Source organism: Serratia sp. TSA_198.1 (assembly GCF_052686505.1).
Window position 1 is genome coordinate 112812 of the sequence record NZ_JBQZFP010000006.1, and the last position, 115343, is coordinate 228154.

A 115343-nucleotide genomic window follows, 5' to 3' on the forward strand; every position below is an offset into this window, starting at 1 on the left:
GTGTATCGCGACGGCAAGCCGGTGAAATACCTGAATCTGCCGACCGAATACCATTTGTCGCGCCAGGGGCACCAGGCGGTGCTGGAGTTTGTGCTGCCGCTGGCCGAGCCGCAGCCGTTGGCAGGCAAGCCGTTTGAAATCTCCACCTACGATCCCACCTATTTTGTCGATATGACTTACAAAGACCAAACGGCGCTGCATCTGCCGCCGGAAATGGCGCTGCAGTGCAAGTTCAGCCTGATGACGCCGAAGCCGGATTCCTCCTTGCAGGCTTACGCATTGTCCCTCGATAAGAACGATGCACCCAGCGAAGATATGGCGCTGGGGCAACAGTTCGCGCAGCGGGTCACTTTGCAATGTCAATAAACCTTAGCCAGAACGCCGCGCGCAAGCGGCACTGGGTCTTCAGCCTGTGGCCGCTGCTGCTGTTTGCGCTGTTGCTGGCGTTGGCCGCGCAGGTGGCGTGGCACTATTGGCCGCAACTGCTGATGCAAAGCGTGGTGTGGCAGAAGGGGCTGCATCAACAATTGGCCGGTCTGTTGCAGCAGGTAAAAGCCGCCCCCCAGCAGGCCGGGCTGGCGTTGATGTTGTTTAGCCTGAGCTATGGCGTGCTGCATGCACTTGGCCCCGGTCACGGCAAGGTGGTGATCGCCACCTATCTGGCCACCCACCCGGCGCGGCTGAAAAGCAGCCTGAAACTGACCTTTGCCGCCTCGCTGGTTCAAGGGCTGGTGGCTATCGCGTTGGTGACGCTGATGCTGGTGGTACTGCAATTATCCTCCCGCCAACTGCATCAGAGCAGTTTCTGGCTGGAGAAGGGCAGTTTTATTTTGGTCATGCTGCTTGGCGTGCTGCTGAGCTGGCGGGCGCTGAAACGCCTGTATTACGCGGTGAAAGCGCTACGTCCGTCACCGGCGCTGCGCATCAATAGCCTGCAACCTTTGCCGGCGGATCACGTTCACAGCGAGCATTGTGGTTGCGGGCATCGCCATTTGCCGAGCGACAGCGAATTGCAGGCGGGCAGTGACTGGCGCACGCAAACCGCCATCGTGCTGGCGATGGGCATGCGCCCCTGCTCGGGGGCGATACTGGTGCTGCTGTTTTCCAAGGTGATTGGCGTATTCGCCTGGGGCGTTATTTCGGCGTTGGCGATGGCGTTTGGCACGTCGCTGACCATTTCATTGTTGGCCTTGCTGGTGCATTACAGCCGCCGGTTGGCGGTGCGCCTCAGCCGTTCGCGCGCGCCGGCCGCCTGGAGCACCGTTGCCTGGGGATCGCTGGCATTGGCCGGTGGCTTGATTCTGCTGTTCGCCGGATTGCTGTTGTATGCCAGCGCTCAGCCGGAGTTCGGTGGTGGTATCCGGCCTTTCTCCCGCTGACCGGCATAAAAAAAGCGCTGCAATAAATTGCAGCGCTTTTTCTTTATTCATTCACTTCGCGATATTAACGCTTCAGCGCTTCGCTCAGTTCTTCACGCATGGTAGAAAGCATGGCTTTCACTACGCGCGGGTTGCCTGCAACCACGTTGCCGGAGCTGAAGTGGTTATGGCCGCCAACAAAGTCGGTCACCAGGCCACCAGATTCGCGCACCAGCAGTTCGCCGGCAGCAAAGTCCCACGGCTTCAGGCCAATCTCGAAGAAACCGTCAACGCGGCCAGCGGCCACATAGGCCAGGTCCAGCGCGGCGGAGCCGGTGCGACGGAAGTCTGCACACTGAGTGAACAGTTTGCCAACCACGTTGATGTAAGGGGTTGCGTGCTGTTTAACCTTGAACGGGAAGCCGGTTGCCAGGATGGTGCCATCCAGATCTTTGGCATTGGTGCCGCGCAGGCGGTACCCGTTGAGCTGTGCGCCTTGGCCGCGGGTAGCGGTAAAGAGTTCGTTGCGCATTGGATCGTAAACCACGGCCACTTCTGTACGGCCTTTGATGCGTCCGGCGATGGAAACGGAGAAGTGTGGGAAACGTTTAATGAAGTTTGAGGTGCCATCCAGTGGATCGATCACCCATTGTACATCCTGATCTTCGCCGACCAGCTCACCGCGTTCTTCGGTAATAATAGTGTGTTGCGGATAAGACTTGCGGATCACGTCGATGATCAGATGCTCTGCATCGCGATCGACGTTAGTGAAAAAGTCATTGGTCCCTTTCTGGGTCGCTTCTACAGCGTCCGGGGTTTCGTAGTTTTTGGCAATCAGGTTACCGGCCTTGCGCGCAGCGCGCACGGCGATAGTCAGCATCGGATGCATGGGTATCTTCCAACTAGGATGTTAAAGAACAGGAAACGGCGCGAAGTATAGCAGCTGTTCGGCAAAATGCCTACGGCTGTGTTAAGATGCTGTGATTTTCCGCTACGCTCAGAGTTTGTATGCTGCACAACATCCGCATTGTTCTGGTAGAAACCTCCCATACCGGTAACATGGGCTCGACCGCACGAGCCATGAAAACCATGGGGTTAACCAACCTTTATCTGGTTAACCCGCTGATAAAACCCGATTCGCAGGCGATTGCCCTGGCCGCAGGCGCCAGCGACGTGATCGGCAACGCCACTATCGTCGACACCCTTGATGACGCTATCGCCGGCTGTAGCCTGGTGGTCGGTACCAGCGCGCGTTCGCGCACTTTGCCGTGGCCGATGCTGGAACCGCGCGAATGCGGCGTACGCGCCGTGCACGAAGGCGAGCACGCGCCGGTTGCACTGGTGTTCGGTCGCGAACGCGTTGGCCTGACCAACGATGAGCTGCAAAAGTGCCATTATCACGTCGCCATTCCCGCCAACCCGGATTACAGCTCGCTGAACCTGGCGATGGCGGTGCAGATCCTGGCTTATGAAGTGCGCGTGGCTTATCTCGATCGCCAGCAAGTGGGGGCGCCGCAGTTGGAAGAAACGCCTTATCCTCTGGTGGACGATCTCGAACGTTTCTATCAGCACCTGGAACAAACGCTGCAGCACAGCGGCTTTATCCGCCCGGCACATCCGGGGCAGGTAATGAGCAGATTGCGCCGTTTATTCACCCGAGCGCGGCCGGAAGCTCAGGAGCTGAATATCTTGCGTGGCATGCTGACGTCGATAGAGAAACAGGATAAACATCAAGGTAATTAATTTGATGTGGCGTAACGGCCGGTAATAATAGTATTAGTTATCCAATGGTTATAACATGTATTTTATATGCATTTGATATAGCTCAGGACAAAATGTGCTAATACTTGAGTAAATTACTAGGTTAAATAGTTGACTGATTTACTCGGGAATGTCAGAATTTCGGCCATGTTTCACCAACAGGTAACCATTTAGCTATGAGACTGACATCCAAAGGCCGTTATGCCGTAACCGCTATGCTTGACGTGGCATTGCACTCCCAGGAAGGGCCCGTTCCTCTGGCGGATATTTCTGAGCGCCAAGGGATTTCGCTCTCTTATCTGGAACAATTATTCTCCCGTCTGCGTAAAAATGGCCTGGTGGCCAGCGTGCGTGGGCCGGGCGGTGGTTATCTGCTGGGGAAAGAGGCAAGTGAGATCGCCGTTGGCGCTGTCATCACTGCCGTCGATGAATCGGTAGATGCAACCCGTTGCCAGGGTAAAGAAGGCTGTCAGGGTGGCGATCGCTGTCTGACTCATACCCTGTGGCGCGATCTGAGCGAGCGCATCAGCGGGTTCCTGAACAACATTACGCTGGCAGAACTGGTGAACAACCAGGAAGTGCTGGTGGTGGCGGACCGTCAGAACAACGATACCCGTCGCACGGCCAACGGTCGTCCGCAAGAAACTATCAACGTTAATCTGCGCGCATAAGCAGCTGGCGATATTTTTTTAGTTTTTGGAAGTGATGTACGGAGTACAAGAGCAATGAAATTACCGATTTATCTCGATTACTCAGCAACGACGCCGGTTGACCCGCGCGTTGCCGAGAAAATGATGCAGTTTTTGACCCTGGACGGGACTTTCGGTAACCCGGCTTCCCGTTCCCACCGCTTTGGGTGGCAGGCGGAAGAGGCGGTAGATATCGCCCGTAACCAAATTGCTGAACTGGTTGGCGCTGACCCGCGTGAAATCGTGTTCACTTCCGGAGCGACCGAATCCGACAACCTGGCGATTAAAGGTGCGGCCAATTTCTATCAAAAGAAAGGCAAGCACATCATCACCAGCAAAACCGAACACAAAGCCGTGCTGGACACCTGTCGTCAGCTCGAGCGTGAAGGGTTTGAAGTGACCTACCTGGCTCCGCAGAGCAACGGAATTATCAGTCTGCAGGATCTCGAAGCCGCCATGCGTGAAGACACCATTCTGGTATCGATCATGCACGTGAACAATGAAATCGGCGTGGTGCAGGATATCGAAGCTATCGGCGAAATGTGCCGTGCGCGCGGTATCATTTACCACGTTGACGCTACCCAGAGCGTGGGCAAACTGCCTATCGACCTGAGCAAGCTGAAAGTCGATCTGATGTCGTTCTCCGGCCACAAAATCTATGGCCCGAAAGGCATTGGTGCGCTGTACGTGCGTCGTAAACCGCGTATTCGCATCGAAGCCCAGGTCCACGGCGGCGGTCACGAGCGCGGTATGCGTTCCGGCACCCTGCCAGTGCACCAGATCGCCGGTATGGGCGAAGCCTACCGTATCGCCAAAGAAGAAATGGCGACGGAAATGGCGCGCCTGCGTACGCTGCGCGATCGTTTGTGGAACGGCGTGAAAGATATGGAAGAAGTGTATCTGAACGGCGATCTGGAACACGGCGTTCCGAACATCCTCAACGTCAGCTTCAACTACGTTGAGGGCGAATCGCTGATCATGGCGCTGAAAGACCTGGCCGTCTCTTCAGGTTCCGCCTGTACCTCCGCTAGCCTTGAACCCTCCTACGTGCTGCGCGCGCTGGGGATGACCGACGAGTTGGCGCATAGCTCGATCCGTTTCTCTCTGGGGCGTTTTACCACGGAAGAAGAGATCGATTACACCATTCAATTGGTGCGTAAATCCATCGGCCGCCTGCGCGACCTGTCTCCGCTGTGGGACATGTTCAAACAGGGCGTGGATATCAACAGCATCGAATGGGCACATCATTAATTCTCAGGATTCAGGAGCAAGGTCATGGCTTACAGCGAAAAAGTAATCGATCATTATGAAAATCCACGTAACGTGGGCTCGTTTGACAACGAAGATCCTACCGTCGGTAGCGGCATGGTGGGTGCACCGGCCTGTGGCGACGTGATGAAGCTGCAGATCAAAGTCAACAATGAAGGCATCATCGAAGACGCCCGCTTCAAGACTTACGGCTGCGGTTCCGCCATCGCCTCCAGTTCGCTGGTGACCGAATGGATGAAAGGCAAGTCTCTTGATCAGGCCGAAGCGATCAAAAACACTCAGATCGCCGAAGAGCTGGAATTGCCGCCGGTTAAAATTCACTGCTCTATTCTGGCTGAAGATGCCATCAAAGCAGCGATCGCCGACTACAAGAGCAAGCACAGCGCCAAGTAGTTTTTGTGTAGGGGCGCTGTATATTGCGCCTGCGTTGATCGGGGCGAAGATATTCGCCCCCTACACCGGTTTGCTCCCCAACACCGGTTTTGCAAGAGGTTGGGGATATTGAGTGTGAGGTTGTGATGTCAATTACCATGAGCGACAGCGCTGCGCAGCGTGTTCAGGCTTTTATGAATAACCGCGGCAAAGGTCTGGGTTTGCGTCTGGGGGTAAGAACCTCCGGCTGCTCCGGGATGGCTTATGTGCTGGAATTTGTTGACGAAATGAACGATGACGACATCGTTTTTGAAAACAAAGGCGTCAAGGTGATCATCGACGGCAAGAGCCTGGTCTACCTTGACGGCACCGAACTTGATTTCGTTAAGGAAGGCCTGAACGAAGGCTTCAAGTTCAACAACCCCAATGTCTCGAGCGAGTGCGGCTGCGGCGAAAGCTTCAACGTCTGACAGCCCATCGTGCTCCCCCGCGTGCTGCGGGGGAACTCCATCCGATAACGCCCAGAGCACGCTATGGATTATTTTACTTTATTCGGGCTGCCAGTTCGCTATTCCGTGGACGGCGGCCTGCTTGCCTCTCGCTATCAGGATTTGCAGCGCCAATTCCATCCCGATCGCAATGCCCTCCAGCCAGAACGCGAACGCCTGATGGCGTTGCAGCAGGCGGCGACCATTAATGAAGCCTACCAAACGCTGAAGCACCCATTAAAACGCGCGGAGTATATGCTATCTTTGCACGGTTTTGATTTGGGTAATGAGCAGCACACTGTGCGCGATACCGCGTTCCTGATGGAACAGTTGGAACTGCGTGAAGAGCTCGATGCCATTGAACGCAAAGCGGATGCAGAAAGCCTGCTGGCCGATTTTGGCGCGCGGGTGAACGAGACGGTCAAACAGCGCAGCGCGCTGATGGTACAGCAGTTGGATAGCCAGCAGTGGTCTGAAGCCGCCGACACCGTGCGTAAGCTGCGCTTTTTGGACAAACTCCAGCAACAGGTTGAACAACTCGAAGAAAAACTGCTGGGTTTTGAGTAATACATTCTGATTGTGGAAGCTTCAATATGGCCTTATTACAAATTAGCGAGCCTGGCCTCAGCGCCGCACCGCACCAGCGCCGTCTGGCTGCCGGTATTGATTTAGGCACCACCAATTCTCTGGTCGCCACGGTACGCAGTGGGCAGGCGGAAACTCTGGCCGACGCGCAGGGGCGCGATTTATTGCCTTCGGTGGTGCACTATCAGACTGACGGGTTGCGCGTAGGTTGGGAAGCGCGCCAGCAAGCGGCGCAGGATCCGGCCAATACCATCAGCTCGATCAAACGCATGATGGGCCGCTCGCTGGCCGACGTTCAGCAGCGTTACCCAAACCTGCCGTACCAATTCCAGCCCAGCGATAACGGCCTGCCGATGATTGTCACCGCAGCCGGTCTGGTTAATCCGGTAGGCGTTTCCGCCGACATCCTCAGGGCACTTTCCGCTCGCGCGCAAACGGCGCTGGAAGGGGTGCTCGACGGTGTCGTGATCACCGTACCCGCTTATTTTGACGATGCACAGCGCCAAGGCACCAAAGACGCTGCTCGTCTGGCCGGCCTGCATGTGCTGCGCCTGCTGAACGAACCGACCGCCGCGGCGATTGCCTATGGTCTGGACTCCGGTCAGGAAGGCACCATTGCGGTTTATGATCTGGGCGGCGGAACCTTCGATATTTCCATTCTGCGCCTGAGCCGTGGGGTGTTTGAAGTGCTGGCTACCGGCGGGGATTCTGCGCTGGGCGGTGATGACTTTGACCACCTGCTGGCCGACTGGTTGCGCGAGCAGGCCGGCGTGGCCGATCGCAGCGATCATGGCGTCCAGCGCCAGTTGTTGGATGCGGCTATCGCCGCCAAAATTGCATTGAGCGATGCCGACAGCGTCAGCATCGACGTGGCCAACTGGCAAGGCGAAGTGACCCGCGCGCAGTTCGATGCGCTGATAGCACCACTGGTTAAACGCACCCTTATGGCTTGCCGCCGCGCTCTAAAAGACGCCGGCGTCAGTGCGGAAGAGGTGCTTGAAGTGGTGATGGTGGGCGGCTCCACTCGCGTGCCGCTGGTGCGTGAGCAGGTGGGGGCGTTCTTTGGCCGCACGCCGCTGACGTCTATCGATCCGGACAAAGTGGTCGCCATCGGCGCGGCGATCCAGGCCGATATCCTGGTGGGTAACAAGCCGGACAGCGACATGCTGTTGCTGGACGTGATCCCGCTGTCGCTCGGGCTGGAAACCATGGGCGGTCTGGTCGAGAAAGTGATCCCGCGCAACACCACCATTCCGGTGGCGCGCGCGCAGGAATTCACCACCTTTAAAGACGGCCAGAGCGCGATGATGATCCACGTGTTGCAGGGTGAACGTGAGCTGGTGCAGGATTGCCGCTCGCTGGCGCGCTTTTCGCTGCGCGGTTTACCGCCAATGCCTGCCGGGGGCGCACATATTCGCGTCACCTTCCAGGTGGACGCGGATGGCCTGCTGAGCGTCACGGCGATGGAGAAATCCACCGGCGTTGAGGCTTCGATCCAGGTGAAGCCGTCTTATGGCCTGTCCGACGGCGAGATCGCCGACATGATCAAAGACTCGATGGCCAATGCGCACAGCGACGTTGGCGCGCGCATGCTGGCGGAACAGCGGGTAGAGGCATCGCGGGTGCTGGAAAGCCTGCAGGGCGCCCTGGCCAGCGATGCCGCCTTGCTGAGCGAAGCTGAAAGCACGGCGATCGCCGCTGCGGTGGAAGGCCTGCAACAGGCGACGCAGGGCACCGATCCTGCCGCCATTGAAGCCGCAATTAAAACATTAGATGCACAAACGCAAGATTTTGCCGCGCGCCGTATGGATGCTTCCATTCGCCGCGCGCTGGCTGGCCATTCTGTGGATGAGGTTTAATCATGCCTAAAATTGTTTTCCTGCCCCATCAAGATCTGTGCCCGGAGGGGGCAGTACTGGAAGCCGAGCAAGGCGAATCGATCCTTAACGTTGCCCTGCGCAACGGGATTGAAATCGAACACGCCTGCGAGAAATCCTGCGCCTGTACCACTTGCCACTGCATCGTTCGCGAAGGCTTTGATTCGCTTGAAGAGAGCAGCGAGCTGGAAGACGACATGCTGGACAAGGCCTGGGGTCTGGAGCCGGAAAGCCGCCTGAGCTGCCAGGCGCTGGTCGCCGATGAAGACCTGGTGGTAGAAATGCCGCGTTATACCGTTAACCATGCGCGTGAGCATTAATTGCTAGTCGCGGCGCAGAGCTGGAGATCATAATGGGACTGAAGTGGACCGACAGCCGTGAAATCGGCGAAGCCCTGTACGACCAATACCCGGGTACCGATCCGAAAACCGTACGCTTTACCGACATGCATCAGTGGATTTGCGATCTCGAAGAGTTCGACGATGATCCTCAGGCTTCCAACGAAAAAATACTGGAAGCGATTCTGCTGGTCTGGTTAGATGAAGCGGAGTAAATAGCGTAACGGGCTGCCTTGGGCGGCCCGTTTATTTTGTATCCGACAAGATTAATAAAAGAATAATCCGGAGTGAGAAGGCTATGACAACTGAAATTATGCTGGTAACGCTGTCGCACCAACCTGCGGACGCTCGCTGGGGCGAGAAAGCGTTGCTGAGCACCAATGCGGAAGGGATGACCATTCACCTGACCGGCAACGACAAGCTGGGCAGCGTTCAGCGCGCCGCGCGTAAAATCGACGGTCAGGGCATCAAAAAAGTGAAGCTGGCCGGTGAAGGCTGGGATCTGGAAAACAGCTGGGCATTCTGGCAGGGGTTCCGTGGTCCGAAAGGCAAGCGCAGCGTCGAGTGGGCAGAACTGCCGGAAGCCGACCGTAAAGAGCTGGAACAGCGCCTGAAGATTGTTGACTGGGTGCGCGACACCATCAATATGCCGGCAGAAGATTTGGGGCCGGAGCAACTGGCCACCCGCGCCGTCGATCTGCTGTGTGATGTCGGCTGCGATGCCGTCAGTTACCGCATCACCAAGGGTGAAGATCTGCGTGAGCAAAACTACGCCGGCCTTCACACCGTGGGCCGCGGTTCCGACCGTTCCCCTGTGCTGCTGGCGTTGGATTTCAACCCGACCGGCAACCCGGATGCGCCGGTATTCGCTTGCCTGGTGGGGAAAGGCATCACTTTTGACACCGGCGGCTACAGCCTGAAACAAAGTGCCTTTATGGACTCGATGAAGTCCGACATGGGCGGTGCAGCCACCATTACCGGCGCACTGGCGCTGGCTGCCGCTCGCGGCCTGAAGCAGCGCGTTAAGCTGTTCCTGTGCTGTGCCGACAACATGGTCAGCGGCAATGCCTTCAAACTGGGCGACATCATTCGCTATCGCAACGGCAAAACCGTTGAGGTGATGAATACCGATGCGGAAGGGCGTTTGGTGCTGGCTGATGGCCTGATTGACGCGTCCGAGCAAAACCCCGAGCTGATTATCGACTGCGCTACGCTGACTGGCGCGGCGAAAACGGCGGTAGGTAACGATTACCATGCGCTGTTCAGCTTTGACGATGCGCTGGCGCAGGAACTGTTGACCAGCGCGACGGCGGAGCAAGAACCTTTCTGGCGCCTGCCGCTGGCCGAGTTCCACCGCAGCCAATTGCCGTCCAATTTTGCCGAGCTGAACAACGTGGCAGGCCCGGCTTACACCGCCGGTGCCAGCACCGCGGCCGCCTTCCTGTCGCATTTCGTGAAAAACTATCAGCAAGGCTGGTTGCACATCGACTGTTCCGCGACCTACCGCAAAGGCGCGGTGGATCAGTGGTCTGCCGGCGCGACCGGTCTGGGCGTGCGGACTCTGGCTAATCTGCTGCTGAGCAAAGCCAAATAATTGAAAGCCCGCAGCGGCGGGCGGTAGAATATGGTTTATCCTCGGGGCCCAGCATGCTGGGCCCCGTTATTTAATTGCTGGAGTTTGCCATGAGTTCCCATCATCACGATGCCGCCCCGGGCGAGAATGAGCTTGAACGTCTGCTGAAGCTGGCGGTGACGGAGCCGGCCCATCGCCCGGCGTTTTTCCGCGAGTTGCTCGATGCCACGGTATTGATTCTAGGTGACAGCGATCAGGTGCAGCAGGACGGCGACATTACGCTGAATGCCGATACTCCGGTGAATATCCAGCACTGGGAAAAACAGGACGGTGGCAGCATCATTCCGTTCTTCTCCTCGCTGGAGGCGTTGCAGAAAGCCGTCGAAGATGAACAGCCGTTTATCGCCATGCCGGCGCGGGTATTGTTTGAGATTACCGAAGGCGCGGATCTGTTCCTTAATCCGAAAGCTGAGTACGGCAAAGAGTTCTACCCCGAGGAAGTCGCGATGCTGCTGGCTACCGGCGGCGTAGCCAAGCCTGCGGAACGCTATGTCGACAAGGATACCCAGATCCTGCTGGGCCAGCCGGAAGAATATCCGTCGGCGATGGTGGATGCGTTGACCACGCTGTTCAGCCAGCGCAAACCGGTACGCCGTGCGTTTCTGGCGCTGATGCATGATCAGGCGGTGGATGAAAAGCCTAACCTGCTGGTGGGGCTGGAAGTGGATGGCGATCAAGGAGATATCGAAGCCTTGATCAACGAAGCCGGCAGCGTGGCCAGCGAAACGGCGCCCAACGACGAACCTGTGGATTTTTGTCTGGTGTCGGAAAAAGAGCGTGGGGTCAGCCATTATCTGATCACCCATACTCAACCTTTCTATCAGCGTCGCTGGGGCAGCTGGTTGCGTAACATCATTCCTTCCACTGACAAAACGCAGTAACCCTTCTATTGCTACCGTGCGGCATGCAGCCCGCCGGTAGCGCTCAACAACAATAAATCCATCAACATCACCAGGTTCGATTCGAACGAGGTTATCTCACCGGCATCGACCGCCGCGTCACTGGCGTCGTCGTACAACGGAAAGTGGATATCCGCCAACGGCGCTAACGGGTTGATGGAGGCGCGGGTAAAAGCCACCACTTTCATGCCGATGTTGCGCGCGATGCGCGTCTTGTCCAGCACTTGCTCGGTTTTCCCGCTGCGTGAAATCGCGATCAGTACCCGGTATTTAGGCGCGTTGTTGAGGAAAATGCCGCGACTGTCGCCGCCGCCGGAGACAAAGGCGCTTTTACCGAGGATTTGCAGTTTCTTTTCCAGATATTCGGCAAACAGATGCGAAAAGCCGGTGCCGTACAGGTAAAAACTTTCTTCCCGCTGCAACAGGTCGCTGAATGCGGCGATTTTCTCCGCGCTGACGTAGGCAAAGGTTCGCTGGTAGTTGGCGATAAACTGTTGAAACGCCGCCGGCAGATTGCCGGGCGAAGGGGAGGTGAGCACCAGCGTCGGATTATCGCTCAGCAGCTGTTTGATGGTGAACAGCAGCTCGCTGTAGCCGCTGAACCCCAGTTTGTGACATAAACGCATCACGGTAGCGGTGGAGACAAAGGTTTCGCGCGCCAGCTCGCGCACGGTGAGTTTGCCAACCTGCAGGGCATGGTCGGCGATAAAGGCCAGCACCCGGTATTCGGCGCGGGTGAGATCCTCGCCGCGTTGCAGCAAAGAAGCCAGACGGTTATCCAAGAAATATGCCTCCGGTGGCAAGCGTTGCCTTATCCTAGGGGGCGCAGGGCGGCGATTCAATGCAAAAGAGAGCGGCCAGCCCCGAAAGGCCGGCCGGGTACTGCAATGGGCGCCGGAAAACCACTGAATCATACTAAAGGGCTACCGGGCACAAATTATTGCGCGATGCCTTCTTTATAGGCTTGCGCCAACTGCGGCCAATAATCCTGATTGGCGGCTATCATATCGTCCAAAATCGCTTTGGCATGCTGCATGGTTGGCACGGTACGGTTGAGAGTGAACGCTTGCAGCGCCTTCTCATAGCTGCCTTCCAGCGTCGCTTCCACCAGCAACTGTTCGCAGGCCAGTTGTTGTTCAATCAGCCCTTTGTAGAACAGCGGAATTTTACCGACCGTTACCGCTTCCGGGCCGTTAGCCGTGATGTAGGCCGGCACTTCCACCATGGCATCGTAAGGCAGGTTGGCGATGGCACCGCGATTTTCAACGATCACCAAATGGCGCTGACGCAGATCAAAGGCCAGCGAGCGTGCCACGTCGACAATAAACGAGCCGTGCACGCCAACGTGGAAAGCATCGGGTAGAATGCCGGTTTTTTTGTACTCGGCCGCTGCGGCAAACAGCTTTTTCTCGCGGCCGTCCATCACTTCGTTGGCGCGGGTATAGCCCGGATTTTGATGTTCCACGATCTGATTTGGCATCAGGTAATACTGCATATAAGGGTTTGGCAGGTATTCCGGGAAGTGGTCCATCAGCGGCTTGATGTTGCGCCAGGTTTTGACCCAGGAAGGATCGGAATGCTGCGGATCGGTGGCTGCCGCGTCTTCGGTCAGCAGGCCAAACCTGGCGATGTGCTCGCGCAGCTGCGGCAGGCGATCGACGCCGTCGACCAGCACCTGAGTGAACCAACCAAAGTGGTTCAAACCAAAGTAATTTACGGTCACCGCCTCGCGATCGACCCCCAGCACCGCCGCTATATTGCGCATCGCCGCCACCGGCATGTCGCAGATGTTCAGCACTCGCGCCTGCGGGCGCAGACGGCGCACCCCTTCGGCCACGATCGCCGCCGGATTGGAGTAGTTGACGATCCAGGCGTTGTCCGCATGGCGCTCGACCAGGTCGATCAGTTCAACCATCGGCAGAATGGTGCGAAGCCCGTACGCCAGCCCGCCGGGCCCGCAGGTTTCCTGGCCCACCACGCCGTGGCGCAGCGGAATTTTCTCATCCTGTTCACGCATTTTGTACTGACCGACGCGCATTTGCGCGAACACGAAGTGGGCGTGGCTGAATGCCACCTCCGGGTCGGTGGTGACCGTCAGTTTGATGCTCTGACTGTGATCGCGGATCACCTTCTCCACCACCGGGGCGATGATGTCCTGCCGCTCGCCGTCAATGTCGTACAGGCGGATCTCCGCCAGCGGAAAATCAGCGAGACGTACCATCAGGCTTTTAACGATGCCCGGCGTGTAAGTGCTGCCGCCACCGGCAATGGCGAGAATGAACGGGGGTTTGGTCATGGTAATTCTCCTGTTAAAGCGCGGTTTCGACCGCTTCACGCATTTTCTTGACGTGCAGCCCATACACCACCTGCACATTGTTGCCGGAGCGAATGACGCCCTTGGCTCCGGTGGTTTTTAGCTGCTGCTCATTGATGGTTGAGATATCGCGAACCTTGACCCGCAGGCGGGTATAGCAGTTGTCCACTACCTCGATATTTTGTTTGCCTCCCAGCCCGGCGATGATGATATGGCCGATGCCGTCACCCGCGGCTGGCGGTGCGGCGATGGGGGCTTTGCCTTGGTAATCTGCTTTGGAATACAGCCGGGTTTCCGTTTCATCGCTCTCGCGCCCGGGGGTTTTGAGATCGAACCTCAGGATCAGGAAACGGAACAGCAGGAAATACAGCGCCGCCATAATCAACCCGACCAGGATGTACATCGGCCAATTGGATTTTTCGATGCCGAGCGGCAGGTTATACAACACGAAGTCGATCACTCCGTTGGCGCCGATGGCATGCACGCCGAACAGGTAAAACAGCATCATGCCGACCCCGGCCAGCACCGCATGCACGCCGAACAGCAGCGGGGCGACGAACAGGAACGAAAACTCCAGCGGTTCGGTAACGCCGAGCAGGAACGAAGTGAAAGCCGCCGGGATCAGGATCGCCTTGGCGGCGTTTTTGCGTTCCGGTTTGGCAGTGACATACATCGCCAGCGCCGCGGCGGTCAGGCCAAACATTTTGCTGATGCCGCGTGCGTCCCACACCACCGTCGGGCTGAGCTGCTTCACGCTGTGGCAAGCCATTTCAGCGAAGTAGATATTGCGCGCACCCTGGTAGGCGGTGCCGCAAACGTCCTGCGTGCCGCCCAGTTCGGTGTACAGGAAAGGGGTATAGACCAGGTGATGCAGGCCGGTCGGGATCAAAATGCGCTCCAGAAAGCCGTAAACCAGCACGCCAAACGCCTCGGCGCCGTGAATCGCATAGGCCAGATGGGTAATGCCCTGCTGGGCGTACGGCCACAGGTAGCTGAGGGCAAAACCCAGCGCAATAGCCAGTGGGATCGCCAGAATGGTGACGAAGCAGTGGCCGGAATAGATCGCCATCACTCCGTTAAACTGCACGCCGGAGTAGCGGTTATAGAGATAGCCCGCCACGCCGCCGATCAGAATACCGGCGAACACGCCCATCTCCAGCACCTGCACGCCCAGCACCATGCCCTGGCCGGCCGCGCGCATCTGTTCTGCCGGCACCAGTTTGCCGTGCAACTGCAAGGTGATATTCATGGCATTGATAAAAATGATGAAGGTCACCAGACCGATCAGCGCCGCGTAGCCCTTATCGCGCTGCGCCAGCCCAATGGGAATGCCGACGGCAAACACCAGCGCCAGGTTGGCCAGAATGGCGACGGCAGAACGGGAAACCAACTGGCCAAAGTCTTGCACCAACGGGTGATTCAGCAGGGGGATATAGCCCGCCAGATTGCCGTTGCCAAACAGGTTGCCGAGGGCGATAAACAGCCCGACGATCGGCAAAATCAATACCGGTCCGTACAGCGACTTGCCAAAATCCTGCAGCACGTTAACTGCTCTGTTCATTGCATGCCCTCATTATTGCTATTCGTATCGGGGGTCAATCGGGTTGAATCTGATGCTAGCAGTGCCGTGATTGCTTATCTATCTATCCTGTTGTTTTAAAAACAAATAACTCTAATGGTAACAAGTAACGTTACGCAGTGTGATCGGCGTAACAGTTCTTTGCATAGCACTTCGCCATTACGCTCGACACAGATTGAAATGTTTCACGGCTTGGGGAGCAGCGCTGCTATTATTCATCCATATCCGGATATTGCGCCGACAAGTCGCGCAAAGGCTGCCAGGGAGTTAAACGATGAAACCATGCCGTTCAGAGGCATTCGCATCAGGCAAGAAACTTTGTCAGGGGATCGCATTGGCGGGGGGCTTGCTGCTGCTGGCCGCCTGTGATGATGGCGGTCAAAAAACCACTGCGGCGCAAGCCGATGGGCCGACGAGCAGCGCCAGCCAGGTGAAACGGCCGGATGCCGCCGCACTGGCTGTGCTGGCGAAACGCGACGCAGGCAAGCCGCTGACGTTGCTGGATGCTTCCGAACTGCAACTCGATGGTGCCAGCGCCATGGTGCTGACGTTTTCTCTGCCGCTGGATCCGAATCAGGATTTCGCCGCGCGGGTGCACCTGGTCGACAGCGTCAGCGGTAAAATCGACGGTGCCTGGGAGCTGTCGGATAACCTGATGGAGCTGCGGCTGCGTCATCTGCAACCCAACCGCAAACTGGTACTGACCGTTGAAGGCGGCCTGAAAGCGGTCAACGGCGCCGAACTGGGCCAACAACAGCAACAAACCCTCGCCACCCGCGATATTAAACCCAGCGTCGGCTTTGCCGGCAAAGGCTCGCTGCTGCCGACCAAGCTGGCGCAGGGGTTACCGGTGATGGCGCTGAACGTCGACAACGTGGACGTTAACTTCTTCCGGGTGAAGGCCGATGCCTTGCCGGCGTTCCTGGCCAACTGGGAATATCGCAACGCGCTTTCCAGCTGGGAGTCGGAAGAGCTGTTGAAAATGGCCGACCTGGTCTACAGCGGCCGTTTCGATCTCAACCCGCAACGCAATACCCGCGAACGCCTGCTGTTGCCGCTGAACGGCATCGAGGCATTGCAGCAGCCCGGCGTTTATTTGGCGGTGATGCAGCAGGCCGGTCATTACGGTTACACCAATCCGGCGACCTTGTTCACTCTCAGTGATATCGGCGTTTCGCTGCACAGCTACCACGATCGTCTGGACATCTTTACCCAGGGGCTGGAAGGCGGCGCGGCGCTAAGCGCGGTTGAGCTACGCCTGCTGGATGAAAAAGGCCAAACCCTGGCCCAGGGCACGACCGATAAGCAGGGGCACGCTCAACTGGCGAAAAACAGCAAGGCGCGCTTGTTGCTGGCCACCCAGCAGGGCCAGACCAGCATGATAGATCTCTCGACGCCGGCGCTGGACCTGGCCGAGTTTGATATCGCCGGGCCGGAAGGCTACAGCAAACAGTTCTTCGCCTTTGGCCCGCGCGATCTGTACCGGCCGGGCGAAACGCTGATCGTCAACGCTTTGCTGCGCGATGCCGACGGCAAGCCGCTGCCGACTCAACCGGTGAAGGTGGATATCGTCAAGCCGGACGATCAGGTGGCACGTAGCTTTGTCTGGCAGCCGCAGGACGGTTTGTATCAATACCAGTATCAAATCCCCGAGGGCGGGCCGACCGGCAACTGGTCGCTGCGCTTTAATCTGGGGGACAACCAGCCGCGGCTTTACGGCTTCAAGGTAGAGGATTTCCTGCCGGAGCGCATGGCGCTCGACATCACCGCACAGAAAACCCCATTGCACCCCGACGCGCAACTGGTGTTTGACGTCACTGGCCGCTATCTGTACGGTGCGCCGGCTTCCGGCAATCGCCTGCAAGGACAGGTGTTCCTGCGGCCCCAGCGTGAGGCGGTCAGCAGCCTGCCGGGTTATGAATTTGGATCGGTGACGGAAGAGAGCCTGTCACGCAATATGGACGAGTTCGATCAGGCGCTGGACAATGCGGGCAAGGCGCAGGTGGCGGTAGACAGCAGTTGGGCCGAGGTGAAATCCCCGCTGAAAGCGATCCTGCAGGCCAGCCTGCTGGAATCCGGCGGCCGCCCGGTAACGCGTCGCGCCGAACAGGCGATCTGGCCTGCCGATGCGCTGCCCGGCATTCGGCCGCTGTTCAACAAACAACAGATTTATGACTACCGCAGCGACAGCTATCAGGCTCAACCGGTCGTGGATGAAAACACCCAGGCCGGCTTTGATATCGTTTACGCCAATGCCGCCGGGGAGAAGCTGGCGGCCAGCGGGCTGAAGGCCCGGCTGGTGCGTGAGCGCCGCGACTATTACTGGCAATGGTCGGAAGGGGAAGGCTGGCAGTCGCTGTATGACAAGAAAGATCTGCCGCTGGCGGAACAGACTTTGGATATTGCCGCCAACGGCAGCGCCAAGGTGAGTTTCCCGGTGGAATGGGGCGCGTATCGCATCGAAGTGGTGGATCCGCAGAGCAACCTGATCACCAGCCTGCGATTCTGGGCAGGGTACAGCTGGCAAGACAACACCAACGGCAGCGGCGCGGTGCGGCCGGACCAGGTGAAGCTGAAGCTGGACAAGCCGGCCTATAAGCCGGGCGAAAAAGTAAAACTGCATATTGAAGCGCCGGCCGCCGGCAAGGGGTATTTGCTGGTGGAATCCAGCGATGGCCCGCTGTGGTGGCAGGAGCTGGCGGTGCCGGCCGGCGGTGCCGATGTTGAGGTGCCGATTAACCAGGACTGGAAGCGCCACGATCTGTATCTCAGCGCGCTGGTGATCCGCCCTGGTGACAAACAGCAGCAGTCGACGCCGAAGCGGGCGGTGGGCCTGTTGCATCTGCCGCTGGTGGACGAAGGGCGCAAACTGGCGCTAACGCTGGAGGCGCCGCAGCGTATGCGGCCGAATCAGACGCTGACGGTGAAGGTCAAGGCAGCCCATAGCGAAGGCAAACCGCCGCAGCAAATCAACGTACTGCTCTCCGCCGTGGACAGCGGCATTCTCAATATTACCGACTACGCGACGCCGGACCCGTATCAGGCATTCTTTGGCCGCAAGCGCTACAGCGCCGATCAATACGATGTTTACGGGCAGTTGATTGAGGGGAAAGGGCGCCTGGCCAACCTGCGTTACGGCGGTGACGGCGACGAAGAAGATGCGCTGTCGCGCGGCGGTAAAAAACCTATTACCACGGTGACCATCGTGGCCCAACAGGCGCAGCCGGTTAAGCTGGACGCCAAGGGCGAGGGCGAGATCCAGATCGCCATTCCGGATTTTAACGGCGAACTGCGGCTGATGGCGCAAGCGTGGAGCGACGAAGACTTCGGCAAGGCGGAGGCCAAAACCCTGGTCGCCGCGCCGGTGGTGGCAGAGCTGGCTACGCCGCGTTTCCTGGCCGGGGGCGACAGCACCCAGTTGGCATTGGACGTCAGCAATCTGTCCGGTCAGCCGCAGACGCTGACGGTGAAATTGGCCGCCAGCGGATTGGTGGCGCTGCAAGGTGCGGGCGAACAACAGGTCAGCCTGGCAAACGGCGAACGCACTACGCTGCAGATACCGGTGCAGGCGCTGGTGGGCTTTGGCCAGGGTGAGGTGGCGCTGAGTGTCAGCGGCCTGGCGCTGCCGGGTGAAACGTTGAAAGATTATCAGCATACCTGGAAGATTGGCGTGCGGCCGGCTTACCCGGCGCAAACCCGCCAGTTCGCCAGCGTGATCCGCGCCGGTGAAAGCTGGAGTCTGCCGGCAGATGCCGCCGCCGGCCTGGTGCCGACAACCCTGGAGGGGCAATGGCTGTTAACCAGCAGGCCGCCGATTAATCTGGCGCGTTATATCGGCGAGCTTTACGCCTATCCGTACGGTTGCCTGGAACAAACGACCAGCGGGCTTTATCCGTCGCTGTATACCAACCGGGCGCAACTGAGCGCATTGGGCATCAAAACCGGCAGTGATGAAAACCGCCGCAGCAGCATCGATGCTGGCATCGAGCACTTGCTCAGCATGCAGCGCTTTAACGGCGGTTTTGGCCTGTGGAACCGCGACAGCCAGGAAGAGTTCTGGTTGACCGCCTACGCCACAGACTTCCTGTTCCGCGCCAGCGAGCAGAATTACAGCGTACCGGCCGATGCATTGACCGCAGCCAATAACCGCCTGCAGCGCTATTTACAGGACCGCAGCCAGATCGACGTCGCCTATACCCCGTTCCCTGATCACACCCGTTTTGCGGTGCAGGCTTATGCCGGGTTGGTGCTGGCGCGTCAACAGCAGGCACCGCTTGGCGCACTGCGGCAGCTATACGAACGCCGTGCCGACGCTCGCTCAGGTTTGCCGCTGGTGCAGCTTGGCGTCGCGCTGAAGTTGATGGGGGATATGCCGCGCGCCAATCAGGCGATCGAACAAGGGTTGGCGACACAACGCAACGCCAAGGATTATTGGCTGGAAGATTACGGCAGCCCGCTGCGTGACGATGCGATGATCCTGGCGCTGCTGACCGAAAATAATCTGCTGCCGGCGGTACGCGACCAGCGCTTGCTGTCGCTGTCCGAGCGGCTTAACGGCGAGCGTTATTTGTCCACGCAGGAGAGCAATGCCCTGTTCCTGGCGGCGCGTAACCTGATCGGCAGTGCTGAAACGCTGTGGCAGGCGCAAACGGCGCAGGGCAAGACGCTGTCCGGCAGCCAGGCACTGACACAAAGCTTGTCCGCCGAGCAGGTGGTCGCGGGGCTGCAATTCACCAATACCGGCAGCGGTACGCTGTACAGCCGCGCCGATCTGGTCGGTTACCCTGAACAGGCGCCGCAGCCGCAGAGCAACGTGCTGAACATTCGCCGTGAATTCCTGGGATTGGACGGCAAACCTGCGGATCTGACCCAGTTGAAAAGCGGACAGCTGATTCTGGTGCATCTGGATGTCTGGGCCGATAACGCGGTGCCGGACGCGCTGGTCGTCGATCTGCTGCCGGCCGGCCTGGAGCTGGAAAACCAGAATCTGGGGGACAGCAGCGCCAGCCTGGGCGAAAGCGCCAGCAGCGTGACCGAACTGTTGCAGGACATGCAGCAGGCCGATATCAAACACCAGGAGTTCCGCGACGATCGCTACGTGGCGGCGGTGAATATCGACGGCTACCGTCATACCACGCTGCTGTATCTGGCGCGTGCGGTGACGCCGGGCGCCTATCTAGTGCCGGCGCCGCAGGTTGAGTCGATGTATGTGCCCGCCTGGCGTGCATTGGGCGCTACGCCGCCGCGACTTGAGATTGCCCGATGACCTACCCTGTCCCGCCCCGGTGGTTTAACCGGTGGCGGGGCAAGGGAGCGATGTTTTTCCTTATGACTCTCTTCCTCGCCCATTTGCGCCGCCGCGGGCTAATTTGGCTGCTGGTGATTTTACTGCCGCCCGCTTTGCTGTGGCTGGCGGACCGGCTGTGGCCGTTGCCGCTGAAAGATGCCGAGATGGCCCGAGTGGTGGTGGCGGAAGACGGCACGCCGCTGTGGCGCTATGCCGACGGCGACGGCGTGTGGCGTTATCCGGTGACGTTGCAGCAGGTGTCACCCTATTATCTGCAAGCGTTGCTGACCTATGAGGACCGCTGGTTTTATCGGCATCCCGGTATCAACCCGCTGGCGCTGGCTCGCGCCGCCTGGCAGGACCTGCGCAATGGGCAGATTGTTTCCGGCGGCAGTACGTTGTCGATGCAGGTGGCGCGCCTTATCGATCCCCATCCGCGTACGCTGGGTGGCAAATTACGGCAGGTGTGGCGTACCGCACAGCTGGAATGGCATTTATCTAAGGATCAAATTCTCGAAATCTACCTTAACCGGGCACCCTATGGCGGCACGTTGCAGGGGATTGGCGCGGCAAGCTGGACCTATCTGGGCAAACCGCCTTCGGCACTCACGCGTGGAGAAGCGGCCTTGCTGGCGGTATTGCCGCAAGCGCCCAGCCGTTTGCGGCCGGATCGTTATCCGGAACGGGCGCAGGCCGCACGGGACAAGGTGCTGGAGCGGCTGGCGTATTACCGCGTTTGGCCGGTGCGGCAGGTGAATGAAATTCGTCAGGAAGCCTTGTGGCTGGCACCGCGTCAGGTGCCGCAGCTAGCGCCGTTGCTGGCGTGGCGCATGACGCAGGGTAACCGTAGCCAGGTCGTAACGACCACGCTGGACGCCACGTTACAGCGGCGGCTTGAAGAACTGGCGCGCGGTTGGAAGAGCCAATTGCCGGAAAAAACCTCGGTTGGCGTGCTGGTGGTCGATCACACCAACATGAAGGTGCGAGCCTACCTGGGGTCGTTGGATTTTAATGACAATGGCCGTTTTGGTCATGTTGATATGGTGGCGGCATGGCGTTCGCCGGGCTCGACGCTCAAACCCTTTTTGTATGGGCTGGCGCTGGACGATGGGCTAATCCACGCTGAATCGCTGTTGCAGGATGTGCCGCGTCGCTTCGGCGATTACCGGCCCGGCAATTTTGATACCGGCTTTCACGGCCCGGTCAGCGCCAGCGAGGCACTGTCGCGCTCGCTCAATCTGCCGGCGGTGCAGCTGCTGGAGGCTTACGGTCCAAAACGCTTTGCCGCCAATTTACGCAACGTGGGCGTGGAACTGCGGTTGCCGGCCCACGCCGAACCGAGCCTGGCGTTGATTCTGGGCGGAGCCGGCGCGCGGTTGGATCAGTTGGTCGCCGGGTTCAGTGCATTGGCCCGGCAAGGCAAAGTGGCGCCGCTGCGTTTTACGCCTCGGCAAGGGCTTTACGATCGCCAGTTGTTGTCGCCGGGCGCAGCCTGGATTGTGCGGCGCATATTGGCGGGAGAAGCGCGCCCGTTACCGGATGACGTGCTGCCTGCCAGCGTGCCGCTGGCGTGGAAAACCGGCACCAGTTACGGCTACCGCGATGCTTGGGCGATTGGCGTTAACGCCCGTTACACGCTGGGTATATGGGTTGGGCGACCGGACGGCACGCCGGTGGCCGGGCAGTTCGGTTTCGCCACGGCGGTACCGCTGCTAAACCAGGTCAATAATTTGCTGCTGACTTCTTTGCGCCAGCGCGGGCAAGGGATCCCGATCGATCCGCGCCCGGCGAGCGTCAGCCGCGCGGAGATCTGCTGGCCCGGTGGGCAGCCGCTTGCCGCCGGGGACAGTAACTGTCGCCAGCGGCGCCTGAGCTGGATCCTCGACGGAACCCTGCCGCCGACGCTGTCTGCACCGGGCCAGGAAAGCGCGTTGGGTAGCCAACCCCTGGTGTGGCTGAACGCTCGCGGGCTGCGCGTGGCGGCGGATTGCCCGGGGGCGGTGGCGCATCGTTTGGCGCTGTGGCCAACGCCGCTGGAGCCGTGGTTGCCGCCGGCGGAACGCCGCGCCCAACGTTTGCCGGCCGTCGATCCGCTGTGCCCGCCTTTGCCACAACAAGAGGCGCCGCCGCTGCTGATGCTGGGCATACGCGACGGTGCGATACTGCGCCGCCTGCCGGGTAAAAACGCGCTTGATTTGCGGGTTAGCGCCCAGGGAGGCAGCGGGCAGCGCTGGTGGTTCCTGAACGGCCAGTTGGTGGGGGAAGGGGAGTCGCTGTTGCAGACGCTGACGCAGCCGGGCCGCTACCAGCTCAGCCTGCTGGATGAGAGTGGCCAGGTGGCGCTACGCGGTTTTAGCCTCGATTAAGCCGGTTTTTCACCTTCGGCCTGCAGGGCGCACAGTGAAGAATGAAGATAATAATTTTTAATGAAATGTTGATTTTCCCGTAGGCAAGCGTTAACGGCGCACATATAATCTGCGCCACTTAAGAAGGCCGGCACGCGTTTAACTGCAGACCGGTCAGTTTTGTAAGCCATACAGAGGCCATCATGACCGTAGAACGTACCTTTTCCATTATCAAACCAAATGCTGTAGCCAATAACGACATCGGCGCAATCTATGCTCGTTTCGAGCGTGCCGGTTTCAAAATCATCGCATCCAAAATGCTGCGTCTGACTCGCGAACAAGCCGAAGGCTTCTACGCTGAGCACAAAGGCCGCCCATTCTTCGACGGTCTGGTTGAGTTCATGACTTCAGGCCCAATCGTGGTTCAGGTTCTGGAAGCTGAAAACGCAGTACAGCGCAACCGTGACATCATGGGCGCAACCAACCCGGACAACGCACTGGCAGGCACCCTGCGTGCTGACTACGCGGACAGCTTCACGGCCAACGCCGTGCACGGTTCTGACGCAGTAGAATCTGCCCAGCGCGAAATCGCTTACTTCTTCAACGAAAGCGAAATCTGCCCACGCTAATACCGGCTGTCTTTCAATCCGCAGCATGTTGGCTGCAACTTGAAATCCATAAGGTATTCTGTGTTGTGGGTTGCAGAGGCTCGATGAGCATTCACCGGCTGAAACAATAAAAATGCCCTGAATGCCTTTCAGTCGTGGCAACCCGCTACTAAAATTTGTACAATGCCGCGCCCCTGATGAGTCGTCTTGTCAGGGGCGCGTTTTTCAGTGCGATTTAAACGCACACTTACTTTCCATTCTTTAGCGCCATAACGTGTAACAACGAGGCCAGAGATCATCATGTTAGAACCCATCACGTCCGAGCACATCGTGTCTGAAAATAATTCGCTGACTACTCAATCCGTTAACGCGGAAACCCCGGCTGCGGCCAAAATTAACCTGCTGGATTTGAACCGTCAGCAAATGCGTGAATTCTTCGCCAAAATGGGCGAAAAACCTTTCCGCGCCGATCAGGTCATGAAGTGGATATACCACTATTGCTGCGATGATTTTGAGCAGATGACCGATATTAACAAGGTACTGCGCAACAAACTGCAGAGCGTCGCCGAAATTCGCGCGCCGGAAGTGGCAGAAGAACAGCGTTCAGCCGATGGCACCATTAAATGGGCGATCACGGTAGGCGATCAGCAGGTCGAAACCGTGTTCATTCCGGACGGCGATCGCGCGACCCTGTGCGTGTCATCCCAGGTGGGTTGTGCGCTGGAGTGCAAATTCTGTTCGACCGCTCAGCAGGGCTTTAACCGTAACCTGCGCGTGTCGGAAATCATCGGCCAGGTGTGGCGCGCGGCGAAAATCATCGGCGCACTGAAAGTCACCGGCGAACGCCCGATCACCAACGTGGTGATGATGGGCATGGGGGAGCCGCTGCTCAACCTGAACAACGTCGTGCCGGCGATGGAAATCATGCTGGACGACTTCGGTTTCGGCTTGTCCAAACGCCGCGTTACCCTGTCTACTTCCGGCGTCGTGCCGGCGCTGGACAAATTGGGCGATATGATTGACGTTGCGCTGGCGATCTCGCTGCACGCGCCGAACGACAAGATCCGCGATGAAATCGTGCCGATCAACCGCAAATACAATATCGAGACCTTCCTGGCTGCGGTACGCCGCTACCTGGAAAAATCCAACGCCAATCAGGGCCGGGTTACGGTCGAGTACGTGATGCTGGATCATATCAACGACAGCACCGACGATGCGCACCAGTTGGCGGAGGTTCTGAAAGACACGCCATGCAAGATCAACCTGATCCCATGGAACCCGTTCCCGGGGGCGCCGTATGGCCGCAGCTCCAACAGCCGCGTGGATCGTTTTTCCAAAGTGTTGATGGAATACGGCTTTACGACTATTGTTCGTAAAACCCGTGGTGATGATATCGATGCCGCCTGCGGGCAACTGGCAGGTGAAGTGATCGACCGTACCAAGCGTACCCTGAAAAAGAAAATGGCCGGGGAACCTATCAACGTGCGTGCGGTCTGAATCCTATAGCATGATTTTTTTGTTATCTAACAGTCTGTTATGTGAATAGACACCAAGATGACATCAGATAAGGAAATGAATGCGGGCATGAAGCTGAATCTGTGGGGCATGGTGCTGGCGGCCGGTTTACTGGCCGGCTGTTCCGGTTCGTCACCGGAAAAAGACGCGCAACCTGAAGCGGGCCAGACGCGTTTGCAACTGGGGCTGGAATATCTTAAGCAGGGCGATTTGAACGCCGCTCGGCAGAATCTGGAAAAAGCGGCGGACGCTGCCCCACAGGATTACCGTACCCAATTGGGCATGGCGCTTTACGAGCAGCGGATTGGCGAGAATGGCGCGGCTGAACAACGTTATCAGCAGGCGCTCAAACTTGCGCCAAACAATGGCACCGTGCTGAATAATTACGGTGCGTTTCTCTGCAGTTTAGGGCAGTATGTACCGGCACAACAGCAGTTTAGCGCCGCGGCACTGGCACCGGATTATGGTCAGGTTGCCGACAGCCTGGAAAACGCAGGTTACTGTTTTCTCAAGGCCGGACAGAACGATGAAGCGCGCACCTTGTTAACGCGCGCCCTGAAGGTCGATCCGGACAAAGGCACTCCACTTTTGGTGGAGGCAGAAAAGCAATTTGGAGAAGGGAAGCGCGCTCAGTCGCAACTTTTATTGGATAGTTATCAACATGTTCTGCCGGCCAGTGCCGACAGCTTATGGTTACAGATTCGTTTCGCCGCGTTAGCAGGTCGCCAGGATAGCGTTCAACGCTATGGCAAGCAGCTAGCGCGAAGTTTTCCACAATCCAAACAGTACCAGCAGTTCTTAGCTAATGAATACTGAAGCCTCCCAAGATAAAACCGTATCCATGACGACAGGCCAACGTCTGCGTCAAGCCCGTGAAGAACTCGGGTTGAGTCAACAGGCCGTTGCAGAACGCCTGTGCCTCAAAATGTCTACCGTGCGCGACATAGAAGAAGACAGTCTCTCCGCAGACCTTGCTTCGACCTTCGTGCGTGGTTATATCCGTTCTTACGCCAAGCTGGTGCGTTTGCCGGAAGATGAGCTGCTGCCGATGTTGGCCAAGCAGGCTCCGCTGAAGGTGGCAAAAGTCGCTCCCATGCAGAGCTTCTCGTTAGGCAAGCGTCGCAAAAAACGCGACGGCTGGCTGATGAGCTTCACCTGGCTGATTGTTTTCGTGGTAGTCGGTCTGACCGGCGCCTGGTGGTGGCAAAACCACAAGGCGCAGCAGGATGAGATCGCCACCATGGCGGATCAATCTTCCGCCCAGCTTTCGCAAAACAATGAAGGCCAATCCGTGCCGTTGACCGACAGCAATGCCGACAACAGCGCACCTTTGGCTGACAATGGTTCAACGCCGGTAGATACCGGCGTTGCGCCTGCGCAACAGGCAGCACCGGCTCCGGCCGCAACCGGCAGTGAAACCGCGCAGCAACCTGCGGTGGTTTCGCCAAGCCAGGCTCCGCTCCCAGAGACGACGCCTGCGGCTCCGACGGCGCAAGCTCCGCTGCCGACCGGCGAAGCAGGCCTGGCTGCACCGGCCGAAGATCCTAACGCGCTGGTGATGAACTTCTCCTCCGACTGTTGGTTGCAGGTAAGCGACGCCAGCGGCAAGACGTTGTTCAGCGGCACCCAAAAGAGCGGCGGCAAGCTGAACCTGGCAGGCACCGCGCCGTATAAACTGACTATTGGCGCACCGGCCGCAGTACAGATTCAATATCAAGGTAAGCCGGTGGATTTAAGCCGGTTTGTTAAATCAAACCGTGTTGCTCGTCTGACCGTTGCCGCGCAGTAATTGCGCGGCCATTGTCTGAAGCCAGAGCAACAATGGAGAGTAAGTAATGCATAACCAAGCGCCCATCAACCGTCGAAAATCAACGCGAATTTACGTCGGCAAGGTGCCTATTGGTGATGGCGCGCCGATTGCCGTGCAGTCGATGACCAACACCCGTACCACCGATGTTGAAGCAACGGTTAATCAGATCAAAGCGCTGGAGCGCGTGGGCGTAGATATTGTCCGCGTTTCAGTTCCCACCATGGACGCCGCCGAGGCGTTCAAGCTGATCAAGCAGCAGGTTAACGTGCCGCTGGTCGCCGATATCCACTTCGATTACCGCATTGCGTTGCAGGTTGCCGAGTACGGCGTGGATTGCCTGCGTATCAACCCGGGCAATATCGGCAACGAGTCGCGTATCCGCTCAGTCGTGGACTGCGCGCGCGATAAAAACATCCCGATTCGTATTGGGGTGAACGGCGGCTCGCTGGAAAAAGACATTCAGGAAAAATACGGCGAACCTACGCCGGAAGCGCTGCTCGAATCGGCGATGCGCCATGTTGATATCCTCGATCGCCTCAACTTCGATCAGTTCAAGGTCAGCGTCAAAGCCTCCGACGTATTCCTGGCGGTGCAATCTTATCGCCTGTTGGCCGCGCGTATCGATCAACCGTTGCATTTGGGCATCACCGAAGCTGGCGGCATGCGCAGCGGTTCGGTGAAATCGGCGATTGGCCTGGGGCTGCTGCTGTCGGAAGGCATCGGCGATACCCTGCGTATTTCGCTGGCGGCCGATCCGGTGGAAGAAGTGAAAGTCGGTTTCGATATTCTGAAATCGCTGCGCATTCGCGCGCGCGGCATTAACTTCATCGCCTGCCCGACCTGTTCGCGTCAGGAGTTTGACGTGATAGGTACGGTGAACGCGCTTGAACAACGCCTGGAAGACATCATCACGCCGATGGACATCTCGATTATCGGTTGTGTGGTCAACGGGCCGGGCGAAGCGCTGGTTTCCACGCTGGGCGTGACCGGTGGCCATAACAAGAGCGGTTTTTACGAAGACGGCGTGCGCCAGAAAGAGCGTTTTGACAACGAGCAGATGATTGACCAACTGGAGGCGAAGATTCGCGCCAAGGCGTCGATGATGGATGAAAGCAATCGCATCTCGGTCAATCTGCTGGAAAAATAAGCGTTATCGCTACATGGCGGGCTGATTAGCCCGCTTGTTTATGAACCCGGGAGGCAGAAAGCGGCACCCGCGTTGAATACGGGGCGGCAAAGTCCCTATAATCGGGTTCATTTTTATAGACAACGGACAGAGAAATCACGTGGCAAAGAACATTCAAGCCATTCGCGGCATGAACGACTACCTGCCGGAAGATACGGCATTATGGCAGCGTATTGAAGGCACACTGAAGCAGGTGCTGGGCAGCTACGGTTACAGCGAAATCCGGTTGCCGATTGTAGAGCAGACCCCGTTATTCAAACGCGCGATCGGCGAAGTGACCGACGTCGTGGAAAAAGAGATGTATACCTTCGAGGATCGCAACGGCGAAAGCCTGACGCTGCGTCCGGAAGGGACGGCTGGCTGCGTTCGCGCCGGCATCGAACATGGTCTGCTGTACAATCAGGAACAGCGTCTGTGGTACATCGGCCCGATGTTCCGCTATGAGCGTCCGCAAAAAGGCCGCTATCGTCAGTTCAATCAGCTGGGTGTGGAAGTGTTCGGCCTGCAAGGCCCGGACATTGACGCCGAACTGATCCTGCTGACCGCCCGCTGGTGGAAAGCGCTGGGTATTTCCGAGCACGTGAATCTGGAGCTGAATTCAATCGGTTCTCTGGAAGCGCGCGCCAACTACCGCGATGCCCTGGTGGCGTTCCTGGAACAGCATAAAGACACGCTGGACGAAGATTGCAAACGCCGCATGTACAGCAACCCGCTGCGCGTACTGGACTCCAAAAATCCGGAAGTTCAGGCCTTGCTGAACGACGCACCGCGTCTGTCCGAGTATCTGGATGAAGAATCCAAAGCCCACTTCGACGGCCTGTGTGAACTTTTGTCTCAGGCAGGTATCCCATATACCATCAATGAACGCCTGGTGCGCGGTCTGGACTACTACAACCGTACGGTATTCGAATGGGTGACCACCAGTCTGGGCGCTCAGGGTACGGTGTGTGCAGGCGGCCGTTACGATGGCTTGGTCGAGCAACTGGGCGGGCGTGCGACGCCGGCGGTCGGTTTCGCGATGGGCCTGGAGCGTCTGGTATTGCTGGTTCAGGAAGTTAATCCGGATTTCAAAGCCCCGGCGACCATTGACGTGTACGTTATCTCCTCCGGTGCAGGCGCCCAAAGCGCGGCGATGCAGTTGGCAGAAAACGTGCGCGATGCAGCACCACAGCTGAAATTAATGACCAACTACGGCGGCGGCAACTTTAAGAAACAGATCACCCGTGCGGACAAATGGGGCGCGCGCGTCGCTTTGATCCTCGGTGAGAACGAAGTCGCGGCACAGCAGGTGGTGGTTAAGGACCTGCGCAGTGGTGAACAAGAAACGCTGGCGCAAAGCGAAGTCGCAGTGCGTCTGGCAACGATGTTAGGTTAAGGAGAAGGACACCGTGGAAGTCTATACCACTGAAAACGAACAAGTCGACGCCGTGCGTCGGTTCTTTGCCGAAAACGGCAAAGCGCTGGCGGTGGGGGTGGTGCTCGGAATTGGTGCCCTGGTCGGCTGGCGTTTCTGGCAGAACCACCAAAACTCCAACATGATGGCTGCGTCCCAATCCTATCAGGAAGCCAGCGATCGTCTGGCGGCCGGTAAGCCGGACGACGTGTCCGCTGCGGAGGCGTTCGCCAAGGCCAACAGCAATAGCTATGGCGTACTGGCCTCGCTGGAGTTGGCGAAACACTTTGTTGAGCAGAATGATTTCGCCAATGCAGAGCAACAGCTGGCGCTGGCTCAGGGCCAGACCAAAGACGATAACCTGTTGGCGATGGTTAGCCTGCGTCTGGCGCGTGTCCAGTTGCAGGAGAAAAAGCTGGATGAAGCGCTGAAAACGCTGGATGGCGTGAAAGGCGAAGGTTGGGCGGCGATGGCGCAAGATGCACGCGGTGACGCGTTGCTGGCCAAAGGCGACACCAAAGGTGCGCGTGAGGCTTACAGCAAAGGCATTGAGTCCAACGCTTCTCAGGCGCTGCAGGTTTTGCTGCGCATGAAATTGAATAACTTGTCCAGCTAAGGGGAATTCCCATGCAATTGCGTAAAACACTCTTGGTCGGACTGGTTTCCGTCGCCTTGCTGAGTGGTTGCTCGCTGTTTAACAGTGAAGAAGACGTGGTTACCATGTCGCCGCTGCCAAAAGTTGAAAATCAGTTCACGCCGAACAAGGCGTGGAGCACCTCGGTAGGTGACGGTATCGGTGAGTTTTATTCTCACCTGCGTCCCGCTTTCCAGGACAGCACACTGTATGCTGCCGACCGTCACGGTATCGTGAAAGCGTTGGACGCCGACAGCGGTGACGAAAAGTGGAAGGTCGATCTTTCCGAGAAAACCGGCTTCTTCTCCAGCAACCTGCCGGCATTGCTGTCAGGTGGCCTGGCGGTCGCGGGCGATAAAGTTTACGTCGGCAGTGAAAAGGCGGTGGTTTACGCGCTGAATACCGCAGACGGTAAAGTGGCGTGGCAGACCAAGGTGGCCGGCGAAGCGATTTCTCGCCCGGTCATCAGCGACGGCATGGTGCTGATCCATACCTCCAACGGTTTGCTGCAGGCGCTGAACGAATCTGATGGCGCGGTGAAGTGGACGGTTAACCTGGACATGCCATCGCTGTCACTGCGCGGTGAGTCTGCTCCGGCCGTTGCCTTCGGCGCGGCGATTGTCGGCGGTGATAACGGCCGCGTCAGCGCAGTGCTGATGCAGCAGGGCCAGTTGATCTGGCAACAGCGTATTTCCCAGCCGAGCGGCGCGACCGAGATCGATCGCCTGAACGATGTGGACACGACGCCGGTGATTGTTGAAGGCGTTGTCTACGCATTAGGTTACAATGGCAACCTGACGGCGCTGGATCTGCGTTCCGGCCAGATCATGTGGAAGCGTGAACTGGGTTCCGTGAACGACTTCATCGTGGACGCGGGCCGCATCTACCTGATCGATCAGAACGATCGCGTGGTAGCGCTGAGCACCGAAGGTGGCGTAACAGTGTGGACGCAGAGCGATCTGCTGCACCGCAACCTGACCCCGCCGGTGATGTATAATGGTTATCTGGTGACCGGGGATTCCGAAGGTTACCTGCACTGGATCAACACCACGGACGGCCGTTTTGTTGCCCAGCAGGAAGTGGATAGCTCCGGCTTCCTGTCTGCGCCGATGGTGGCTGGCGATAAGCTGGTTATTCAGGCCCGAGGCGGAAAAGTTTACGCTTTCACCCGCTAACGCTGCCGGTCATCGCACGGTTTGCAAACGGCTCCTGAGTGTTCAGGGGCCGTTTCGTATTTTTATAAGCTGCACTTCTGGTGTCTATCCATGGTGCAGTAACGCATTGATTATTAAGTAATGAGGCTTCACAATGATACCTGTCGTCGCGCTGGTTGGGCGCCCGAATGTGGGTAAATCCACCTTGTTTAACCGTTTAACACATACGCGCGATGCGCTGGTGGCGGATTTCCCCGGGCTAACGCGAGACCGCAAGTATGGTCGTGCCGAAGTTGAGGGTAATGAATTTATTATCGTCGATACCGGGGGCATTGACGGTACCGAAGACGGCGTTGAAACGCGCATGGCCGGCCAGTCGCTGTTGGCGATTGAAGAAGCGGACATCGTGCTGTTCATGGTCGACGCGCGTGCCGGCCTGATGCCGGCCGATCAGGGCATCGCCCAGCATCTGCGCAACCGTCAGAAAGCCACCTTCCTGGTCGCCAACAAAACCGACGGCATGGATCCGGACATGGCCACCGCCGATTTCTACTCGCTGGGCCTGGGCGACGTGCATGCGATTGCCGCTTCGCACGGCCGTGGCGTAGCGCAACTGATCGAGCACGTGCTGGTGCCGTTTGTCGGTGAAAAACCCGAAGAAGTCGAGCTGACCGAAGAAGAGGCGAACGCCGCTTACTGGGCTGAGCAGGAAGACGAAATCCCGGAAGACGAAGAGCCGGAAGACGACTTCAACCCGCAAGATTTGCCGATCAAGCTGGCGATCGTTGGCCGCCCTAACGTAGGTAAGTCCACACTGACTAACCGCATCCTCGGCGAGGAGCGTGTGGTGGTGTACGACATGCCGGGCACGACCCGCGACAGTATCTATATCCCGATGGTACGCGACGAGCGCGAATACGTGCTGATCGATACCGCCGGGGTGCGCAAACGCGGCAAGGTGACGGAAACCGTAGAAAAATTCTCGGTAATCAAAACCCTGCAGGCGATTGAAGACGCCAACGTAGTGCTGCTGGTGGTTGACGCGCGCGAAGGTATTTCCGATCAGGATCTCTCGCTGCTCGGCTTTATCCTCAATAGTGGGCGCTCACTGGTGATTGTGGTCAACAAGTGGGACGGCATGAGCGAAGAAGATCGCGAGCACGTGAAAGAGATGCTCGATCTGCGCCTGGGTTTTGTCGATTTCGCCCGCATTCACTTTATTTCAGCCCTGCATGGCAGCGGCGTTGGCAATCTGTTCGTATCGGTGCTGGAAGCCTACGAGTGTGCGACCCGTCGTGTGAACACCTCCATGCTGACCAAAATCATGCAGATGGCTGCCGAAGATCACCAGCCGCCGTTGGTGCGCGGCCGCCGCGTGAAGCTGAAATACGCTCACGCCGGGGGTTACAACCCACCGATCGTGGTGATCCACGGCAACCAGGTGAGCGATCTGGCCGACTCTTACAAACGCTATCTGATGAACTACTTCCGTCGTTCACTGAAGGTCATGGGTACGCCAATCCGCATCCAGTTCAAAGAGGGTGACAACCCGTTCGCCGGCAAGCGCAACTTGCTGACGCCGAACCAGATGCGTAAACGTAAACGCCTGATGAGCCACCTGAAGAAAAGCAAGTAATCTTCAAAAAGAGCGCGGTAGTCATACCGCGCTCTTTTTTATTGCCCCGAAGTCGTTCTATTATCTGCATATTGTCGCCGTCAGTTGAAGGAACACCATGTCTTGGGAAACCTGGAGTTTTGCGTTCAGCGTCACCGTACCTAATTTGTTAATGATGTTGTTGGGCGTATTGTTGCGCCACTGGCGGCTGATGGACGATCGTTTTATTGATGGCGCCACCCGGTTGGTGTTCAATCTGGCGCTGCCTTGCCTGCTGTTCTTCAGCATCGCCACCAGTCATCCGCAACTGTTGGGCAACCTGCCGTTGGTTCTCTACGGGGCGATCGGCACCATTGCCACTTTCCTGCTGCTGGAGGTGGCGGCGGTCTGGCTGGTTAAGGAGCCGCGTGAGCGGGGCGTGTTCGTGCAGGGCGGGTTCCGCGCCAATACCGCCATTGTCGGGCTGGCGTACGCCATGACTGCGTATGGCGACGAAGGGGTGGCGCTGGGTTCGCTGTACCTGACGGTCACGGTGATCCTGTTTAACGTGCTGTCGGTGATTACCCTGACGCGCAGCTTGCAGGGTGGGCATGGCAAGAAGATCAGCCGTTTGTCGCTGCTGCGCAGTATTGTCACCAATCCGCTGATTATCGGCCTGGTGTGCGGGCTGCTGTTCGCGCAAACCGGCCTGGCAATCCCGCAGGTGATCCGGCAGACCGGCAGCTATATCTCCGGGTTGTCGCTGCCGCTGGCGTTGTTGTGCACCGGCGCAAGCCTGGATCTGCGCGCCATGTTCCGTTCGTCCAACGTTGCTGCGCTGTCTTCTTCGGCCAAGCTGTTTCTGGTACCTGTACTGATGACGCTGGGCGGCTGGCTGTGGGGCTTTCACGGCGCGGCGCTGGGGATTATCTTCCTGTTTTCCGCCACGCCGACCGCCTCGGGCAGCTATGTCATGACGCGCGCCATGGGCGGCAACGCCACGCTGGCGGCGAATATTATTGCCATCACCACCGTCGGTTCGTTTTTTACCACCGCGCTGGGGATATACTTCTTGCGCTCGTGGGGCGTCATCTAATTCAGGTTCAGGAGTCAGTATGGAAGCGCACTGTCCGCAATGCGATCAAACGATGGAGTGGGTGAATGGTCACTACCATTGCGCCGCCTGCGAACGCGATTATCGGCAATTGGCCCATTGCCCGGACTGCGGGCAGCCGCTGCAGGAGCTGAAGGCCTGCGGCGCGGTGGATTACCTGTGTCAGAACGGCCACGGGCTGATATCCAAAAAGCGCGTGCTATTTGATTATCAGCCGTTGTAAGCGTTCACTCATCCACCTGACCGGTTTTCCACAAGTCCACCAGCGCCTGCGGCGCGCTGGTTTCCGGGATCAGCAAGACGATTTCACTGCACAGATTCTGGCTGTAATAGCTGATTTGCACGCGGAAGTAGCGCTGGTCGCCACAGCCGGGGGAACCCGGTTTTCCCTCTTCCTGCGCGTAGGGCAGCGTTTGATTCAATAACTGGCTCAGGCGTTGGCGTTGCTCCGGCGTAATATCGGCCAGCGCAATGCGCCGCTGGCCCGCCAGTTTGGGAATAAAGGCGAAGCCGCCTTCACGCGCCAGCTCAATGACCGTGTCCTGATTGAGCGACGGCAAGGGTTTCATTATTCCACCCCCACCTGATGCCAGGCTTGCTGCACTTTGTCCGCCACGGTGCGATCAAAACGTTGCTGTGCATGTTTTACCGTAGTACGGGCGAAGGTGGCGAAGTCGGCATCCTGCGGCAGCGCTTTGTCGCATAGCGTGTCATACCAGACGTAACCGGCTTTCTCCCAGGCGAAGCCGCCGAGTGCGGTGGCCGCCAGATAGAAGGCACGGTTGGGGATGCCGGAGTTGAGGTGCACGCCGCCGTTGTCCTCTTTGGTCTGAATGTAATTCTTCATGTCGGCCGGTTGCGGATCTTTACCCAGCAGCGGATCGTCGTAGGCGGTGCCGGGCGCAGACATCGAGCGCAGGCCCTTGCCGTTAATGCCCTTGGCCAGCAGGCCCGCGCCAATCAACCAGTCGGCCTTATCGGCGGTTTGCCGCAGGTGGAACTGCTTGACCAAGGAACCGAAGACGTCAGACATAGACTCATTCAGCGCACCGGCCTGTTGGAAGTAAATCAGCCCGGCTTCGCTTTCGGTTACGCCATGCGCCAGTTCATGGCCGACGACATCGATAGCGATGGTAAAACGGTTGAAGATCTCGCCGTCACCGTCGCCGAATACCATCTGCTGGCCATTCCAGAAGGCATTCTGATACTCATGGCCGTAGTGAACGCTGCCGGTCAGCGGCAGCCCTTTGTTGTCCAGCGAGTTGCGCTCAAACGCCTGCCAGAAGAAATCGTAGGTTACGCCGAGATAGTCATAGGCTTCGTCCACCGCCACGTCATGGTTGCTGGCCTGGCCCTCGTTGCGCACTTGCTTGCCGGGAAGCTGAGTGCCGTTTTGAGCGTCGTAGATATCGCGGATGACGTCGCCGCCGCTGGCGGTTTGCGCGCCGGGCGCACGCAGCGGCTTGTTGCCGAGCAGGCTTTGGACGTGGTTCAGGGTGTGCAATGCGCAGTCGCGCTGCGGTACGCTGCCGTGTTCAATAATCCTGCGCAGCATATAAGGGGGGATGACTGAACGTGCGGTCAGGGTCGGCATAATGGCTCTCCTTAAGCAAAATTACCCTCAATAAGTCAATATTCCACCACTAAGTGTAGTTCAGACATCGTAAAGACGATGATCGTGGGTGCTGACCGCCGGGCTGGTCTTGTGCGGGCTGATACGCTTGACCGAGGCGCGTACCGCCAGTTTTCCGTGCAGCAGCAGATTGCACGGCGGCGCATCGGCGCGCAGCATCCGGCGCTGCAACAGTTGGATCGCCTCATGCCCCAGTTCGTCTCGCGGCACATGCACCGAGGTGAGCGGCACATCATGAATTTCCGCCAGATTGAAACCGTCGGTGCTCATGACCGAGATATCCGTCGGTACGTTCAGCCCCAGTTTGTTCAATGCCTTGACCGCGCCGACCGCCATATAGTCGCCCCCGGCGAGAATAGCCGTCGGCAGTTGCGAACGCTGGCCGACCTGATTGATAAAGGTGGTCAACGCCTGCTCGGCTTCTTCGCTGCCAAAGCCGGAGGTGGTAACCAGATGGCGGCCTTCGTCAAAGGCGATGTTGTGCTGCGCATAGGCCTGCCTGATGCCCGCCAGCCGCAGCTCCATGGTGTGTCGGCGCAGGCATTGCAGGTTCAGAATATGGCTGTGGCCCTGTTGGATCAGATAATTGGCGGAGAATTCGCCGATCAACTGATGATCGGGGGAGACGCTGTCCAGCCTCATCTGACGATCGGTGCAGTTGATCAGCACGCAGGGCTTGTGCAGATCGGCGGCCAACTGGTGAATGTGTTCGTCGTCGATGCCGATAATCAGCGCCGCCTCGGTCTGCGGATCGCTCATTTTTTCCAGGAACAGCGCGCCGTCGCTGTGTTGCTCTTCGAGCCCGCAATAGCGGATGCGCACCTCATGCTCCGCCAGCGCGGCGGTGATCCCCTGGATCACCTTGTGATAAAAGATGTCGGTGCGCACGTCGAAGGCGCGCTGCGGGGCAAACACCATGACGTTGTTCAGCATCAGCCGGCCGTTGGACAGGCCTTGCAAGATGCCGTTCTGTTGGGCGCAGGCCAATACTTTGTGGCGCGCCTCGGCGCTGGTGTTGGCCTTGCCCGCGAGTACGCGTGAAACGGTGCTGATCGACAGCCCTGTTTGGCGGGCGATTTCCTGTATTTTCAGCTTTCCGTTCATTCTGTGATCTCCTTCAAATTTGCCGGTGAAAATATTTTCACCGCATTTTTTCAGCGTACTGTCTGGCTTGGGTCGCCATTATGGCGAGCTTTTAGGCTACCTATGAAAATTTTTGCAAAAAACCACGTTTCGCTCACGCTTCCGGCTGGCTAGTCTGCATTGGTACACCAATTTTATAGACTTATCAGTCCAATTTACCGACTGAATTATAAATAAAATGAAAATAAATCATGTGGTTGTGAGCGGTGTATGTGATTTTTCGTGATCGCTATCGCAAATTTTCGCAACCCATATCTTCGATACCAAAACGTGCCCTACCAAAAAGCGAGCTGTTTCACCGGGCAGCCGCCGTGGAGAGAAGACAGATGAGTGTTGAAATTAATCAGACGGTCGCGCACAGCGGTCGCCGCAAGTTTAAATCGCTGCGTTGGTGGATGCTGGCGCTGTTTCTGCTCGGCGTTACGGTCAACTACATTACCCGTAACTCGCTGGGTATCCTGGCGCCGGAGCTGAAAACCAGCCTGAACATGACCACCGAGCAATATTCCTGGGTGGTGGCGTCCTTCCAACTGGCCTATACGGTATTTCAGCCGATCTGCGGCTGGCTGATCGATGTTATCGGCCTGAAGATGGGCTTTTTGATCTGCGCCAGCATCTGGGCGGTGGTGTGCATGCTGCACGCCGGGGCGGGGAGCTGGGTTCAGTTGGCGATCCTGCGCTTCTTCATGGGCGGGGCGGAAGCGGCGGCCACGCCGGGCAACGCCAAGGCGATTTCCGACTGGTTCCCGAAAAAGGAACGGCCGGTTGCCGCCGGCTGGGCGGGCGTAGGTTTTTCTATCGGCGCCATGCTGGCCCCGCCAATCATCGTCATTGCCCACGTCTCTTTTGGCTGGCAGGGTGCCTTCTTGTTCTCCGGCGCGTTGGCGTTGGTCTGGGTGGTGCTGTGGTGGCTGTTCTACCACGAGCCGTTAAAGCACCCTAATCTGAGCCAAAAAGAGCTGGATCTGATCCGCGAAGATAACGAGCCGGTATTGCCGAGGCTGCCGTTTTTAAAATCATTGGCCATCTTGTGTAAAAACAAAAAGTTCTACGGCATCGCCATCCCGGCCTTTCTCGCCGAACCGGCCTGGGCGGTGTTCAGCTTCTGGGTGCCGCTGTATCTGGCCACCGAACGCGGCATGGATTTAAAGCACATCGCCATGTTTGCCTGGCTGCCGTTTTTGGCGGCAGATATCGGCAGCGTCGCCAGCGGTTATCTCACCACCCTGTACCGCAAATGGTTCGGTTGCAGCCGCGTCAACTCGGTGGTCGCCAGCTCGGTCACTGGCGCCTTCATGATGGTATCGCTGGCGTTCGTGGCGATCACCAAAGATCCCTATGTGGCGATCGCCTTGATCTCGATCGGCGGTTTCGGCCATCAGGTGATCTCCTGCATGCTCAGCGCGCTGGTGGTGGAGTCGTTCGATAAAAACCAGATGGCGACGGTCAACGGCATGCGTGGCTCCAGTGCCTGGATCGCCAGCTTCCTGTTTACGCTGCTGATCGGTGCGGTTTCCGACACCGTCGGCTTCAACCCGCTGTTTATCGCCATGGGCTTCTTCGATCTGATCGGCGCCGTGTTCCTGATTGCCTTGATCGCCGAACGCGGCGGTAAAAAAACACTGAATAGTTAAGTTGGATACCTATGAAAACGTTAAAAAAATGGACACTGGCAGGCGAGTATGCCGATCGCATTGAGCTGTTGGTCGACGAGCGCCACCTGTTCTGCCTGTACGTGCTGGAAGACAACCTGTTCCGCGTGCTGATCAAACGCAACGGCGAGCTGGCGCTGGACCGCACCTGGAGCATTGCGCCGCAGGCCGACGTGCCCTGGGAAGGGCGCGATCGCCTGAGCGTCGCCGGTTTTAGCCTGCCGGGTTATCAACTGCAACAGCATGAGGATCGGCTGGTGGTGACCAGCGCCGCGCTGCGCGTTACCCTGCATCAGCCGCTGTGGCTGGAGTGGGAGCACCGCAATGCCGCCGGTGAATGGCGGCCGCTGGCGGCCGACCGGCCAACCAGCGCCTATTTGCTCAATCCGCAGGGTGACGGCGTGGCGCACTACCAGCGCCGCTTTGCCGGCGAACGCTATTATGGCCTGGGCGAGAAGGCCGGCGATCTGGAGCGCAGCGGCCGCCGTTTCGAAATGCGCAATCTGGATGCGATGGGCTACAACGCCGCCAGCACCGATCCGCTGTACAAACATGTGCCCTTTACCATCACCCGCGGTGCAGAGGCCAGTTTCGGGCTGTTTTACGACAACCTGAGCAGCTGTTGGCTGGATTTGGGCAACGAGATCGACAACTACCATCTGGCCTACCGCCGCTATCAGGCCGAGGCGGGGGATCTCGATTATTACCTGTTCCTGGGGCCGCAGGTGCTGGACGTGACCAAAGCCTTTGTGCGCCTTACCGGCAAGACCCACTTCGGGCCGAAATGGAGCCTCGGGTACAGCGGTTCGACCATGCATTACACCGACGCGCCGGACGCTCAGCAGCAGTTGCAACAGTTCATCGCCTTGTGCAAGCAGCACGATATTCCCTGCGATTCGTTCCAGCTGTCTTCGGGTTACACCTCGATCGGCAACAAGCGCTACGTGTTCAACTGGAATTACGACAAGGTGCCGCAGCCGAAGCTACTGAGCCAGGCGTTCCACGCCGCCGGGCTGAAACTGGCGGCCAACATCAAACCCTGCCTGTTGCAGGATCATCCGCAGTACCGGCAGGCGGCGGAGCAGGGGCTGTTTATCCGCGATTCGGAAAGCGACCAGCCGGAGCGCTCCAGCTTTTGGGACGACGAAGGCTCGCACCTCGATTTCACCAATCCGGCGACGGTGCGTTGGTGGCAGCAGGGCGTCACTCAGCAACTGCTGGAGATGGGCATAGATTCAACCTGGAACGACAACAACGAATACGAAGTGTGGGACGCGGAAGCGCGTTGCCAGGGTTTTGGCCGGCCGATCGCCATCAAGCATATCCGCCCGGTCATGCCGTTGCTGATGATGCGCGCTTCGATGGAAGCCCAGCAGCGCTTCGCGCCCGAGCTGCGGCCATATCTGATCTCCCGTTCCGGCTGTGCCGGCATGCAGCGCTATGTGCAGACCTGGAGCGGCGACAACCGCACCAACTGGCAAACCCTGCGCTACAACATCCGCATGGGGTTGGGCATGAGCCTGTCCGGGTTGTATAACCTGGGGCACGACGTCGGCGGTTTTTCCGGCGACAAACCGGACGCCGAACTGCTGGTGCGTTGGGTGCAAAACGGCGTGATGCACCCGCGTTTCACCATTCACTCCTGGAATGACGACGCGGCGGTTAACGAGCCGTGGATGTATCCGGCCGCCACGCCGGCCGTCCGCGAGGCGATCAACCTGCGCTATCGTCTGATGCCCTATTTCTACACTCTGCTGTGGCAGGCCAGCGCCGACGACGAGCCGATGCTGCGGCCGACCTTCCTCGATCACGAGCATGACGAACGCACCCTGAAAGAAACCGACGATTTTATGATTGGCCGCGATTTGCTGGTGGCCAGCGTGGTGGAGCAGGGCCAGCGTGCGCGTTCGGTCTATCTGCCGGATAACGGCGAAGGTTGGTACTGCTTCCACAGCGGCCAGTGGTTCAGCGGTGGTCAGACGGTGGTGCTGGATGCGCCGCTGGAGCGTTTGCCGCTGTTGGTGCGCGCCGGGGCGGCGTTGCCGTTGTCATCTCGCTTGGCGCACGTTGACGTTGCCGCCGACGATCGGCGCGAGTTGCAACTGTACCCGTTTAAAGGCTGTGGCAGCGCTTCTGGGCTGTTGTTCGAAGACGACGGGGAAAGTTATGGCTGGCAGCAGGGCAACGCGCTGTGGCTGCGCTGGGAGATGTACAGCGATAATCGGCGCGTCATGCTGAACGTCACCACCGAAGGGCAGTTCAAACCGGCATGGCGAACGCTGACGGTCAGCCTGCCTGCCGGAGAAACGCGGGAACTGTGGATCAACGATGAGCCGGGCGAGAGTTTTACGCTGAAGTAACGGAAACAGCTATTCAGCCGCGTTAGCCGCGCGTTTTTTGCGCGGCTTCTTGGCCACAGTGATGGTTTTCACTTCGCTTTCCACCCAGCCATCCTGCAGGCGGGTTTTCAGCAGTTCGCCGACCTGGGCCTGTTTGGTGGTTTTCAGCACTTCGCCGCGCGGGGTTTGCGTCACGCTGTAGCCGCGCGCCAGCGTCGCCAACGGGCTGACCGCTTCGAGCTGGCTACAGGCCACGCCGAAACGCTGGCGGTAAGCATTGAGTTGGCGCTCCAGCGCCTGCTGCAAACGGTATTCCTGTTGCTGCACGCGTTGCTGATAGCGATGAATGCGCGCCTGCGGCTGTACCTGCGCTAAACGCTGTTGCACCCGATCGCTGCGGCGTGAAGACAGGCGCAGCTGGTTTTGCATGCCGTCTTCCAACCGGCGTTGCAGCTTGAACAACAGCGTTTGCTGGCGCGCCAGGCGCAGGTGCGGATGCTGCTGTTGCAAACGGTGGTTGATGCGGGTGAACTGCTGCTGACGCTGGGCCAGATAGTAATCCATCGCCATTTCCATCCGCTGCTGCTGGGATTGCAACTGACGCAGCAGCTCCAGCTGATTGCGGCTGACCAGTTCGGCGGCGGCGGAAGGGGTTGGCGCACGCAGGTCGGCGACAAAATCGGCAATAGTGACGTCGGTTTCATGGCCGACGGCGCTGACGATCGGAATGCGGCTGGCGAATATCGCCCGCGCTACGCGTTCGTCGTTAAAACTCCACAGGTCTTCCAGCGAGCCGCCGCCACGGCCGACGATCAGCACGTCGCATTCGTCGCGGCGGTTGGCCGTTTCGATGGCGCGCACGATCTGCAATGGCGCTTCCGCGCCCTGTACCGAGGTCGGGTAGATAACGATGGGCAGCGAAGGATCGCGCCGTTGCAGCACCTGCAGCACATCGTGCAGCGCCGCGCCGCTGGCGGAGGTGATCACCCCGACGCGTTTGGCCGGGCTGGGCAGCGGTTGTTTGAACTGTTGGTCGAACAGGCCTTCGGCGCTCAGACGCTGTTTCAGTTGATCGAATTGCTGTTGCAGCAGGCCGTCGCCGGCGGGTTGCATGCTTTCGGCAATCAGCTGATAGTCGCCGCGCGGTTCATACAGCGTGATGCTGGCGCGAACCAACACTTGCTGGCCGTTTTGCGGGCGGAAGGTGGTGCGGCGGTTGCTGTTGCGGAACATCGCACAACGCACCTGCGCGCGGTCGTCTTTCAGCGTGAAATACCAGTGGCCGGAAGCCGGTTGAGAGAAGTTGGAGATCTCGGCGGAGAGCCAAATCTGGCCCATTTCCATTTCCAGCAGCTGTCGAACCGTCTGATTCAGGCGGCTTACGGTAAAAATAGACGGCGAGACAGGTAGCGACATGTGACCCAGATCAAATTCCAAAACAACCACTTAATTGGTCGATACTACAGGGCTGAAAAAGGTAATCAAGAGTTTTTGTGAGAAAGTGCTGGAGGCAACCGATTACGCTCTGTATAATGCCGCGGCAATATTTTATCTTTTTCACAGCCCACTCTGGTGAGATATTGCCCATGCTACGTATCGCGAAAGAAGCACTAACGTTTGACGACGTTCTCCTGGTTCCAGCTCACTCTACGGTTCTGCCTAATACCGCTGAGCTCGGCACCCAATTGACCAAAACTATCCGCCTGAATATCCCTATGCTGTCCGCAGCCATGGATACCGTAACCGAAGCCGGCCTGGCCATTGCGCTGGCGCAGGAAGGCGGCCTGGGCTTCATTCACAAAAACATGTCTATCGAGCGTCAGGCTGAAGAAGTCCGCCGCGTGAAAAAACATGAAAGCGGCGTAGTGACCGACCCGCAAGCCGTAACCCCCTCCACCACGCTGAAAGAAGTGAAAGAACTGACCGCGCGTAACGGCTTTGCCGGCTACCCGGTAGTGACCGAAGAGAACGAACTGGTCGGTATCATCACCGGCCGTGACGTGCGCTTCGTGACCGATCTGAACCAGCCTGTTACCGCCGTGATGACGCCGAAAGAGCGCCTGGTCACGGTGAAAGAGGGTGAAGCGCGTGAAGTCGTGCTGCAAAGAATGCACGAAAAACGCGTTGAGAAAGCGCTGGTGGTGGACGACAACTTCCATCTGCTGGGCATGATCACCGTAAAAGACTTCCAGAAGGCGGAGCGCAAGCCAAACGCCTGTAAGGATGAGCATGGCCGCCTGCGCGTTGGTGCTGCGGTTGGCGCCGGTGCCGGCAACGAAGAGCGCGTTGACGCGCTGGTCGCTGCAGGCGTTGACGTACTCCTGATCGACTCCTCTCACGGCCATTCCGAAGGCGTATTGCAGCGCATTCGCGAAACCCGCGCCAAATACCCGGATCTGCAGATCGTTGGCGGCAACGTCGCTACGGCCTCCGGCGCCAAAGCGCTGGCTGACGCCGGCGTCAGCGCGGTGAAAGTGGGTATCGGCCCTGGCTCCATCTGTACCACCCGTATCGTGACCGGCGTTGGCGTACCGCAGATCACTGCTATCGCCGACGCGGTTGAAGCGCTGGAAGGCACCGGCATCCCGGTTATCGCCGACGGCGGCATCCGCTTCTCCGGCGACATCGCCAAAGCCATCGCGGCCGGCGCATCTTGCGTAATGGTCGGCTCCATGCTGGCGGGCACCGAAGAATCGCCGGGCGAAATCGAGCTGTACCAGGGCCGTTCGTTCAAATCCTACCGTGGTATGGGCTCGCTGGGCGCCATGTCCAAAGGCTCTTCCGACCGTTACTTCCAAACCGATAACGCCGCCGACAAACTGGTGCCGGAAGGTATCGAAGGCCGCGTGGCTTACAAAGGCATGCTGAAAGCGATCGTGCACCAGCAAATGGGCGGTCTGCGCTCTTGCATGGGCCTGACCGGTTGCGCCACCATCGACGATCTGCGCACCAAGGCTGAATTTGTGCGCATCAGCGGCGCCGGCATTCAGGAAAGCCACGTGCATGACGTGACCATCACTAAAGAGTCACCGAACTACCGCATGGGTTAATGCTTGACCCTCTCCTGCGGGAGAGGCCGGGGCGGGGGGCTTGGCTCCTCGCCCCGAAACCTTATTTTTCGCTCTTTTTCTCTGTTGCTGGAATTCGCCTCACATGACAAATAATATCCATAAGCATCGCATCCTTATTCTGGATTTTGGTTCGCAATACACCCAACTGGTAGCACGCCGCGTGCGCGAAATCGGCGTTTACTGTGAGCTGTGGGCCTGGGACGTTAGCGAAGAGCAAATCCGCGAATTCAATCCAAGCGGCATCATCCTTTCCGGCGGCCCGGAGAGCACCACCGAACATAACAGCCCGCGTGCGCCAGAATACGTGTTCACCGCCGGTGTGCCGGTACTGGGCGTATGCTACGGCATGCAGACCATGGCGATGCAACTGGGCGGCCATGTGCAGGGTTCCAACGAGCGTGAGTTCGGCTATGCGCAGGTGGAAGTGACCACCGACAGCGCGCTGGTTCGCGGCATCGAAGACGCCCTCAGCGCTGCCGGCAAACCGCTGCTGGACGTGTGGATGAGCCACGGCGACAAAGTGACCGCCATCCCTTCCGACTTCGTGACCGTCGCCAGCACCGATACCTGCCCGTTCGCCATTATGGCCAACGAAGAAAAACGCTTCTACGGCGTGCAGTTCCACCCGGAAGTGACCCACACCCGTCAGGGCCAGCGCATGCTGGAGCGTTTCGTGCTGGATATCTGCCAGTGTGAAGCCCTGTGGACGCCTGCGACCATCATCGAAGATGCGGTTGAGCGTATCCGCGAGCAAGTGGGCGAAGATCACGTGATCCTCGGCCTGTCCGGCGGCGTGGATTCTTCCGTTACCGCCATGCTGCTGCACCGCGCCATCGGCAAACGCCTGACCTGCGTGTTTGTCGACAACGGCCTGCTGCGCCTGAACGAAGCCGACCAGGTGCTGGAGATGTTCGGCGACCACTTCGGCCTGAACATCGTGCACGTCGCGGCGGAAGAACGCTTCCTGAGCGCGCTAGCCGGCGTTGACGAGCCAGAAGCCAAGCGCAAGATCATCGGCCGCGTATTCGTTGAAGTGTTCGACGAAGAAGCCTGCAAGCAAGACGAAGTGAAATGGCTGGCGCAAGGCACCATCTACCCGGACGTAATCGAATCCGCCGCTTCCGCCACCGGCAAAGCGCACGTGATCAAGTCGCACCACAACGTGGGCGGCCTGCCGAAAGAGATGAAGCTGGGCCTGGTCGAGCCGCTGAAAGAGCTGTTCAAAGACGAAGTGCGCAAAATCGGCCTGGAGCTGGGCCTGCCGTACGACATGCTGTACCGCCACCCGTTCCCGGGGCCAGGTCTGGGCGTGCGCGTGCTGGGCGAAGTGAAGAAAGAGTACTGCGATCTGCTGCGCCGTGCCGACGCCATCTTCATCGAAGAGCTGCATAAAGCCGATCTGTACAACAAGGTCAGCCAGGCGTTCACCGTATTCCTGCCGGTGCGTTCGGTCGGCGTGATGGGCGACGGCCGTAAATACGACTGGGTTGTTTCACTGCGCGCAGTGGAAACCATCGACTTTATGACCGCGCATTGGGCGCACCTGCCGTACGATTTCCTCGGCCGCGTCTCCAACCGCATCATCAACGAAGTGGACGGCATTTCCCGCGTAGTTTATGACATCAGCGGCAAGCCACCGGCTACGATTGAGTGGGAATAAACCTGCGACTGGCAATAGCTGGTACTGACAGGCAATAAAATGACTAAACCCGCGTAATTGCGGGTTTTTTTGTTTTTGTGATTGGTAAGTTTTGGCACCGCCAAACACCATTTTTTATGGCATAGTTATTGGTATTACAAGTGCCTGATACTAGATGGTCAATTCCACCTTTGATATCCCGAATTATCTGGACCCAGCAGATGCTGTGGCGTTATCGGATAAAGCAAAGCATGAGCCGTCGTGGCAACTGCCGGGAGCGTCAATGACTCCTATGGGGCAGTTCTCCAAGAATCTTAAAAACGAGTGGATACCCGTTAGTAGGGTATATGAATTTTAGCGAAGTCCATTACGCAATAACTGACTATATAGTTGGTATTACAGAACCTCCAACCGCATGCATATAGCGATGTACTACCATCTAACGAATCAGAGAAAAGGTTCAGGCAAAACTCTAACGCAGTAGCCAGTTTTAGCTGAGCACTGCGACAGATTGAAGTTGCTTAGTTTGTAGCAAGTGAGTGGAGCTTCAGCAAAGGGACTGATAAATTCATAGCTTAGAGAACGTCATTAAAATGATTAAAAGAACTTTCCAAAACATTCCCGATGGGAAAATTAATTTTACCGACCAGCAGTCATTTTTGGTTAAATTGGGCTGGGCGCGAGGCTCTACATGGGATGATTTACTGCAATCAAAACGTGTACTGATAATTTCCGAGGCGGGGGCAGGAAAAACCTATGAATGTCGTACACAGGCGAAGCGTCTGTGGGCTGCTGGTGAAGCTGCATTCTTCGTTGAATTGGCGGCTTTGGCGACCGAAGAACTTCGTAGTCTGCTAGATGCAGACGAAGAAGCCAGGCTGGATGCTTGGCTTACCTCACAATCTGAGGTTGCAACGTTTTTCCTAGACTCGATTGATGAACTGAAATTGACATTGGGTTCGTTTGAACGCGCGCTCAAACGACTTAAGAAGTGCGTCGGAAATCAGCTTCATCAAGTGAGACTCGTCATCACGACAAGACCGATACCCTTCGACGAACAGCTGGTCCGAAACGTACTACCTGTTCCTCCGGCACCGTCTTCGGAGCCCAATGAAGAGACATTTGCGAAGATCGCAATGCGTGAGCATCTGGAGCGGCACGACGACAAAAGCAATAACCAATCTCCGGAATGGCGATCTGTCGCCTTGATGCCACTGTCGGATGAACAGATAATCCAATTTTCTCGAGACCAGGGCGTGAATGATCCTGAGCAACTTCTTAAGGATTTACAACGTCGCAATGCTCAAGAGTTTGCACGTAGACCTCAGGACCTCATTGAGTTGTGCGTGGATTGGCGTGAGCACAAGCGCATCCGAACGCATCGTGATCAGGTTGCCACGAATGTTCGAGTGAAGCTGCTTCCCCGCGATGATAGACCTGAGCCAGCGGAGTTGTCCGTAGATAAGGCGCTCGAAGGAGCTAGCCGACTTGCACTTGCAGCTCAAATGACGCGTTGTCTAACCATGCGCCATAGCGCAGCATCCTATGTTGTAGACGATGAGGCGGCTCTCGACCCATCGGTCATCCTATCTGATTGGCAACCGAACGAAAGGAAAGCCCTACTTGAGCGTCCGCTATTTGGCTTCGCTTCATATGGTCGAGTGCGTTTCCATCATCGCTCTGTTGCCGAGTATCTTGCTGCGAATCGGCTAATGGTTCTACGGAGGCAAGGCATGCCGTTTCGGGCCCTCAAACGGCTTCTCTTTGCGGAGACTAAAGGCAAGACGATCGTTCGCCCGTCTAAGCGACCAGTGGCGGGGTGGTTGGCTCTGCAAGACGACGGGATATTTGAGCTTTTGCGGGACAATGAGCCTGCTGTACTCTTGGATGAAGGCGATCCAGAGTCGCTAACGCAAATACAGCGGAATCAGGCTCTTCGTGCCTACGCTGATCGTTACGGCTTTGGTGGATGGAGAGGTCTTAGAGTGCCTCACATTCAGGTCCATCGTTTTGCATCGAAAGAACTGGCAGGGGAAATTGACCGGATTTGGCGCAGCGGTGTGGAGAATCCGGATGTAAGAGAAGTCCTTATCAATCTTATTGAGTCGGGCTGTATCAAAGCTTGTGCTGACATAGCATTTGATATCACTCAGGACATTACAGTACCTGTCGTTGAGCGTATAACAGCTCTTGATGCGTTAGTCGCCCTTGATGACAATAGGCTCAGCGATATTTCTGCTTGTATTGCAAATGCTGGCGATATTTGGCCTGATCGAGTAGCGGGTAGTGCCACACTACGCCTTTTCCCAAATTACATGTCAGTTGAGCAGCTTTGTCGGGCTCTTCGATGGATAAAGCGAGAAAAACGTAGTTTTGACGATCTCAGTTGGCAGCTTCCACGGTTAATAGCAGCATCGACCCTCAATCTTATTGCTCTTGAGAAGCTTCGCGATTGTCTTGTGATGTTGGTATCAGAGGGGCTCACATGGCGAAAAGAGTTGTCGCACATTTCCAGCGATCGGCCACACCTCAGTGGTGCGCTCGCCGCAACTTGTGAGCGCGGCCTCGATATCAGCCAGGATGACAAGTGGCTGCGCGCTGGCGTACTTGCATTGCGATTGCATCACCGGGACCATAGCGACGATGAGCCGATCAAGTCACTTCGTGGGCGCCTTAATAATCTGAATGGAGATGACAATGCTCGCCTCTTCTGGGTTGAGGATGCTTTGCTTCAGTCACTCCATGAAGTCAAAGACCCTTGTGGACGGCTCGCAAAGATCACAATTCATGATGGGGCGGTCCTGCTAAGAGCCGATCGGGATCTGACTTGGATGAGCAAGGCGCTTGGTGACACGACCCGTGAAACAAGTGAACGCGCGATGCTCCTTGAAGCAGCCATCCGTTTGTCACCGGAGCGTAATAATTGGAAGGAATACGTTGAAGGGCTTAGGCTACTCATAGCGGATGAACCTTTATTCATGCAAAGGTTTGAGAGCTGGCTGAAACCATCGAAGCATGAAAAAGAACATCGTCGTTGGGAAAAGAAACAGGCCAAACGAAAGAAAAAAGAGGAACGCCGAAAGGCCAAGAACCACGTCAGTTGGGTTCTGTTTTGGCGGGATATTGCCAATCAGCCTGAAGAGGCCTTTTCATCTAAGCAGGGTTGGAATACTGCTTGGAATTTGTGGCTAGCCATGCGGCACGATGGTGACGACAGTCGCTCTTCGGGCTGGAATCGTCGTTTCATAGAAGAGCAATTCAACCCAGAAACGGCCGATAGGTTGCGTCGTGTTCTGATGAAAATCTGGCGCGATGATCACCCAACTTTCCCCAGTGAAAGGCCAGAAGGCGAGCGAAATACATTTCTTGTACGTTGGCAGCTTGGTCTGGCGGCGATCTATGCTGAAGCAGAGGATCGCGACTGGGTAGCTAAGCTCAGCGATCCTGAGGCCCAATTGGCGGCACGGTACGCTCCAATTGAACTGAATGGCCTCCCGCAGTGGGTAGAGTCTCTCGTGGACGCGCATCCAAAAGCCGTAGACCAGACGCTTGGAAATGAACTGACATGGGACTTGAGCCAGCCACCAAGTGCAAATGGCCATTCGGGCTTGCTTCAAGGAATTGGTTATGCATCCGAGAAAGTAGCGAGACTATTTCTGCCACGGCTTGAATCCTGGCTGGATGCAGAGGATGACCTGCTCAATAGCCCCGATAATGTGGCCGGAATGACGGAAAGGGTTCGGCAAGTCACGCGGGTTATTTTGAAGCATGGCGATTCCGCAGAAATTGAAAGGCTTCAAAAAAGGGCACTCCAAAGGCTTGAGCAACAAATGCCGTTTGCGTTGCACCTTGTTTGGTTGTCGACTTTGATGCGGATTAATCCGCAGGTGGCTGTCGAAAAGCTAGCGGGCCTTGAGTCAACTGAGCGATCAGAGGTTGTTACATGGCTCGCTAGACTCTTTGGGGATCGTCAAGACGTAATTGGTTTAGGTGACGAACGCTTTACTCCGCGATTGTTGCTGCGTCTACTTCGTCTCGCCTATAGCCATGTTCGTATAAAAGACGATGCGCACCACGAAGGGGCTTATTCACCGGACACTCGAGACGACGCTGAGCATGCGCGTAATAATATTGTAACCGCACTATTCAACACGAAAGGTGAAGAGGGCTTGGCTGCTAAGCTCGAAATGGCGGCGGATCCTTTGTGCGCTCATTTTAAGGATCGCATTTTAGCTGTGGCGGCAGAGAACTGGGCACAAGAGATAGATGCCGACGCATTTGATGAGGTGCAAGCGGTAGCGCTTGATCGAAGCGGTGAAGCACCAGCCTCAACGAATGAAGCCATGTTTGCGATTATGAAGGATCGGTTGTCTGACCTTGATGACCTTCTGCTAAGTGATGTTTCACCTCGAGAAGCTTGGGCGGGGATATCAGATGAGAAGATCATGCGTCGAGAAATCGCGCGCACGCTAAGCTATGCGTCGAACTCTATCTACACTGTAGATCAGGAGGCTGTGACAGCCGACGAAAAAGAAACCGATATACGTTTACGCTCCGTATCGTCAAATCATGAAGCTGTTATCGAACTTAAGCTTGGCGATGGACGAACTGCTACAGATTTAAGAGATACAATTGAAAGTCAATTGGTTAAAAAATACATGGCAGCAGAGCACAGTAAATCAGGAACTTTGCTGGTGACCCTCGCGAAAGATCGTCAATGGAAACATCCAGTTTCAAAACGCATGATCAAGGCGGACGAATTGTTGTCGCTACTGAACGAAGAAGCAGAAAGAGTCCAAGAGGCGTTGGGGGGAGGTGTTTTTATATATGTACACCTTCTAGATTTACGGGCTAGATTACCTGTTGAGTCTCAAGCTAAGTCATGAATGCTATGAATTTAGCTGAACACTGCCCCTGCCATTCATTTTTTCTGGAATGGAATTTATCATGGCGTAGTGTAAGGTGTTTAATATAGTAAATTAAAAATAAAAAATATTATTATTTTTTGTAATTGATGAAGGGGAGTTATATATGTCCTCTGTTTTATTATTTTATCCTAATGTTTTTTGCGTTTTTATTAGATTGTGGTTTTTCACCATTTTTGTTATGTGCTATATTTTTAACTTGTTAATAAATAAGGTTTTAGAGTTGAATTACCTAGTTTAATTCTACTTGGTAGAATATATATTGTTAGGGTGTTGTGTGAAATTTGGGTCTGGTTTTTTTAATGAGGCAATCATGAGCGACTTAACAGCATTACAGATATTGGCTAGCATTAATAAGTTGGCTGGTGAAATAAAATTAATTACTCTTCCTTTGGAACAACCTTTTTGGAGACAACCGTGGATGGGAGCAATTGCTGGGGTTATAATAGGGAATTTCGCTAAATGCAGTTAAGGAAAAATTTACAATTTCATCTCTAATAAATAAAAAAAATAAAATGTATAGAAATTGAAGCACAGCAAATAATGGAAGCGTCAAAGATGGGAGTTAAATTTTGCATTGAATTTTACAGTGATTTTGACAATGATAATGTAGAGAGAATAACCGTAATACTCCCTCCAGAATCAGTCTCATTTTGTTTTGATAGGTTTTATCCTGATATTGTAATGAATATTTCTGAAGTCAGAATTCGAAATTTAGTTTTAACTTATAAACATTTAGATTACGTACACAGTATACGGAAGGAATTTATAAAAAATGTCTGAAACTTCCCTATCAAACAAGGAAAAGTCAAATTATATTGATGTTATTTCCCAAGCGTATATTCAGTGTTACTACAGTGCAAAATGTTTTATTAAAAGTGATGAAAATAAAAAATTTAACAATCTTGAGGTGATTAATGATATGGAAATAGTTCACCCGCATTTGGATTTTATGAATAAAATCAATAAAGAAGTTGGTGGCTAAATTAGTAGATTGTCTTTATTGTAAACCCGTGTGTTGCTGTGGAGTTATTTATTGGTTAATAATTAAAGAACGATTTATGGTATATATTAATTTGGAATGGTTAGGCTGTTTAATTAATTGGTTGGTTACGGGTAAAGTAATCGATGAATAAAATATCTTTTTCATCGATATGAAATTTTTAAGTTGGTAACGACTGGGTTTATGAGGGATAAAAATCCAGTCAGGAATTGGTTAGAGTCATATTTCTTTATTCTCATATTCTTTTAATCAATCGTGTGAATGCGTTTTTGATAGGTTATAAGTTTAAATTTAATTAATTATCTTGGTAATTGAATAGGTGTTATTAATGCATCAAATATATTTATTTTTATTTTTTTTAATGATTTAATTAAGGCTCGTCATGGCATTGTTATCGATTATAAATTCATATTGAATTATTACTTAGGAGAGTAAAATGCAAGTTTATAAAGATATTAATAATGATTCAGGTGTCAGAGGTTATGACATTGGGGATACATACATAACTGTATGGTTCGACGGTACTGCTAGATCTTATACCTACAGTTACGCCAGTGCTGGTGCTGAAAATGTAGAGACGATGAAGAGGCTTGCCGAAAATGGTGATGGGCTTAATGCTTTCATCAACAAATTTGTTAAGTTCAAGTATGTGCGGTGATGCTTTCTGTTCTATAAGTATTTTTTTATGATGGCCGTTGAAATGGCCATCTAATTTATATACTAAATAATATTTTTATTTAAATTATTCCTTAATTATCTTTTCTGTTTTTATGGCAATCGCATCACTCGCTTTGCTCATCATACCTGCGCTGGCAGTCCTGAATCGCGTCCATATTCCCCAGCGTCCAGTTGAACAGTATCGAGAACGGCCCCTGCAAGGATTCGCCAAGCGGTGTCAGTGAATACTCGACGCCAAGCACCCGCCCATCCAACACCTTGCGCTTCACCATGCCGTTGCGTTCCAGCTTGCGCAGCGTTTGGGTCAGTACGCGTTGAGTGACGCCATCCAGGCGGCGTTTGATGGCGTTAAAGCGCTGCGGCTCACGCAGCACCTCCAGCACCATCATTGACCATTTGTCGGCGATCTGGTCGAGAACGATGCGGCTCGGGCAATCTGCGCGGTAGATCAGGTCAGTCTTATCCATAGGTATCCTCCGGCATCCCTGGGATGCTTCAGGTGCGTAATTGACGCCAGGTATGCAAAGTATACCATTCGACGAACGGCGCGAAAATCCAGCACCGCTATCCCCTGGCAAAAAGGACATGGACATGAAAGATACAGATTTCAGCAAGCTCAGGTTGTCTCATGCGCACGGCGTATTGACGGTCACTATCGATAATCCGCCGGTAAACGTGCTCGATGTGGCTCTGATGTCGGAAATGAGTCGTTTATTGCTCTCGGTACGTGACGATCCGAACACGCGCGTGCTGGTTTTTCAGAGCGCGGATCCCGAGTTCTTCATTGCGCATGTTGATATGACCCTGATCGATGAGCCGCACGCCTTCGATGAACTGGCGCGCAACGCGCCGGAGGGGCTTAATCCGTTCCAGGCTTTTGGCGAGCTGGTGCGCAGCCAACCGCAGGTCACCCTCGTTAAGCTGGCCGGGCTGGCGCGCGGCGGCGGCGCAGAATTTGTGGCGGCGGCCGACATGGCCTTCGCCGCGGAAGGGCGGGCGGGGCTTGCCCAGTGCGAAGCCCTGATGGGCATTACGCCCGGCGGCGGCGCGACCCAATATCTGACGAGCCGCATGACGCGCGGCCGCGCGCTTGAAGTGATCCTTGGCGCCGATCTTATCGACGCGGCAACTGCAGAGCGCTACGGCTGGATTAATCGCGCATTGCCCGCCGCCGAGCTTGATGCGTTCGTCGATCGGTTAGCGCGCAACATCGCGGCATTGCCTGCGGGGGTTATCGCGGCGGCCAAGCAGGCGATGCCAGTGCCGGATTTGCGGGCGGGCTTTTGTCGCGAGCACGATGCCTGGGCGGGTTTGTTTACCTGCCCGGCCGCGGAGCAGCTGATCCGTGGTGGGCTTAAGGCCGGCGCCCAGACTAAAGAGGGTGAGCGCAACCTCGAGGGCCTGCTGCGCGGGCTTGGCGTTTAAGGCGTTTTTTGGCGACGGGGCCGGAGCCCCGTTCCGGCCAGTCTGTGTTCGCTAACTACTCGCCCACTGGCTCAACAAAGCATGCAATTTCGCCGGCTCCAGCGGCTTTCTCAATACCAGGTAGCCTTCCTGCTCGGCCTCTTGCAGAACCGGCGAGTTGAATTCCCCGCTGACCATGGCGCCGCTGGTATCCGGCAGGCGCTCAAACAGCGCTTTCAAGATATCAAAGCCGCTCTCGCCGGAGCGGAGCCGTTGATCGCACAGCACGGCGAAAGGCGTGAAGCCTTCGTCGATAATCGCAAAAGCCTCCTCAGCGGAAGCCGCGCAACGCACGGTAATGCCCCAGGTGCTCATTAAACTCTCCCAGGCGGAGGTCACCAGCGGGTCATCGTCCACCACCAGGCAGGCGCCACTCAATGACTCATAGCGGGTTGGGGTGCCGGTGTTGGCGTAGCTGTTAACGCTTTCCGGCGGGTGCTCTTCGCCGGCATACAAGGCAAAACGCATCCAGAAACGCGATCCTTTGCCTTCGATGGAGCGCATGCCGTATTTCACCTTCATCAATTTGGCGCAGCGCGCCACCACCGCCAACCCCAATCCATGGCCGGCGCTGTCGATTTTCCACGCCAGCTCGGGGCGATAATAGGGGGAAAAGATTTTACCTTTCTCTTCATCGGCGATGCCGACGCCGGTGTCCCACACTTCGATCAGGCATTCCTCGCCCCGCGGGCGGATCGCTATCAATACGCCGCCTTCTTGCGTATAACGCAGCGCATTTTGTATCAGGTTGATCAGCGATTGCCGGATGAGCAATTGATCGCCCATCACGCAAATTCGTCGTTTGGGCCGCCATGTGCGCAATGATAATGCCCGGCTGTTGGCCTCTTCGCGAAACAGCGTAATCACGGAATCCAGTAGCTTTCCAATGTCCACATGGGTGGTCGCCGTACTGACGTTGCCGGACTCAATCTTGCTGAGATCGAGCAGCGAATTAAACATCAGGTGCACCGATCGCACGCTTTGTTGCAGATCCAACAGCTGAGGGATCAGCGTAGCGTCGCGATTCTTATGGATGATGGCCTCGATCAGAAAGCCCATCGCGTGTACCGGCTGGCGCAAATCATGGCTGGCGGTGGTCAAGAATTGATTTTTATCCAGCAAGGCTTGTTCCGCCTCTTCCTTGGCTTGCCGAAATTGTTCCGCAAGGCGCGAGCTTTTCTCTTCGAGCAGGGCTTGCTGAATAAAGAAGGCGTGCGAGGTCAATGCGTGCCGGTAAATGGCGAACCCATAAAGCAAATTGAGCATCAATACGATCGGCATGACATCGTCTAATCGCCAGATAATACCGAGATTAAGCACGCCCCAAGAGGCAAAGAAAAAGCGCGTAAAGGTGCTGATGACCGGTGTCAGATGGGTTGCGTTGGCGGCGACGATGGCCGCGATACTGATGTTTAATAACAGGAAAAAATCGAAGCTGTTTTTTTCCGGGGCGATTAAATATAAGGATGAAATGCCTAAACCATGCACGAAGGCGACGTTATTAATGCGTGGCAGCCAACGGCTAATCACTGCGCTGGCGTTATTTTTCTGGGTATCATAGCGATAGCGGCGATGCCATAGTCTGATGGCCAATGCGCAGAGGAAATATATCAGTATCCAGGCAATAATCGGCGTGAGTTCTTTCCCCAACAAATAGAGCCAAATGGCGAAAGGAATACCGACAAAGGGCACGGCGGTAAAGCTGAAGACCAACCGCATGAAGGTATTGTCCAGCAGGCGGATCTGCGCGCGTGGGGAGATCTCATCATTTTGTAATGATTGAAGTAATTTCATTGCAAATGATCCTGCCTGCCATGCAGCAGGGTGATGGCCTCCACCCGGCTGTTTACGCCTATTTTTTTGAGAATGTTGCTGATGTGCTCTTTAACCGTGGGTTCGGAAATAGACAACTGCGAAGCTATTCGCTTATTGGGGAAACCGCGCATCATCATGATTAATACATCTATTTGCCGCGGGGTTAAATTGAATTTTTGCAGGTGGCTGTGAGTGCTGGTTACACATTCTTCATGCTCAAGAGGGAACCAATTTTTATTTTCCATCAGAGCGGAAACGGCTTCGGCGAATAATTCGGGTGGCTCATTTTTAAGCACAAAGCCGTGCCCGCCGGCATCACGCACCTTTTGCCCTATTTCATTGTTCTCATCGCCGCTGACCACCAGAAAACGAATCTTCGAATACTGGTCTTTTAGCTCTTTGAGTAACTTCAACGCCGTACCCTCGGACAACCAAAAATCGATAACCATTAAGCGCGGAGCGCCATTTTCCAGAATGTGGCGATAACAATGAGCTTCGTTGGTTACCACATAGGCATGTTTAAAACGACAATGCGTATTCAGGTAATTGGCGATGCCGCTTGCCACCAGCGGATGGTCATCGACAACCAGTGCATAATCCTGCTCCAAAGAAATCTCCTTTCGTGTAAACGTACCAGATTGGCTCCGATGACTCGTTATTATCAACCCTCCCTACTTTAGGAGGGTTTTTTAACTTAAGAAAGGGAAATATATTATTCGGGGATTTGGATAAGGTAAAACATAAAACCATTCAGTGATTGTAACTGTTTGGTTGCAAAGGATAATTTATGAAAAAACCACTTATCGCTTTAGCCGTTACTTTACTGGTGGCCGGCTGTTCAACGTTGAAAACCGATCAGGCAATACCCTTGTTGCAGGCGGAAACGGCTAAAATGCTGGGCCTGGGCTCATCGGATGAAATAACTGTGACCAATGTCAATGGCGCTCAGCCTGATGCCCTGGGCGGGCAAAAACTTTCTTATCGCGCCACCACCGAGAAGGGCCGTATCTTCGACTGTTCCTCGCTGATGATGCCGGGTATTTTAGGTTCGGCTCCCTCGCTGAGCGCACCGACCTGTACTCCTGTCGTCACGCATAAATAATTCGCCTCAGGCGCGAGCCGGAGTTGGCAATCAGGACTGGTCCGCAGTCCCAATAATTTTGGCATCGGGGCATTAGCGCTGGGGGGCAATAAGCTGGCGTCTCGATGACAATCCCTCTGTACTCGCCCTCTGTACTCGTAAATAACGCGCCACGCATTCTCTAAGGCATTGAGTTTTTCATATAAATAATAACTTTGATGGCATCAAGATAATTGAGCCGGAGATAGAACATGAAAGATCAAACATCGCATCACTTAGCGGTAAGAAAACCGCTTTCCAAAGTTTACCTCGCACTTTTTTCCGCGCCATTGATATTGATTGGGCCCGCCGATATGGCGCGCGCCGATGATGCTATTTTTGATGGCGACTCCCGTATTACGGAACCTTTGAGTTACGCAGGCAATGTTTATGTCGGCCGTAATCAAGGTGGGAACCTGTTGATCGATAATGGTGAAGTCAACGCCTATAACATCAATATCGGCACCCGCGCCAATGGTCAAATTTATGAAAGTTCGGTCACTGTCAAAGGGCCGAACGCGGTATTGAACGCCATCAATGACCAATCCGTCATGCACGGCAACATTAATCTGGGGCTGGGCACATTGCGGGTTGAAGAAGGGGCGCTGGCCAGCGCGAAAGAGATCGTGGTCGGCTCCAGCCGTGGCTACGACAGCCATCTTGTCGCGACGGGCGCCGGTTCCAGAGTCGTCAGCAATTTTCTCAGCGTCGGCACCGATCTGGGGGCCCGATCCACGCTGTCGATTGAAAACGGCGCGGTGCTGAACACCACGTTCGATGCGCGCATCGGCAACGGTTCCGGGCCCGGCGAGACCGATAAGCTAAGCCCGAAAGCCACGGTTACGGGGGCGAATTCGCAGTGGAACGTCGGCCGCGCGCTCACGCTCTACGGCGATCTTGATGTGCTGAACGGCGGCGCGGTCAACGTCGGCAGCATCGAGGTGGCGGGAGTCTCAGGCGCGCGTAAAACCGCCGAACTCTACATCGCCGGTAATGGCTCGCGCGTTACCAGCGGGAGCAGCGTTAACGTCGGCGACTACGGCAACGGCGTGCTGTCGGTCGTTGACGGCGGCGAGTTTTCCGCCGGCGCAAACGAACTGCGGTTGGGCGATACCGGCTCCGGCTCGAACAGAGGCGCGCTGATCATCGGCAGCCGCGGCAATATGGATACCGGCACCGGGTTGACCGAACCCACGCTAGGCGCTGCGGGTGGCGCGGGCACCCTCGATGCCCAGACGGCGGTCAACCTGCGGGGCGGCTTGTTCGGCAGCTATGTCTACTTTAACCATACTTCCGACAACTACGATTTCCGCAACAAGATGATGGGGGAAGGCGACGTTATCAATACCGCCGGGCAGACGACGCTGAGCGGCGACCTGACCCAGCTCAAGGCAAATGTGACCGCACGGGGCGGCAAAATCATCATCGCCGGCGATATCAATACGCAGCCAGAAGACAGCCCTTTCGACGTGCAGACACTGAGCGCCGAGAACGGCGGCACCTTGATCCTCAACGCCACGGCCGGTTCTGACGTCAGCAATGGCCTGGGTTACAGCAGCGCCGCGTCGATCAAATCCGGCGGTACGCTGGGCGGAAACGGCACCTTGGGCCAGACCGAGATCCAGTCCGGCGGCCATATTTCCCCCGGCGACGGCAATATCGGCACGTTGACGCTGAAACGCTATCTGAATTTCCTCGGTGAATCTTTCTACGACGTCGATATCGCCGGCGACGGCAGCAGCGACAAGCTGGTCGTGGCGGGTAAAACCACCATCAGCGATCAGGCCAAAGTGCAGGTTACTGCGCTGGATCCGCAAACCAGTTATAAGACAGGGCAAAGCTACCGTATTTTAACCTCGGAGGGCGGGATTGACGGCCGGTTCGCCGAGGCTATCTCAAAATCTGCATTTTTGGACGTGGCGCTCAACCAGAGTACGAATGCCGTGGATCTGACGATTGCGCAAAAAGGCGGTAACCCAGGCGAGGGCGGCAACCCAGGCGAGGGCGGCAACCCAGGCGAGGGCGGCAACCCAGGCGAGGGCGGCAACCCAGGCGAGGGCGGTAACCCAGGCAATCCAGGCGAGGGCGGTAACCCAGGCGAAGGCGGCAATCCAGGCGAGGGCGGTAACCCAGGCGAAGGCGGCAACCCAGGCGAAGGCGGTAACCCAGGTGAAGGCGGCAGCAAGCCCGGTATTTTCCAAACGGTGGCGCAAACCGGCAACCAGTGGAATACCGCCGGCGCCCTGTCGACGTTGGCGCAGAGCGGCCCTTCACTGGCCTTATACAACACCTTGCTGTTGTTGAACGCGCCGGAAGCCCGCGACGCATTCAATCAACTGTCCGGTGAAGTCTATCCCTCCATTCAGTCAAACCTGATCGCCGGCAGCACGCAGCTGTTCAATGTCCTGAATCAGCGTATGCTGCGCGCGTTTGATAATGATGCATTGCCCGTTCCACCGCTGGCGATGACGCTGGTTCAGCCGGCCAATGCCGAAAATAACGGCGTATGGGGGCAGACCTTCGGCTCCTGGACAAGAAACAGCGGTAACGACAATGTGGGGAAACTGGATGGCAACACCAGCGGTTTCCTGATCGGGGCCGATCGTAAACTTACCGACCACAGTGTCCGCATTGGGGGATATTTTGGGTATAGCCGCGGCGATTACGATATTGATAGCCGCCGCTCCAAGTCCGACAGCGACAATTACCACCTGGGTCTGTATGCCGCAGGGCAGCAGGATGCCTTCTCCTTGCGCGGTGCGCTGGGTTACACCTGGCATCGGCTTGAGAATGAGCGCAACGTTGATTTCGGCAATTTCTCCGATCGGCTCAAGGCGGACTATGACGCCGACTCGCTGCTGGCGTTCACCGAAGCGGGCTACCGTTTCGGGCAGCCGGACGCGAACGTCGAGCCCTTTATCAATCTGAGCTACATCCGTCTGCACACCGATAACTTCCAGGAAAAGGGCGGCGCCGCCGCGCTGAGCGTCCGCAATGAAACGATGAATACGTTCTATTCGACATTGGGCGTGCGGGGTATCAAAGAGCTGCCGAAAAACGTCAGTCTTTACGGCTCACTGGGTTGGCAGCATGCCTACGGCGATAAAAATACCTCATCGCGCATGGCATTTGCCGGCAGTGACGCTTTTGTCACCCAGGGGCAGGCGGTTGACGACAATCTGATGGTGGCTGATGTCGGGGTGAGCGTGAAGCTGTCGCGATCCACCACGCTGGCCGTCGGTTATCAGGGGCAATACGGTTCTGATACTCAGGTTAATGCGGTCAATGCCAACATCAAATGGTCATTCTGATGTGCTGATGAATTAGGTCTCTGTGGTATCGAGATGTCGCCGGGCAACGAGGGATTGCCTGGCGATATCTCAGCTTCGGCGCTATTGTGCCGCAAGGCAGCGCTCTTCGGACGAAGAGTGCTCAATCAGCTTAAATAATTCGATCCGCTCATCATCGGTAAAATCCCGCCACTCGCCCAGCGCCAGCCCGGTGAGATCGACGTTCATGATGCGTACGCGCTCGAGTTTGGTGACTTCATAACCGAAATATTTGCACATGCGGCGGATCTGGCGGTTAAGCCCCTGAACCAGCGTAATGCGAAACACCTGCGAGGCTTCTTTCTCTACCTGGCATGGATGGGTCACTTTACCCAATATCGGCACACCCGCTCCCATACCCTGAATAAACGCATCGGTCAGCGGCTTGTTTACAGTGACCAGGTACTCTTTTTCGTGATTATTGCCGGCGCGGAGGATCTTGTTGACCAGTTCACCCTGATTGGTCAGAAAAATCAGCCCCTGTGAGGCCTTATCCAGGCGGCCGATAGGGAAGGTGCGTTGGCTGTGGTTAACGAAGTCGCCGATGTTATCCCGCTCGTGCTTGCCCATGCTGGTGAGGATGCCAACCGGCTTATTGAGCGCGATAAGCACCAGATCATCCGCGTCACGCGGCGCAATCTGCCGATCGTTAACCCTCACCCTGTCCCCGGAAAATACCTGTGCGCCCACGGCGGCCAGCCTGTCGTTAATAAAAACGTTGCCCAGTTTGATGTGACGATCGGCATGGCGACGGGAACAGATGCCGCTGTCGCTAATGTATTTGTTAAGGCGAATGGATGATTGAGTCAGCATGGTTTCCCCGTAAAACGCGGACTATACCTTACGCAGGGGGCGTTGCAAGGCCGGGGCACGTTCACGTCGTTTTAAGCTCGGTCACGCCAAGCAAGGTTATTCTCCTTGCCACGTACCTGAGCACGGCTTCACGTTGTTCTGCCGGCATATGGCTTTCGGTATAAGTGTCAATAATAAGCTGATGGCTTTTCACCACTTCCGCCAGCCACTTTTTAGCCAGCTTTGGATTAACGTCCATGCCTTCTGCCAGAAGAATGAAGTCGACGCCAATGTATTCGCCATAGGGGGAATTAATACCGGGGGCAATGCCCACATCGTTTTCCTCGCATTCCAGCAGGGGCAATGCCAGATATTCCCCGAATGCTGCAGGGTAAGGGGCAACGCTGATGAAGTCATAGACCGGTGCGACGTAAGGCGATGTATCTTCAGGGTGTATTATGCCCAGGTTGCGAAGATGGAAGTCATTATTGCCCAGTACATAGGCATAAAGGATACGTAAAAAAACGTCACGTTTACTGTGCAGGCCGTTGCTGACCGTATGATTCAAAAACTTCGCCGCTTTTTCGTAACTTATGTCTTTCTTGCCATCAACGTAGCCATATTTATCATTAATGCCCATGGCGCCATCAAGCTGCTCTTGATGTAAACGAACCCGATCCGGGCCGATACGGTCATATCTTTTAATAACAAAGGCCAGCTCATCGGGGCGATCTTCATCTGCTTTAAAGCGTATAAGGCCAAAAGGGGGAACAACGAACTTCAACCGCGCCATGACGGTCATGGTGGCGTGTTCATTTTCAGCCAGGTTAGGGTACTCTTCCGGTGAGGGTTTGAGGATATAAGTGCCGTCATTGTTTACGACGTGCAGCTCGCCTTCTTCGAGGCTAAGTGACAATTTAGGTTGATAACCGGAAATACTCATGCCTTTCTGGCGCTCAGGCAGTTCCTGGATAAACTCTCTGCGGGTGAATGGCAAGGTAAGCGCGATTTTGGCGCTGCCAAACAGCTGCTTGATACCTTGTTTGGAATATCCTGTTATCAGCTCCGGCGCTTTCAGCGGGGTTAAGTTGATCAGGCAGCGGTCTGGATTCATGAGCTCATCTCTTTGAAAACTACGGCACCGAGAAGGTCATTACCGTTTTGCATCAGTAAGCCGAACAGATCTCGATCGTCAATTTTTTGGATTTCGGCATACCGTTTGCGTAACCATCCTTCTGGTGCCAACCCTTTGAAAAATGGGTGTAACTCTTCGCTAAAATAGGGCTCAGGTCGAACGCGCATGCTAAGCGACACTGCCGGGCCGCTATAGCCTGAGTAATAGCCGAAGGTATACCCTTCTTTTTCTTCAGTTAAGCTCCCCACGGCTTTGCCGTAAAGCCAGACCTCTATCTTTCTAGCCATGTCTTTATGCCCAGCTCTTTAAGCAGTGAGTGAAGATTGATTGCCTTAGCCATGGCAGGATCGGCAATCATTCTTTTAAATGTCGAAAGTGAAACGCCGATTTGCATGGCCATCTCTTCATAGGTGATGTTCTGCCGTTTCAACTGGAAAGTCAGGAGCTGCGGGAGATCTGAGAACTCGAAAGCGCTCAGCTTTGCAGGGCAATCCATTGATTTAAAATTATTATCGATGCTTATAGGGGCCGGTAGACTGCCGCTGAAATGCTCGAACAGTTTTTTTTGATCTTTTGCAGACAAAGCACTGAACGCATCTTCTATTTCATTAAGGGTCATTTTTGACACCTGCCCTATTTGTATGCCGAAAATGTAGACTCATCGTCCAATATTAAACCATAAAGTGTCATATTTGAACTGTTTTGTTTCTTTAGCGTCTCTGCCGATTCAAAGGCTATCTCTATTAGTCATAAAGTGTCATATCTGACACTTTTTGTCTTTTATGCATGCCGATACTCTGATTTCAGGCGTACAAGGTTCAATGATGACCTTCCTCGGTAGGTTTGCCCGACAGTGGGAGCCATGGCGACGCTGATGCTCATTCCACCTTCACCACTCTGGTATTCAGCGGCGTAAGAGTCTGCCCGTCGCGGCCGGTCGGCGTCATGCGCGGGATAGGTTGGTCGCTGCCGCTTTCCACCAGATGCGAGTGCGCTTCGCCCTGTGCAAACAGATGATCTTCCCCCCACTGGCGCAGGCCGACGATCACCGGGAACAGGGCGCGGCCCTTGTCGGTGAGAATATATTCCTGATAGGCGCTGCCGTCCGAGGCAGGCACGATCTCCAGCACCCCGTGCGCCACCAGCGTGCGCAGGCGGGTAGAGAGAATGTTCTTCGCCATCCCCAACCCCTTTTGAAACTCGCTGAAGCGGCGTATGCCGTCAAAGGCGTCGCGCACAATTAGCAGCGACCACCAATCGCCGATCACATCCAGCGTGCGTGCCACCGGACACTGTGCATCTTCCAGGCTTTTACGTTTCATGGCTCAGTTCCCTTCATGATATCTGGTTGCATTATAAAACCTCTACGCGTAAAGTTCATTGGGTTTAATAATGAAACCACTTTAAGGGTGAATGATGAGTGACAAAACGCTGGATCCGATCTGTACGCCGCAAAGCCGCTCGCTCAGTCGGCTGCCCGTTTCGCTGGTGCTGCTGCTGGCCGGGGCCAGCGCTTTCAGCGTGGCTAACGTGTATTACGCCCAGCCGCTGCTGGATGCGATCGCTCATGATTTCAACATCAGCCTGGCGTCGGTGGGGATAGTGATCACCGCCACCCAGCTTGGCTGTGCGCTGGCTCTGTTGCTGGTGGTGCCGCTGGGGGATCTGATTAATCGCCACCGGCTGCTGGCGGTACAGCAACTGTTGTTGATGGCCGCGCTGTGCGTGGTGGGATGGGCGCACAGCAGCGCGCTATTGCTGGTAGGTATGCTGTTGGTGGGGTTGCTTGGCACCGCCATGACTCAGGGATTGATCGCCTTTGCCGCTACCCTGGCGGCACGGCATGAACGCGGGCGGGTGGTGGGCGCAGCACAAGGCGGGGTGGTGCTGGGCCTGTTGTTGGCGCGCACCTTGTCCGGCTCACTGGCGGATATCGGCGGCTGGCGGGCAGTCTATTTTTTCTCGGCTGCGGTGACGTTGATCCTGCTGCCGGTGTTGTCGCGCCTGTTGCCAACGCCGCGCACGCCGCCGTCGTCGCTCAGTTATCCGGCGTTGCTACGCTCAATGCTGGCTTTATTGCTGCGCGATCGCACGCTGCAAATTCGCGGCATGCTGGCGCTGCTGATGTTTGGCGCGTTCAGCATCTTTTGGAGCGCGCTGGTGCTGCCGCTCAGCCAGGCGCCGTTCAATTTTTCACATTCGGTGATTGGCGCCTTCGGTTTGGTCGGGGCGGTGGGGGCGCTGGCGGCGGTGCGCGCCGGGCATCTGGCGGATCGCGGGTTAGGGCAAGTGGCGAGCGGTGTCTGCCTGCTGTTGCTGGTGCTGGCCTGGCTGCCGCTCGGCATGCTGGGCTACGGTCTGGCGTGGCTGGTGGTCGGTATTGTGCTGCTCGATCTGGCCGGGCAGGCGATTCATGTGCTGAACCAGAGCATGATTTTTAGCGCGCACCCGCAGGCCCACAGCCGGTTGGTGGGCTGTTATATGCTGTTTTACGCGGTGGGCAGCGGGCTGGGTGCCTTTGCCAGCACCCACGTATACGCCGTGGCGGGCTGGCCCGGCGTATGTTGGCTGGGGGCGGGCGTCAGCCTGGTCGCCTTGCTGTTCTGGTGGCTGACGCTGCGTGGCATGCCGGCCTCAGGCGCGGCGGTAGAGCAATGACAGCCGGAAACCCAGCGTGTCGCACAGCAACTGCGGTGAGGTAAAACCGCTTTCCGTCATCAGCAATCGGGCGCGCTGCGCTGCCAACGGATGCCAGTTGCTGCGGGTGCGTTCAATCACCTCACGTGCGCCGTCGAGGGAATGCCCGGCGCTTTGCAGCCAATGCTGATAGTGGCTGACCGGCAGGCCATCCGGCTGATAGTCGAACAACAGCAGCGGCGCACCTGGCGACAACCGCGCGGCCAACTGTTGCAGGAAGGCCAGCTTGGCGCCGTCATCGGCAATAAAGTGCAGCACCAGCGAACAAACGGCGGCGTCGTGCAGCGCTTGCGGCGCCTGGTCCAGCAGTTGCTGGTGGAAGGTGACTCGCGGTTCGCAGCCTGCCATTTCCGCCTTGGTGCGTGCGGCTGCCAGCATGCCGGCGGAAGGTTCCACGGCGCTGAAAAGCCATTGCGGGCCGATGCCCGCCAACGCAATCAGTTCGTTGCCGGTGCCGCAACCGGCCAGCAGCAGGCGGGCTTGCGGCGGTAACGCCTGTGCCAGAGTGGCGGTCAGCAGCGACTGGGCGAACTGATAGCCGGGCACCAGCGTCAAAATACGGCGATCGTAGTCTGCCGCCGCAGCGTCCGGGAAACGGGTATCCGTTTGATGTTGCATGTCCATTCCTTGAATAGCCTGTAAGAGGTAAACCGGAGGATAGTCTTTAACGCAAATGAAATCCATTCGCATTGTCGCTGGGCAGTGCTGAAAGGCCCTGGACACGGGGCAGCTAATATCCCGGCGACGCAGGATATCGTTTTGCAAGGGTTGTAGTCTGAGCCGTGCCAGAGGCCTGACGATGTCAGGCCTTTTCCGGTTTAGCTCACAGCGGATGACACTATTTTTTAGGTGAGTGCAGCAGGTAGTATTCTTCGCTGCCGTCGTTGCCGGTGGTGATCTTTTGCCAGCCATGCTTATGGTAAAACGCCAGCGCCTTCTCGTTTTTCACCAGGCACTTCAGTGAGCCGGTAGCGGTAAAGGTTCGCTCCGCCGCGTGCAGCAGGGCCGTGCCGACGCCGCGTGGCGGCAAGTGAGGATCGACATACAGGTTGTGAATAAAGTTATCCTGGCGATAAATCGAGACGAACCCCAGCAGTTTTCCCTGATCTTCCGCCACCCAGATATCCTCGCCCAGCGTCGAGCGGTCGAAATCCTCCAGCCGGTAATCTTCGGTATCGCGCCACGTGAACGCCGCCTTGCGCGCAGCCAGATAAAGGGTGCGCAAGAACGGACGATCGGCTTCTCGGTAGGGTCTTATTTGCATGGCAGCTCCTTTTTATTTTTTGACACTATAGCGCGATTGACCTCACCGGCGGCAACCCCAATAATGGCCTCCTTGACTCGGGGTGCCCCAAGGGGCTGAGATTTTACCCGTATTACCTGATCTGGATTATGCCAGCGTAGGGAAGTCTCGGTGCCCCAACCGGTACCCGCCTTCTTGAACGCCGGTTGGGAGGAATATGTTCGCTCGACCTGATGCTTTACCCGGCGCCCGCGCCGCGGCCTGTCTGACCCAATTCAAACAACAGCCCCCGCTGATCCATTGCCTGACCAACGAAGTGGTGCAGGAGCTGACGGCTAACGTATTGCTGGCGCTTGGCGCTTCCCCGGCGATGGTGGTGGAACCGACCGAAGCGGCGCAGTTCAGCCAGATGGCGAGTGCCCTGTTAATCAATATCGGTACTCTCAATGCCTCGCGTGCCGAATCCATGCTGGCGGCGGTAGAAGCCGCCAATTTGGCGGGAACGCCCTGGACGCTGGATCCGGTGGCGGTAGGCGGGTTGGCGTACCGCACCGCCTTTGCCCGTCGTTTGCTGGGCGAGAAGCCGGCGGCGATCCGTGGCAACGCGTCTGAAATTATGGCGCTGAGCGGCCGGCAGAGCGCCGGGCGCGGCGTAGACAGCACCGACGACTCGCTGGCGGCTTTGCCGGCGGCACGCGAACTGGCGCAGCTCAGCGGCGCGGTGGTGGCGGTAACCGGCGTGGTGGATTACATCACCGATGGCCGGCGCGACTGGGCGGTCGCCGGTGGCGATGCGCTGATGACGCGGGTGGTGGGCACCGGTTGCGCCCTGTCGGCGGTGGTGGCGGCATTTTGCAGCCTGCCGGGCGATCGGCTGGACAACGTCGCGACCGCTTGCCGGGTGATGTCGCTTTGCGGCGAGCGGGCCACGCATCGGGCTGCGGGGCCGGGCAGCTTTACCCCGGCGTTCCTCGACGCCCTGTATCAACTGCGTGCGGAGGAGCTGCAATGAAACGGATTAACGCTTTGACCATCGCCGGCACCGATCCGAGCGGCGGCGCCGGCATCCAGGCCGATCTGAAAGCTTTTTCTGCCTTGGGGGCTTACGGCACTTCCGTGATCACTGCGCTGGTGGCGCAAAATACCCGTGGCGTGCAGTCGGTATATAACATCGATCCGGCGTTCGTCGCCGCCCAGTTGGATTCGGTATTCAGCGACGTGCGCATCGACAGCGCCAAAATCGGCATGCTGGCCAACGCCGATATCGTGCAGGCAGTGGCCGAACGCCTGCGCCACTACCGGCCGCCGTTCGTGGTGCTGGATACGGTGATGCTGGCGAAAAGCGGCGATCCCTTGCTGGCACCGGAGGCGGTAGAGTCTATCCGCCGCGAACTGCTGCCGCAGGTGTCGATCATCACGCCGAACCTGCCGGAGGCGGCGGCTCTGTTGGCGTGCGCCCCGGCGGAAAATGAGCACCAGATGCGCGAACAGGGCCGGGCGTTGCTGGCCATGGGTTGCCAGGCGGTGCTGATGAAGGGGGGCCACCTCAGCGAAAACGAAAGCCCGGACTGGTTGTTCAGCGCGGAGCAGGAACTGCGCTTCACTGCACCACGCGTAGCGACTCGTCATACGCACGGCACCGGCTGCACGCTCTCCGCCGCGTTGGCTGCGCTGCGCCCGCGTCATGAAGACTGGGCCGGCACGGTCGCCGCCGCCAAGGACTATCTGCAAAAGGCATTGCAGCAGGCGGATACCTTGGAAGTGGGGCACGGCATCGGGCCGGTGCATCATTTTCACGCGTGGTGGTGATTCAACTTTTTGCCGTTGTTGTGGTCAGACTGGATCCATGCCCGGCGCTCGCCGGGTACGATCGGATTTAACCAAGGGAGAAGGCCATGACAGGACAAAACGCACTTCGCTGCGCCATCTTCGGCGCGTTACTCAGCCTCAGTGCGGGCAGCGTTGCCCAGCAGATTGTCACCACCTCGGACGTGATCCAGCAGCCGGGCTATCAAACCAGCTGGCAGAACATGGTGAAGGGGCAGGCTCGCCTGCCGGGCTGGGCGCGCAAGGGGATGGGCACTTCCACTCCGGCGCAAAGCCTGAGCTGGAAGGGGCAGAACTATCTGGTGGGCAATCTGTGCAAGCCGCACGACTGCGCCAACAACTTTTTGATCGTGGCGTTTAAAGAAGACAAATCCCAGGCCTGGGGCGTGCGGGTAGAGGTCGCCAACAAACCGGAAGCGATGGATCATCCAAAGAAATACGCCAAATACCAATGGCTGGGCAAGCCGGACGAAGACATGAAGGCGCTGCTGAAAAAACAGTTCGAGAGCAATCCCGACTGGAAATAAAACGACCTGGGGCGCAGTTGCCTGCGCCCTGAGGCCACGCACTCAGCCAATGCCGGCCTGATGCAGATCGTGCAGGTTGATCGCGCCCACCAGCACGCCATCCAGATTGACCACCGGCGCGGCGCTGATGTGCTGTTCGTGCAAGGCTTCCAGCGCTTCTCCGGCGCGCCACTGTTCCGGCAAACGGTAGCCGGGGCGGGTAATCGCCTGGCCCAACGCATCCTGCAGGCTATGGCCTTTTACCAGCCAGCGGCGCAGGTCGCCGTCGGTAAACACCCCCACCACTTTTTGCTGCGCATCGCACACCGGCACCAACCCCAGCCCGGTGCGGCTCAGTTCCAGCATCGCTTCCATCACGTTGGCGTTTTCACTGACCTGCGGCAGGCGATCGCCGGTGCGCATCAGGTGGTGTACCCGGTTCAACAGGCGCGCGCCCAGGCTGCCGCCCGGATGGGAGCGGGCAAAGTCTTCGGCGTTGAACCCGCGTTGGCGCATCAATGCCATCGCCAGCGCGTCGCCCATCATCAGCGTATTGACCGCGCTGGAGGTGGGGGCCAGCCCCATCGGGCAGGCCTCACGTTCGACGCTGATGTCCAGCACGCAGGCGGCGGCCAGCGCCAGCGGCGACTCTTTGCCGCCGGTAATGGCGATCACCGGGATGTTATTTTCCGCCAGTAGCGGCAGGATCAAATCCAGCTCCTTGGCGCGGCCGGAATAGGAGATAAACACCACCACGTCGTCGGCGCCGATCATGCCGAGATCGCCGTGCAGCGCCTCCGCAGGATGGACGAAGAACGACGGCGTGCCGGTGCTGGCCAGCGAGGCGGCAATTTTTTTGCCGATATGGCCGGATTTGCCGATGCCGGAAATCACCGCCTTGCCCCGGCAGTTCAACAGCAGTTCGCAGGCGCAGACGAAATTGTCGTCCAGGCGCGCCAGCAGGCGCTGCGCTTCGGTCAGCTCAATTTCCAGCGTTTCGCGGGCAAAAGCCAGCAGGGCAGTAGCGTTACTCATCGGAATCTCCTACCAGAATGATATTGATGCCTTTCGCTTGCAGCGCGGCGAGGTAATCCGGATTGATGTTTTTATCGGTGATCAGCGTATCCACGGCGCTCAGGTCGCACACCACGTTCGGGCTTTTACGGCCGAATTTCGATGAATCCACCAGCAGGATAATGCGGCTGGCTGCCTCGCACATCGCCTTGCTGACGTTATGCACCTCGTTAAAGGTGGTGACGCCGGCGTTGAGATCGACCCCGTCCGCGCCAATAAACAGCTTGTCGAAGCTGAACTTCTGGAACGCCGACTCTGCCAGGCTGCCGTGGAACGAGGCCGATTTTTTGCGGTAGGTGCCGCCGGGCATCAGGATGGTTTGGTCGTTGTCCAGCTCCACCAGCGCGTTGACGATATGCAGGCTGTTGGTCATCACCGTGATGTTATTGAACTGCGCCAGATGCGGGACCATTTGCAGCACCGTGCTGCCGGCATCGAAAATCAGCGAGTCGCCGTCGTTAATCAGCTTGATGGCGGCGTAAGCGATTTGGCGTTTCTTTTCGCTGTTGATATGGGTTTTACGGTCGATCGGCTGGTCGCCGTCGTCGCGGCTGAGCACCACGCCGCCGTAGGTGCGGATCACCTCGCCTTCGTCTTCCAGCAGGGTGAGATCCTTGCGGATGGTAGTGCCGGTAGTGGAAAAATGCTCGGCCAGGGCGTCCACTGCCGTTTTGCCATGCCGCTGCAGATATTCAAGGATAGCGGCCTGCCGCTGCTTTGGTTTCATCGCGATTCCCGTTCACAAGGGGTGGGCATTTCCCTTCAGCGAATAATTCAATATGAAAGGTAATGTCTTTTAATGTGAAAATATCATGATTTAGGGGCAATCGCTAACGATAGTGCAGTCCGGCATGCGCGATCCTCGGGGAAGATCACATCCGGGCGCAAATCCTGTTGATGCAGGCCGTGCAAATGCGTGAGCGGCTGCGGGCGGGCGAAGATGGTCAGGCCGCGCATCAGCAGGCTACCGCACACTCGCCGCTCGGCGTCGAAAGCCAGCGCCAGCACGACCCGGGGTCGAAAACGGCCGCCGGAGCGCCCGACGCCGACGGTGCCCTGCCGGCACAGGCGATCGAAGGCGCGGTTGAAATGGCGGATTTGCCACCCGCCCAGGCCGATTTGCAGCAGCCAGGCCAGTACGGCGAAGATAACCAATGCTTGAGTCATAATGCCTCCTTAATCCCCCTCCGGGTGGAGGGGGAGGCGATCACATCAGAACATCACCTGGCCGCCGGTGATGTTAATCGACTGGCCGGTGCAGTAAGACGCCTTGTCGCTGGCGTAAAACAGCAGGGTGTTCAGCACGTCCTGATAGTCGCAGCCGCGTTTCAACGGCACCTTGTCGGTGTAATATTTTTCGACCTGATCCGGCTCGATCCCCAGCTTTTGCGCGTATTGCGGCAGCAACGACTGGAACATCGGCGACTTCAGCAGGTTGCCGAGCATCAGTGAATGCACGGTAATGCCGTATTCCGCCAGATCGAGCGCCAACGACTGGGTCAGCCCCACGCCGCCGAACTTGGCCGCGCTGTAACCGGAGTTGTGCTTGCTGCCCACCTTGCCGGATTTGGAGTTGATCTGGATGATACGCCCGGCCACGCCGTCGCGGATCATCAGGCGGGAAAACTCGCGGGCGCACAGAAAATAGCCGACAAGATTGACCTGCAACGAGCGGTCAAAATCCCCCAGCAGGAAATCGGTGATCGGCGCCGCCTTGGCGATACCGGCGCTGTAAACCAGCAGATTGGCCTGGCCGAACGCCTGATCCACCGCCGCCGCCAGCGCAATGACGCTCTGCTCGTCGGTGGCGTCGGCCTGGAAAGCCTGGGCGCGGCCCGCACCGAACTCATGGTTAATCTGTTGCGCCACCTGCCGGGCATTGTCGGCGTTCAAATCGGCCACCGCGACCCGGTAACCCGCCTGCGCCAGGCCGTGGGATAAAAACGCACCTAAGGTTTGGCCGCCGCCAATCACTACCGCTACTTCAGACATGATCTACTCCTTATGCAATAAATTTCAGCGTGCTGCCTAACGGGATATCAGCCGGCGTGGCGCCGGAAACGTGGATCGAACCCGGAAACTCGGCCTGGGTTACGCCGTCGAAGCGTACGGTGACATGACCCAGCTCGCGCAGGTTTTGCGTCGCGACGCTGCCGACGGCGGTGATCGGATAACGCTGCTCCGCCAGCTCCATCCAGCCGCCGACCTGCAATTCGCCGGCGGTGTCGCCGTGCCGATGGATAAAGCAAAACTCTTCGATGTCCGCCGGCGCGCCTTCGCGGAAGGTGATCAGCATGTCATCCTGCAATGCCTCACGGGCGCTGCCGCCAATCTGCGTAATGGTGGTGTGGAAAATGGTGTGCATGATCTTTTCCCTGCAAAACAGTGTCATTGATAGATGAAGGCCGAAGCGGCCCAGGCGATCAGTACCGTTGGCGCACCGGTCAGGAAACGCCCGACCAGTACCGACGGCACGCCGACCCGCACGGTGTCCTGTTTGGCTTCCGCCAGCGACAGGCCGACCGGAATAAAGTCGCAGGCTGCCTGCGCGTTAATCGCAAACAGCGCAGGCAGCGCCAGCTGCGGCGGAATATGCCCGAGACCGATTTGCACCCCGACCAGCACACCAATCACCTGGGCGATCACCGCGCCGGGGCCGAGGAAGGGCGACAACAGCGGGAAGGAACAGATCAGCGCCAGCGTCACCAGGCCGATTGGGCTGCTGGCCAGCGGCGTCAGGCTGTGGGCGATAAAATCACCCAGGCCCGAGGCCATGATGATGCCGATCAACGCCGAGACGAACGCCATAAACGGCAGGATGGTTTTCAGCACAGTATCGATGGTGTCGCGCCCGGCCTGGAAGAACACCGCCACCACCGAGCCCATGCCCATACCGACCTTGGCCAGCAGGCCGTCGCTCTGTTCGGTGATTTTTTTGCTGGTGTCGTAATCCCGCCCTTTGGGCTGCGGGGCGGGGGCCTTTTGCGCAGTATCGGTTGTCGACGCCACCAGGCTGATGTTGTTGTCGCGTACGCCGGAGACGTAAATGTCCTCGAGGATAAACTGCGCCAGCGGGCCGGACTGGCCGGTGGCGTGGATATTGACCGTCGGGATGCGGCGCTTCGGATACAACCCGCAGCGCAGGGTGCCGCCGCAGTCGATCACCATCACGCCAATCTCTTCCGCCGGCGGTTCGCCCTCTTTAAAGCCGTCGACTGCCGGCCAGCCGGTCAGCTCGCTGAGCCGATCGACGATCGAAGGGCGGGTGCCGGCGGTGATGTACACCACTTTCTTGCCGGGTTCGACAGCAATTTCCAACGGGCCACCCCAGCCGCTGGCGCCTTTCTCAATACGGATATAAGCACTCATGCTGCACTCCACGGATTAAAGTTGCACCTGGCGATCCAGGCGGATACCCATCTTGCGTTCGAACAGACTGGTGGTGAGATCGGTTACCCAGCCACGGAAGAAGTTGGTGAACAACCCGACCAGGAAATAGCTCACCGCCAATGGCCCCAGCGGCAGGCCGAGAGTCGTCAGCCCGCTGGCGATACCGAGGTAAACGAACAGCTCGCCGGGGTTGATGTGCGGGAACAGGCCGTTCATCGAGTGGCAGCTGTAGGACGCCGCCGCATAGTAGCTGGGCTTGTATTTCTCCGGCATAAAGCGCCCGAGACTGAGGGTCATCGGGTTACAGAAAACAAAGGTACCGATCAGCGGCAGCAGCAGATAGCGTGATACCGGGTTGCCCGCGCAGCGCTGCGCCAATCGTTCGATACGTTCCTGGCCTACAAATTTGATCAGCGCATTCATAATAACCAACAGGCTGATTAACAAAGGTAAAATACCGGTCACCATGCCGACAAACACTTCACCACCTTTCTGAAACAGGCCGATAAACCACTCGGCGCCGTGGGTGATTAGCTCAATCATTATTGCTCTCCTGTGATGGACGATATGGCCTGGAGCGAAAAGCGGCTCTGTCGCCATGGGCCTTACACTAGTCACTTTATGGATTCATTTGTTTTAAATAGATCACATTTTGAAAGATAAATATTTTATTGTGAAAGTTAATTATGAAAGAAAAATAAGGATGAAACGAAAGGATTGGCGGAAGACAGGCACAAAAAAGCCCGGCGTACCGGGCTGTGGGGGCAGGGAAAGGGATCAGGCGATGGTGACTTTTTTGTCCAGATAGGTGTCCTGCACGGCGTTGATCAGCGCCACGCCTTCTTTCATCGATTTCTTGAACGCCTTGCGCCCCAGGATCAGGCCCATGCCGCCCGCACGCTTGTTGATGACTGCGGTGCGTACCGATTCCTGCAGGTCGTTTTCACCGGCGGCACCGCCGGAGTTGATCAAGCCCGCGCGGCCCATATAGCAGTTGGCCAACTGGTAACGCACCAGATCTATCGGGTGATCGGTGGTCAGCTTGTTGTAGACGCGGTCATCGGTATAGCCGAATTTTACTGCGCGGTAGCCGCCGTTGTTTTCCGCCATTTTTTGCTTAACGATATCGGCGCCGATGGTGGCGGCAATATGGTTGGCCTGGCCGGTGAGATCGGCGCTGGAATGATAATCCACGCCGTCTTTGGTGAACGCCGGGTTACGCAGATAGGCCCAGAGTACGGTGACCATGCCCAGCTCGTGCGCGCGTTCGAAGGCGGCAGAGATCTCCTCGATCTGGCGGCGAGATTGCTCGGAGCCGAAGTAAATCGTTGCGCCGACCGCGACCGCCCCCATATTGAAAGCCTGCTCGACGCTGGCGTACAGCGTCTGGTCGTATTGCGTCGGATAGCTCAGGGTCTCGTTATGGTTCAGTTTGACCAGGAACGGAATTTTGTGGGCATAGCGGCGTGATACCGACGCCAGCACCCCGTAGGTGGAGGCGACGCAGTTACAGCCGGCTTCGATTGCCAGTTCGACGATGTTTTTCGGATCAAAATACAAGGGGTTGGCGGCGAAAGAAGCGCCGGCCGAGTGTTCAATGCCCTGATCGACCGGCAGAATCGACAGATAACCGGTGCCGGCCAGGCGGCCATGGTTGAGCAGGGTTTGCATGGAACGAAGGACGGTATTGGGACGGTTGTTATCGATCATTATCCGGTCGACAAAGTCGGCGCCCGGCAGGTACAGATTCTCAGCAGGGATGGTGGTACAGCGGTGTTGCAACAGGTCTTCCGCTTCCTTTCCTAACAACTGCGCGATATCAGTCATGATTGACTCCCGATTTGGCTCCCTCATACACCGGCAATGCCATCCCCGTCGTCTTTCAAGCCCTGGCTACAGCTTGAAAGCCATAGGGGATATTGGGTCACCGGCATAGCAGAAAGCGGTGATTAAAGCTGTAAGAACGAGACTACTGAATTTCCTTTGGCAAGGAGAAACAATAGATGCGATTGAGAGGAAATTCCATTTGCAGGGGCAAATACGCGAGGGCGATCGCCCCCGGCGCGGTAACTGGCTGATTACTCGATATCGAACCACTCGGTGTTTTGCAGGGCGATCGGCGTAATAGAGTAGATCATCTCCTGCAGGTGCTCATGGATGGCGCGTTCGGCGGCGTCCGCATCCTGCGCCTTGAGCGCGGCAAAGATCCGATAATGCTGCTGGATCAGGCTTTCCGGCGGCGACACCTCGCTCAGGCTGAGAAAACGCACCCGGTCCATGGTGGCCTTGATGGTTTCGATGGTTTCCCAGGCCAGGGGGCAGTCGGCGAACTGGGTCAGCAACTGGTGGAACTCATCGTCCAGCGCCAAAAACTCGCGCGTCTGCTGGTTTTGCGCCGCCAGTTCCTGGCGATGCAAATTGTGCTCCAGCGTCATCAACTGTTCCGGCGTGATCCGCTGCGCCACGCGGCGGACGATCGCGCATTCCACCGCCTGGCGGATAAAGCGCCCGTCGGCCACCCGCTTGGCGGAAATCTTCATCACGAAAGTGCCGCGCTGCGGCAGTATCTGCACCAACCCGGCCTCCGCCAGCTTGATGAAAGCTTCGCGCACCGGTTGGCGCGAAACGCTAAAACGGGTGGAAATCTCTTTTTCGGAAAGCAGCGTGCCGGGCGGAATGGTGCAGTCGACAATGTCTTTACGCAGGAAACGGTAAATTTGCTGGTTGACCGGAAGGGTGTTGGTGAGGCTGTAGGATTCAGACATGGCGACAATCAGTGACCCGACTTGCTGTGAATGCCACCATACTAGCAGATTATCTTGGGGCTGCGGGCGGATAAATCCCGCCGCAGCCTGATGAATTTCAATCGATCTATCAACTAACCGCTAATCCGGCGACGGCGGCTTTTGCTCCCTTATCCAACAGCGCCAGATAAGCCTGAGTCACTGCGCCGACGAAGCGTGGGCTGTCCGGTAGGTCATGGCCAAATACCTTTTCCAACTGGAGCAACGCAAGCACGCGCTGTGGGCCTTCCTCGCTGCCCGCCACCCGATCGGCAATGCGTTCACGCAAGGGATCGCTGATTTCTATCGGCCGGCCCTGCTCATCTTGGCCGCCGACGTAGCGCATCCAACCGGCCACGGCCAATGCCAAGGCGTCAAAACGGCTGCCGTGCGCCAGATGGTGGCGAATGGGATCCAGCAGGCGCTGTGGCAATTTTTGCGTGCCGTCCATGGCGATCTGCCCGGTGCGGTGTTTCAACGCGCTGTTACGGTAGCGCTGCAACAGCGAGTCGGCGTAATGCGCCAAATCGACACCGCTTACCTGCAACGTCGGCGCTTGCTCCGCCAACATTAAATGGCGCGCTGCGCGGACAAAATCCTCATCTTGCATGCAGTCGCTGACGTGCGGATAACCGGCCAGATAGCCGAGATAGGCAAGGAACGAGTGGCTGCCGTTCAGCATCCGCAACTTCATTTCCTCGTACGGCAGCACGTCGCTGACCAGTTCGGCACCCGCTCGCTCCCACTCTGGCCGCCCCTGCGGGAAGTCGTCTTCGATCACCCATTGGCGAAAGGGTTCGCAGGCCACGCCGACCGCATCGCTCACGCCGCCCAGCAACGCCTGCAACTGGCGTTGGGTTTCCGGCGTCACTGCCGGGACAATGCGGTCTACCATGGTGGAAGGAAAGCGGACATTTTGCCGCACCCAGTCGGCCAACCCGGCATCCTGCCGCTGCGCCAGTTGAGTGACGACGTTGTGGGTTACCTGGCCGTTGGCCGGCATGTTGTCGCAGGACATCACGCTAAACGCCGGCAGGCCGCGCTCCCGGCGCAGGCGCAGCGCAGCCAGGATCAGCCCCGGCGCGGACCGCGGCCGCAGCGGGTTGGCGATGTCGTGTTGAATGTCCGGGTGATCGAGCATCAACTGGCCGTTGGCAGGTTGATAGCAGTAGCCTTTCTCGCTGACGGTCAAGGAAACTATGGCAATCTCTGGCTGCGTCATGGCGTCGAGTACCCTTGCCAACCCATCGACCTGCAGGTGCAGCGCTTGCCTGATCACGCCGATCGTCCGGCCGCGCCAGCCGTCGCCGTCCATTTCGGCCACCGTATACAGCAAATCCTGCTGCTGCAGATCGGCGATTTTTTGCTGGCCGTTATGCATGCTGATCACGCAGTAGCCCCAGTCGCCGGCGTGCTCGTTGGCCAACTGCTCGGCATACACGGCCTGATGTGCGCGGAAAAAGGCGCCAAAGCCGAGGTGGACAATGCGGGGTTTTATGCGTTTACGGGCGTAACCTGGCCGGGCAATTGCCGCCGGCAGCGCGCTGTTGCTGGAAAGTGTCATGCTGAAATCCCTGAAAGAGCGGGGCGACGTTGGCCGCCCCAAAGGGGTTAGTGTTTCGAGATCTGCGGTTGTGCGGCATTGCGCGGTGCCTTGATCACCAGCAACACCAGCACGGCGCCGAGTGCGGCCACGCCGCCGGCCAGGATAAAGGCGCTGTCGAACTTGCCGGTGTTCTGCACGATATAACCGGTCACTACCGGGCCAATGATCCCCGACACGCTGCCGATCATATGAACGAAGCCGCTGGCGCCGCCGACCCGCGATTTATGCACCACGTCCTGAATGATCGCCCAATAAATGGCCCCGGTGATATACAGGAAGAAGATAGAGACCGACATCAGCATGACCGCCGGCACCACACTGCTGACGGTGCCTGCCAATGCGACGCAAATGGCCGCCGCCAACAGGCTGGTCACCAGGACGATCTTGCGTGACAGCAACAGCTTGCCGGTGATATTGAAAATCTTGTCGGAGATATAGCCGCCGAGCGCCAGCCCAACAAAACCGACAATCCACGGAATCATGGTGGTGAGGCTCATTTCCTTGATGTTCAGGTTGTGCGCCTGCACCAGATACGCCGGGAACCAGCTCAGGAAGAAGAACAGGATATAGTTGTAGCAGAAGAAGGCGAATGCGGTGACCAGGATGATCGGCTGCTTCAGGTAGTAGCCTAGCCCATGCGCGGCGTCGCTCAGCTCTTCTTCTTCGCTGATTTTTTCCTCTTTCAGCTTGTTGATCAGTGCCCGCTCGTTTTCGCTGACGTGCTTGCTCTTGGCCGGGTTATCCGCCACCACGAAGAACCACACCAGCATCCAGACGATGCCGATCGAGCAGATGATCATAAACGCCATCCGCCAGCCGAACGCCAGCGCCAGATAGCCGACGATCGGCCCGGCTACCGCGCCGCCCAAAGGCGAACCGGCGCTGAGCAGGCCCATGGCGGTGGCCGCCTGTTTCTTCGGGAACCAGCCATTGATCATTTTGTTGGCGGAAGAGCTGATCGGCCCTTCGGCCATGCCGAACAGGATGCGCAGGATCAGCATGGAATAGAAGCCGGTGGCGAATGCCGTCATGCCGCAGAAGATTGACCATAAGGCCACGGCGATGCCGAGCACCAGAGTCGGGCCGTACCTGTCGACCGCCAGCCCGCCGATAAAGTTGAAGATGGCGTAGCCGAAGAAGAAGCTGCCGAAGATGAGGCCGAACTGCTCGGCGTTCAGCATCAGATCTTTTTCGATCATCGGTACGGTAATCGACAGCGCGACGCGGTCGAGGTAGTTGATCATAAAGACCATGAACAGCAGGAATACTATGGTCCAACGCAGGTTTTTAAACATAAAAGCACTCCATATATTTCTAGTTTTGATGCTTTGTTCTCTGCAAGGGCGGCCAGGCCACCCTATGCCCCGGTGTTAACAAAACTAACTGAATTGCAGTAACACTTTGCAGCAGGTGCGCTGATCTTTTTCGAACATCAGCATCGCCTGTTCCACTTCACTGGCGGCGACGCAATGGGTGATTAACCGCTGCGGGTCGATTTTTCCGTTGGCCATCCAGTCGATAACCTGCGGGAAGCGGGCGCTGTTGAGGCGCGAGGAGAAAATCGACAGCTCCTTGCTGGTGATGCTTTGCTGGGTGACGGTGCAGGCATCGCCGGAGAAACCCATGATGCCGATGCGCGCCGCCGGTGATGCAAGGTTAATGGCTTCCTGCAAAATGGCCGGGTGGCAGGCGGCGTCGACAATCAGCGTCGGGCGGATGCCTCGTCGTTCCAGCTCGGCCGGCAGCGAAGCCTCGGCGTTATTGAACGTCCAGTCGGCACCGTTTTCTTGCGCCATGGCCAGCCGTTCGGCGATGCGGTCGGTAACTATCACCTGCTTCACGCCGTAGACCCCTTTCAGCGTCTGGATCACCGTCAACCCCATCGGCCCGGCACCGTAGATCAGCGCGATATCCTCGGCCCTGGGTTGCAGATGGGCGGTGATATTGGCGGCAATGGTGAAAGGCTCGACCATCGCGGCGTGGCGATCGCTGATGCTTTCAGGAATGCGGTAAGCGTTGCGCGCCGGGGCGCAGGCATAGTCGCTGAAGCCGCCGTCGCGGTGCACGCCGATCACCTGCAGCTCGCTACAGACGTTGGGGCGCCCGATGGAACAAGGATAACAATGGCCGCAGCTCACCACCGGATCCACCGAAACGCGTTCGCCGATGCGTTGCGGGTCGACGTCGCTGCCCACCTGATCAATCACGCCGAAAAACTCATGGCCGATCACGCGCGGGTAGCGGGCGAACGGGTTATGCCCATGATAAATGTGCACATCGGAGCCGCAGATGCCGGCAAACTTCACCTTTACCCGCACTTCGCCGGCGGCCGGCTGCGGCAGTGGGCGCTGCTGGATAACCAGCCGACCAGGTTGTTCAATCACCACGCTTTGCATTGCGCGTTCTCCCGTTACCAGTTCCATAAGGTGCCGTCCTCCAGGCGCGCGACCGGCAGATAGGCCGGTTCGTACGGATAGCGTGCGGCCAGTTTTTCGTCGAACTCAATGCCCAACCCCGGTTTGTTGCCCGGATGCATGTAGCCGTCGTTGAAGGTCCAGCTGTGCGGAAACACCTCGAGCATTTGTTCGGAGTAACCCATATATTCCTGCACGCCAAAGTTCGGCACCCACAGATCAAAGTGCAGCGCCGCCGCCATGCAGATAGGCGACAGGTCGGAAGGGCCATGCGAACCGGTACGCACCTGATACAGCGAGGCGAAATCGGCGATGCGGCGCATGCCGGTGATACCGCCTGCGTGGGTGAGGGTGGTGCGGATATAGTCGATCAGCTGTTCTTCAATCAGCTGTTTGCAGTCCCAGATGCTGTTGAAGACTTCGCCGACGGCGATAGGCGTAACGGTATGCTGGCGGATCAGGCGGAAGCATTCCTGGTTCTCCGCCGGGGTCGGATCTTCCATCCAGAACAACCGGTACTGTTCAATGCTTTTGCCAAAGCGCGCGGCCTCGATCGGCGTCAACCGGTGGTGCATGTCGTGCAGCAGATGCTCGTCAAAACCGAACCTGTTGCGCACCGCCTCGAACAGCTTGGGGGTGAAATCGAGGTATTTCTCCGTGGACCACAGCTGCTCTTCCGGCCAGTTGCCTTTGGTGGCCGGTTCGTAGGCCAGCCCTTTGCCTTTGGCCATGCCGTAAGTGGTTTTCATGCCCGGCACGCCGCACTGGGCGCGGATGGCTTTAAAGCCCAGCTCTTTATGTTTGGCGTAGTCGTCGAGCACTTCGTCGATGGAATGGCCGGTGGTGTGGCAGTAAACCATCACGCCGGTGCGCGATGCGCCGCCCAGCAGCTGATACAGCGGCATATTGGCGGCCTTGCCCTTGATGTCCCACAGCGCCATATCGACGGCGGAGATGGCGGACATGGTGACCGGGCCGCGCCGCCAGTAGGCGCCTTTATAGAAGAATTGCCAGATATCTTCGATCTGGTGGGCATCGCGGCCGATCAATTGCGGGCAGACATGATCTTTCAGGTAGGAGGCTACCGGCAGTTCGCGGCCATTGAGGGTGGCGTCGCCGATGCCGGTAATGCCGTCGTCGGTGGTGATCTTCAGCGTGACGAAATTCCTGCCTGGGCAAGTGACAAACACCTCTGCGTTAACAATTTTCATAACGTCTACATCCTGTTCCCACGGGTCATTAATAGGGAAAAAATACGCCATGAACTAACTACCATACAAGTATGATTTAAAGGATTTGCCGGGGAAGATCACATTTCATCGCGTAATAGAGGGAAGGGAGAAGGGGGAACCGGCGGGGGCGCAGCAGGCTGGCTGCGCCCAGGGTTCAGAGAAAGGGCGGCCTTAGCCCAGCAGCTCGCAGTTGGGCGGCAGGCGGCATTCAATGGCGTTCGGCAGCACTTCGATGCGGAAATGCGTGCCCTTCAGTGGCTCGCCGTCGAGGTTAAAGGTGATCTCGTGCGGCGCATTGATTTCCAGCCAAGGCAGCGCGGCGCTAACCACGTTTTTGTTTTCCTCGCCGTTAACCAGGCTGGCCACCAACGCCGGCAGCAGTTCGTCTGCGATCAGCAGCCGCAGTTGCAGCAGCCCGTCGTTGATTAACGCGTCCGGGCACAGCTGCTGGCCGCCTCCGGCCTGCTTGCCGTTGCCGATGCCAATCACCAGCGCGTCTCCGGACCACTGGAAATCCGGCCCGCGGATCTCGCAGCGGTCGGCCTTCAGCGTATCCATGCGCAGCAGGCCATGAATAAAGTAAGAAACGCCGCCCAGTACGGCCTTTAGTTTTTCCGGCGTTTCGGTGGTGATGCGGGTGCCGAAACCGCCGGTTGCCATGTTGATAAAGTAGCGTTCGTCATTGACCTTCGCCAGATCGATCGGCACCGCACGGCCTTTCGTCGCCAACTGCAGCGCCTGTTCCGGTATCAGCGGAATATTGCAGGCCACGGCGAAGTCATTGGCGGTGCCCAGCGGCAGTATGCCCAGTGCCGGGCGGCTGCCCGCAGGCAGCGCCGTCAGCGCGGCGGCCACTTCGTTGATGGTGCCGTCGCCGCCGCCGGCAATCAGCGTGGTGACCCCCAGTTGGCAAGCTTCCTTCACATAGCGCGCTGCGTCACCCTGTTCCCAGGTCACGCGAACGTGCAGGGTCTGGCCCTCATCCCGCAGCTTCTGCACCGCAAGGCGAACGTCTTCGTTGCCTGCGCCTTTGCCATTAATGATAAGAAGCGCTGACGTGTGTTGACTCATTCCCTCTCTCCCGGCTGACCAATGCTTTGGACTGAAAAAGATAAACTACAAGCGGAGAGCAGACCATCAGAATATTCAGTTAATTCTGATTATCGTCAGCGGGCCAATGATTATTTCTGCATATTTGGCTTAATTTAAGATATAGGTGCGGTATCAGCAGCGAGTTATCGTTAATGGTTTAATTAATCGATGAGGTTGGGTATTTATATGGAAATGCGGTTTTGCGTGTTATTAAAATAGATAACTCGACAATTTTAACTGTCGAAAAATATTAGGGTTTCATCTGCGGGTATTTTGACGGCGCCAAAGAAAAAGCCAGCCCAAGGGAGATTGGACCGGCTAAGGAGGTGGTTCCTAGTATTGCTATGCAAATATTTTTCATTCTTGGTTTTAAGCAGGCTGATGGTAACCAAGCTGCGCGGTAATTGATGTGATCCAATTCTAATATTTGCTAAAAATCGCCACCTAAGGGTGGCGATGGGTGTTTTTACGCGGCGGGACTCTGGGTGTCCGGTAAATTGCGGATCAGCAATGCGTAATTGAGATCGATATCCTGTGGGATCGGCAAATAAACGATGTGCCCGTTGCCGGGCGCCACGTCGATCGCTTCGCCTTTCTTATTTTGCATGCTCTCCAGAGTAAACAACACGTTACCGCCGGGGGTCATCATCTCCACGCCGTCGCCGATCATAAACTTGTTTTTCACGTCCACTTCCGCCCAGCCGTCGCGCCTTACGCCGGTAAATTCGCCGACGAACTGCTGGCGTTCGGACAGCGAGGAGCCGTAATCGTAATTTTGCTGCGCCTCATGCACGTGGCGGCGCAAAAACCCTTCGGTGTAACCGCGGTGCGCCAAACCTTCCAACGTAGTAAGCAGCGAGGGATCGAACGGCTTGCCTGCGACCGCATCGTCAATGGCGCGACGGTAAACCTGTGCGGTGCGCGCGCAGTAGTAAAAGGACTTGGTGCGGCCTTCAATTTTCAGCGAATGCACGCCGAGTTGAGTCAGACGCTCTACGTGCTGGATGGCGCGCAGATCTTTCGAGTTCATGATGTAGGTGCCGTGTTCATCTTCAAAGGCGCTCATGTATTCATCCGGCTTTTGCGCTTCGGAGAGCATGAACACCTTGTCGGTCGGCGCGCCGATGCCCAGCGTCGGCTCGACGGTCTGCACCGGGATCGGCTCATGCAGATGCACGATGTTGCCGGTGTCATCCTCTTTGCCTTCTTCCGCCTTGTACTGCCAGCGGCAGGCGTTGGTGCAGGTGCCTTGGTTGGGATCGCGCTTGTTGATGTAACCGGACAGCAGGCAACGGCCGGAGTAGGCCATGCACAGCGCGCCGTGGACGAAGATTTCCAGCTCCATCTCGGGGACCTGGCTGCGGATCTCGGCGATCTCCTCCAGCGACAGCTCACGCGACAGGATCACGCGCGTCAGCCCCATCTGCTGCCAGAACTTCACCGTCGCCCAGTTGACCGCATTGGCCTGCACCGACAGATGAATGTCCATCTGCGGGAAGGCTTCGCGCACCATCATGATAAGGCCCGGATCGGACATGATCAGCGCGTCCGGGCCCATATCGATCACCGGTTTAAGATCGCGCAGGAAGGTTTTCAGCTTGGCGTTGTGCGGCGCGATGTTCACCACCACATAGAACTTCTTGCCCAGCGCGTGGGCTTCGTTGATCCCCTGCGCCAGATTCTCGTGATTGAATTCGTTGTTACGCACCCGCAGGCTGTAACGCGGCTGGCCGGCATAAACCGCATCGGCGCCATAGGCAAAGGCGTAACGCATGTTTTTCAGCGTTCCGGCCGGGGAGAGAAGTTCCGGTGTAAACATAATGAGTCTCGGTCTGATTTCAGGTCAGTATACCTGTGTCTTTCAAACTGCAGCGTTGTTGACTGCAACATGAAAGCCAGTGGGTATAACGCACCACCAAATGGCGCAGTAAAAGCGGGGGATTGTAGCGGCAGAGCGGCAAAAAATCAGCAGTTAACCGGATTTATTACAGGGGGATTGATCCCGGTCATAAGAAAAACGCGCGATGGCGATCATCGCGCGTCGGGTGACGAAGTTACGCGCTTAAATCGCGCACGTCGGTGCTTGGGCCGTTCTTGATCACCGACTGAATGCCGTTTTTCGCCGCAGTTTCAGAACTGTACATTTCACTGACGCCGATCACCTGATGGTTCTTGGCTTTCAGTACAAAGTAAGGTTGATTGCTGGTGCTGTGTTTCAATTCGTACTGCGCTTCCTGGGGGGAGTTGGTTTGCACCGAGGCAATGCCATTCTCCGCCGAGGCTTTGCTGGCGTACATCTCACTGCCCAAAATGATTTCGCCATTACTGGCTTTCAGGTTGAAGTGGTATTGCCCATTCTTTGCTTTTTTCAGCTCATAGTGACCGATTGCCATGGTTCCTCTCCTGTGGGTTCCGATAAGTGATGTAAGTGTAGCCAATAGCTTGAAATTGGGCGGCTAATAAACATCCTTTGCGCAGCATAGCTTAAAAAAGACGCAATTTTTTTGCGTTGGCGTTGAATTTCATCAGCAAGGGACGCCAAAGCACGGGAAGCTAATGGCGAGCCCGATGCCCAAAATTGCGTAGCTTGCAGCATCGCAAAACAATGCGATTAAAAAACAAGCGAAGCATTTGGATATCGACGCTCAACAGGCATATTCTTGGAAAGGAATTCGTCAAAAGGAGTCAGGGATGGAAAGAAACGCAAAGCAGTTTAGAGACGGCAAAAGCCAGGCTAACCCGGATAATTGGGATTTATTGCTGGCAATGATCGCCAAAACAGAGATGCCCCATGATTTTCTGACGGCTGAGGAACGCCGGCAGGAGGTTGTTGACCGCGACCCTTTTCGGAGCGCAGCCAGTTAGCCCTCCTTATAGCCCGTTTATCAGCCGGCAGGGTTCGGATTCCCAGCGATAACCCACGCCGTATACCGAGCGAATAAACGACTTTTCACCGTCGATCAGCTCCAGCTTGCGCCGCAGGTTTTTGATATGGCTGTCGATGGTTCGGTCGGTGACCACCCGGTAGTCGTCATACAGATTGTTCAGCAACTGCTCACGCGAGAAGACGTTGCCCGGCTGGCTGGCCAGGGTTTTCAACAGGCGGAATTCCGCCGGGGTGAGATCCAGCATCTGGCCTTGATAGCTGGCCTGAAAGCGCGGTTCGTCGATATGCAACTGCGTTTCTTCCTGCTGGTTTTCCAGCGGCCGATAGCAGCGGCGTAAAATGGTTTTCACCCGAGCCACCACTTCTCGCGGGCTGTAAGGCTTGCAGATGTAATCGTCCGCGCCAATCTCCAGCCCCAGCAGGCGATCAATCTCCTCAATCTTCGCCGTCACCATCACCACCGGGACATCGGTAAAACGGCGCAGTTCGCGGCATACCGTCAACCCGTCGCTGCCCGGCAGCATTAAATCCAGCAGGATCAGCGCCGGGGAGTGTTCATGTACCGCCGGCACCACCTCGCTGCCGTTGGTCAGCCAGCGGGTGGCGTATCCCGCGGCCTGCAGATAGTCCACCAGCAGTTGGCCCAGCTTGGGTTCGTCTTCAACAATCATAATTTGCAACGGCTGATTCTGGGATTCCATCATGGCGCCTTATTCATTATCGGGGTGGCAAATTCTACTGTAATCCGCACGCCGCCCAAAGGCGAGTGCGCAGCAAAGATCTGGCCGTTGTGGGCTTCCACGATGTTTTGACAAATCGACAACCCCAGGCCGGAACCGCCGCTGGCGCGGTTGCGCGAGCCTTCGGTGCGGTAGAAGCGTTCGAAAATGCGCGCCAGCTGTTCGTCGTTGACGCCGGGCCCGCTGTCCTGCCAGTAAAGCCGCAGCCGCCCCGGCAACTGTTCTGCGCCAATCTCCAGCTTACCGCCGGCGTCGGTGTAGCGCAGGCTGTTCTCCAGCAGGTTGTTGAACAACTGATTGAGACGATCGGGATCGCCGAACAGCGACGCCTGTTCCGGCAGCAGGGTGACGATCTCAAGCCCTTTGGCGCGAAAACGCTCGCGGAAGGTGGCGACCGCAATTTGCAGCAAATGTACGCAGTCGACCGACGATTTACGGTAGGCCAGTGCGCCGAGATCGGACAGCGACAGTTGATGCAGATCGTCCACCAGTTTGGTCAGGGTGGAGACTTCCGCCTGCAGCGAGCTGAGCGACGCCTGCGTCGGCTGGCGCACGCCGTCCTGCAATGCCTCCAGTTCGCCACGCAGTACCGCCAGCGGGGTGCGCAACTCATGCGACACGTCGGCCATAAAAGCGCGCCGCATCTGCTCGTTCTTTTCCAGCGAGGTGGCGAGCTGATTGAAATCCTGCGCCAAGCGGCCGAGCTCATCCTGGCTGTCGACGGTCACTCGGGTACTGAAATCACCGGCCGCCAGCCGGTGGGTGCCGGCGACCAGCCGTTTGACCGGGGCCAACAGCCCGCGCGACATCAACCAGGTCACCGCCGCCGCCAGCAGCGTGGAGAGTGCGACTATCATCCAACTGGTGCGCTTTTGCTGCTGGTCGAAATTGATATCGGTATTGCGGGTCAGCCGCTCGACCGGCGTGGTGATCACCCAGCCGACGATTTCGTTGTTGTAGCGGATCGGGTGGCGCGGGCCTTCTTTGGGCACCGGGCCGGAATGTCCCACCAGCCGGTTGAATTGATTGTCCACCACCCAAAACTGAGTGCGCCAGCCTTTGGGCGGCAGATTATGGCTGCTGTCGCTGTTTTGTTCGAACGAGCGCATGATCTGGTAAATCACCTGATCGTTATTGCGCAGAAAAACCCAGTTGCCGTGATGGCTGTACTGTTCTTCCAGCGCTTCGCTCAGCATGTTGATACGTTGTTCGTTGCTGTGCTTGATGTAGCCGATGAAACCGCGTTCAAAGCTGACGCGCACGCCCCAGTGCATGGTGATCAGCACCAGCATGCAGGTGGCGAAGATGGCCAGAAACAGTTTCCCGGTGATGCCTATTCTCATTTTTGTAACCTCGTTGAACCGGTGCCCGGCTCTTTGGTCAGCGTGCGGTTTGGCGCGCTATCCGGCGGCACGCGGGCAAAAGCCAGCGCGGGCAGGGCAATGATTAACGCCATACAGCAGTAGCTGTAAATAAATGCGCTGTGTATCGCCGGGCTGTCAGTGACCACCTGGTGATGGGCAAAGCTGCCAATCAGGATCCCGGCGATGCTGACGCCGAGGCTCATGGACAGCTGCATCACCATCGACAGCAGGCTGTTGCCGCTGCTGGCCAGCCGGTCCGGCAAATCTTTCAGCGTCAGGGTATTCATTGCCGAGAAGCGCAGCGAGTTGACCATGCCCTGGAAGAACAGCACCGCCGGCAGCAGCCAGATCCAGCCGATCATCGCCACCAGCGGGAAGCTCAGGCTGATCAACGCCAGCATCAGCGTGGCGGCCACCAGCACGTTACGGTAACCGAAACGGTTAACCACCCGCACCACGATACGCTTCATCCCCATGCTGCCGATAATCATCGGGATCATCATCAGCCCTGCGTGGAACGGGGAAAACCCCATGCCCACCTGCATGAACAGCGGGGTCATAAACGGCAGCATGCCGCTGCCGATACGGCCCAGCAGGCCGGCGGTCAGCCCAATCTTGTAGGTTTGGGTTCTGAATAGCCGCAGGGAGAACAGCGCCCGGCTGTTACCGCGCGCATGCCACCAGTAACCTGCCAGCGCCGCAATCCCCATCGCCACCAGTCCGGCGATAGTGGCGATGGACAGCCCCATGCCCTTGTGGCCGTCGAGCGCCAGCGTCAGCGTCGCCATCCCGATCGCCAGCATGATAAAACCGCTGACGTCAAAGCGCCGGGTCTGCATGCGGTAGTTGGGCATCAGCAGCAGCGTGGCGATGGCGCCGGCGATGCCGACCGGGATATTGATCAGGAAAATCCAGTGCCAGCTGGCGTACTGCACCAAAAAACCGCCCAGCGCCGGCCCCATCAGCGGGCCGATTTGGCCGGGCAGGGTGACGAAGGTCATTGCCGCCATATATTGCTCGCGCGGCACGATCTTCATCACCGTCAGGCGGCCGACCGGCACCATCATCGCGCCGCCGATGCCCTGGATCACCCGCGAGGCGATCAGCTCATTCAGGGTTTCCGAACGGGCGCAGAGGATTGAGCCGAGGGTGAACAGCACGATAGCGCTGAAGAACACCCGCTGCACCCCAACCCGATCCGCCAGCCAGCCGCTGGCGGGCAGCATTACGGCTACCGTCAGCACGTAGGAGACGATCACCGACTGCATGCGCAGCGGGTTCTCCCCCAGGCTGACGGCCATCGACGGCAGGGCGGTGTTGACGATGGTGGTGTCCAGCGTCTGCATAAAGAAGCCGAACGCCACGATCCAGAGTTGCCACTGTACTGAGGCGGTGCGTTTTATGATCATCAGTCAACCGGGTTAATCATTAGTGAGGCAGCGGATCCAATTTCTTGCCGCGCCGGAACTTCATCTGCAGCCGGTCAAAATACAGATACACCACCGGCGTGGTGTACAGCGTCAGCAACTGGCTCATGATCAGACCGCCGGCGATGGTGATGCCGAGCGGCTGGCGCAGCTCCGCGCCGTCACCGCTGGTCAGCACCAGCGGCAATGCGCCGAACAGCGCCGCCAGCGTGGTCATCATGATTGGCCGAAAACGCAGCAGACAGGCCTGGAAAATGGCTTCTCGTGCGCCGATGCCGCCGTTGCGCTGCGCATCGAGGGCGAAGTCGACCATCATGATGGCGTTCTTCTTCACGATGCCGATCAACAGCATAATGCCGATCAACGCGATCAGGCTGAAGGGGGCGCCGAACAGCTCCAGCGCCAGCAACGCGCCGACCCCGGCGGAAGGCAGGGTCGACAAGATAGTCAGCGGGTGAATATAGCTCTCGTAGAGTACGCCGAGCACGATATACACCGTGGCGATTGCGGCGGCGATCAGGAACAGCTGGGATTTCAGCGTGTCCTGGAATACCTGCGCGGTGCCGGCAAAGGCGCCGCGCACCGTGGACGGCACACCGAGCGCCGTTATGGTGCGTTCCACCGCGGCGGTGGCGTCTGACAAGCTGCCGCCGTCCGGCAGGTTAAAGGAGATGGTCGAGGCCGCCGACAGTCCCTGATGGTTGACCGACAGCGGCGCATTGGCCGGCTGCCAGCGGGCGAAATAGGCCAGCGGGATCGCCTTGCCGTCCTTGTTTATCACGAACATCTTGTCCAGCGAGCTGACGTCCTGGGTATAGGGCGGTGCCACTTCCATCACCACCTTGTACTGATTGAGCGGCTGATAGATGGTGGAAATCTGTCGCTGGCCGAAGGCGTTGTTCAGCAGGGCGTTGGCGTCGGAGACCGAAATGCCGAGCCGTGCCATGGTTTCACGATCGTAGATCAGATCCATTTCCGAGCCTTTGTCCTGTTGGTCGGAGTTGACGTCCGCCAGCTCCGGCAGCGCGGCCAGCGCGGTACGGATCTTCGGCTCCCATTCGCGCAGCGCGGCGAGATCGTCTGCCAGCAGCGTGTACTGGTAGCTGGCGTTGGATTGCCGGCCGCCGACGCGGATGTCCTGCACCGCCATCAAGAACAGGCTGGCCCCCGGCTCTTTCGCCAGCCGGGCGCGCAGCCGGGCGATCACCTTCTGCGCGTCATCGCTGCGCACTGAAAGCGGCTTCAGCGAGATAAACATCGACCCGCTGTTGGTGCGCGAACCGCCGGTAAAACCGGTGACGTTTTCCACGTCCTTGTCTTCGCGCACGATCTTCATGAAGTCTTCCAGTTTCACTCGCATCGCTTGAAAAGAAATGCTCTGGTCAGCCTGGATAAAGCCCATCAGGCGGCCGGTATCCTGTTCCGGGAAAAAGGTTTTCGGGATGCTGACATACAGCCAGACGTTGAGCGCGATGGTGGCGAAAAATATCGCCAGCACCCAGCGCGAGTGGCCGAGCACCCAGTTCAACGAGCGGCCGTAGCCCCGTTGCAATGCCAGCAACATTTTGCCGAAGCCGCGAATACGCCGCTGCGCGCGCGCCGGCTGGTGGCGCAGCAGGTAGGCGCACATCATTGGCGTCAGCGTCAGCGAGACGATCAGCGACAGCCCGATCGACACCGACAGGGTGACGGCGAACTCGCGAAACAGCCGCCCGGGCAGGCCGTCCATCAGCAGCAACGGGATAAACACCGCCACCAGCGACACGCTCATCGACAGCACGGTAAAGCCGACCTCCCGCACCCCTTGCAGCGCGGCGTTGAGCGGTTTCATGCCGGCCTCGACGTGGCGCGAGATATTCTCCAGCACCACGATGGCGTCATCGACCACAAAGCCGGTGGCGATGGTCAGCGCCATCAACGACAGGTTATTCAGGCTGAAGCCGCACAGGTACATGGCGGCGAAGGAGCCGATCAGCGACACCGGCACCGCGACCGCCGGGATCAGCGTGGCGCGGCCGGAGCGCAGGAAGATGAACACCACCAGGATCACCAGGCCGATGGCGATCACCAGCGACTGCTCCACTTCCGCCAGCGAGGCGCGAATGGTCGGCGAACGATCCTGGGCGATATTCAGCTGGATTGACGCCGGAATACTGTCCTGCAACGTCGGCAGCTCGGCGCGAATGCGATCGACGGTTTCAATGATGTTGGCGTCCGGCGCACGGCTGATCGCCAGAATAATCGCCGGTTTGGCATTGGTCATGCCGGCGTTGCGTACGTCCTGTACCGAGTCTTTGACCTCGGCCACATCCCCCAGCCGCACCGCCGAGCCGTTGTTGTAGTGGATAATCAACGGCCGATAGGCATCGGCGGTTTTCAACTCGTCGTTGGCCTGGATCTGCCAGCGCTGCTGCGGGCTTTCCACCGATCCCTGCGGCCTGCGTACGTTGGCGCCGCTGATGGCCTGGCGCACGGCGTCCAGCGATACGCCCTGGTTGAACAGGGCGGTCGGGTTCAACTCCACCCGCACCGCAGGCAGCGAGCTGCCGCCGACCGAGACGTCGCCCACGCCTTCGGTCTGGGCGATTTTCTGTGCCAGCTTTGTGGAGGCAAAGTCGTACAGTTGGCCCTGGCTGTAAGTCTCCGACGTCAGCGTCAGGATCATGATCGGCGCGTCGGACGGGTTGACCTTACGGTAGCTCGGGCGGTTCGGCATGCCGGTGGGCAGCAGGCTTTGCGCGGCGTTGATCGCCGCCTGCACGTCGCGGGCGGCGCCGTTGATATCGCGATTGAGATCGAACTGCAAGATCACCCGCGTGCTGCCCAGCGAGCTCATCGAGGTCATCTCATTGACCCCGGCAATCCGCCCCAGCGCACGCTCGAGCGGTGTCGCCACCGACGAGGCCATGGTTTCCGGATCGGCACCCGGCAGTGAGGCGCTGATCGAAATCACCGGGTAATCGACCTGCGGCAGCGGCGAGACCGGCAGCAGGCTAAAGCCAATCACACCGCTGATGGCTATCGCCAGCGTCAGCAGCGTGGTGGCGACCGGCCGGTAGATGAACAGGGCGAAGAATTTCACGGCAACTCCTGCGCATCGGGCTGGCGACGGGTATTGCGCGCCAGTTTGTCAAACAGCAGGTAGATCACCGGCGTGGTGAACAGCGTCAGGATCTGGCTCATCACCAGCCCGCCGACCATACAAACCCCGAGCGGGTGACGCAGCTCAGCGCCGGCGCCGGTACTGAGCATCAGTGGCAGCGCGCCAAGCAATGCCGCCAGCGTGGTCATCAGGATCGGCCGGAAACGCAGCAGGCAGGCCTGATAAATCGCGTCGTACGGCGTCATGCCCTGTTCACGCTCGGCGGCCAGCGCGAAGTCGATCATCATGATGGCGTTTTTCTTCACGATACCGATCAGCAAGATGATGCCGATAATGGCAATCACGTCCAGCTCGCTGCCGGCCATCATCAGCGCCAGCAGTGCGCCGACCCCGGCGGTCGGCAGGGTGGAGAGAATGGTCACCGGGTGAATAAAGCTCTCGTACAGCACGCCCAGCACGATATACATCGCCACCACCGCCGCCAGGATCAGCCACAGCGTGCTGCCCAGCGCCGCCTGGAACGCCAGCGTCGCGCCCTGGAACTGGGTGGTGATGTCTTTCGGCATGTTGAGGTTTTTTTCCGCCAGGGTAATGGCGTCCACCGCTTCGCCGAGCGAATAGTTGCCCGCCACGTTAAACGAGATGGTCGCCGCCGGGAATTGATCGAGATGGTTGACCGACAGCGGCCCAAAGCGTTCCTCGATTTTGGCGAGTGTGCTCAGCGGCACCGTGGTGCCGTTGCTGCTGGTCAGACGGATATCGTTCAGCGCCGCCAGCCCCGGCGTGGTGCTCACATCGTGCTCCAGCACCACGCGATACTGGTTGGCCTGGGTGTAAATGGTGGAGATCAGCCGCTGGCCGAAGGCGTTGTACAGCGCGTTGTCCACGTCGCTCATGCTGATGCCAAGGCGCGAGGCCGAATCGCGATCGACATTCACGTAGGCCACCAGCCCTTGATCCTGCCAGTTGCTGCTCACGTCCGCCAACTGCGGCGTCTGCTTGAGTTCGGCCATCAGCTGCGGCACCCACAGGCTGAGATCGTCCAGCGACATCGCCTGCAAGGTAAACTGGTATTGCGTGCGGCTGACCTGGGTGTCGATGGTCAGATCCTGTACCGGCTGCAGATACAGCTTCACGCCGGGGAACTGTGCGCTCTGCTGTTGCAGGCGGGCGATGATCGCCGGAATGCGTTCACTGCGCTCGCTCAGCGGTTTAAGGTTGATCTGCAAACGGCCGCTGTTGAGCGTGGCGTTGCTGCCGTCGACGCCGACGAACGACGTCAGGCTTTCCACCGTCGGATCTTTGAGGATTTCCGCCGCGACCTGCTGTTGGCGTTCGGCCATATTGCTGAACGACACCGTCTGCGGCGCTTCCACCGTGCCTTGAATAATGCCGTTGTCTTGCAGCGGGAAGAAGCCTTTCGGGATCAGCAGATACAGCAGCACCGTCAGCGCCAGGGTGCTCAGCGCCACGCCGAGCGTCAGCCACGGGTGATTCAACACGATTTTCAGCCACTTGCCGTATTGCGCAATCACCCGGTCAAAGAAGCGCTCGGAGGCGGCGGAAAACCGGTTCTGCTTGCGCAGCGATTCGTGGCTCAGCATGCGCGCGCACATCATCGGCGTCAGCGTCAGCGACACCACGGCGGAAATCAGGATCGCCACTGCCAGCGTTACGGCGAACTCGCGGAACAGCCGGCCAACGATATCCCCCATAAACAACAGTGGAATCAATACCGCCACCAGCGAGAAGGTCAGGGAGATAATGGTGAAGCCGATTTCGCCGGCGCCTTTCAGCGCCGCATCGAGCGGTTTTTCACCCTTTTCGATATAGCGCGAGATGTTTTCGATCACCACGATGGCGTCATCGACCACAAAACCGGTGGCGATGGTCAGCGCCATCAGCGTCAGGTTATTGATCGAGAAACCGAGAAAATACATGGCGGCAAAGGTGCCGACCAGCGACAGCGGTACCGCGACGCTCGGAATAATGGTGGCCGGCACGTTGCGCAGGAACACGTAAATCACCATCACCACCAGCGCGACCGCCAGCAACAATTCAAACTGCACGTCGTTGACCGAAGCGCGAATGGTGGTGGTGCGATCGGTCAGCACCTTGACGTCCACCGACTTCGGCAGGCTTTTTATCAGCTGCGGCAACATTTCGCGAATGCTGTCGGCGGTGGTGATCACGTTCACGCCCGGCTGGCGTTGAATGTTCAGCACTATTGCCGGCTGTTTGTTGGCCCAGGCGGCCAGGCGGGTATTTTCCGCCCCCTGTTCGATAGTGGCGACATCCTGCAACCGAATGGCCGCACCGTTTTGGTAGGCGACAATCAGCTGGCGGTAGTCGTCGGCGGATTTCATCTGATCGTTGGCGGAAAGCGTCACCGAGCGCGTCGGCCCGTCCAGGCTGCCTTTGGCGGAGTTGACGTTAGCGTTGCCGATGGCGGTGCGGATGGTTTCGCTGTCCAGACCGTAGGCGGCCACCGCCGCGGCGTTGAGCTTCACGCGCACCGCCGGCCGCTGGCCGCCGGAGAGGGTAACCAGACCTACGCCGGTCACCTGGGAAATTTTTTGCGCGACACGGGTTTCCACCATGTCTTCCACCTGGGTCATCGGCATGGCGGTCGAGGTGACGGCCAGCGTCATGATCGGCGGATCCGCAGGGTTGACCTTGCTGTAAATCGGCGGGTAGGGCAGATCGCTCGGCAGCAGGTTGGTGGCGGAGTTGATCGCCGCCTGCACTTCCTGCTCGGCGACGTCGAGCGGCAGTTCGAGCTGGAACTGCAGCGTTACCACCGACGCGCCGCCGGAGCTTTGCGACGCCATTTGTTTCAGGCCGGACATCTGGCCAAACTGGCGCTCCAGCGGGGCGGTAATGGCCGAGGTGACCACGTCCGGGCTGGCGCCGGGATACAGCGTGACCACCTGAATGGTCGGGTAATCCACCTCCGGCAGGGCGGAAACCGGCAGGGAGCGGTAGCCGATAATCCCCGCCAGCAAAATAGCCACCATCAACAGCGTGGTGGCGACCGGGCGCAGAATAAACAGGCGGGAGGGGCCGCCGGCGTTAGGTGGCATCGCCTGCATCAGGATTTCCTCTGTGCGAGCGGCTTGCTACCCGGCGTGGTCGCCGCCGGGGTGGCCTGCGGTGTCACCACTTCAACCTGCATGCCTTCGGTCAGGCGATCGATGCCGTCGGTCACTACCCGGTCACCGGCGTTCAGGCCGGCGCTGATGACCACTTGTCGGCTGTCCTGCACGCCGGTGGTCACGCGGTGCTTGCTGACCTTGTTGTCTTCGCTCAGGGTCCAGACGAAGTTGCCTTCGTTGCCCATCTGCAACGCGGCGGTCGGGATGACAATCGCGTTATGCAGGGTAGCCACCTTCAACCGGGCGTTGACGAACTGGTTCGGGAACAGCGCATCGTCTTCATTGGTGAAGCGCGCCTTCAGCTTGATGGTGCCGGTCGTGGTGTCAATCTGGTTGTCGAGACTCAGCAGCGAACCGGTCGCCAGTTGAGTCTGGTTGGTGCGGTCCCAGGCTTCGACGCTGACCGGACCGGCTTTTTGCGCCTTGAGCAAATCGCTGATATTGCCTTCCGGCAGGGTGAACACCACGTCGATAGGGTGGGTCTGGGTGATCACCACGATGCCGGTGGTGCTGCCGCTGGTGATGTAGTTGCCGACGTCGACCAGTTTCAGGCCGACGCGGCCGTCAATCGGCGCGGTGATGCGGCTGTAGGTGATTTGCAGTTTGGCGCTGTCGACCGAGCCCTGATCGGCTTTGATCGCGCCTTCGGTTTGTTGCACCAGCGAGAGCTGGGTATCCAGATCCTGACGTGAAACCAGGTTGGTTTTCGCCAGTTGCTGGTAGCGCGCCAGATCCCGACGCGCATTGGCGAGTGTCGCCTGATCTTTTGCCAATTGCCCCAAAGCCTGCGTCAGTTGCACTTCAAACGGACGCGGGTCGATTTCGACCAGCAAATCGCCGGCTTTGACCTGTTGGCCCTCGGTAAAGTGGACGGCCATCAGTTGGCCATCGACCCGGCTGGTGACGGTAACGGTATTGGCGGCGGTGGCGGTGCCCAACCCGGAGAGATAGCGCGGTACCGTCTGTTCGGTGGCGGTTGCCGCCTGTACCGGCGACATCGGCGCGCCGCGTCGGCCACCCGCTGCGGCTTTGCCGCCACCGGCGTGAGGTGTGGCAGAGGCCGTATCTGATGCGGGAACTGCAGTATTGAAGTGACGCCAAATCAGAACGGCGGCAATGACCACTATCACCACAACCAGCAGGCGCGGCAGCAGTGAACGACGTTGGGTTTTTGCATTCATGGTGGCGAAAATCATCTCCAAAAGGCAGGGGTGCGGGCACTCATTGCCACAAAAGTTACACTCCTTACAGAATACTAGTTTAGCCAGTAAAGACGGCATAAAAATGAAGGAAATATGGAGGAAGCGTCAGCATTATCTGAATATATCCGTCATCTTTCAAACCGCAGCGTTGTTGGCTGCACGCAGTTATTCGGCCCATCCATGGGCCTCCCCCTTACGGGGCCGCTGCAAGCAGCGTTCAAATCTGCTCCCGGCAGATTTGTCACCCCAATCACTTACTTAAGTAAGCTCATGGGGACTAATGAGCCTCATCCCTGAGGCCCACCCTTCGGGACAGCACAAGTGCTGTTCAAATCGGTTCCCGACCGATTTGTCCTGCGCTTGCCGCCTAGCTGCAATTTGAAAGCTATAGGATATAAATTGACTATGTTTATAAGCGGCCGGCTTTGACTTATAGCTAATGCGTTTTAACGATTTCTTGATTCCGCGCTAATAATTAACCTGCAAATCATTTATCCCATGGAGCATGCAATGAGCAAAAGAGAATTGGGCCGTTCGGGCATTCAGGTGCCGGCATTGACCTTCGGCGGCAATGTGTTTGGCTGGACGGCGGATCGCGAGACGTCATTCAGCCTGCTGGACGCGCTGGTGGAAAACCAGCTCAATTTCATCGATACCGCCGACGTCTATTCGAGCTGGGCGCCGGGTAATCAGGGTGGAGAGTCCGAAGCCACGATTGGCGAGTGGCTGAAAAAAAGCGGTAAACGCGATCGGGTGATTATCGCCACCAAGGTAGGCAAGCCGATGGGCGAAGGCAAACAGGGGCTGTCGCCGCGCTACATCCAACAGGCGGTGGAAGACTCGTTGCGCCGCCTGCAGACCGACTATATCGATCTCTATCAATCGCACGACGACGACCGGGACACGCCGCTGGCGGAAACCCTGGCCGCGTTCGATGCGCTGATCAAGGCCGGTAAGGTGCGGGCGATAGGCGCTTCCAACTATCAGGCCGATCGTCTGGAAGAGGCGCTGAAAGTGAGCGAGCAGGAAGGGCTGGCACGTTACGAAACCCTGCAACCGGAATACAACCTGTACGCGCGCGAAGGGTTCGAAAAAGAGCTGGCGGTGGTGACGCAACGCCACGGCCTGGGGGTGATCAACTTCTTCTCGCTGGCCAGCGGCTTCCTGACCGGCAAATACCGCAGTGCGCAGGATGAGGGCAAAAGCCAGCGCGGGGACCGTATTGTGGCGCAATATCTCAACCCGCGCGGTTTCCGCATTTTGGCGGCGTTGGATCGGGTGGCGGAAAAACACCGCACTTCGCCGACGCAAGTCTCGCTGGCCTGGTTGATCGCCCGGCCGGACATCACTGCGCCGATCGTCAGCGCCACGTCGTTAAAGCAGTTGGATGAGCTGATCGCCGCTACCCGGCTGCAACTGGACGCCGATGATATTAAGGTGCTGAACGAGGCCAGCGCCTGGTAACAGGGATTACCGGGCGGTAATTTTGCTCTATCCTGAATGGGTCAATGTGATCCATTCAGGGAGCAGCAATGCAAAGCGATATTATCAACGATCTTGCCGCGCTGGAGCAGCTGTACGGCAAACCCGCCGCGCCGTCGATATTTAAAGAAGTCAGTTACATTCACCCGGTCTACCGTCCCTTTATCGAAGCTGCACCTTTTGCCGCGTTGTCCACCGTCGGGCCTGATGGGATGGACGTTTCCCCACGCGGCGATCCGCCCGGTTTCATTCATATCGAAGATGAGAAAACCCTGCTGCTGCCGGACCGGCGCGGTAACAACCGTATCGACAGCCTGCGCAATATCCTGCACGACAACCGGGTGGCGCTGCTGTTGCTGATCCCCGGTATCGGCGAAACGCTGCGGATTAACGGCCGTGCGGAGATTGTTGTGGCGCAAGAGGTGCTGCAGCGCTTCGCCCACCGCAAAATGCTGCCGCGCTCGGTGCTGCGCATTCATGTGGAGGCGGTGTTTTTCCAGTGCAGCCGGGCGATATTGCGCTCAGGGCTGTGGGACGAAGCCAGCCACCTTGAGCGTTCGGCACTGCCCAGCACCGGCAACATTCTGGCCGAAGTGAGTAAAACGCAGTTTGACGGCGACGAGTACGACAGCGCACTGCCGCAGCGGCTGCGGGATACGCTGTATTAGCGCGGCGTGGCGTTCAACAACGCCAGCAGCCGGGCGAGGCAGCTTTCCACCGGCTGGCCGGCGGTATCGATGCGGGCCACAGGCGTGGCCCAGGGCGTATAGTCATGATCGATAACGCTCTGCCAACCGGGGAGTTTCAGCCCGGCGATATCCCCGTCGCGGGTTTCCACCCGGCGGCGGTGTTCGGCGCTGTCGGAACAGTAGACTTCAATATCAAAGCAAGCGGTGCCGGCGCGTTGCGCCACGCCATGCCAGGCGGCCCGCGTCACCGGCAGCGGGTTGACCGAGTCGGCAATCACCCGGTGGCCCAAACGCAGATTGTCTTCGGCCACGCCATAAGCGGCAAAGTAACCGGCCGGCCCAATGTCGCCCGCCAGCATGCCGCTGTTGCGGATAGCCTGTTCAAGAGTGTCTATGCGCAGATGAATAGCCGGTAGCCTGGCCGCCAGTGCTCGCGCCAGTGTGGTTTTACCGCTGCCCGGCAGCCCGGAAAAAACAATCAGCATTGCTGTGCCCGCCATTGTTGCTGTCCCAGCCGATACACTACATGGTTTTGCAGCGGATGGCCCTGCGGCAAGCGCGGGTGCAGGAAGCTTTCGCCGTTGAACGCCATGCCAATACGCGCCATTACCCGACGCGAAGGTTGGTTGACGGTAGCGGTAAAGGACACCACTTCATCCAGTTGCAGCGAATTAAAGGCGGTAGCCAGTACCGCCCTGGCCGCTTCGCTGGCGTAGCCGTTGCCCCAATGGGGGGCCGCCAACCGCCAGCCGATTTCCACGCAGGGGGAGCAGGGCAGATCGTCCGCCCGCCTCGCCAGCCCGACAAAGCCGATAAAAGGCGCGCCGCCTTTCACTTCCAGTGCCCAAAAGCCCCAGCCGTGCAGGCGCATGAACTGGCGGATGTTGTCGGCCTGCGCGTCGCTTTGATCGGCTGTCATCACTGAAGGGAAATAACGCATGACTTGCGGATCGGCGTTGAGGGCGGCAAAGGCCGGCAGGTCTTCGTCGCGCCAGGCGCGCAACCGCAGCCGAGCGCTTTCAGGGGAGAGTATTTCAGACATCACTGGCCTCCAATGACCGGGGCGCGGCAGGCCGCGCCCACGGGCAATTAACGGAACAGCGTTTGCGCCCAGCGCGCCAGCCCGGCGGTGACCGAGCCGAAATCGTTGCCGCCGACGATAGGAATGCCAGGCAGCTGTTGTTGCAGCGCGGCGCGCAGCAGAGGTGAGCGTGCGCTGCCGCCGGTGAGATAAATCACCTCCGGCGCGGTCTGGCTGCTGGCCAGCGCGGCACTGACCTGTTCCTGAATACGCAACAGCGGCTGAGAGATAGCGTCGGCCAATTGATCCTGGCTGATGGTTTCCGCCAGTTCCGGTTGGACGAACGCCAGCGGTGCGTGGGTGGTTTGCTGTGCGGACAGGGCGATTTTACTCTCCTCCGCCGCGCGCACCAAACGGTAGCTTAACCGTTGTTGGTGTACTTTCAGCAGGCGCTTGACCTTTTCCGGATCGGCGGCGTCGCGGATCAGATCCCGCAGCATACGGCCGTTGGCGGCGCTGTAGAAATCGATCTGCGCCGGCACGTCGTTGGTGGCTACCGCGTTCCAGTAAGGCAGCGCAGGCAGGGCGATGCCCTTTTCGGTTTCGCCGCCCATGCCGAACAGCGGCATCAACTGTTTGAACGCCAGCATGATGTCCAGATCGTTACCGCCGACGCGGCAACCGCTGTGCCCCAGCAGGCTCTGCTGGCGATCGGCGCGATCGCGCCATTGCGGCCCCATCAACAACACCGAACAGTCGGTGGTGCCGCCGCCGATGTCCACCACCAGCACGGTTTTCTCTTCGTTCAGCGTGGCTTCGAAGTCCAGACCTGCCGCTACCGGCTCGAACTGGAATTCAATATCCTTAAACCCGGCACGTTCGGCGGCGCGCTGCAAAATGCCCTGCGCCTGCCGGTTGGCGTCTTCACCGCCGATGCCCTGGAAGTTGATCGGGCGGCCGATGACCGCCTGGCTGATGCTGCTCTGCAGCACGTTTTCGGCCTGGCGTTTGATGTGGAACATCATGGCGCACACCAGGTCTTCGAACAGCGCGATCTGCTGCGGTTTCAGGCCGTTGGCGCCGAGGAAGGATTTCGGCGAGCGGACAAAATAGACTTCTTCCGGATCTTCAACGTACTGCGCCAGCGCCTGCAGGCCAAACTGCACGCTGTCGTTGCCGACCGGAATGTCTTCTTCGCGGTTGTAGTTGATGGCCCTGCGCAGCAACTGTTGGTTCTCTTCGCTGCCGGTCGGCACCTGCCAGTGGCGGTGCAGGCATTCGCTCACCGCTTCGCGCGTCGGTGCGCACAGCATCGACGGCAGGTAAGGTTCGTTGTTTTCCAGCGTCAGCAGCTCGGGGCCGTTATCTCGCATCACTGCGACGGAACAGTTGGCCGTTCCGTAGTCAAATCCAATAAACATGTCTTTTCTCTAATCCCCATGCCAATGAAGGGGGGCGACTTTACCCGAGTCCCGGCCCCTGGGCAACGTATGCGCGCTTAACTGACGAAAAATTTAGCGAGGCGGGCGGCGCTATGCTTAACTTAGGCTTCCTGTCTTAATGTCCGAATCCCGCACGTCAGCGCGCCAGCCGAGTCGCATAATGAACAAAAAACTGACCCCGAGCGTTGCCATGAAAAACCAGCAACAGGCCTTGTATGACGCACTGAGTGCGCGCGATCGAAAATTTGACGGCCGCTTTTTCGTCGGCGTGTCGTCGACCGGCATCTATTGCCGACCGGTGTGCAGCGCCCGCACGCCGAAAATCGAAAACTGCACTTTTTATCCCAGTGCGGCGGCGGCGGAACTGGCGGGGTTTCGCCCCTGCCTGAAGTGCCGGCCGGAGCTGGCGCCGGGATTGGCGCTGATCGATCTCGGCAATCGTTATGCGCAGGTGGCGGTGCAACTGATTGAGCAGGGCTACTTGTCCGAACACAGCTGCGAGCAATTGGCGGTGCGGCTGGGGATTTCCGATCGCCACCTGCGGCGCATCTTTGCCGATCAGTTTGGCGCATCGCCGATTGATTACGCCCAGTCACATAGGCTGTTGCAGGCCAAGCGGCTGCTGGCGGATACCGATTTGCCGTTGAGCGAGGTGGCGTTTGCCGCCGGTTTCGGCAGCCTGCGGCGGTTTAATGAATTGTTCAAGGCGCGCTACCGGCTGATCCCCTCCGCGCTGCGCAGCAACGGTAGCCGCAATGAGCGCACCGTCGCCAGTGGGTTGGTGTTTCATCTGGCTTATCGCCCGCCGTATGACTGGCCGCGCATGCTGGGCTTTTTACAGACGCGCGCGGTAAGTGGCGTGGAAAAAGTGCAGGATCAACAGTATTTGCGGTCGATCGCCGTCACTCTGGGCGGGGTGGAATACCGTGGTTGGGTCAGCGTGCTGCCGGAAGAGGCGCATAACCGGGTGCGGGTAGAAGTTGCGCCTTCGCTGAGCCGGGTGACCACCGAGGTGCTGCGGCGTATCCGCCAGCTATTCGATTTGGACGCTGCCCCGGATCTTATCGCCAATGCGTTAGGGACATTAGCCGCCGATGCGCCGGGCCTGCGGCTGCCCGGCTGCGTCAACAGTTTCGAGCAGGCGACCCGCGCGGTGCTGGGGCAACTGGTCAGCGTGAAGATGGCGGCCACCTTTGCCGGGCGTATGGCCGAACGCTGGGGCACCGCGCTGGAACAGCCTTACGACGGTATTACCCATGTGTTTCCCAGTGCTGAACGGGTGGCTCAATTGCAGCCCGAAGATTTGCGCCCGCTGGGGGTGCAGCTCAAACGCGCGGCGGCGCTGATCGCCATTGCACAGGCGGTCACCGAAGGGCGATTGCAGTTAGATAACGTGCTGGATATAGAGCAGGGGATCAAGGCGCTGACCGCGCTGCCGGGTATCGGCAGTTGGACGGCGAGCTACATCGCCATGCGAGCCTGGTCATGGCCGGATGTATTTTTAACGGGGGATTATCTGATCAAACAGCGTTTCCCCGGCATGACGCCGCGCCAGATTGAGCGCTATGCCGAACGCTGGCGGCCGTGGCGTTCCTACGCCACGCTGCATTTGTGGCATAACGACGGCTGGGCACCGCTGACAGAGGCTGCCGGGTAGGGTTACTCTTTTGTGGCGATAAGCGCCAGCAGGCTGCTGATGCCTTCGCGCATCAGAAAGCTCAGCAGCTTTTCGCGTTCGCTTTGCGTCAGGTGGTAGTAATACTCAATCCACACGGCCAGCGGCGGCTGGCGTTCCACCTGGTAGGCAGCCGGCTCCTCTTGCAGCATCAGCAAGCTGCGCGCGCCGATGGGCAGGCTGTCGATATGGTATTCCACGGCCTTGCCCTGTATGCCTTCTCGGCGGCGGCTGATCCAGCCTTCGCGCCGGGCTTTCAAATTGATTCCCTGTGGTGAGGTGGGTAATCCTGCAATGCCTGTAAGCTCCCTGGCGGCGAACCACTCATTTTTCATAGCCATAATCCCTGGGCAATCGTACGCAAAGACGGTGTTCTAAACGGCCTGACTGGCGTTTTTGATCGCCGTCCGGCGATGTCATGTTATTCAAACGATTAATCTTTACCCATTAGTTATACCATTAACTCAAGCTTGGCTAAGCAAAAAAAGATCGGCAGGGGGCGTGCGGCCGATGATAAGGTCGCGGTCTGAAAGACAGGGGAAAGGCTAGGGTTAGCGGATGCCGAAATAACCGCTGCTGAGCAGCTCCGACAGCGTCAGTTCCAGTGCCACGGTGTCGCCGTCGGCCAGATCGACGCCGATGGCCTGCAGCGTATTGAGCGTGATCTGCTGGTGCGCCGGGCCGGCCAGCGTCTGGGCGTGTACCCGGTGAGCCGCACTGTTGAGCATAGACACCATCAGCTCGTCCATCTGATTGCAATGCACGTTGGTGATAAAGCGTTCGTCGATGCGGATATAGTCAATCTTCTGGCCTTGCAACTCGTCGAAGGCATTGAGGTTGTGGCCAAAACCGTTGACGATCAGCTTGCAACCCCGTTGTTGCAACTGATGGATAAATGGTCTGCAGATAGCCGCATGTTCGAGTAGCGCGGTGTCATCGACCATCAACAGCAGGGCTTCAGGTTGCAATGGGGAAGCGTCGAAAGTTGTCAGCAGGTCGCGCTGGAATTGCGCATCGAGCAGGCTGTCGGTCGCCAGCGGTAGCGCCACTGACAGCCCCTTGCGGCTAATGTCGACGGCGTTCTGCGTCAAAATTTGCCCGATGATCCAACGATCCAGATCCGGCTGCAGGTTATAAATCTGTGCGGCGGCGATAAACTCGTCGCGGGTCAACGACCGGTTGTCCAGCGTCATAACCTGTAGTTTCAATTGATAAAAACAGACTGCCTGCGGCGTTTTGGGCGGTGCCGCCGCGGTGACGTGCAACACCAACTGCCCGTCGGCGATGATGTCTGCCACCTCCTGCCGTGCCAGGAAATGATGCTGGCGTTCCAGCATCGTTTTCTGGCGTGCTTCGTAGAGATAAACCTGGCCGCGGCCACGATGCTTGGCGGTATAACAGGCGATATCCGCCTGAGCCAGCAGTTCGCCGCTCTTGCCGCCGGCGGCATCGATGCGGGTGATGCCCGCGCTGGCGCCGACGTGATAAATCTTCCCTTCCCAAAAAAACGGGTATTGGCTGATGTGGTTAATCAGTTGCTGCGTAAGCGATTTGGCCTGTTCCCGCGAGCAGTCGAACAGGATCAATCCAAACTCGTCGCCGCCGAGCCGGGCCAGGCAGTCGCTGTTGCGCAGATGGTGCAGCATCAACTGAGCGATATCTTTTAACAGCGCGTCGCCGGCGGCATGGCCGGCACTGTCATTGACCGCCTTGAAGCGATCGAGATCGAGAAATACCAGCGCATGCTGCTGATTTTCACTGGCTCCGGCGAGGGTGGATTTCAGGCGTTTCTCAAAATTGGTGCGGTTTGGCAAGCCGGTCAGTGCATCGTGCGAGGCGCTGTAACTCAGTTTTTTCATCAGTTCGCGGGAGGCGGTGACGTCTTGTAATACCATCACTGCACCCATCACTTCGCCGTCCACCGTTTTCAGCGGTGATACCGACTGCTGAATGTCGAAATGGCGCCCGTCGCGGCTGTGCAGCACCAGGGCATAATCCGCCGAAAGCAGCCGATTTTCCTGCAGGCAGCACTGGATCGGGTTTTCCACTTCTTCGCCGTCTTTGCCATTGGTCAGGCGCACCACGCCGGCGATAGGCATGCCGATCGCCAGGCTCATCGACCAGCCGCACATTTGTTCGGCCACCGGGTTCATAAAGGTGATACGCATTTCGTCGTCGGTGGAGATTACGCCTTCGCCGATGGCGTCGAGCGTAATGTGCAGGCGCTCTTTTTCTTCGTGCAGCGCTCCGGTGAGGTTTCTGACCTCCGTCATGTCGATGTTGGTGCCGAGCATGCGCAAGGGGCGGCCCTGTTCGTCCAGAATGACGTTGCCCTGGCCACGAATGTGGCGCACTTTCCCCTGGCGGGTGAGCAACCGGAATTCCAGAATGAACGGCCGTGGGTGTTCCAGCAAAGAGGCGATCTCAAGGTCGGTGCGTTCACGGTCCTCCGGCAACAGCAGCGTGCGCCACAGCGACAGCGTCGGTGTCTGGTCCGGGCTGAGGTCATAAAGCTCATACATGCGTTTGTCCCAGGTGAGGACTTCGTCGTGCATCATCCATTCCCAAACGCCGACACCGCCTACCTGATTGGCCAGCGTGATGCGTTCTACCAACCGGTGGTTTTCCGCTGCGGTGTGCTTCAGTTCACTGATGTCTTCCACCTGAGAAATAAAATACAGCGGTAGGCCTTCGGGATCGCGTACCAGCGATACCGCCAGCAGTGCCCAGACGTGTTCGCCGTCGCTGCGAATATAGCGTTTCTCCAGGGTATAGCTGCTGATATGGCCGTCGAGCAGATCGCGCACCTGGGACATATCGGCGTCCAGATCGTCCGGGTGGGTGATTTCCTGGAACGTCAGCCGTTGCAGCGCCTCTGGCGTGTAGCCCAGCAGTTTGCACAGCGCCTGGTTGACCTGCAACCATTTCCCCTGCGGCGAAACCAACGCCATACCGATGGCTGAATACTCCAACGCATTGCGAAAACGGGTTTCGCTTTCGACGATATGCCGTTTTTCCTCGCGGAAGGCGTGCATCACCATTGCCATCGAATGCGCCGGGATCAAAATCAGCAAAATCGGCAGGTAAATATCGATGTCGCTGAGGGGCGTTACGGGCGGATGGATTTGCAGTAACCCGAATGTAATCATCACTGTGACCATCAGCGTGGTGCAAAAACAGATGATGAAGGTTTCCAGCCGCAGCAGTGCGATCGCCGCCCACAACAGCGGCAGAATAACGAAGGTGAATGGGAAGGGCAGATGGCTCAGCGCCAGATAGCTGAAGGCCAGTGTCACCATCAGCGTCAGCAACAGCGAAAACAGGTTAAGCGTTTCCAGCATGCGGCGACGATACACCAGCCCGATTGGCGTTAGCGACAACACGCCAATCGCCTCTGAAATAAACCAGGTGCTGAACAGGTGCCAGAATGTTTGTCCGGGCGCAGGTGCCCACCAGGCTGCCAGCAGGGCGCTGAACAAGGGGGTGAATATCACCGCGCAGACCACGAATTTCCCCCAACTGGCCAGGTCGTTCAGCGGATCCTCCGCCAACAGCAGGCGGCGCAACAGCAACGTGCTGACCACGGCTTCCAGCAGGTTGAGCAGCGCCAGCTTGACCGGCAGCCAGCTGTAGCCGAACAGGATGATGCTGGCGGCGACGATGGCCAGCCAGAATGCCAACAGCGGCAACCCCCACAGCTTCGTCGGTTGCCGGTACAGTGCCACGATAATGGCGGCGGTCGGGAACCACAGCGACGTAAAATGGCTGGACTTGCTGGAGAGCGCCAGGCTCAGCAGAGCCAGGAAAAATACCGTCAGCGTCGCCAGCAGCGTCTGTCTCAGCCAAGTGCCTTTACGCGTGGTGACGTGAGTGGGTGCGCTAATATCCATAGATAACCTTATCGCGGCATCTGTCAGTGAACGAGGTCATGACGCGGATAGAATGAGACGATTTATTGGCAAAGGGTAGTACAGCTCGGTAATAAAACCTACCGAATCATACGGCTTTAGTGAGCTAACGCAAAAGCCGGCGCGGGCGCCGGCGATAAAGGGTCAAAGCAGGAACAGCGTCGCCAGGCCAAGGAAGATAAAGAAGCCGCCGGTGTCGGTCAGCGCGGTGATCAAGACGCTGGAGCCCACTGCCGGATCGCGCCCCATTTTGATCATGGTCATCGGGATCACCACGCCCATCAGCGCCGCCACCAACAGGTTGAGGATCATCGCCAGCGTCATCACGCCGCCCATCGCCCAATCCCCGTACAGCAGCCAGGTGACTACCCCCATGATGCCGCCCCAGACCACGCCGTTGATAATCGCCACCCCCAGCTCTCTCAACATCAGGCGGGAGATATTACCGACTTCGATCTGGTGCAGCGCCAGCGCGCGGACGATCATGGTGATGGTCTGGTTGCCGGTGTTGCCGCCGATACCGGCGACGATCGGCATCAACGCCGCCAGCGCCACCAACTGCGAAATGGTGTGTTCAAACATGCCGATGACGCGCGAGGCGATAAACGCGGTGCACAGGTTGATAGCCAGCCATGCCCAGCGAGTTTTTACTGCTTTCATGACCGGGGCAAACACGTCCTCATCCGGGCTCAGGCCCCCCATGCGGCGCAGGGTGGTGTCGCTTTCTTCGTTGACCACATCAACGATCTCTTCAATGGTCAGGCGGCCCATCAGCTTGCCCTTGGCGTCGACCACCGGGGCGCTGATCAAGTCATAACGTTCGAACGCGCTGGCCGCCGCCTCGGCTCTGTCTTCCGGCAAGAAACGGGTGGGATCGCTGTCCATCACGTCCTGCACCGGGGTTTCCGGGTCGTTCAGCAGCACGGCGGTCAGCGGCAACTCGCCCAGCAGGGTATTCTTGCGATCGGTGACAAAGAGTTTGTCGGTAGCCGCCGGGATGGTTTTACGCAAACGCAGGAAACGGTGTACCGCTCCGAGTGTGACGTCCGGACGCACCGTGACCAGTTCAAAATCCATCATCCAGCCTACGGTGTCTTTACCGTAGTGGATCATCTCGCGTACCTGCGCGCGCTGATCCGGCTCGAGCGAGGTCAACAGGCGGCCCATCAGGTTACGCGGCAGATACTGCGCCAGATAGGCCTGCTCATCGACGTCCAGCGTTTTGATCGCCTTGAGCAGGTCTTTATCGCTCATCTCTTCGATCAGGCTGTCCCACACCGGTTCGGCCACTTCCACCAACGTCTGGCCGCGCTTACTGTTGCCTACCAACCGCCACAGCGCCAGGCGTTCGTCCTGCGGCAGCGCTTCCAGCAGATCCGCCAGGTCAGCGGCGTGCATATCGTCCAGCAGACCGGTGATTTCGGCGGTCTGGTTCAGCAATTCGGTTTTGCTGAGCGCATTTTCATCTCCCGGCCGACCAAGAATGCCATCGACCAGGTCTTTATTGTTTAACAGCAGTGAAAGAATGCGCTGGCGATATTCAGCGACTTTTTTAACGTTATGCGTTGCGACTGACATGGTATTCCTTACTGGCACTCAGTAGTCCTCACAGACAATCTCTACCCAAGATAGAACATAGTGAATGCAGGCGTCATTTTTATGAAATGGATGCAGGCGCTGAGGAATAAGTAAGGGGCCTGGCATACCCAACAGGCGTTGGCCGGCGGCAGGCTGCTTAACTATTCGGTTGCCCTGAGTGCTGATGGCATCTTGTCGTTTCAGGGGGAGCCGTCCTGGTTTTCTTGGCGGATCTCCGTGGTGTTCTGAACGGGAGCGAGCTTTTTTTCCTGATGATGGGGCACCGCAACCACGGCGGCATACAGCAGGCGGCCGACTAAAATGATAAAGCTGATCAACAGCACTATCTTTGTCATCTGTCCGGTGGTTTTTTTACGCATATATCACCCGGCATGCCGGTTTCCTGTGCTATCTGGTGTTGGAAATTGTAACCGGAATTCCAGGAGGGGATGACAAAAGTTGTCTATTTATTTCCGGCGTAAGCCGTCGGGCATTTCAACGTCGTTCAGGATAGGGATTCAGCCGCTTCGGCGTTTAATGCGCCCCCACCGCAGGGTGGGGGCGTCGGACTCAGGCTGAGCGTTTTTCGTCCTGCGAGCCTTCTTCTTCAATCATCAGTTTCCAGCCCACCACGTCGTTCCAGTAGGCTTGCTCACGTTCGAAATCCAGCTGTACCAGGTTATTTTGCGCCAGATAGCCGGCCGGGAAGCGCAACGTCCAGTGGTTATCGTCGGTGCTAAGACGCAACGTCTCCGGCGTCGTGGTCGACTGGCGCTGGTTATTGAGCAGGGTGCTCAGGCGCAGCAACTGGATCAGCGGCAGATAATATTTTTTCTTGAACAGGTTCAGGCGCGGCAGTTCTTCGAGCTTGATGCCCTTGCGGTGGAAACGCACCAGCGCCGCCAGCAGCAATTGCTGTTCCTGATGGAAACCCGGCAGGTTGGTGTTCTGCAGAATATAAGCCGAGTGACGGTGCATGCCGCTGTGGTTGATGCTCAACCCCACTTCATGCAACATCGCGGCCCACTTCAACAGCGCTTCCAACTGCGGATTCGCCAGCTTGGGGTTTTGCGCCGTCCACTGTGCATACAGCAGCTCGGTGGTTTCGAGCACGCGCTTGGCCTGTTCACGGTCAATATTGTAGTGATCGGCCAGGCTTTTGGCGGTGCGGCTACGGATATCCTGATGGCGGAAACGGCCTTCCATTTCGTACAGCACGCCTTCGCGCAGCGCGCCGTCGGAAAGGCGCAGATCGCGGATCGCCAGCGCATCGAACACGCCGCACAAGATCGCCAGACCCGGCACAAACACCGACTGACGGTCTTCGGATAATCCCGGCAGGCTCAGCGCGCTGAAGTTTTTAAACTGCAGCACCTGTTCCGCCAGCATCTCCAGCCGCTCCAGGGTGATCAAGCCGTCTTTTTCGCCCATCTCCACCAGCACTTCATGTGCGGCCTTGATGGTGCCGGACGCGCCAAGCGCATACTGCCAGCCCTGAATGCGGTATTGCCAGGCCAGGGTCTCGAGCTTCTGCGCCGCCGCCAGGCGTGCGCGCTTGAAGTTGTTCTTGCTGATTTCGCCGCCTGGGAAAAACTGTTGGGCGAAGCTGACGCAGCCCATGCGGCGGCTTTCCGCCAGCAGCGGCTCAAAGTCTTCGCCAATCACCAACTCGGTGGAGCCGCCGCCGATGTCGATCACCAGCTTGCGGCCTTTTTCCGGCTGCGTGTGTTCCACGCCCATAAAGATCAGGCGCGCTTCTTCCTGCCCGGCGATGATTTCAATCGGATAGGGGATCACCTTGGCCGCGCGTTTGAGGAACACTTCCGCGTTAATCGCCTGGCGCAGAGTATGGGTGCCGACGATGGTGACGTTATCCGCCGGGAAGCCTTGCAGCCGTTCGGCGAACAGCGCCAGGCAGGCAAGGCCGCGTTCTATTGCCTCTTCACTGAGCACATTGTTGCTGTCCAATCCATCGGCGAGGTGCACCCGCTGTTTTAAACGGCCCAACACTTGTAAGGCGCCGTTGACGACGCGGGCAATCACCATGTGGAAGCTGTTCGACCCAAGGTCGATGGCAGCGATTTCCTGCGGTTTGTTCGTTGCAGTGCTTTTTAGCGGCATAGTGGCTGGCCTACTGTCCTGGTTGTTCCAGAGCTTTTAAATACTCATAAATGGCAACCTGAGCGCGCACTTTACGGCGGTTGCCGCGCGGTACGTACTGGTTGCTCAGTTCTTTATCGAGGTAGCGTGCCTTGACCGTGTCGCTGAACAGGATTTCCAGAATATCCAGAACCCGTTGTTTCAGCGTTGGATCCAACAGCGAGACCGCCACTTCTATACGGTAATCTATGTTACGGGTCATCCAGTCCGCAGAGGACAGATAGACCAGTTTGTCACCTTTGTTGTCGAAAACGTAAACCCGATCGTGTTCCAGATAGCGGTCGACGATGCTGATTATCTGAATATTGTCACTGATCCCCGGCAGGTTGGGAATCAAAGAACACATACCCCGGACCAACAGGCGGATTTTTACGCCGGCGCCGGAGGCGGTATATAACCGATCTACCAGCCCTTTATCCACCAGATTGTTGATTTTCAGCATAATGCCGGCCGAGTGTCCGGCCTGGGCGTTGGCGATTTCCTGATCGATCAATTCGTACAGCTTCAGGCGCGAGTTCTGCGGCGACACCATCAGATTGTCGAAGGTAACCGGCCGGTACGGGTTCTCGATAAAGTTGAACACCCGACGCACTTCATTGGTGATGCGCGAGTCGGCGGTCAGCAGTGAATAGTCGGTGTAAATACGCGCGGTTTTCTCGTTAAAGTTACCGGTACCGATATGAGCATAGCGCACAATATCGTCGCCTTCACGGCGCGAGATCAGGAACAGTTTGGCGTGAATTTTCAGCCCTGGCGCAGAGAAGATAACGTGCACGCCAGCTTCGGTCAGGCGTTTGGCCCAGTGAATATTGGCCTCTTCATCAAAGCGCGCCTGCAGTTCCACCACCACCGTGACCTTTTTGCCGTTGTGCGCGGCGTGGATCATCGACTCGATAATGCGCGAGTCTTTCGCCACGCGGTAAATATTGATTTTGATCGCCAGCACGCTCGGGTCGAACGACGCCTGGCGCACCAGCTCCAGCACGTGCTCGAAGGTATGGTATGGGTAGTAGAGCAGCACGTCCTGTTCGCGGATGGCGTCAAAGCCGTTGCGGAATTTATCGAACCAGATGTGGCGCAGGCGCGGCAGCGGTTTATTGACCAGGTTGGCCTTACCGACGTTCGGGAAGCTGATAAAGTCTTTAAAGTTATGGTAGCGGCCGCCGGCGATCACCGAATCATAGTTGGAGATGCCGAGCTTGCCGCGCAGCAGTTCCACCATTTCGTTCGGCATGTCGCGCTGATAAACGAAACGTACCGGTTCGGCGGTGAGGCGTTGTTTCAGGCTGGAGGACATCAGTTCCAGCAGGCTGGATTCCATTTCGGTCACCAGGTCATATTCGGCGTCGCGCGTCATTTTCATCGAATAGGCGTTGAGCGCATCGTAATCGAAGAAGCCCTTGAAGATATCGTCCAGGCAGTAACGCAGAATGTTGTCCAGCAGGATCATCGGTTTGCGGCGGCGTGGCGCTTCCGGCGGCAGGTTGACGAAGCGCGGTACCTTATCGGACGGGATCTCCAGCAGCGCGTATTCGATGCGCGTGCCGCGGATAATCTCTACCGCCAGATAGGTGTAATCGTCTTTCAGGAACTGCACCAGATTGGTGTCGTGGTTGATCAGGATCGGGGTGATGTGTTGGCGCAGATGCTGCTTGAAGTATTGGCGCAGCCAGGACTGCTGGTTCTCCGACACCTGACGTTCGTTGATCAAGAAGATCTGGTTGCGTGCCATTTCCAGCAGCAGATCGTTATACAGGCTGTCGAATTCCTGATCGGTTTTTAATACCTTGGCCTGGATCTTCTTCAGCAAATGACGTGAAGCGCCGCCGGATCCTTGCTCTTCGCTGATCAGGATGCGTCGTTTGAGATCGGCAAAGCGGACCTTATAGAACTCGTCGAGGTTATTGGAGTAAATGCCCAGAAAACGCATGCGCTCAATCAGGGGATTGCTCTTATCTGCGGCTTCCTGCAACACGCGTTCATTAAAGGATAACCAGCTTAATTCTTTTTCGATGTAGAGCTTTTCCTGACCCATTGCCACTCCAGTTCAATTTTAGAAAAGGACCCGGGGCGCCCCCCCAAAGCCCGTACTCTGCGTTGTCGGGCTTGAACGTAGCCCGGCTATGTCCTGCCCCCTCAACCTTGATGATGGGCTTTTGAGTCCGCAGCGGCACCGGGACACAGCCTATTGTCCTTCATCATTATTGCGAGAGATTGACAGGAAAGTCCAACATATCCATTGCGTTGGCACGGGGCATTTTGCGGTATAAAAAATATTTTTGCGGCGGTGAAGCCGCTGGTCAATATTGTCCGATATAAAATCTCGAATATTAATCCTTATTCTTTGCTATATGACCGGTTTTGCCATCATTTTTCAGAAATATACTTGTCATACAGTGGGTTTTGTTAGTGGAATAATCCAATTAATAGGTGGGTAACTTTGTCATGCAAACGTCACAAAACTGACATAAGATGCCCGGTTATTCTATGGCGCAAGCCTGATTACATCAGCGACAGCGAGAGACATGGCACAGACTACGGTAAACCAACATCCCCGGGATCGCCTGCGCGCGCGCATCGACCGGAGCGTGCAGGCGGCGGTGACCGTCAGCGGGCTGCTGGTGCTGATGACGCTCATGCTGATCTTCGTTTACCTGCTGTTTGCGGTGCTGCCGCTGTTCAAACCGGCGGCGATGGGCAAGGCGCAGCCGCTGGCGATCGCAGCTTCTGCACCGGCGCTGGCGTTGGGCATGGATGTGCAGCAACGCATCGGTTATCGCATTGATGCGCAGGGCGCGGGCCAGTTTTACCGTTTGACGCCGCAAGAGGGCGCGAAGGCCGGCGAACTGCTGGCGCAGCAACCGCTGCTGGCCAAGCCGGTGTTGCTCGCCCAGGCTGCGGGCGAACGCGACCTGTTTGCTTTGGCGCAGGCCGATGGCCGGTTTATTGTCGCCAGCGCGGATTTTGCCGCGACGGGATCGGCGGTGCCGCAGTGGGCGTTTCCACTCGGGCAACGCCCACAGGCGCTGGATCAACGGGGCCGGCCGCTGACGCTGCTGACGCTGGCCGAGGCGCGGCGCGGCCAGTACTTGCTGGCCGGCGTCACCGACGATAACCGGTTGGTGTTTGGCCGTTTCGGTAACGAGCATCCGCCGCAGTTGAGCGCAAGCGCGCTGGACCGTGCGCCGCAGCAGATCGTACTGACCCCTGACGGGCGCCAGCTGTACCTTTTGACGGGTAATCGCCTGGCGCGTTACCAGATTAACGACACGCAGCTGCAACTGAAAGAAACCCGTACCCTCGGGGAACATTCTCCTTATCAGCTGACGGCGTTGCCCGGCGGCAGTGCGCTGTTGATCGCAGCGGCCGACGGCAGCGTGCGCGAATGGTTCGACGTGGAAAAGAACCAGCGCTGGCAACTGACGCCGGTACAGCATTTCGAACACAGTGCCGAACCGCAAGATTTGCTGGTGGCCGAGCCTTATCGCCGGGTATTCGCTACCCTGCGGCCCGATGGCGGTTTCTCGCTGTTCTCGAGCATTCAGCCGCAGCCGTTGCTCAACGGCAGGCTGAGCAGCGGCGTTCAGCAGATGGCGTTCGCCCCGAGCGGCGACGGTCTGCTGCTGGAAACGGCGCAGGGCTGGCAGCACTATGCGATTGATAACCCTTACCCTGACGTGACCTGGCGTTCGCTGTGGCACAAGGTGTGGTATGAGAATTACCCTGAGCCGGCCTACGTGTGGCAATCGACCTCCGGTGAGGACAGCTATCAGGCCAAATTCAGCCTGATACCGGTGATTTTTGGCACCTTCAAGGCGGCGGGTTACGCGATGCTGTTCGCTATTCCGCTGGCGCTGGCGGGGGCGATTTACACCGCTTATTTCATGTCGCCCGGGCTGCGGCGGGTGATCAAACCGGCTATCGAGGTGATGGGTGCGTTGCCGACGGTGGTTATCGGGCTGGTGGCCGGCATCTGGCTGGCGCCGGTGATTGAACATTATTTGCTGGCGGTGCTGACGCTGCCGGTGCTGCTGGCGGTAGCGGTGTTGGCCTGTGGCGCAGTGGTGAACCGGTTTGCGCCGCGGCGGTTACCGCCAGGTTTCGATCTGCTGATCCTGCTGCCTTTGATATTGCTGACCGTCTGGCTGACGTTCAGCATTGGGCCGTGGCTGGAAGTGAAACTGTTCGGCGAACCGCTGCATTTCTGGCTGGGCGATGATTATGACCAGCGCAACGCGCTGGTGGTCGGCGTGGCGATGGGATTTGCGCTGGTGCCGATTATTTTCTCGCTGGCGGAAGACGCCTTGTTCAGCGTGCCGGCCACGCTCAGCCAGGGCTCACTGGCGTTGGGGGCGACCCAGTGGCAAACCGTGATGCGCGTGGTGCTGCCTTCGGCCAGCGCCGGTATTTTCTCGGCGCTGATGATAGGGTTTGGCCGGGCGGTGGGCGAGACCATGATTGTGTTGATGGCCACCGGCAATACGCCGATTATCGACGGCAGCCTGTTCCAGGGCCTGCGTGCGCTGGCGGCCAATATCGCGATAGAAATGCCCGAGGCGGTAGCCGGCAGCAGCCATTACCGGGTGCTGTTCCTTACCGCGCTGGTGCTGTTTATTTTCACTTTCGTGTTCAATACGCTGGCGGAGGCGGTTCGTCTGCGTCTGCGTAAACGCTATACCCTGAATCAGGAGGCGCCATGAAGCACTGGGTGAAAAGCGGTTCGCCGTGGATTTGGCTGACCGCCGGTTCGGTGACCGTCAGCCTGCTGGCGTTGCTCGGTATCATGTTGCTGTTGGCCGGGCAGGGGATGCGCTATTTCTGGCCCAGCCCGGTTTACCAGTTTGAGTTGAATCAGAGCGCGGCCGGCCCGGTGATGATGATCGGCGAGCTGTACCAGCAGCAAAACATTCCCCGCCGCCAGTTGCAGGAGTCCGGCGTTACGCTGCCGCCGGGGAATGCGCAGAACTTCGAACGCTATCTGATCAAAGTCGGCAACCGCGAGAGCGAAGGGCAGGATTTCCGCACGCTGCTGGCCAGCGATATTCTGCGGCAGAGCACGCCGCGCGATCTGCTGGTGCTGGAGCGCAACAGCAACGGCACCGCTTATGGCTATTTGGCGGGGATGCTGGAAGACGGCCAGCCTTTGACCGGGCGCAATATCAACCAGGCGCTGCAGCAGCGTTTGCCGCAGATTGCCGCGCTTTCGCGGCAGGCGCATGACATTCAATTTCGCGATATGGCGCGCATCAACCAAAGGTTCGATGCGCTGCGCCTGCGCGAGAAAAGCCTGCAGCGCGATGACAAGCTCGACGCTCGTTCGCAGGCTTCCATCAGGGCTGAAAGGCTGGAGTTGCAACGCCGGTATCGGCAGTTGTCTGACCGGCTGGAAGGGCTGAACCGCGATCGCCAGCGCGATGCGCTGTTGCTGCGTGACATGCACGGGCAGGTTCATACCATTGCGCTCAGCCAGGTGCGCGATGCCTGGTATCCCAATGCAATGAACACCACCCAGAAGCTGGTGCACTGGGCCGAGCAGGTGAAGAAATTCCTCAGCGACAGCCCGCGTGAGGCCAATACCGAAGGTGGCGTGTTCCCGGCGATTTTCGGCACCGTGCTGATGGTGATCCTGATGTCGATAGTGGTGATGCCGTTTGGCGTGATCGCCGCCGTTTACCTGCACGAGTATGCCGGCAATAATTTGCTTACGCGGTTGATCCGCATTGCGGTGGTCAATCTGGCCGGCGTGCCGTCGATTGTTTATGGCGTGTTTGGCCTGGGGTTCTTCGTTTATATGATTGGCGGTACCCTCGATCAGCTGTTTTACCCGGAGTCGCTGCCCAACCCGACCTTCGGTACGCCTGGCGTGCTGTGGGCGGCGTTGACGCTGGCGCTCTTGACGCTGCCGGTGGTGATCGTCGCTACCGAGGAGGGGCTGTCGCGCATTCCCGCCACGCTGCGCCAGGGATCCTTGGCATTAGGCGCCAGCCGTGCGGAAACGCTGTGGCGTATCGTTCTGCCGATGGCCGCGCCGGCGATGATGACCGGCCTGATCCTGGCGGTGGCGCGTGCCGCCGGGGAAACGGCGCCGCTGATGCTGGTGGGCGTG

The 115343-nt window shown here is 57.7% G+C and carries 96 protein-coding genes, 1 pseudogene and 1 riboswitch (2 of these 98 cut by a window edge); of the genes and pseudogenes, 48 read left to right on the forward strand and 49 right to left on the reverse strand.

From position 1 onward, the window contains the following. Positions 1–366: the 3' portion of a DUF1007 family protein gene (locus ACUTSW_RS20730; protein ID WP_445585244.1), read on the forward strand. It extends 270 nt beyond the left edge of the window; 366 of the gene's 636 nt are visible here — the last part of the coding sequence; its start codon lies off the left edge, out of view; it ends in the stop codon at positions 364–366. Then, positions 357–1379 carry a nickel/cobalt transporter gene (locus ACUTSW_RS20735; protein WP_445585245.1) on the forward strand — a complete coding sequence of 341 codons (1023 nt, stop codon included), beginning with the start codon at positions 357–359 and terminating at the stop codon, positions 1377–1379. Before ACUTSW_RS20730 ends, ACUTSW_RS20735 begins: the two co-directional genes overlap by 10 nt. A 64-nt stretch (positions 1380–1443) precedes the next feature. Here the strand turns inward: ACUTSW_RS20735 and suhB are convergent, their stop codons facing one another. After that, positions 1444–2247, reverse strand: a complete 804-nt coding sequence (gene suhB / locus ACUTSW_RS20740; RefSeq protein WP_445585246.1) for an inositol-1-monophosphatase — start codon at positions 2245–2247, stop codon at positions 1444–1446. Positions 2248–2366: 119 nt separating this feature from the next. On the opposite strand from suhB, the gene trmJ reads away from it, so the two are divergent. From trmJ to sseB, 11 genes are all read left to right on the forward strand, one after another. Beyond that, positions 2367–3101, forward strand: a complete 735-nt coding sequence (gene trmJ / locus ACUTSW_RS20745) for a tRNA (cytosine(32)/uridine(32)-2'-O)-methyltransferase TrmJ (RefSeq protein ID WP_006327339.1) — start codon at positions 2367–2369, stop codon at positions 3099–3101. Between the two features lie 194 nt (positions 3102–3295). Beyond that, complete coding sequence (gene iscR, locus ACUTSW_RS20750; protein ID WP_004952096.1) at positions 3296–3790, forward strand: Fe-S cluster assembly transcriptional regulator IscR; 495 nt, start codon at positions 3296–3298, stop codon at positions 3788–3790. Positions 3791–3844: 54 nt separating this feature from the next. Further along, entirely contained in the window at positions 3845–5059 is a 1215-nt protein-coding gene (locus ACUTSW_RS20755) for an IscS subfamily cysteine desulfurase (protein WP_004952093.1), read from the forward strand. A 24-nt stretch (positions 5060–5083) separates the two neighbouring features. After that, entirely contained in the window at positions 5084–5470 is a 387-nt protein-coding gene (gene iscU, locus ACUTSW_RS20760; protein WP_004952090.1) for a Fe-S cluster assembly scaffold IscU, read from the forward strand. A gap of 125 nt (positions 5471–5595) precedes the next feature. Then, a complete protein-coding gene (iscA, locus tag ACUTSW_RS20765) occupies positions 5596–5919 on the forward strand; it encodes an iron-sulfur cluster assembly protein IscA (protein WP_004952089.1) in 324 nt (107 codons plus the stop codon). A gap of 63 nt (positions 5920–5982) precedes the next feature. Continuing rightward, the gene (gene hscB / locus ACUTSW_RS20770) at positions 5983–6504 is read left to right on the forward strand and encodes a co-chaperone HscB (protein WP_004952088.1); all 522 of its coding nucleotides are present in this window, start codon (positions 5983–5985) and stop codon (positions 6502–6504) included. A 26-nt stretch (positions 6505–6530) separates the two neighbouring features. Then, positions 6531–8381 carry a Fe-S protein assembly chaperone HscA gene (hscA, locus tag ACUTSW_RS20775; RefSeq protein ID WP_445585247.1) on the forward strand — a complete coding sequence of 617 codons (1851 nt, stop codon included), beginning with the start codon at positions 6531–6533 and terminating at the stop codon, positions 8379–8381. A 2-nt stretch (positions 8382–8383) separates the two neighbouring features. Then, positions 8384–8719 (forward strand): ISC system 2Fe-2S type ferredoxin, encoded by a 336-nt coding sequence (fdx, locus tag ACUTSW_RS20780; RefSeq protein ID WP_004952086.1) that lies wholly within the window; start codon positions 8384–8386, stop codon positions 8717–8719. A 32-nt stretch (positions 8720–8751) separates the two neighbouring features. Then, the gene (iscX, locus tag ACUTSW_RS20785) at positions 8752–8952 is read left to right on the forward strand and encodes a Fe-S cluster assembly protein IscX (protein ID WP_445585248.1); all 201 of its coding nucleotides are present in this window, start codon (positions 8752–8754) and stop codon (positions 8950–8952) included. Positions 8953–9035: 83 nt separating this feature from the next. Continuing rightward, positions 9036–10331, forward strand: coding sequence for an aminopeptidase PepB (gene pepB, locus ACUTSW_RS20790; protein WP_063197398.1), 1296 nt, complete (start codon positions 9036–9038; stop codon positions 10329–10331). Between the two features lie 89 nt (positions 10332–10420). Further along, on the forward strand, positions 10421–11251 hold the full coding sequence (sseB, locus tag ACUTSW_RS20795) for an enhanced serine sensitivity protein SseB (RefSeq protein WP_004952083.1): 831 nt from the start codon (positions 10421–10423) through the stop codon (positions 11249–11251). Positions 11252–11262: 11 nt separating this feature from the next. Here sseB and ACUTSW_RS20800 read toward each other — a convergent pair whose 3' ends face one another. From ACUTSW_RS20800 to ACUTSW_RS20810, 3 genes are all read right to left on the reverse strand, one after another. Continuing rightward, positions 11263–12051, reverse strand: a complete 789-nt coding sequence (locus tag ACUTSW_RS20800; RefSeq protein WP_311994373.1) for a MurR/RpiR family transcriptional regulator — start codon at positions 12049–12051, stop codon at positions 11263–11265. Positions 12052–12206: 155 nt separating this feature from the next. Then, positions 12207–13565 (reverse strand): 6-phospho-alpha-glucosidase, encoded by a 1359-nt coding sequence (locus tag ACUTSW_RS20805; RefSeq protein WP_445585249.1) that lies wholly within the window; start codon positions 13563–13565, stop codon positions 12207–12209. A 13-nt stretch (positions 13566–13578) separates the two neighbouring features. Then, complete coding sequence (locus ACUTSW_RS20810) at positions 13579–15144, reverse strand: PTS transporter subunit EIIC (protein WP_445585250.1); 1566 nt, start codon at positions 15142–15144, stop codon at positions 13579–13581. 292 nt (positions 15145–15436) lie between these two features. Here ACUTSW_RS20810 and ACUTSW_RS20815 point away from each other — a divergent pair, with 292 nt between their 5' ends. From ACUTSW_RS20815 to ACUTSW_RS20875, 13 genes are all read left to right on the forward strand, one after another. Beyond that, positions 15437–20428 (forward strand): alpha-2-macroglobulin family protein, encoded by a 4992-nt coding sequence (locus ACUTSW_RS20815; RefSeq protein ID WP_445585251.1) that lies wholly within the window; start codon positions 15437–15439, stop codon positions 20426–20428. A gap of 62 nt (positions 20429–20490) precedes the next feature. Continuing rightward, positions 20491–22815, forward strand: a complete 2325-nt coding sequence (gene pbpC / locus ACUTSW_RS20820) for a peptidoglycan glycosyltransferase PbpC (protein ID WP_445585252.1) — start codon at positions 20491–20493, stop codon at positions 22813–22815. A gap of 182 nt (positions 22816–22997) precedes the next feature. Beyond that, positions 22998–23423: a nucleoside-diphosphate kinase gene (gene ndk, locus ACUTSW_RS20825; RefSeq protein ID WP_004952077.1), complete on the forward strand. Its 426-nt coding sequence runs from the start codon at positions 22998–23000 to the stop codon at positions 23421–23423. Positions 23424–23702: 279 nt separating this feature from the next. Next, on the forward strand, positions 23703–24899 hold the full coding sequence (locus ACUTSW_RS20830) for a bifunctional tRNA (adenosine(37)-C2)-methyltransferase TrmG/ribosomal RNA large subunit methyltransferase RlmN (RefSeq protein WP_004952075.1): 1197 nt from the start codon (positions 23703–23705) through the stop codon (positions 24897–24899). Positions 24900–24986: 87 nt separating this feature from the next. Next, positions 24987–25733, forward strand: a complete 747-nt coding sequence (gene pilW / locus ACUTSW_RS20835; protein WP_006327320.1) for a type IV pilus biogenesis/stability protein PilW — start codon at positions 24987–24989, stop codon at positions 25731–25733. Continuing rightward, on the forward strand, positions 25723–26706 hold the full coding sequence (gene rodZ / locus ACUTSW_RS20840) for a cytoskeleton protein RodZ (RefSeq protein WP_445585253.1): 984 nt from the start codon (positions 25723–25725) through the stop codon (positions 26704–26706). The genes pilW and rodZ overlap by 11 nt, the downstream gene beginning before the upstream one ends. Positions 26707–26752: 46 nt before the next feature. Then, positions 26753–27874: a flavodoxin-dependent (E)-4-hydroxy-3-methylbut-2-enyl-diphosphate synthase gene (gene ispG, locus ACUTSW_RS20845; protein WP_004952070.1), complete on the forward strand. Its 1122-nt coding sequence runs from the start codon at positions 26753–26755 to the stop codon at positions 27872–27874. Positions 27875–28013: 139 nt separating this feature from the next. After that, a complete protein-coding gene (gene hisS, locus ACUTSW_RS20850) occupies positions 28014–29288 on the forward strand; it encodes a histidine--tRNA ligase (RefSeq protein WP_004952068.1) in 1275 nt (424 codons plus the stop codon). Positions 29289–29301: 13 nt separating this feature from the next. Beyond that, positions 29302–29922 (forward strand): YfgM family protein, encoded by a 621-nt coding sequence (locus ACUTSW_RS20855; RefSeq protein ID WP_445585254.1) that lies wholly within the window; start codon positions 29302–29304, stop codon positions 29920–29922. An 11-nt stretch (positions 29923–29933) separates the two neighbouring features. After that, a complete protein-coding gene (gene bamB, locus ACUTSW_RS20860; RefSeq protein ID WP_004952064.1) occupies positions 29934–31115 on the forward strand; it encodes an outer membrane protein assembly factor BamB in 1182 nt (393 codons plus the stop codon). 133 nt (positions 31116–31248) lie between these two features. After that, entirely contained in the window at positions 31249–32730 is a 1482-nt protein-coding gene (gene der, locus ACUTSW_RS20865) for a ribosome biogenesis GTPase Der (protein ID WP_004952062.1), read from the forward strand. 97 nt (positions 32731–32827) lie between these two features. Continuing rightward, complete coding sequence (locus tag ACUTSW_RS20870; protein WP_004952059.1) at positions 32828–33784, forward strand: AEC family transporter; 957 nt, start codon at positions 32828–32830, stop codon at positions 33782–33784. A 19-nt stretch (positions 33785–33803) separates the two neighbouring features. Continuing rightward, the gene (locus ACUTSW_RS20875; RefSeq protein ID WP_062868286.1) at positions 33804–34025 is read left to right on the forward strand and encodes a zinc ribbon domain-containing protein; all 222 of its coding nucleotides are present in this window, start codon (positions 33804–33806) and stop codon (positions 34023–34025) included. 4 nt (positions 34026–34029) lie between these two features. On the opposite strand, the gene ACUTSW_RS20880 is transcribed toward ACUTSW_RS20875, so the two are convergent. From ACUTSW_RS20880 to ACUTSW_RS20890, 3 genes are read right to left on the reverse strand one after another with little or no spacing between them, the layout of a single operon-like run. Next, positions 34030–34371: a protealysin inhibitor emfourin gene (locus tag ACUTSW_RS20880; protein WP_004952056.1), complete on the reverse strand. Its 342-nt coding sequence runs from the start codon at positions 34369–34371 to the stop codon at positions 34030–34032. After that, positions 34371–35396 (reverse strand): M4 family metallopeptidase, encoded by a 1026-nt coding sequence (locus tag ACUTSW_RS20885; protein ID WP_445585255.1) that lies wholly within the window; start codon positions 35394–35396, stop codon positions 34371–34373. The genes ACUTSW_RS20880 and ACUTSW_RS20885 overlap by 1 nt, the downstream gene beginning before the upstream one ends. 60 nt (positions 35397–35456) lie before the next feature. Continuing rightward, positions 35457–36539, reverse strand: a complete 1083-nt coding sequence (locus ACUTSW_RS20890) for a LacI family DNA-binding transcriptional regulator (protein ID WP_062868284.1) — start codon at positions 36537–36539, stop codon at positions 35457–35459. A gap of 365 nt (positions 36540–36904) precedes the next feature. Between ACUTSW_RS20890 and ACUTSW_RS20895 the strand changes: the two genes are divergently transcribed. Together ACUTSW_RS20895 and ACUTSW_RS20900 are read left to right on the forward strand one after the other, a co-directional pair. Beyond that, entirely contained in the window at positions 36905–38212 is a 1308-nt protein-coding gene (locus tag ACUTSW_RS20895) for an MFS transporter (protein ID WP_445585256.1), read from the forward strand. An 11-nt stretch (positions 38213–38223) separates the two neighbouring features. Next, positions 38224–40590 (forward strand): glycoside hydrolase family 31 protein, encoded by a 2367-nt coding sequence (locus ACUTSW_RS20900; protein ID WP_445585257.1) that lies wholly within the window; start codon positions 38224–38226, stop codon positions 40588–40590. Positions 40591–40599: 9 nt separating this feature from the next. Here ACUTSW_RS20900 and xseA read toward each other — a convergent pair whose 3' ends face one another. Beyond that, the gene (xseA, locus tag ACUTSW_RS20905; protein ID WP_445585258.1) at positions 40600–41985 is read right to left on the reverse strand and encodes an exodeoxyribonuclease VII large subunit; all 1386 of its coding nucleotides are present in this window, start codon (positions 41983–41985) and stop codon (positions 40600–40602) included. Between the two features lie 170 nt (positions 41986–42155). Between xseA and guaB the strand changes: the two genes are divergently transcribed. The 7 genes and pseudogenes from guaB (at position 42156) to ACUTSW_RS20940 (ending at position 51865) form a co-directional block, all read left to right on the forward strand. Then, positions 42156–43619 carry an IMP dehydrogenase gene (gene guaB / locus ACUTSW_RS20910; RefSeq protein ID WP_004952045.1) on the forward strand — a complete coding sequence of 488 codons (1464 nt, stop codon included), beginning with the start codon at positions 42156–42158 and terminating at the stop codon, positions 43617–43619. A 103-nt stretch (positions 43620–43722) separates the two neighbouring features. Further along, positions 43723–45300 carry a glutamine-hydrolyzing GMP synthase gene (guaA, locus tag ACUTSW_RS20915; RefSeq protein WP_445585259.1) on the forward strand — a complete coding sequence of 526 codons (1578 nt, stop codon included), beginning with the start codon at positions 43723–43725 and terminating at the stop codon, positions 45298–45300. Positions 45301–45494: 194 nt separating this feature from the next. Then, positions 45495–45777: pseudogene (locus ACUTSW_RS20920) on the forward strand (IS3 family transposase); the annotation flags it as partial. Between the two features lie 95 nt (positions 45778–45872). Continuing rightward, positions 45873–50165 carry an NACHT domain-containing protein gene (locus tag ACUTSW_RS20925; RefSeq protein WP_445585260.1) on the forward strand — a complete coding sequence of 1431 codons (4293 nt, stop codon included), beginning with the start codon at positions 45873–45875 and terminating at the stop codon, positions 50163–50165. Positions 50166–50517: 352 nt separating this feature from the next. After that, positions 50518–50676 (forward strand): hypothetical protein, encoded by a 159-nt coding sequence (locus ACUTSW_RS20930; protein ID WP_445585261.1) that lies wholly within the window; start codon positions 50518–50520, stop codon positions 50674–50676. A gap of 303 nt (positions 50677–50979) precedes the next feature. Further along, on the forward strand, positions 50980–51189 hold the full coding sequence (locus ACUTSW_RS20935) for a hypothetical protein (RefSeq protein WP_445585262.1): 210 nt from the start codon (positions 50980–50982) through the stop codon (positions 51187–51189). A 454-nt stretch (positions 51190–51643) separates the two neighbouring features. Continuing rightward, complete coding sequence (locus ACUTSW_RS20940; RefSeq protein WP_445585263.1) at positions 51644–51865, forward strand: hypothetical protein; 222 nt, start codon at positions 51644–51646, stop codon at positions 51863–51865. 124 nt (positions 51866–51989) lie between these two features. Here ACUTSW_RS20940 and ACUTSW_RS20945 read toward each other — a convergent pair whose 3' ends face one another. Then, entirely contained in the window at positions 51990–52352 is a 363-nt protein-coding gene (locus ACUTSW_RS20945) for a winged helix-turn-helix transcriptional regulator (RefSeq protein ID WP_445585264.1), read from the reverse strand. 124 nt (positions 52353–52476) lie between these two features. Between ACUTSW_RS20945 and ACUTSW_RS20950 the strand changes: the two genes are divergently transcribed. After that, positions 52477–53310, forward strand: coding sequence for an enoyl-CoA hydratase/isomerase family protein (locus tag ACUTSW_RS20950; protein ID WP_445585265.1), 834 nt, complete (start codon positions 52477–52479; stop codon positions 53308–53310). A gap of 51 nt (positions 53311–53361) precedes the next feature. Here ACUTSW_RS20950 and ACUTSW_RS20955 read toward each other — a convergent pair whose 3' ends face one another. Both ACUTSW_RS20955 and ACUTSW_RS20960 read right to left on the reverse strand, forming a co-directional pair. Next, entirely contained in the window at positions 53362–55143 is a 1782-nt protein-coding gene (locus ACUTSW_RS20955; RefSeq protein ID WP_445585266.1) for an ATP-binding protein, read from the reverse strand. Beyond that, entirely contained in the window at positions 55140–55772 is a 633-nt protein-coding gene (locus ACUTSW_RS20960; protein ID WP_445585267.1) for a LuxR C-terminal-related transcriptional regulator, read from the reverse strand. Before ACUTSW_RS20960 ends, ACUTSW_RS20955 begins: the two co-directional genes overlap by 4 nt. A 179-nt stretch (positions 55773–55951) precedes the next feature. On the opposite strand from ACUTSW_RS20960, the gene ACUTSW_RS20965 reads away from it, so the two are divergent. Both ACUTSW_RS20965 and ACUTSW_RS20970 read left to right on the forward strand, forming a co-directional pair. Continuing rightward, positions 55952–56266, forward strand: coding sequence for a hypothetical protein (locus ACUTSW_RS20965; RefSeq protein WP_004952028.1), 315 nt, complete (start codon positions 55952–55954; stop codon positions 56264–56266). 230 nt (positions 56267–56496) lie between these two features. After that, a complete protein-coding gene (locus tag ACUTSW_RS20970) occupies positions 56497–59595 on the forward strand; it encodes an autotransporter domain-containing protein (RefSeq protein WP_445585268.1) in 3099 nt (1032 codons plus the stop codon). 81 nt (positions 59596–59676) lie between these two features. Here the strand turns inward: ACUTSW_RS20970 and rluF are convergent, their stop codons facing one another. From rluF to ACUTSW_RS20995, 5 genes are all read right to left on the reverse strand, one after another. Next, positions 59677–60426 carry a 23S rRNA pseudouridine(2604) synthase RluF gene (gene rluF / locus ACUTSW_RS20975; protein ID WP_445585269.1) on the reverse strand — a complete coding sequence of 250 codons (750 nt, stop codon included), beginning with the start codon at positions 60424–60426 and terminating at the stop codon, positions 59677–59679. Between the two features lie 61 nt (positions 60427–60487). After that, positions 60488–61519: a type II toxin-antitoxin system HipA family toxin gene (locus ACUTSW_RS20980; protein WP_445585270.1), complete on the reverse strand. Its 1032-nt coding sequence runs from the start codon at positions 61517–61519 to the stop codon at positions 60488–60490. Next, complete coding sequence (locus ACUTSW_RS20985) at positions 61516–61827, reverse strand: HipA N-terminal domain-containing protein (RefSeq protein ID WP_445585271.1); 312 nt, start codon at positions 61825–61827, stop codon at positions 61516–61518. Before ACUTSW_RS20985 ends, ACUTSW_RS20980 begins: the two co-directional genes overlap by 4 nt. After that, positions 61812–62159, reverse strand: a complete 348-nt coding sequence (locus tag ACUTSW_RS20990; RefSeq protein WP_445585272.1) for an XRE family transcriptional regulator — start codon at positions 62157–62159, stop codon at positions 61812–61814. The genes ACUTSW_RS20985 and ACUTSW_RS20990 overlap by 16 nt, the downstream gene beginning before the upstream one ends. A 259-nt stretch (positions 62160–62418) precedes the next feature. After that, on the reverse strand, positions 62419–62862 hold the full coding sequence (locus tag ACUTSW_RS20995; RefSeq protein WP_445585273.1) for a winged helix-turn-helix transcriptional regulator: 444 nt from the start codon (positions 62860–62862) through the stop codon (positions 62419–62421). Positions 62863–62956: 94 nt separating this feature from the next. On the opposite strand from ACUTSW_RS20995, the gene ACUTSW_RS21000 reads away from it, so the two are divergent. Continuing rightward, positions 62957–64198, forward strand: a complete 1242-nt coding sequence (locus tag ACUTSW_RS21000) for an MFS transporter (protein WP_445585316.1) — start codon at positions 62957–62959, stop codon at positions 64196–64198. On the opposite strand, the gene ACUTSW_RS21005 is transcribed toward ACUTSW_RS21000, so the two are convergent. Both ACUTSW_RS21005 and ACUTSW_RS21010 read right to left on the reverse strand, forming a co-directional pair. Further along, complete coding sequence (locus tag ACUTSW_RS21005; protein WP_445585274.1) at positions 64175–64855, reverse strand: class I SAM-dependent methyltransferase; 681 nt, start codon at positions 64853–64855, stop codon at positions 64175–64177. The genes ACUTSW_RS21000 and ACUTSW_RS21005 overlap by 24 nt on opposite strands. 220 nt (positions 64856–65075) lie before the next feature. Beyond that, positions 65076–65501: a GNAT family N-acetyltransferase gene (locus tag ACUTSW_RS21010; RefSeq protein WP_445585275.1), complete on the reverse strand. Its 426-nt coding sequence runs from the start codon at positions 65499–65501 to the stop codon at positions 65076–65078. Positions 65502–65569: 68 nt separating this feature from the next. Continuing rightward, positions 65570–65661: riboswitch (TPP riboswitch) on the forward strand. Between the two features lie 36 nt (positions 65662–65697). Here ACUTSW_RS21010 and thiM point away from each other — a divergent pair. The 3 genes from thiM (at position 65698) to ACUTSW_RS21025 (ending at position 67834) form a co-directional block, all read left to right on the forward strand. Beyond that, positions 65698–66492, forward strand: coding sequence for a hydroxyethylthiazole kinase (thiM, locus tag ACUTSW_RS21015; RefSeq protein ID WP_006327256.1), 795 nt, complete (start codon positions 65698–65700; stop codon positions 66490–66492). Continuing rightward, positions 66489–67289 (forward strand): bifunctional hydroxymethylpyrimidine kinase/phosphomethylpyrimidine kinase, encoded by an 801-nt coding sequence (thiD, locus tag ACUTSW_RS21020; protein WP_006327254.1) that lies wholly within the window; start codon positions 66489–66491, stop codon positions 67287–67289. Before thiM ends, thiD begins: the two co-directional genes overlap by 4 nt. A gap of 86 nt (positions 67290–67375) precedes the next feature. Further along, entirely contained in the window at positions 67376–67834 is a 459-nt protein-coding gene (locus ACUTSW_RS21025) for an inhibitor of vertebrate lysozyme family protein (RefSeq protein ID WP_197912418.1), read from the forward strand. Between the two features lie 42 nt (positions 67835–67876). Here ACUTSW_RS21025 and gutQ read toward each other — a convergent pair whose 3' ends face one another. From gutQ to ACUTSW_RS21105, 16 genes are all read right to left on the reverse strand, one after another. After that, a complete protein-coding gene (gene gutQ / locus ACUTSW_RS21030; protein WP_004951990.1) occupies positions 67877–68848 on the reverse strand; it encodes an arabinose-5-phosphate isomerase GutQ in 972 nt (323 codons plus the stop codon). After that, positions 68841–69614: a glucitol operon DNA-binding transcriptional repressor SrlR gene (gene srlR / locus ACUTSW_RS21035; RefSeq protein WP_004951988.1), complete on the reverse strand. Its 774-nt coding sequence runs from the start codon at positions 69612–69614 to the stop codon at positions 68841–68843. Before srlR ends, gutQ begins: the two co-directional genes overlap by 8 nt. An 83-nt stretch (positions 69615–69697) precedes the next feature. Then, entirely contained in the window at positions 69698–70054 is a 357-nt protein-coding gene (gene gutM, locus ACUTSW_RS21040) for a transcriptional regulator GutM (RefSeq protein WP_434461101.1), read from the reverse strand. Positions 70055–70099: 45 nt separating this feature from the next. Further along, entirely contained in the window at positions 70100–70879 is a 780-nt protein-coding gene (gene srlD / locus ACUTSW_RS21045; protein WP_004951983.1) for a sorbitol-6-phosphate dehydrogenase, read from the reverse strand. 10 nt (positions 70880–70889) lie between these two features. Next, positions 70890–71252 carry a PTS glucitol/sorbitol transporter subunit IIA gene (gene srlB / locus ACUTSW_RS21050; protein WP_004951982.1) on the reverse strand — a complete coding sequence of 121 codons (363 nt, stop codon included), beginning with the start codon at positions 71250–71252 and terminating at the stop codon, positions 70890–70892. Positions 71253–71275: 23 nt separating this feature from the next. Then, positions 71276–72256: a PTS glucitol/sorbitol transporter subunit IIB gene (gene srlE, locus ACUTSW_RS21055; protein WP_445585276.1), complete on the reverse strand. Its 981-nt coding sequence runs from the start codon at positions 72254–72256 to the stop codon at positions 71276–71278. A 15-nt stretch (positions 72257–72271) separates the two neighbouring features. Next, complete coding sequence (srlA, locus tag ACUTSW_RS21060) at positions 72272–72820, reverse strand: PTS glucitol/sorbitol transporter subunit IIC (protein ID WP_004941528.1); 549 nt, start codon at positions 72818–72820, stop codon at positions 72272–72274. Between the two features lie 234 nt (positions 72821–73054). Beyond that, positions 73055–74104 carry a class I fructose-bisphosphate aldolase gene (fbaB, locus tag ACUTSW_RS21065; RefSeq protein ID WP_006318230.1) on the reverse strand — a complete coding sequence of 350 codons (1050 nt, stop codon included), beginning with the start codon at positions 74102–74104 and terminating at the stop codon, positions 73055–73057. Between the two features lie 251 nt (positions 74105–74355). Then, positions 74356–75042 carry a GntR family transcriptional regulator gene (locus ACUTSW_RS21070; protein WP_006327242.1) on the reverse strand — a complete coding sequence of 229 codons (687 nt, stop codon included), beginning with the start codon at positions 75040–75042 and terminating at the stop codon, positions 74356–74358. A 109-nt stretch (positions 75043–75151) separates the two neighbouring features. Beyond that, a complete protein-coding gene (locus ACUTSW_RS21075; RefSeq protein WP_445585277.1) occupies positions 75152–76624 on the reverse strand; it encodes a mannitol dehydrogenase family protein in 1473 nt (490 codons plus the stop codon). 47 nt (positions 76625–76671) lie between these two features. Continuing rightward, a complete protein-coding gene (locus tag ACUTSW_RS21080) occupies positions 76672–77961 on the reverse strand; it encodes an MFS transporter (protein ID WP_006327239.1) in 1290 nt (429 codons plus the stop codon). 84 nt (positions 77962–78045) lie between these two features. Further along, complete coding sequence (locus ACUTSW_RS21085; protein ID WP_062869710.1) at positions 78046–79062, reverse strand: Zn-dependent oxidoreductase; 1017 nt, start codon at positions 79060–79062, stop codon at positions 78046–78048. 14 nt (positions 79063–79076) lie between these two features. Further along, on the reverse strand, positions 79077–80291 hold the full coding sequence (gene manD, locus ACUTSW_RS21090; protein WP_006327237.1) for a D-mannonate dehydratase ManD: 1215 nt from the start codon (positions 80289–80291) through the stop codon (positions 79077–79079). 192 nt (positions 80292–80483) lie between these two features. Next, on the reverse strand, positions 80484–81383 hold the full coding sequence (yegS, locus tag ACUTSW_RS21095; RefSeq protein ID WP_445585278.1) for a lipid kinase YegS: 900 nt from the start codon (positions 81381–81383) through the stop codon (positions 80484–80486). A 487-nt stretch (positions 81384–81870) separates the two neighbouring features. Further along, positions 81871–83223: a prephenate-dependent tRNA uridine(34) hydroxylase TrhP gene (trhP, locus tag ACUTSW_RS21100; RefSeq protein ID WP_004951966.1), complete on the reverse strand. Its 1353-nt coding sequence runs from the start codon at positions 83221–83223 to the stop codon at positions 81871–81873. Between the two features lie 235 nt (positions 83224–83458). Beyond that, positions 83459–83797: a YegP family protein gene (locus tag ACUTSW_RS21105; protein WP_004951963.1), complete on the reverse strand. Its 339-nt coding sequence runs from the start codon at positions 83795–83797 to the stop codon at positions 83459–83461. Positions 83798–84095: 298 nt separating this feature from the next. On the opposite strand from ACUTSW_RS21105, the gene ACUTSW_RS21110 reads away from it, so the two are divergent. Next, positions 84096–84269, forward strand: a complete 174-nt coding sequence (locus ACUTSW_RS21110) for a hypothetical protein (protein WP_020439576.1) — start codon at positions 84096–84098, stop codon at positions 84267–84269. 6 nt (positions 84270–84275) lie between these two features. On the opposite strand, the gene baeR is transcribed toward ACUTSW_RS21110, so the two are convergent. The 6 genes from baeR to ACUTSW_RS21140 are packed head-to-tail and all read right to left on the reverse strand — an operon-like array spanning position 84276 to position 95261. After that, on the reverse strand, positions 84276–84992 hold the full coding sequence (gene baeR, locus ACUTSW_RS21115; protein WP_004951961.1) for a two-component system response regulator BaeR: 717 nt from the start codon (positions 84990–84992) through the stop codon (positions 84276–84278). Further along, entirely contained in the window at positions 84992–86374 is a 1383-nt protein-coding gene (baeS, locus tag ACUTSW_RS21120) for a two-component system sensor histidine kinase BaeS (protein WP_445585279.1), read from the reverse strand. The genes baeR and baeS overlap by 1 nt, the downstream gene beginning before the upstream one ends. Next, entirely contained in the window at positions 86371–87804 is a 1434-nt protein-coding gene (locus ACUTSW_RS21125) for an MFS transporter (RefSeq protein ID WP_445585280.1), read from the reverse strand. The genes baeS and ACUTSW_RS21125 overlap by 4 nt, the downstream gene beginning before the upstream one ends. 19 nt (positions 87805–87823) lie before the next feature. Further along, a complete protein-coding gene (mdtC, locus tag ACUTSW_RS21130) occupies positions 87824–90904 on the reverse strand; it encodes a multidrug efflux RND transporter permease subunit MdtC (protein WP_445585281.1) in 3081 nt (1026 codons plus the stop codon). Beyond that, positions 90901–94017, reverse strand: coding sequence for an MdtB/MuxB family multidrug efflux RND transporter permease subunit (locus tag ACUTSW_RS21135; protein WP_445585282.1), 3117 nt, complete (start codon positions 94015–94017; stop codon positions 90901–90903). Before ACUTSW_RS21135 ends, mdtC begins: the two co-directional genes overlap by 4 nt. Then, positions 94017–95261 (reverse strand): MdtA/MuxA family multidrug efflux RND transporter periplasmic adaptor subunit, encoded by a 1245-nt coding sequence (locus ACUTSW_RS21140; RefSeq protein WP_445585283.1) that lies wholly within the window; start codon positions 95259–95261, stop codon positions 94017–94019. The genes ACUTSW_RS21135 and ACUTSW_RS21140 overlap by 1 nt, the downstream gene beginning before the upstream one ends. A 531-nt stretch (positions 95262–95792) precedes the next feature. Between ACUTSW_RS21140 and ACUTSW_RS21145 the strand changes: the two genes are divergently transcribed. Then, positions 95793–96746 (forward strand): aldo/keto reductase, encoded by a 954-nt coding sequence (locus ACUTSW_RS21145; RefSeq protein ID WP_445585284.1) that lies wholly within the window; start codon positions 95793–95795, stop codon positions 96744–96746. 68 nt (positions 96747–96814) lie between these two features. Continuing rightward, positions 96815–97432: a pyridoxamine 5'-phosphate oxidase family protein gene (locus ACUTSW_RS21150; protein WP_004951944.1), complete on the forward strand. Its 618-nt coding sequence runs from the start codon at positions 96815–96817 to the stop codon at positions 97430–97432. Here the strand turns inward: ACUTSW_RS21150 and ACUTSW_RS21155 are convergent. Genes ACUTSW_RS21155 through yegD form a run of 3 tightly spaced genes read right to left on the reverse strand, consistent with a single transcriptional unit; the run spans position 97429 to position 99895 of the window. After that, positions 97429–97938, reverse strand: a complete 510-nt coding sequence (locus ACUTSW_RS21155; RefSeq protein WP_445585285.1) for an AAA family ATPase — start codon at positions 97936–97938, stop codon at positions 97429–97431. The two genes, ACUTSW_RS21150 and ACUTSW_RS21155, sit on opposite strands and share 4 nt — an antisense overlap. Beyond that, entirely contained in the window at positions 97932–98495 is a 564-nt protein-coding gene (locus ACUTSW_RS21160) for a GNAT family N-acetyltransferase (protein ID WP_445585286.1), read from the reverse strand. Before ACUTSW_RS21160 ends, ACUTSW_RS21155 begins: the two co-directional genes overlap by 7 nt. A 47-nt stretch (positions 98496–98542) precedes the next feature. Beyond that, on the reverse strand, positions 98543–99895 hold the full coding sequence (gene yegD, locus ACUTSW_RS21165; protein WP_073440646.1) for a molecular chaperone: 1353 nt from the start codon (positions 99893–99895) through the stop codon (positions 98543–98545). Between the two features lie 181 nt (positions 99896–100076). Here yegD and alkA point away from each other — a divergent pair, with 181 nt between their 5' ends. Then, the gene (gene alkA, locus ACUTSW_RS21170; RefSeq protein WP_445585287.1) at positions 100077–101573 is read left to right on the forward strand and encodes a DNA-3-methyladenine glycosylase 2; all 1497 of its coding nucleotides are present in this window, start codon (positions 100077–100079) and stop codon (positions 101571–101573) included. A 2-nt stretch (positions 101574–101575) separates the two neighbouring features. Here alkA and ACUTSW_RS21175 read toward each other — a convergent pair whose 3' ends face one another. From ACUTSW_RS21175 to ppk1, 6 genes are all read right to left on the reverse strand, one after another. Next, positions 101576–101926, reverse strand: a complete 351-nt coding sequence (locus ACUTSW_RS21175; protein WP_004951938.1) for a DNA-binding protein — start codon at positions 101924–101926, stop codon at positions 101576–101578. 216 nt (positions 101927–102142) lie between these two features. Beyond that, entirely contained in the window at positions 102143–105481 is a 3339-nt protein-coding gene (locus tag ACUTSW_RS21180) for a diguanylate cyclase (protein ID WP_445585288.1), read from the reverse strand. A 162-nt stretch (positions 105482–105643) separates the two neighbouring features. Next, on the reverse strand, positions 105644–107077 hold the full coding sequence (gene mgtE / locus ACUTSW_RS21185) for a magnesium transporter (protein ID WP_062791511.1): 1434 nt from the start codon (positions 107075–107077) through the stop codon (positions 105644–105646). Between the two features lie 200 nt (positions 107078–107277). After that, positions 107278–107457, reverse strand: coding sequence for a YfgG family protein (locus ACUTSW_RS21190; protein ID WP_062868246.1), 180 nt, complete (start codon positions 107455–107457; stop codon positions 107278–107280). Between the two features lie 190 nt (positions 107458–107647). After that, complete coding sequence (gene ppx / locus ACUTSW_RS21195) at positions 107648–109198, reverse strand: exopolyphosphatase (protein ID WP_063197315.1); 1551 nt, start codon at positions 109196–109198, stop codon at positions 107648–107650. 10 nt (positions 109199–109208) lie between these two features. Then, positions 109209–111272 carry a polyphosphate kinase 1 gene (ppk1, locus tag ACUTSW_RS21200; RefSeq protein WP_062868244.1) on the reverse strand — a complete coding sequence of 688 codons (2064 nt, stop codon included), beginning with the start codon at positions 111270–111272 and terminating at the stop codon, positions 109209–109211. Positions 111273–111762: 490 nt separating this feature from the next. Between ppk1 and ACUTSW_RS21205 the strand changes: the two genes are divergently transcribed. Both ACUTSW_RS21205 and pstA read left to right on the forward strand, forming a co-directional pair. Next, on the forward strand, positions 111763–113937 hold the full coding sequence (locus ACUTSW_RS21205; protein ID WP_445585289.1) for an ABC transporter permease subunit: 2175 nt from the start codon (positions 111763–111765) through the stop codon (positions 113935–113937). Further along, positions 113934–115343: the 5' portion of a phosphate ABC transporter permease PstA gene (gene pstA, locus ACUTSW_RS21210; protein ID WP_166729164.1), read on the forward strand. It continues 243 nt past the right edge of the window; the window shows 1410 of its 1653 coding nt (coding positions 1–1410); it begins with the start codon at positions 113934–113936; the stop codon falls past the right edge of the window. Before ACUTSW_RS21205 ends, pstA begins: the two co-directional genes overlap by 4 nt.

What these genes read in the sequence shown, in the direction of transcription:
- ACUTSW_RS20735 (WP_445585245.1), top strand. Translation starts at nt 357, where the DNA reads ATGTCAATAAACCTTAGCCAGAACGCCGCGCGCAAGCGGCACTGGGTC.
- suhB (WP_445585246.1), bottom strand. Translation starts at nt 2,247, where the DNA reads ATGCATCCGATGCTGACTATCGCCGTGCGCGCTGCGCGCAAGGCCGGT.
- trmJ (WP_006327339.1), top strand. Translation starts at nt 2,367, where the DNA reads ATGCTGCACAACATCCGCATTGTTCTGGTAGAAACCTCCCATACCGGT.
- iscR (WP_004952096.1), top strand. Translation starts at nt 3,296, where the DNA reads ATGAGACTGACATCCAAAGGCCGTTATGCCGTAACCGCTATGCTTGAC.
- ACUTSW_RS20755 (WP_004952093.1), top strand. Translation starts at nt 3,845, where the DNA reads ATGAAATTACCGATTTATCTCGATTACTCAGCAACGACGCCGGTTGAC.
- iscU (WP_004952090.1), top strand. Translation starts at nt 5,084, where the DNA reads ATGGCTTACAGCGAAAAAGTAATCGATCATTATGAAAATCCACGTAAC.
- iscA (WP_004952089.1), top strand. Translation starts at nt 5,596, where the DNA reads ATGTCAATTACCATGAGCGACAGCGCTGCGCAGCGTGTTCAGGCTTTT.
- hscB (WP_004952088.1), top strand. Translation starts at nt 5,983, where the DNA reads ATGGATTATTTTACTTTATTCGGGCTGCCAGTTCGCTATTCCGTGGAC.
- hscA (WP_445585247.1), top strand. Translation starts at nt 6,531, where the DNA reads ATGGCCTTATTACAAATTAGCGAGCCTGGCCTCAGCGCCGCACCGCAC.
- fdx (WP_004952086.1), top strand. Translation starts at nt 8,384, where the DNA reads ATGCCTAAAATTGTTTTCCTGCCCCATCAAGATCTGTGCCCGGAGGGG.
- iscX (WP_445585248.1), top strand. Translation starts at nt 8,752, where the DNA reads ATGGGACTGAAGTGGACCGACAGCCGTGAAATCGGCGAAGCCCTGTAC.
- pepB (WP_063197398.1), top strand. Translation starts at nt 9,036, where the DNA reads ATGACAACTGAAATTATGCTGGTAACGCTGTCGCACCAACCTGCGGAC.
- sseB (WP_004952083.1), top strand. Translation starts at nt 10,421, where the DNA reads ATGAGTTCCCATCATCACGATGCCGCCCCGGGCGAGAATGAGCTTGAA.
- ACUTSW_RS20805 (WP_445585249.1), bottom strand. Translation starts at nt 13,565, where the DNA reads ATGACCAAACCCCCGTTCATTCTCGCCATTGCCGGTGGCGGCAGCACT.
- ACUTSW_RS20810 (WP_445585250.1), bottom strand. Translation starts at nt 15,144, where the DNA reads ATGAACAGAGCAGTTAACGTGCTGCAGGATTTTGGCAAGTCGCTGTAC.
- ACUTSW_RS20815 (WP_445585251.1), top strand. Translation starts at nt 15,437, where the DNA reads ATGAAACCATGCCGTTCAGAGGCATTCGCATCAGGCAAGAAACTTTGT.
- pbpC (WP_445585252.1), top strand. Translation starts at nt 20,491, where the DNA reads ATGACTCTCTTCCTCGCCCATTTGCGCCGCCGCGGGCTAATTTGGCTG.
- ndk (WP_004952077.1), top strand. Translation starts at nt 22,998, where the DNA reads ATGACCGTAGAACGTACCTTTTCCATTATCAAACCAAATGCTGTAGCC.
- ACUTSW_RS20830 (WP_004952075.1), top strand. Translation starts at nt 23,703, where the DNA reads ATGTTAGAACCCATCACGTCCGAGCACATCGTGTCTGAAAATAATTCG.
- pilW (WP_006327320.1), top strand. Translation starts at nt 24,987, where the DNA reads ATGAAGCTGAATCTGTGGGGCATGGTGCTGGCGGCCGGTTTACTGGCC.
- rodZ (WP_445585253.1), top strand. Translation starts at nt 25,723, where the DNA reads ATGAATACTGAAGCCTCCCAAGATAAAACCGTATCCATGACGACAGGC.
- ispG (WP_004952070.1), top strand. Translation starts at nt 26,753, where the DNA reads ATGCATAACCAAGCGCCCATCAACCGTCGAAAATCAACGCGAATTTAC.
- bamB (WP_004952064.1), top strand. Translation starts at nt 29,934, where the DNA reads ATGCAATTGCGTAAAACACTCTTGGTCGGACTGGTTTCCGTCGCCTTG.
- der (WP_004952062.1), top strand. Translation starts at nt 31,249, where the DNA reads ATGATACCTGTCGTCGCGCTGGTTGGGCGCCCGAATGTGGGTAAATCC.
- ACUTSW_RS20870 (WP_004952059.1), top strand. Translation starts at nt 32,828, where the DNA reads ATGTCTTGGGAAACCTGGAGTTTTGCGTTCAGCGTCACCGTACCTAAT.
- ACUTSW_RS20875 (WP_062868286.1), top strand. Translation starts at nt 33,804, where the DNA reads ATGGAAGCGCACTGTCCGCAATGCGATCAAACGATGGAGTGGGTGAAT.
- ACUTSW_RS20880 (WP_004952056.1), bottom strand. Translation starts at nt 34,371, where the DNA reads ATGAAACCCTTGCCGTCGCTCAATCAGGACACGGTCATTGAGCTGGCG.
- ACUTSW_RS20885 (WP_445585255.1), bottom strand. Translation starts at nt 35,396, where the DNA reads ATGCCGACCCTGACCGCACGTTCAGTCATCCCCCCTTATATGCTGCGC.
- ACUTSW_RS20890 (WP_062868284.1), bottom strand. Translation starts at nt 36,539, where the DNA reads ATGAACGGAAAGCTGAAAATACAGGAAATCGCCCGCCAAACAGGGCTG.
- ACUTSW_RS20895 (WP_445585256.1), top strand. Translation starts at nt 36,905, where the DNA reads ATGAGTGTTGAAATTAATCAGACGGTCGCGCACAGCGGTCGCCGCAAG.
- ACUTSW_RS20900 (WP_445585257.1), top strand. Translation starts at nt 38,224, where the DNA reads ATGAAAACGTTAAAAAAATGGACACTGGCAGGCGAGTATGCCGATCGC.
- xseA (WP_445585258.1), bottom strand. Translation starts at nt 41,985, where the DNA reads ATGTCGCTACCTGTCTCGCCGTCTATTTTTACCGTAAGCCGCCTGAAT.
- guaB (WP_004952045.1), top strand. Translation starts at nt 42,156, where the DNA reads ATGCTACGTATCGCGAAAGAAGCACTAACGTTTGACGACGTTCTCCTG.
- guaA (WP_445585259.1), top strand. Translation starts at nt 43,723, where the DNA reads ATGACAAATAATATCCATAAGCATCGCATCCTTATTCTGGATTTTGGT.
- ACUTSW_RS20925 (WP_445585260.1), top strand. Translation starts at nt 45,873, where the DNA reads ATGATTAAAAGAACTTTCCAAAACATTCCCGATGGGAAAATTAATTTT.
- ACUTSW_RS20930 (WP_445585261.1), top strand. Translation starts at nt 50,518, where the DNA reads ATGAGCGACTTAACAGCATTACAGATATTGGCTAGCATTAATAAGTTG.
- ACUTSW_RS20935 (WP_445585262.1), top strand. Translation starts at nt 50,980, where the DNA reads ATGTCTGAAACTTCCCTATCAAACAAGGAAAAGTCAAATTATATTGAT.
- ACUTSW_RS20940 (WP_445585263.1), top strand. Translation starts at nt 51,644, where the DNA reads ATGCAAGTTTATAAAGATATTAATAATGATTCAGGTGTCAGAGGTTAT.
- ACUTSW_RS20945 (WP_445585264.1), bottom strand. Translation starts at nt 52,352, where the DNA reads ATGGATAAGACTGACCTGATCTACCGCGCAGATTGCCCGAGCCGCATC.
- ACUTSW_RS20950 (WP_445585265.1), top strand. Translation starts at nt 52,477, where the DNA reads ATGAAAGATACAGATTTCAGCAAGCTCAGGTTGTCTCATGCGCACGGC.
- ACUTSW_RS20955 (WP_445585266.1), bottom strand. Translation starts at nt 55,143, where the DNA reads ATGAAATTACTTCAATCATTACAAAATGATGAGATCTCCCCACGCGCG.
- ACUTSW_RS20965 (WP_004952028.1), top strand. Translation starts at nt 55,952, where the DNA reads ATGAAAAAACCACTTATCGCTTTAGCCGTTACTTTACTGGTGGCCGGC.
- ACUTSW_RS20970 (WP_445585268.1), top strand. Translation starts at nt 56,497, where the DNA reads ATGAAAGATCAAACATCGCATCACTTAGCGGTAAGAAAACCGCTTTCC.
- rluF (WP_445585269.1), bottom strand. Translation starts at nt 60,426, where the DNA reads ATGCTGACTCAATCATCCATTCGCCTTAACAAATACATTAGCGACAGC.
- ACUTSW_RS20980 (WP_445585270.1), bottom strand. Translation starts at nt 61,519, where the DNA reads ATGAATCCAGACCGCTGCCTGATCAACTTAACCCCGCTGAAAGCGCCG.
- ACUTSW_RS20985 (WP_445585271.1), bottom strand. Translation starts at nt 61,827, where the DNA reads ATGGCTAGAAAGATAGAGGTCTGGCTTTACGGCAAAGCCGTGGGGAGC.
- ACUTSW_RS20990 (WP_445585272.1), bottom strand. Translation starts at nt 62,159, where the DNA reads ATGACCCTTAATGAAATAGAAGATGCGTTCAGTGCTTTGTCTGCAAAA.
- ACUTSW_RS20995 (WP_445585273.1), bottom strand. Translation starts at nt 62,862, where the DNA reads ATGAAACGTAAAAGCCTGGAAGATGCACAGTGTCCGGTGGCACGCACG.
- ACUTSW_RS21000 (WP_445585316.1), top strand. Translation starts at nt 62,957, where the DNA reads ATGAGTGACAAAACGCTGGATCCGATCTGTACGCCGCAAAGCCGCTCG.
- ACUTSW_RS21005 (WP_445585274.1), bottom strand. Translation starts at nt 64,855, where the DNA reads ATGCAACATCAAACGGATACCCGTTTCCCGGACGCTGCGGCGGCAGAC.
- ACUTSW_RS21010 (WP_445585275.1), bottom strand. Translation starts at nt 65,501, where the DNA reads ATGCAAATAAGACCCTACCGAGAAGCCGATCGTCCGTTCTTGCGCACC.
- thiM (WP_006327256.1), top strand. Translation starts at nt 65,698, where the DNA reads ATGTTCGCTCGACCTGATGCTTTACCCGGCGCCCGCGCCGCGGCCTGT.
- thiD (WP_006327254.1), top strand. Translation starts at nt 66,489, where the DNA reads ATGAAACGGATTAACGCTTTGACCATCGCCGGCACCGATCCGAGCGGC.
- ACUTSW_RS21025 (WP_197912418.1), top strand. Translation starts at nt 67,376, where the DNA reads ATGACAGGACAAAACGCACTTCGCTGCGCCATCTTCGGCGCGTTACTC.
- gutQ (WP_004951990.1), bottom strand. Translation starts at nt 68,848, where the DNA reads ATGAGTAACGCTACTGCCCTGCTGGCTTTTGCCCGCGAAACGCTGGAA.
- srlR (WP_004951988.1), bottom strand. Translation starts at nt 69,614, where the DNA reads ATGAAACCAAAGCAGCGGCAGGCCGCTATCCTTGAATATCTGCAGCGG.
- gutM (WP_434461101.1), bottom strand. Translation starts at nt 70,054, where the DNA reads ATGACTCAAGCATTGGTTATCTTCGCCGTACTGGCCTGGCTGCTGCAA.
- srlD (WP_004951983.1), bottom strand. Translation starts at nt 70,879, where the DNA reads ATGTCTGAAGTAGCGGTAGTGATTGGCGGCGGCCAAACCTTAGGTGCG.
- srlB (WP_004951982.1), bottom strand. Translation starts at nt 71,252, where the DNA reads ATGCACACCATTTTCCACACCACCATTACGCAGATTGGCGGCAGCGCC.
- srlE (WP_445585276.1), bottom strand. Translation starts at nt 72,256, where the DNA reads ATGAGTGCTTATATCCGTATTGAGAAAGGCGCCAGCGGCTGGGGTGGC.
- srlA (WP_004941528.1), bottom strand. Translation starts at nt 72,820, where the DNA reads ATGATTGAGCTAATCACCCACGGCGCCGAGTGGTTTATCGGCCTGTTT.
- fbaB (WP_006318230.1), bottom strand. Translation starts at nt 74,104, where the DNA reads ATGACTGATATCGCGCAGTTGTTAGGAAAGGAAGCGGAAGACCTGTTG.
- ACUTSW_RS21070 (WP_006327242.1), bottom strand. Translation starts at nt 75,042, where the DNA reads ATGTCTGAATCCTACAGCCTCACCAACACCCTTCCGGTCAACCAGCAA.
- ACUTSW_RS21075 (WP_445585277.1), bottom strand. Translation starts at nt 76,624, where the DNA reads ATGACACTTTCCAGCAACAGCGCGCTGCCGGCGGCAATTGCCCGGCCA.
- ACUTSW_RS21080 (WP_006327239.1), bottom strand. Translation starts at nt 77,961, where the DNA reads ATGTTTAAAAACCTGCGTTGGACCATAGTATTCCTGCTGTTCATGGTC.
- ACUTSW_RS21085 (WP_062869710.1), bottom strand. Translation starts at nt 79,062, where the DNA reads ATGCAAAGCGTGGTGATTGAACAACCTGGTCGGCTGGTTATCCAGCAG.
- manD (WP_006327237.1), bottom strand. Translation starts at nt 80,291, where the DNA reads ATGAAAATTGTTAACGCAGAGGTGTTTGTCACTTGCCCAGGCAGGAAT.
- yegS (WP_445585278.1), bottom strand. Translation starts at nt 81,383, where the DNA reads ATGAGTCAACACACGTCAGCGCTTCTTATCATTAATGGCAAAGGCGCA.
- trhP (WP_004951966.1), bottom strand. Translation starts at nt 83,223, where the DNA reads ATGTTTACACCGGAACTTCTCTCCCCGGCCGGAACGCTGAAAAACATG.
- ACUTSW_RS21105 (WP_004951963.1), bottom strand. Translation starts at nt 83,797, where the DNA reads ATGGCAATCGGTCACTATGAGCTGAAAAAAGCAAAGAATGGGCAATAC.
- ACUTSW_RS21110 (WP_020439576.1), top strand. Translation starts at nt 84,096, where the DNA reads ATGGAAAGAAACGCAAAGCAGTTTAGAGACGGCAAAAGCCAGGCTAAC.
- baeR (WP_004951961.1), bottom strand. Translation starts at nt 84,992, where the DNA reads ATGGAATCCCAGAATCAGCCGTTGCAAATTATGATTGTTGAAGACGAA.
- baeS (WP_445585279.1), bottom strand. Translation starts at nt 86,374, where the DNA reads ATGAGAATAGGCATCACCGGGAAACTGTTTCTGGCCATCTTCGCCACC.
- ACUTSW_RS21125 (WP_445585280.1), bottom strand. Translation starts at nt 87,804, where the DNA reads ATGATCATAAAACGCACCGCCTCAGTACAGTGGCAACTCTGGATCGTG.
- ACUTSW_RS21135 (WP_445585282.1), bottom strand. Translation starts at nt 94,017, where the DNA reads ATGCAGGCGATGCCACCTAACGCCGGCGGCCCCTCCCGCCTGTTTATT.
- ACUTSW_RS21140 (WP_445585283.1), bottom strand. Translation starts at nt 95,261, where the DNA reads ATGAATGCAAAAACCCAACGTCGTTCACTGCTGCCGCGCCTGCTGGTT.
- ACUTSW_RS21145 (WP_445585284.1), top strand. Translation starts at nt 95,793, where the DNA reads ATGAGCAAAAGAGAATTGGGCCGTTCGGGCATTCAGGTGCCGGCATTG.
- ACUTSW_RS21150 (WP_004951944.1), top strand. Translation starts at nt 96,815, where the DNA reads ATGCAAAGCGATATTATCAACGATCTTGCCGCGCTGGAGCAGCTGTAC.
- ACUTSW_RS21155 (WP_445585285.1), bottom strand. Translation starts at nt 97,938, where the DNA reads ATGCTGATTGTTTTTTCCGGGCTGCCGGGCAGCGGTAAAACCACACTG.
- ACUTSW_RS21160 (WP_445585286.1), bottom strand. Translation starts at nt 98,495, where the DNA reads ATGTCTGAAATACTCTCCCCTGAAAGCGCTCGGCTGCGGTTGCGCGCC.
- yegD (WP_073440646.1), bottom strand. Translation starts at nt 99,895, where the DNA reads ATGTTTATTGGATTTGACTACGGAACGGCCAACTGTTCCGTCGCAGTG.
- alkA (WP_445585287.1), top strand. Translation starts at nt 100,077, where the DNA reads ATGAACAAAAAACTGACCCCGAGCGTTGCCATGAAAAACCAGCAACAG.
- ACUTSW_RS21175 (WP_004951938.1), bottom strand. Translation starts at nt 101,926, where the DNA reads ATGAAAAATGAGTGGTTCGCCGCCAGGGAGCTTACAGGCATTGCAGGA.
- ACUTSW_RS21180 (WP_445585288.1), bottom strand. Translation starts at nt 105,481, where the DNA reads ATGGATATTAGCGCACCCACTCACGTCACCACGCGTAAAGGCACTTGG.
- mgtE (WP_062791511.1), bottom strand. Translation starts at nt 107,077, where the DNA reads ATGTCAGTCGCAACGCATAACGTTAAAAAAGTCGCTGAATATCGCCAG.
- ACUTSW_RS21190 (WP_062868246.1), bottom strand. Translation starts at nt 107,457, where the DNA reads ATGCGTAAAAAAACCACCGGACAGATGACAAAGATAGTGCTGTTGATC.
- ppx (WP_063197315.1), bottom strand. Translation starts at nt 109,198, where the DNA reads ATGCCGCTAAAAAGCACTGCAACGAACAAACCGCAGGAAATCGCTGCC.
- ppk1 (WP_062868244.1), bottom strand. Translation starts at nt 111,272, where the DNA reads ATGGGTCAGGAAAAGCTCTACATCGAAAAAGAATTAAGCTGGTTATCC.
- ACUTSW_RS21205 (WP_445585289.1), top strand. Translation starts at nt 111,763, where the DNA reads ATGGCACAGACTACGGTAAACCAACATCCCCGGGATCGCCTGCGCGCG.